Source organism: Lysobacter enzymogenes (assembly GCF_023617245.1).
Taxonomy (GTDB): Bacteria; Pseudomonadota; Gammaproteobacteria; order Xanthomonadales; family Xanthomonadaceae; genus Lysobacter; species Lysobacter yananisis.
This window is the reverse complement of sequence record NZ_CP067396.1, coordinates 3,765,017-3,877,626: the sequence shown is the minus strand read 5'-3', so window position 1 is coordinate 3,877,626 and position 112,610 is coordinate 3,765,017. Positions and strand designations below refer to the sequence as shown.

Annotated in this window: 108 protein-coding genes, 1 tRNA gene and 3 pseudogenes (2 of these 112 running past the window's edge); 55 read left to right on the top strand and 57 right to left on the bottom strand. The window is 67.9% G+C overall.

From position 1 onward, the window contains the following. On the bottom strand, positions 1-197 hold the 5' portion of the coding sequence (locus tag JHW41_RS15840) for a methyltransferase domain-containing protein (RefSeq protein ID WP_250443314.1). The gene continues 502 nt to the left of window position 1, outside the view; 197 of the gene's 699 nt are visible here — the first part of the coding sequence; the start codon lies at positions 195-197; its stop codon lies beyond the left edge, outside the window. A gap of 430 nt (positions 198-627) precedes the next feature. Here JHW41_RS15840 and JHW41_RS15835 point away from each other — a divergent pair, with 430 nt between their 5' ends. Both JHW41_RS15835 and JHW41_RS15830 read left to right on the top strand, forming a co-directional pair. Continuing rightward, positions 628-1,893 (top strand): glycosyltransferase family 2 protein, encoded by a 1,266-nt coding sequence (locus tag JHW41_RS15835; RefSeq protein ID WP_158229893.1) that lies wholly within the window; start codon positions 628-630, stop codon positions 1,891-1,893. A gap of 7 nt (positions 1,894-1,900) precedes the next feature. Beyond that, complete coding sequence (locus JHW41_RS15830; protein WP_057947115.1) at positions 1,901-2,590, top strand: polysaccharide deacetylase family protein; 690 nt, start codon at positions 1,901-1,903, stop codon at positions 2,588-2,590. A 122-nt stretch (positions 2,591-2,712) separates the two neighbouring features. On the opposite strand, the gene JHW41_RS15825 is transcribed toward JHW41_RS15830, so the two are convergent. Next, entirely contained in the window at positions 2,713-2,922 is a 210-nt protein-coding gene (locus JHW41_RS15825) for a hypothetical protein (protein ID WP_138884855.1), read from the bottom strand. A gap of 194 nt (positions 2,923-3,116) precedes the next feature. Between JHW41_RS15825 and JHW41_RS15820 the strand changes: the two genes are divergently transcribed. Continuing rightward, positions 3,117-4,100 carry a Dyp-type peroxidase gene (locus JHW41_RS15820; protein ID WP_250443312.1) on the top strand — a complete coding sequence of 328 codons (984 nt, stop codon included), beginning with the start codon at positions 3,117-3,119 and terminating at the stop codon, positions 4,098-4,100. On the opposite strand, the gene JHW41_RS15815 is transcribed toward JHW41_RS15820, so the two are convergent. From JHW41_RS15815 to JHW41_RS15800, 4 genes are all read right to left on the bottom strand, one after another. Then, complete coding sequence (locus tag JHW41_RS15815; RefSeq protein WP_250443310.1) at positions 4,097-4,639, bottom strand: AAA family ATPase; 543 nt, start codon at positions 4,637-4,639, stop codon at positions 4,097-4,099. The genes JHW41_RS15820 and JHW41_RS15815 overlap by 4 nt on opposite strands. Positions 4,640-4,862: 223 nt before the next feature. Then, positions 4,863-5,102, bottom strand: coding sequence for a hypothetical protein (locus JHW41_RS15810; RefSeq protein ID WP_123648696.1), 240 nt, complete (start codon positions 5,100-5,102; stop codon positions 4,863-4,865). 166 nt (positions 5,103-5,268) lie between these two features. Further along, positions 5,269-8,157, bottom strand: coding sequence for a protein kinase domain-containing protein (locus tag JHW41_RS15805; protein WP_250443307.1), 2,889 nt, complete (start codon positions 8,155-8,157; stop codon positions 5,269-5,271). Next, positions 8,154-8,717 carry an ECF-type sigma factor gene (locus JHW41_RS15800; protein ID WP_057947119.1) on the bottom strand — a complete coding sequence of 188 codons (564 nt, stop codon included), beginning with the start codon at positions 8,715-8,717 and terminating at the stop codon, positions 8,154-8,156. Before JHW41_RS15800 ends, JHW41_RS15805 begins: the two co-directional genes overlap by 4 nt. A gap of 378 nt (positions 8,718-9,095) precedes the next feature. Between JHW41_RS15800 and JHW41_RS15795 the strand changes: the two genes are divergently transcribed. From JHW41_RS15795 to JHW41_RS15770, 6 genes are all read left to right on the top strand, one after another. Further along, positions 9,096-11,015 (top strand): acyltransferase domain-containing protein, encoded by a 1,920-nt coding sequence (locus JHW41_RS15795; protein ID WP_250443304.1) that lies wholly within the window; start codon positions 9,096-9,098, stop codon positions 11,013-11,015. 815 nt (positions 11,016-11,830) lie between these two features. Then, positions 11,831-13,066, top strand: coding sequence for a site-specific integrase (locus tag JHW41_RS15790; protein WP_250443302.1), 1,236 nt, complete (start codon positions 11,831-11,833; stop codon positions 13,064-13,066). 146 nt (positions 13,067-13,212) lie between these two features. Continuing rightward, positions 13,213-13,395 (top strand): helix-turn-helix domain-containing protein, encoded by a 183-nt coding sequence (locus tag JHW41_RS15785; protein WP_250443300.1) that lies wholly within the window; start codon positions 13,213-13,215, stop codon positions 13,393-13,395. Next, on the top strand, positions 13,395-13,703 hold the full coding sequence (locus JHW41_RS15780; protein WP_250443297.1) for a hypothetical protein: 309 nt from the start codon (positions 13,395-13,397) through the stop codon (positions 13,701-13,703). The genes JHW41_RS15785 and JHW41_RS15780 overlap by 1 nt, the downstream gene beginning before the upstream one ends. 418 nt (positions 13,704-14,121) lie before the next feature. Further along, positions 14,122-14,295, top strand: coding sequence for a hypothetical protein (locus JHW41_RS15775; RefSeq protein WP_250443294.1), 174 nt, complete (start codon positions 14,122-14,124; stop codon positions 14,293-14,295). A 247-nt stretch (positions 14,296-14,542) separates the two neighbouring features. Further along, complete coding sequence (locus JHW41_RS15770) at positions 14,543-15,271, top strand: primase alpha helix C-terminal domain-containing protein (RefSeq protein WP_343226557.1); 729 nt, start codon at positions 14,543-14,545, stop codon at positions 15,269-15,271. Between the two features lie 212 nt (positions 15,272-15,483). On the opposite strand, the gene JHW41_RS15765 is transcribed toward JHW41_RS15770, so the two are convergent. The 7 genes from JHW41_RS15765 to JHW41_RS15735 all read right to left on the bottom strand — a co-directional run bounded on the left by JHW41_RS15765 (position 15,484) and on the right by JHW41_RS15735 (position 23,962). After that, complete coding sequence (locus tag JHW41_RS15765; protein WP_250443292.1) at positions 15,484-17,013, bottom strand: hypothetical protein; 1,530 nt, start codon at positions 17,011-17,013, stop codon at positions 15,484-15,486. A gap of 80 nt (positions 17,014-17,093) precedes the next feature. Continuing rightward, positions 17,094-18,239: a hypothetical protein gene (locus tag JHW41_RS15760; protein ID WP_250443289.1), complete on the bottom strand. Its 1,146-nt coding sequence runs from the start codon at positions 18,237-18,239 to the stop codon at positions 17,094-17,096. 6 nt (positions 18,240-18,245) lie between these two features. Beyond that, positions 18,246-19,130, bottom strand: a complete 885-nt coding sequence (locus JHW41_RS15755; protein ID WP_250443287.1) for a hypothetical protein — start codon at positions 19,128-19,130, stop codon at positions 18,246-18,248. 3 nt (positions 19,131-19,133) lie between these two features. Beyond that, entirely contained in the window at positions 19,134-20,327 is a 1,194-nt protein-coding gene (locus tag JHW41_RS15750) for a hypothetical protein (RefSeq protein WP_250443284.1), read from the bottom strand. After that, positions 20,305-21,705 (bottom strand): ATP-binding protein, encoded by a 1,401-nt coding sequence (locus tag JHW41_RS15745; protein ID WP_250443281.1) that lies wholly within the window; start codon positions 21,703-21,705, stop codon positions 20,305-20,307. The genes JHW41_RS15750 and JHW41_RS15745 overlap by 23 nt, the downstream gene beginning before the upstream one ends. Continuing rightward, on the bottom strand, positions 21,680-23,518 hold the full coding sequence (locus JHW41_RS15740) for a GNAT family N-acetyltransferase (protein ID WP_250443279.1): 1,839 nt from the start codon (positions 23,516-23,518) through the stop codon (positions 21,680-21,682). The genes JHW41_RS15745 and JHW41_RS15740 overlap by 26 nt, the downstream gene beginning before the upstream one ends. Positions 23,519-23,885: 367 nt before the next feature. Next, a tRNA-Pro gene (locus JHW41_RS15735) sits at positions 23,886-23,962 on the bottom strand. A 322-nt stretch (positions 23,963-24,284) separates the two neighbouring features. On the opposite strand from JHW41_RS15735, the gene hisS reads away from it, so the two are divergent. The 3 genes and pseudogenes from hisS to JHW41_RS27160 all read left to right on the top strand — a co-directional run. Next, positions 24,285-25,667: a histidine--tRNA ligase gene (gene hisS, locus JHW41_RS15730; protein ID WP_250443277.1), complete on the top strand. Its 1,383-nt coding sequence runs from the start codon at positions 24,285-24,287 to the stop codon at positions 25,665-25,667. Positions 25,668-25,950: 283 nt separating this feature from the next. Further along, the gene (locus JHW41_RS15725; protein WP_428995380.1) at positions 25,951-27,849 is read left to right on the top strand and encodes an HAL/PAL/TAL family ammonia-lyase; all 1,899 of its coding nucleotides are present in this window, start codon (positions 25,951-25,953) and stop codon (positions 27,847-27,849) included. A 78-nt stretch (positions 27,850-27,927) separates the two neighbouring features. Beyond that, positions 27,928-27,996, top strand: a pseudogene (locus JHW41_RS27160) (DUF6053 domain-containing protein); the annotation flags it as partial. On the opposite strand, the pseudogene JHW41_RS27155 reads toward JHW41_RS27160, so the two are convergent. Next, positions 27,981-28,028: pseudogene (locus tag JHW41_RS27155) on the bottom strand (DUF6053 domain-containing protein); the annotation flags it as partial. The pseudogenes JHW41_RS27160 and JHW41_RS27155 overlap by 16 nt on opposite strands. Positions 28,029-28,066: 38 nt before the next feature. Here JHW41_RS27155 and JHW41_RS15720 point away from each other — a divergent pair. Next, on the top strand, positions 28,067-28,615 hold the full coding sequence (locus tag JHW41_RS15720) for a prolyl hydroxylase family protein (protein WP_250443274.1): 549 nt from the start codon (positions 28,067-28,069) through the stop codon (positions 28,613-28,615). Positions 28,616-28,650: 35 nt separating this feature from the next. On the opposite strand, the gene JHW41_RS15715 is transcribed toward JHW41_RS15720, so the two are convergent. After that, entirely contained in the window at positions 28,651-30,549 is a 1,899-nt protein-coding gene (locus tag JHW41_RS15715; protein ID WP_250443271.1) for a sensor domain-containing diguanylate cyclase, read from the bottom strand. A 302-nt stretch (positions 30,550-30,851) separates the two neighbouring features. Between JHW41_RS15715 and JHW41_RS15710 the strand changes: the two genes are divergently transcribed. From JHW41_RS15710 to JHW41_RS15650, 13 genes are all read left to right on the top strand, one after another. Then, positions 30,852-31,166, top strand: a complete 315-nt coding sequence (locus JHW41_RS15710; protein ID WP_057947126.1) for a YerC/YecD family TrpR-related protein — start codon at positions 30,852-30,854, stop codon at positions 31,164-31,166. Between the two features lie 71 nt (positions 31,167-31,237). After that, positions 31,238-32,152, top strand: coding sequence for an ATP phosphoribosyltransferase (gene hisG / locus JHW41_RS15705; protein WP_250443268.1), 915 nt, complete (start codon positions 31,238-31,240; stop codon positions 32,150-32,152). A gap of 23 nt (positions 32,153-32,175) precedes the next feature. After that, a complete protein-coding gene (gene hisD, locus JHW41_RS15700) occupies positions 32,176-33,501 on the top strand; it encodes a histidinol dehydrogenase (RefSeq protein ID WP_250451067.1) in 1,326 nt (441 codons plus the stop codon). A gap of 65 nt (positions 33,502-33,566) precedes the next feature. After that, on the top strand, positions 33,567-34,691 hold the full coding sequence (hisC, locus tag JHW41_RS15695; protein ID WP_250443266.1) for a histidinol-phosphate transaminase: 1,125 nt from the start codon (positions 33,567-33,569) through the stop codon (positions 34,689-34,691). Beyond that, on the top strand, positions 34,688-35,821 hold the full coding sequence (gene hisB, locus JHW41_RS15690) for a bifunctional histidinol-phosphatase/imidazoleglycerol-phosphate dehydratase HisB (protein WP_250443263.1): 1,134 nt from the start codon (positions 34,688-34,690) through the stop codon (positions 35,819-35,821). Before hisC ends, hisB begins: the two co-directional genes overlap by 4 nt. Beyond that, positions 35,821-36,429, top strand: coding sequence for an imidazole glycerol phosphate synthase subunit HisH (gene hisH / locus JHW41_RS15685; protein WP_057947130.1), 609 nt, complete (start codon positions 35,821-35,823; stop codon positions 36,427-36,429). The genes hisB and hisH overlap by 1 nt, the downstream gene beginning before the upstream one ends. A 2-nt stretch (positions 36,430-36,431) precedes the next feature. Then, on the top strand, positions 36,432-37,181 hold the full coding sequence (gene hisA, locus JHW41_RS15680) for a 1-(5-phosphoribosyl)-5-[(5-phosphoribosylamino)methylideneamino]imidazole-4-carboxamide isomerase (RefSeq protein ID WP_057947131.1): 750 nt from the start codon (positions 36,432-36,434) through the stop codon (positions 37,179-37,181). After that, positions 37,175-37,966 (top strand): imidazole glycerol phosphate synthase subunit HisF, encoded by a 792-nt coding sequence (gene hisF / locus JHW41_RS15675; protein WP_231783974.1) that lies wholly within the window; start codon positions 37,175-37,177, stop codon positions 37,964-37,966. The genes hisA and hisF overlap by 7 nt, the downstream gene beginning before the upstream one ends. Beyond that, positions 37,966-38,619 carry a bifunctional phosphoribosyl-AMP cyclohydrolase/phosphoribosyl-ATP diphosphatase HisIE gene (gene hisIE, locus JHW41_RS15670; RefSeq protein ID WP_250443261.1) on the top strand — a complete coding sequence of 218 codons (654 nt, stop codon included), beginning with the start codon at positions 37,966-37,968 and terminating at the stop codon, positions 38,617-38,619. Before hisF ends, hisIE begins: the two co-directional genes overlap by 1 nt. Before the next feature lie 265 nt (positions 38,620-38,884). After that, on the top strand, positions 38,885-40,531 hold the full coding sequence (locus JHW41_RS15665; RefSeq protein ID WP_250443258.1) for a calcineurin-like phosphoesterase C-terminal domain-containing protein: 1,647 nt from the start codon (positions 38,885-38,887) through the stop codon (positions 40,529-40,531). Beyond that, on the top strand, positions 40,528-41,121 hold the full coding sequence (locus JHW41_RS15660) for a YdeI/OmpD-associated family protein (RefSeq protein ID WP_057947134.1): 594 nt from the start codon (positions 40,528-40,530) through the stop codon (positions 41,119-41,121). Before JHW41_RS15665 ends, JHW41_RS15660 begins: the two co-directional genes overlap by 4 nt. 462 nt (positions 41,122-41,583) lie before the next feature. Continuing rightward, positions 41,584-42,036, top strand: coding sequence for a type II 3-dehydroquinate dehydratase (locus JHW41_RS15655; protein WP_078998019.1), 453 nt, complete (start codon positions 41,584-41,586; stop codon positions 42,034-42,036). A gap of 12 nt (positions 42,037-42,048) precedes the next feature. Then, positions 42,049-42,261, top strand: a complete 213-nt coding sequence (locus tag JHW41_RS15650) for a hypothetical protein (protein WP_198944649.1) — start codon at positions 42,049-42,051, stop codon at positions 42,259-42,261. Between the two features lie 311 nt (positions 42,262-42,572). Here the strand turns inward: JHW41_RS15650 and mtnC are convergent, their stop codons facing one another. The 6 genes from mtnC to JHW41_RS15625 all read right to left on the bottom strand — a co-directional run bounded on the left by mtnC (position 42,573) and on the right by JHW41_RS15625 (position 47,976). Beyond that, a complete protein-coding gene (gene mtnC / locus JHW41_RS15645; protein WP_250443256.1) occupies positions 42,573-43,268 on the bottom strand; it encodes an acireductone synthase in 696 nt (231 codons plus the stop codon). Between the two features lie 121 nt (positions 43,269-43,389). Continuing rightward, the gene (locus tag JHW41_RS15640) at positions 43,390-43,947 is read right to left on the bottom strand and encodes a 1,2-dihydroxy-3-keto-5-methylthiopentene dioxygenase (protein ID WP_250443253.1); all 558 of its coding nucleotides are present in this window, start codon (positions 43,945-43,947) and stop codon (positions 43,390-43,392) included. Further along, positions 43,944-44,582, bottom strand: coding sequence for a methylthioribulose 1-phosphate dehydratase (locus tag JHW41_RS15635; protein ID WP_057947139.1), 639 nt, complete (start codon positions 44,580-44,582; stop codon positions 43,944-43,946). Before JHW41_RS15635 ends, JHW41_RS15640 begins: the two co-directional genes overlap by 4 nt. A 57-nt stretch (positions 44,583-44,639) precedes the next feature. Further along, entirely contained in the window at positions 44,640-44,684 is a 45-nt protein-coding gene (locus tag JHW41_RS27150; RefSeq protein ID WP_428995555.1) for a hypothetical protein, read from the bottom strand. A gap of 131 nt (positions 44,685-44,815) precedes the next feature. Further along, a complete protein-coding gene (locus JHW41_RS15630) occupies positions 44,816-46,246 on the bottom strand; it encodes an amino acid permease (protein WP_057947140.1) in 1,431 nt (476 codons plus the stop codon). Between the two features lie 248 nt (positions 46,247-46,494). After that, positions 46,495-47,976 (bottom strand): amino acid permease, encoded by a 1,482-nt coding sequence (locus JHW41_RS15625; RefSeq protein WP_057947141.1) that lies wholly within the window; start codon positions 47,974-47,976, stop codon positions 46,495-46,497. Positions 47,977-48,161: 185 nt separating this feature from the next. On the opposite strand from JHW41_RS15625, the gene JHW41_RS15620 reads away from it, so the two are divergent. The 3 genes from JHW41_RS15620 to JHW41_RS15610 all read left to right on the top strand — a co-directional run bounded on the left by JHW41_RS15620 (position 48,162) and on the right by JHW41_RS15610 (position 50,752). Next, a complete protein-coding gene (locus JHW41_RS15620) occupies positions 48,162-48,767 on the top strand; it encodes an NUDIX hydrolase (protein WP_250443250.1) in 606 nt (201 codons plus the stop codon). Positions 48,768-48,929: 162 nt separating this feature from the next. Beyond that, positions 48,930-50,210: an esterase/lipase family protein gene (locus tag JHW41_RS15615; RefSeq protein ID WP_250443248.1), complete on the top strand. Its 1,281-nt coding sequence runs from the start codon at positions 48,930-48,932 to the stop codon at positions 50,208-50,210. Next, the gene (locus JHW41_RS15610; protein ID WP_250443245.1) at positions 50,207-50,752 is read left to right on the top strand and encodes a demethoxyubiquinone hydroxylase family protein; all 546 of its coding nucleotides are present in this window, start codon (positions 50,207-50,209) and stop codon (positions 50,750-50,752) included. Before JHW41_RS15615 ends, JHW41_RS15610 begins: the two co-directional genes overlap by 4 nt. Positions 50,753-50,919: 167 nt before the next feature. On the opposite strand, the gene JHW41_RS15605 is transcribed toward JHW41_RS15610, so the two are convergent. After that, entirely contained in the window at positions 50,920-51,672 is a 753-nt protein-coding gene (locus tag JHW41_RS15605) for a class I SAM-dependent methyltransferase (RefSeq protein ID WP_250443243.1), read from the bottom strand. A 51-nt stretch (positions 51,673-51,723) separates the two neighbouring features. Next, positions 51,724-53,811: a phosphocholine-specific phospholipase C gene (locus tag JHW41_RS15600; protein ID WP_250443241.1), complete on the bottom strand. Its 2,088-nt coding sequence runs from the start codon at positions 53,809-53,811 to the stop codon at positions 51,724-51,726. 385 nt (positions 53,812-54,196) lie between these two features. Here JHW41_RS15600 and JHW41_RS27145 point away from each other — a divergent pair, with 385 nt between their 5' ends. Continuing rightward, a complete protein-coding gene (locus JHW41_RS27145) occupies positions 54,197-54,247 on the top strand; it encodes a DUF6053 domain-containing protein (protein ID WP_425606355.1) in 51 nt (16 codons plus the stop codon). Here JHW41_RS27145 and JHW41_RS15595 read toward each other — a convergent pair. The 6 genes and pseudogenes from JHW41_RS15595 to JHW41_RS15575 all read right to left on the bottom strand — a co-directional run bounded on the left by JHW41_RS15595 (position 54,229) and on the right by JHW41_RS15575 (position 57,583). Beyond that, positions 54,229-54,705, bottom strand: a complete 477-nt coding sequence (locus tag JHW41_RS15595; protein ID WP_250443239.1) for a GNAT family N-acetyltransferase — start codon at positions 54,703-54,705, stop codon at positions 54,229-54,231. The two genes, JHW41_RS27145 and JHW41_RS15595, sit on opposite strands and share 19 nt — an antisense overlap. Beyond that, complete coding sequence (locus tag JHW41_RS15590; protein WP_250443237.1) at positions 54,702-55,049, bottom strand: hypothetical protein; 348 nt, start codon at positions 55,047-55,049, stop codon at positions 54,702-54,704. The genes JHW41_RS15595 and JHW41_RS15590 overlap by 4 nt, the downstream gene beginning before the upstream one ends. A 61-nt stretch (positions 55,050-55,110) precedes the next feature. Then, positions 55,111-55,677, bottom strand: coding sequence for an elongation factor P-like protein EfpL (gene efpL / locus JHW41_RS15585; RefSeq protein WP_250443233.1), 567 nt, complete (start codon positions 55,675-55,677; stop codon positions 55,111-55,113). Positions 55,678-55,829: 152 nt separating this feature from the next. Continuing rightward, positions 55,830-56,600, bottom strand: coding sequence for an SDR family NAD(P)-dependent oxidoreductase (locus JHW41_RS15580; RefSeq protein ID WP_250443230.1), 771 nt, complete (start codon positions 56,598-56,600; stop codon positions 55,830-55,832). A 273-nt stretch (positions 56,601-56,873) separates the two neighbouring features. Continuing rightward, positions 56,874-56,972 (bottom strand): annotated as a pseudogene (locus JHW41_RS27140) (DUF6053 domain-containing protein); the annotation flags it as partial. A gap of 128 nt (positions 56,973-57,100) precedes the next feature. Beyond that, complete coding sequence (locus JHW41_RS15575; RefSeq protein WP_250443227.1) at positions 57,101-57,583, bottom strand: GNAT family N-acetyltransferase; 483 nt, start codon at positions 57,581-57,583, stop codon at positions 57,101-57,103. A gap of 328 nt (positions 57,584-57,911) precedes the next feature. Here JHW41_RS15575 and JHW41_RS15570 point away from each other — a divergent pair, with 328 nt between their 5' ends. The 4 genes from JHW41_RS15570 (at position 57,912) to JHW41_RS15555 (ending at position 62,262) form a co-directional block, all read left to right on the top strand. Beyond that, a complete protein-coding gene (locus JHW41_RS15570; protein WP_250443225.1) occupies positions 57,912-59,327 on the top strand; it encodes a hypothetical protein in 1,416 nt (471 codons plus the stop codon). Between the two features lie 667 nt (positions 59,328-59,994). Beyond that, on the top strand, positions 59,995-61,014 hold the full coding sequence (locus JHW41_RS15565) for a hypothetical protein (protein WP_250443222.1): 1,020 nt from the start codon (positions 59,995-59,997) through the stop codon (positions 61,012-61,014). Further along, positions 61,004-61,402 carry a hypothetical protein gene (locus JHW41_RS15560; protein ID WP_250443219.1) on the top strand — a complete coding sequence of 133 codons (399 nt, stop codon included), beginning with the start codon at positions 61,004-61,006 and terminating at the stop codon, positions 61,400-61,402. Before JHW41_RS15565 ends, JHW41_RS15560 begins: the two co-directional genes overlap by 11 nt. Beyond that, a complete protein-coding gene (locus JHW41_RS15555; RefSeq protein WP_250443217.1) occupies positions 61,399-62,262 on the top strand; it encodes a S1 family peptidase in 864 nt (287 codons plus the stop codon). The genes JHW41_RS15560 and JHW41_RS15555 overlap by 4 nt, the downstream gene beginning before the upstream one ends. A gap of 116 nt (positions 62,263-62,378) precedes the next feature. On the opposite strand, the gene JHW41_RS15550 is transcribed toward JHW41_RS15555, so the two are convergent. Continuing rightward, complete coding sequence (locus JHW41_RS15550) at positions 62,379-63,605, bottom strand: glycosyltransferase (protein ID WP_250443214.1); 1,227 nt, start codon at positions 63,603-63,605, stop codon at positions 62,379-62,381. Between JHW41_RS15550 and JHW41_RS15545 the strand changes: the two genes are divergently transcribed. The 5 genes from JHW41_RS15545 (at position 63,604) to JHW41_RS15525 (ending at position 66,789) form a co-directional block, all read left to right on the top strand. Next, entirely contained in the window at positions 63,604-64,248 is a 645-nt protein-coding gene (locus JHW41_RS15545) for a hypothetical protein (RefSeq protein ID WP_250443212.1), read from the top strand. The two genes, JHW41_RS15550 and JHW41_RS15545, sit on opposite strands and share 2 nt — an antisense overlap. Before the next feature lie 74 nt (positions 64,249-64,322). Continuing rightward, complete coding sequence (locus JHW41_RS15540) at positions 64,323-65,180, top strand: hypothetical protein (RefSeq protein ID WP_250443208.1); 858 nt, start codon at positions 64,323-64,325, stop codon at positions 65,178-65,180. Beyond that, positions 65,170-65,757: a hypothetical protein gene (locus tag JHW41_RS15535; RefSeq protein ID WP_057947155.1), complete on the top strand. Its 588-nt coding sequence runs from the start codon at positions 65,170-65,172 to the stop codon at positions 65,755-65,757. Before JHW41_RS15540 ends, JHW41_RS15535 begins: the two co-directional genes overlap by 11 nt. 47 nt (positions 65,758-65,804) lie before the next feature. Continuing rightward, entirely contained in the window at positions 65,805-66,098 is a 294-nt protein-coding gene (locus tag JHW41_RS15530; RefSeq protein WP_250443205.1) for a hypothetical protein, read from the top strand. A 262-nt stretch (positions 66,099-66,360) separates the two neighbouring features. Then, positions 66,361-66,789, top strand: a complete 429-nt coding sequence (locus tag JHW41_RS15525; protein WP_250443202.1) for a hypothetical protein — start codon at positions 66,361-66,363, stop codon at positions 66,787-66,789. Positions 66,790-66,802: 13 nt separating this feature from the next. Here JHW41_RS15525 and JHW41_RS15520 read toward each other — a convergent pair whose 3' ends face one another. Both JHW41_RS15520 and JHW41_RS15515 read right to left on the bottom strand, forming a co-directional pair. Then, positions 66,803-67,021 (bottom strand): hypothetical protein, encoded by a 219-nt coding sequence (locus JHW41_RS15520; RefSeq protein ID WP_078998001.1) that lies wholly within the window; start codon positions 67,019-67,021, stop codon positions 66,803-66,805. A gap of 90 nt (positions 67,022-67,111) precedes the next feature. Further along, positions 67,112-67,330 carry a hypothetical protein gene (locus JHW41_RS15515; protein ID WP_057947159.1) on the bottom strand — a complete coding sequence of 73 codons (219 nt, stop codon included), beginning with the start codon at positions 67,328-67,330 and terminating at the stop codon, positions 67,112-67,114. 395 nt (positions 67,331-67,725) lie between these two features. Between JHW41_RS15515 and JHW41_RS15510 the strand changes: the two genes are divergently transcribed. From JHW41_RS15510 to JHW41_RS15500, 3 genes are all read left to right on the top strand, one after another. Beyond that, complete coding sequence (locus JHW41_RS15510) at positions 67,726-68,235, top strand: hypothetical protein (RefSeq protein ID WP_250443199.1); 510 nt, start codon at positions 67,726-67,728, stop codon at positions 68,233-68,235. 131 nt (positions 68,236-68,366) lie between these two features. Then, positions 68,367-68,870: a hypothetical protein gene (locus JHW41_RS15505; protein ID WP_250443197.1), complete on the top strand. Its 504-nt coding sequence runs from the start codon at positions 68,367-68,369 to the stop codon at positions 68,868-68,870. A 256-nt stretch (positions 68,871-69,126) separates the two neighbouring features. After that, on the top strand, positions 69,127-69,714 hold the full coding sequence (locus JHW41_RS15500) for a hypothetical protein (RefSeq protein WP_250443194.1): 588 nt from the start codon (positions 69,127-69,129) through the stop codon (positions 69,712-69,714). A 249-nt stretch (positions 69,715-69,963) separates the two neighbouring features. Here the strand turns inward: JHW41_RS15500 and JHW41_RS15495 are convergent, their stop codons facing one another. The 6 genes from JHW41_RS15495 to JHW41_RS15470 all read right to left on the bottom strand — a co-directional run bounded on the left by JHW41_RS15495 (position 69,964) and on the right by JHW41_RS15470 (position 79,497). After that, positions 69,964-72,522: a sensor domain-containing protein gene (locus JHW41_RS15495; protein ID WP_250443192.1), complete on the bottom strand. Its 2,559-nt coding sequence runs from the start codon at positions 72,520-72,522 to the stop codon at positions 69,964-69,966. After that, positions 72,519-73,430: a hydroxymethylglutaryl-CoA lyase gene (locus tag JHW41_RS15490; RefSeq protein ID WP_078998006.1), complete on the bottom strand. Its 912-nt coding sequence runs from the start codon at positions 73,428-73,430 to the stop codon at positions 72,519-72,521. The genes JHW41_RS15495 and JHW41_RS15490 overlap by 4 nt, the downstream gene beginning before the upstream one ends. After that, positions 73,427-74,041 carry a hypothetical protein gene (locus JHW41_RS15485; protein ID WP_250443189.1) on the bottom strand — a complete coding sequence of 205 codons (615 nt, stop codon included), beginning with the start codon at positions 74,039-74,041 and terminating at the stop codon, positions 73,427-73,429. The genes JHW41_RS15490 and JHW41_RS15485 overlap by 4 nt, the downstream gene beginning before the upstream one ends. A 276-nt stretch (positions 74,042-74,317) precedes the next feature. Then, on the bottom strand, positions 74,318-76,330 hold the full coding sequence (locus tag JHW41_RS15480) for an acetyl-CoA carboxylase biotin carboxylase subunit (RefSeq protein WP_250443187.1): 2,013 nt from the start codon (positions 76,328-76,330) through the stop codon (positions 74,318-74,320). A gap of 504 nt (positions 76,331-76,834) precedes the next feature. Further along, a complete protein-coding gene (locus JHW41_RS15475) occupies positions 76,835-77,896 on the bottom strand; it encodes an IS30 family transposase (RefSeq protein ID WP_057945874.1) in 1,062 nt (353 codons plus the stop codon). An 818-nt stretch (positions 77,897-78,714) separates the two neighbouring features. Next, positions 78,715-79,497 (bottom strand): enoyl-CoA hydratase-related protein, encoded by a 783-nt coding sequence (locus JHW41_RS15470; RefSeq protein WP_250451059.1) that lies wholly within the window; start codon positions 79,495-79,497, stop codon positions 78,715-78,717. Positions 79,498-79,629: 132 nt separating this feature from the next. Here JHW41_RS15470 and JHW41_RS15465 point away from each other — a divergent pair, with 132 nt between their 5' ends. The 3 genes from JHW41_RS15465 to JHW41_RS15455 are packed head-to-tail and all read left to right on the top strand — an operon-like array spanning position 79,630 to position 82,026. Then, positions 79,630-79,884, top strand: a complete 255-nt coding sequence (locus JHW41_RS15465) for a FeoA family protein (RefSeq protein ID WP_057947167.1) — start codon at positions 79,630-79,632, stop codon at positions 79,882-79,884. 17 nt (positions 79,885-79,901) lie between these two features. Further along, complete coding sequence (gene feoB, locus JHW41_RS15460; RefSeq protein WP_250451049.1) at positions 79,902-81,773, top strand: ferrous iron transport protein B; 1,872 nt, start codon at positions 79,902-79,904, stop codon at positions 81,771-81,773. A gap of 10 nt (positions 81,774-81,783) precedes the next feature. After that, complete coding sequence (locus JHW41_RS15455; RefSeq protein ID WP_057947168.1) at positions 81,784-82,026, top strand: DUF6587 family protein; 243 nt, start codon at positions 81,784-81,786, stop codon at positions 82,024-82,026. Here the strand turns inward: JHW41_RS15455 and JHW41_RS15450 are convergent. The 13 genes from JHW41_RS15450 to JHW41_RS15390 all read right to left on the bottom strand — a co-directional run bounded on the left by JHW41_RS15450 (position 82,023) and on the right by JHW41_RS15390 (position 94,574). After that, positions 82,023-82,391, bottom strand: a complete 369-nt coding sequence (locus JHW41_RS15450) for a hypothetical protein (RefSeq protein WP_057947169.1) — start codon at positions 82,389-82,391, stop codon at positions 82,023-82,025. The genes JHW41_RS15455 and JHW41_RS15450 overlap by 4 nt on opposite strands. A gap of 70 nt (positions 82,392-82,461) precedes the next feature. After that, positions 82,462-83,001, bottom strand: a complete 540-nt coding sequence (locus JHW41_RS15445) for a hypothetical protein (protein ID WP_057947170.1) — start codon at positions 82,999-83,001, stop codon at positions 82,462-82,464. A gap of 42 nt (positions 83,002-83,043) precedes the next feature. After that, a complete protein-coding gene (locus JHW41_RS15440) occupies positions 83,044-83,418 on the bottom strand; it encodes a hypothetical protein (RefSeq protein WP_057947171.1) in 375 nt (124 codons plus the stop codon). Then, positions 83,415-84,029: a bactofilin family protein gene (locus JHW41_RS15435; protein ID WP_057947172.1), complete on the bottom strand. Its 615-nt coding sequence runs from the start codon at positions 84,027-84,029 to the stop codon at positions 83,415-83,417. Before JHW41_RS15435 ends, JHW41_RS15440 begins: the two co-directional genes overlap by 4 nt. Before the next feature lie 94 nt (positions 84,030-84,123). Continuing rightward, the gene (locus tag JHW41_RS15430) at positions 84,124-84,315 is read right to left on the bottom strand and encodes a hypothetical protein (RefSeq protein WP_250443185.1); all 192 of its coding nucleotides are present in this window, start codon (positions 84,313-84,315) and stop codon (positions 84,124-84,126) included. Positions 84,316-84,353: 38 nt separating this feature from the next. Beyond that, positions 84,354-85,733, bottom strand: coding sequence for a J domain-containing protein (locus JHW41_RS15425; RefSeq protein WP_250443182.1), 1,380 nt, complete (start codon positions 85,731-85,733; stop codon positions 84,354-84,356). An 11-nt stretch (positions 85,734-85,744) separates the two neighbouring features. Further along, positions 85,745-87,277: a J domain-containing protein gene (locus tag JHW41_RS15420; RefSeq protein WP_250451430.1), complete on the bottom strand. Its 1,533-nt coding sequence runs from the start codon at positions 87,275-87,277 to the stop codon at positions 85,745-85,747. After that, on the bottom strand, positions 87,274-88,281 hold the full coding sequence (locus JHW41_RS15415) for a J domain-containing protein (RefSeq protein WP_250443180.1): 1,008 nt from the start codon (positions 88,279-88,281) through the stop codon (positions 87,274-87,276). The genes JHW41_RS15420 and JHW41_RS15415 overlap by 4 nt, the downstream gene beginning before the upstream one ends. Further along, the gene (locus JHW41_RS15410; protein ID WP_250443177.1) at positions 88,278-89,972 is read right to left on the bottom strand and encodes an Hsp70 family protein; all 1,695 of its coding nucleotides are present in this window, start codon (positions 89,970-89,972) and stop codon (positions 88,278-88,280) included. Before JHW41_RS15410 ends, JHW41_RS15415 begins: the two co-directional genes overlap by 4 nt. Before the next feature lie 35 nt (positions 89,973-90,007). Further along, positions 90,008-91,618, bottom strand: a complete 1,611-nt coding sequence (locus JHW41_RS15405; RefSeq protein WP_250443175.1) for a carboxyl transferase domain-containing protein — start codon at positions 91,616-91,618, stop codon at positions 90,008-90,010. Between the two features lie 646 nt (positions 91,619-92,264). Beyond that, positions 92,265-92,738, bottom strand: coding sequence for a hypothetical protein (locus tag JHW41_RS15400; protein WP_250443172.1), 474 nt, complete (start codon positions 92,736-92,738; stop codon positions 92,265-92,267). Between the two features lie 146 nt (positions 92,739-92,884). Continuing rightward, complete coding sequence (locus JHW41_RS15395; RefSeq protein ID WP_057947178.1) at positions 92,885-93,250, bottom strand: hypothetical protein; 366 nt, start codon at positions 93,248-93,250, stop codon at positions 92,885-92,887. Between the two features lie 148 nt (positions 93,251-93,398). Then, on the bottom strand, positions 93,399-94,574 hold the full coding sequence (locus JHW41_RS15390; protein WP_250443170.1) for a thiolase family protein: 1,176 nt from the start codon (positions 94,572-94,574) through the stop codon (positions 93,399-93,401). A 560-nt stretch (positions 94,575-95,134) separates the two neighbouring features. Here JHW41_RS15390 and JHW41_RS15385 point away from each other — a divergent pair. After that, positions 95,135-97,942: a S8 family serine peptidase gene (locus tag JHW41_RS15385; protein ID WP_250443167.1), complete on the top strand. Its 2,808-nt coding sequence runs from the start codon at positions 95,135-95,137 to the stop codon at positions 97,940-97,942. 266 nt (positions 97,943-98,208) lie between these two features. On the opposite strand, the gene JHW41_RS15380 is transcribed toward JHW41_RS15385, so the two are convergent. From JHW41_RS15380 to JHW41_RS27135, 6 genes are all read right to left on the bottom strand, one after another. After that, positions 98,209-99,366, bottom strand: coding sequence for an isovaleryl-CoA dehydrogenase (locus JHW41_RS15380; RefSeq protein WP_057947181.1), 1,158 nt, complete (start codon positions 99,364-99,366; stop codon positions 98,209-98,211). A 1-nt stretch (position 99,367) separates the two neighbouring features. Then, entirely contained in the window at positions 99,368-100,132 is a 765-nt protein-coding gene (locus tag JHW41_RS15375; RefSeq protein ID WP_250443164.1) for a carbonic anhydrase, read from the bottom strand. A gap of 131 nt (positions 100,133-100,263) precedes the next feature. Next, positions 100,264-101,367 carry a Glu/Leu/Phe/Val dehydrogenase dimerization domain-containing protein gene (locus tag JHW41_RS15370; protein ID WP_057947183.1) on the bottom strand — a complete coding sequence of 368 codons (1,104 nt, stop codon included), beginning with the start codon at positions 101,365-101,367 and terminating at the stop codon, positions 100,264-100,266. Positions 101,368-101,856: 489 nt separating this feature from the next. Continuing rightward, positions 101,857-103,128, bottom strand: a complete 1,272-nt coding sequence (locus JHW41_RS15365; RefSeq protein WP_250443162.1) for a 2OG-Fe(II) oxygenase — start codon at positions 103,126-103,128, stop codon at positions 101,857-101,859. Between the two features lie 54 nt (positions 103,129-103,182). Then, complete coding sequence (locus tag JHW41_RS15360) at positions 103,183-103,503, bottom strand: hypothetical protein (protein ID WP_250443159.1); 321 nt, start codon at positions 103,501-103,503, stop codon at positions 103,183-103,185. A 283-nt stretch (positions 103,504-103,786) separates the two neighbouring features. Then, positions 103,787-103,903 (bottom strand): DUF6053 domain-containing protein, encoded by a 117-nt coding sequence (locus JHW41_RS27135; RefSeq protein ID WP_428995379.1) that lies wholly within the window; start codon positions 103,901-103,903, stop codon positions 103,787-103,789. Between JHW41_RS27135 and JHW41_RS27130 the strand changes: the two genes are divergently transcribed. The 9 genes from JHW41_RS27130 to drt5 form a co-directional block, all read left to right on the top strand. Further along, positions 103,857-104,009, top strand: coding sequence for a DUF6053 domain-containing protein (locus JHW41_RS27130; RefSeq protein ID WP_428995554.1), 153 nt, complete (start codon positions 103,857-103,859; stop codon positions 104,007-104,009). The genes JHW41_RS27135 and JHW41_RS27130 overlap by 47 nt on opposite strands. A gap of 97 nt (positions 104,010-104,106) precedes the next feature. Further along, positions 104,107-107,559 carry a methylmalonyl-CoA mutase family protein gene (locus JHW41_RS15355; protein WP_250443157.1) on the top strand — a complete coding sequence of 1,151 codons (3,453 nt, stop codon included), beginning with the start codon at positions 104,107-104,109 and terminating at the stop codon, positions 107,557-107,559. A gap of 132 nt (positions 107,560-107,691) precedes the next feature. Next, positions 107,692-109,344, top strand: coding sequence for an AAA family ATPase (locus JHW41_RS15350; protein WP_250443155.1), 1,653 nt, complete (start codon positions 107,692-107,694; stop codon positions 109,342-109,344). 348 nt (positions 109,345-109,692) lie between these two features. Next, positions 109,693-110,136 carry a VOC family protein gene (locus JHW41_RS15345; RefSeq protein WP_250443152.1) on the top strand — a complete coding sequence of 148 codons (444 nt, stop codon included), beginning with the start codon at positions 109,693-109,695 and terminating at the stop codon, positions 110,134-110,136. Between the two features lie 132 nt (positions 110,137-110,268). Continuing rightward, positions 110,269-110,532: a hypothetical protein gene (locus JHW41_RS15340; RefSeq protein ID WP_250443149.1), complete on the top strand. Its 264-nt coding sequence runs from the start codon at positions 110,269-110,271 to the stop codon at positions 110,530-110,532. 146 nt (positions 110,533-110,678) lie between these two features. Then, positions 110,679-111,236: a DUF3228 family protein gene (locus tag JHW41_RS15335; protein ID WP_250443146.1), complete on the top strand. Its 558-nt coding sequence runs from the start codon at positions 110,679-110,681 to the stop codon at positions 111,234-111,236. 291 nt (positions 111,237-111,527) lie between these two features. Further along, positions 111,528-111,650 carry a hypothetical protein gene (locus tag JHW41_RS25985; protein WP_284499501.1) on the top strand — a complete coding sequence of 41 codons (123 nt, stop codon included), beginning with the start codon at positions 111,528-111,530 and terminating at the stop codon, positions 111,648-111,650. A gap of 17 nt (positions 111,651-111,667) precedes the next feature. After that, positions 111,668-111,913 (top strand): hypothetical protein, encoded by a 246-nt coding sequence (locus JHW41_RS15330; protein ID WP_250443145.1) that lies wholly within the window; start codon positions 111,668-111,670, stop codon positions 111,911-111,913. Between the two features lie 97 nt (positions 111,914-112,010). Further along, on the top strand, positions 112,011-112,610 hold the start of the coding sequence (gene drt5 / locus JHW41_RS15325; protein WP_250443142.1) for an antiviral reverse transcriptase Drt5. Its footprint extends 927 nt past the window's final position; 600 of the gene's 1,527 nt are visible here — the first part of the coding sequence; the start codon lies at positions 112,011-112,013; its stop codon lies beyond the right edge, outside the window.

Here is a 112,610-nt window from a genome sequence, read left to right as displayed (position 1 = left end):
ATCGCGGCCTGGTCGTCGGTCGGTTCGCAATCGGAGTAATCCAGCAGCGGCCAGCTCGCGCGCTCGTCGGCGGCCTGGTGGGTGTCCACGTGCGGCTCGCGTCCGCAGTCCATGCGCTGCGCGCCGATGTCGAAGCGCGGACGGAAGGCGGCGGGATCGGAGGCGACGGGATCGGAAGCGGAAGCGGTGCTCGGCATGAGGTGGGCTCGGCGCGGACGGGGCGCGTCGATTCTTCTCCCATGCGCGAACGCGTGTCGAGCGCGAACACGCGCGGGTTTCGCGGAACTGCATGGCGGCGTCACAGATTAAATCGTGCCCAGCTTTCATTCTTGCTTGCGAAAGCGCGGCCATGCATCGCGCTCGCGCCGCGCGGACGGCGCCTGGAACCGAATCGCCGTCGCGATGCAGCGCATGCACGACGCCCGCGAATCGTTTCATCCGCAAGCGTTCCCCCACCGCAGTCGTTTCGTCCGCTTTGCCTGTCCGCTTCAGCACCTGGCGTGCGGGTCCGCTTCGCGCGGCCCGTATCGACGCGTCCGGTCTGCCAAACCAGACCCTTGCGAAACGCAGCGTCGCGCGCGCCAGCGCCGCGCCGCCGCGTTCGCGTTCGCCGGATGCGCGCGCCCCATGCCCAATACGTTCGTTCCCGATCGCCCCGGCTTCGGCCGATTCGTCCTCGACGCGCTCGCGCTCGACCACCTCGTCCTCAGCCAGTTCGTGCTGACCGGCGTGGTCGGCTTCTCCACCCTGATCCTGTTCGCCTGCCTGCTGTTCCTGGCCGGCTGGGCGTGCTGGCGGCGGCTGCGGCAGCCGCCGCCGCGCGCGCTGGCGCGCTATCCGTTCGTGTCGATCCTGGTGCCGTTCTACAACGAACCCGAACGCTCGCTGCTGTGCACGCTGGAGTCGATCGAGCGCAGCGAGTACCCCGGCCCGGTCGAGGTGCTGCTGGTCGACGACGGTTCCACCAACGCCACCGCCGCCGCGGTCGCGCAGTGGCTGGCGCAGCCGCGCGGCAAGCGCTACGAGTTCATCGCGCGCGAGCGCAACGGCGGCGCCAAGGGCCTGGCGCTGGACGCGGCCTTGCCGCGGCTGTCGCCGGATTCGGACGTGGTCACGGTGATCGACAGCGATACCGTGATCGCGCCCGGCGCGCTGCGCAGCGCGGTCGAGGCCTTGTACGCGTCGCCGCGCCACGCCGCGGCCTGCGGGCTGATCGTGCCGGCCGGCCGCCACCAGTCGTGGCTGCACCGATTGCAGTTCTACGAACACATCGGCGCTCTGGCGGCGATCCGCTATGTGCAGAGCAAGCTGGGTTCGGTCAACGTCGTCGCCGGCGCGTTCTCGCTGCACCGCACCCAGGTCATCCGCGAACTCGGCGGCTGGGGCGAGTGGCTGGTGGAGGACATCGCCTGGACCTGGCGCGCGCTCGCCCACGGCTATTCCATCGCCTACGCGCCGGACGCGATCGCTTACACGATCTGCCCGACCACGTTGATGGGGCTGTTCCGCCAGCGTCGGCGCTGGGCGCGCGGGCGCCTGGAATCGTTCCGGGTGGCCTGGGGGATCTCGTGGGCGCGGACCATGAAGATGCTGCCGTGGTGGCTGCTGTGGGCGCAGTCGGCGCTGGCGCCGACCCTGCTGTTGCTGATCGCCGGCGCGCTGTTCTACCGCAGCCACGCGCTGCTGGCGGTGGCGGCGCTGAACTGGCTGCTGATGGCCGCGCTCAATTTCGTTTCGGTGCTGCACGCGCGCGAACGCCTGCAACTGGGCTTGCCCGACCTGCTGCTGGTGTCGGTCTACAACACCGTCATCGACGCGCTGTTGCTGCCGGCCAACCTGATCGGCCTGCTCGACGAACTGCGCGGCGGCCGCAAGAGCTGGATGACCCGCTGAGGCGCGCATGGACTATCACGCTTTCCTCGCGCAACGCCCGCGCGCCTATCTCGGCCGCGGCCTGCCGCGCCGGCGCGCGATCGCGCTGAGCTTCGACGACGGGCCGGGCCAGGCCACGCCGGCGCTGCTGGCGGCGCTGCGCGAACTCGAGGTCGCGGCGACTTTCTTCTGCGTCGGCCGCCTGCTGCGCGCGGTGCCGTGGCTGAGCGCGCGCATGCTCGCCGACGGCCACGAACTGGCCAACCATTCGATGAGCCACGCCGACGCCAGCGGCCTGGGCGCGGACGCGCTGCTGCACGAGGAAGTCGCGCCGGCGGCCGCCGAACTGCGCCGGGCCGGCGCCGATACCTTGTCGGCGCGCCTGTTCCGTCCGGCGTTCGGCGAAATCCGCGCCGACCAGGTCGATCTGCTCGCGCGCCACGGCTACACCGTCGCGGGTTGGTCGATCGATCCCTGCGACTGGCTCGAACCCGACGCGCCCGGCCATGTCGACTGCGTGTCCGGTGCGGTGCTGGCGCAGGCCCATCCCGGCGCGATCGTGCTGCTGCACGACGGCGACGACGAACACGGCCGCGCGCGCCCGCGCATCGTCGAGATCGTGCGCGAGCTGGTGCCGGCGCTGCGCGCGCAGGGCTACGGGTTCGTCAGGGTCGGGGATCTGTGGCGCGAGCGCGAGGCGCAACGCGCGCAAGCCTGATCAGGTGGGCACGATCAGGTGGGCACGATCAGACGGGCCTGATCGGGCAGGCACTGCCGAGCGGGCACGATCGCGCGGGTGTCGGGCCGCGAGTGTGCCGGCCTGGACGCCGGCAGCCGCCTTCATTGCTTGGGCTTGCACGCCCCGCAAGCCTGCGCGTAGACGCGCACCAACTCGCGCTTCAGCGTGGCCTGGGCCTGCGCCACTTCGGCGTCGCGCAAGCGTTGCGCGCTGATCGGCTCGCGCGGCCACGCCGGCGCCATCGCGCCCGCGTCTTCGCCGGCGCCGGCCGGTCCGGGCGCAGATTCAGGAAGGTCGCCTCGCTGTCGCATGCTCGCTGTCCGTATCGGGTCCGGTCCGAATCTAGCATCGCCCGGGCGCGCGGCTCAAACCGCCGGGCCGGCCGGCGCGCGGCCGTCGCCGGTTGCGGCGCTATGATCGGCCGATCCGCCGTTCGATGGCGCGCGCCGGACGCGTCGCGCATTCGTCGAATCCAGGCCCCTTTCGCAGCGCACAGAGGCAGACCGTGGCAGCCATCGTTTCCCAACCCATCGTTGCGGGCCTGACCCGTTCGGCCGTGTTCCTGGTGGTGACCCTGCGCCCGGAAGCGCAGCATCGGCAAACCGTGCGCGCGCTGTGCGCCGATCTGGCCGGGCTGCTGCGCTCGGTGGGTTTCCGCGATCTCGACGGCCGTTTGTCCTGCATCCTGGCCTTCGGCGACGCGGCCTGGGAACGCTTGTTCGGCGCGCCCAAGCCGGCGGACCTGCATCCGTTCCGCGCCATCGAAGGCAAGCACCGCGCCGTGTCCACGCCCGGCGACCTGCTGTTCCACATCCGCGCCGAACGCATGGACCTGTGCTTCGAGTTGACCGCGCAGATCCTCGCGCGGCTCGGCGAAGCGGTGGCCAGCGCCGAGGAAGTGCACGGGTTCCGTTACTTCGACCAGCGCGACCTGCTCGGCTTCGTCGACGGCACTGAGAACCCGGTCGATCAGGAAGCGCTGGATTCGGCCATCGTCGGCGCCGAAGACGCCGATTTCGCCGGCGGCAGCTACGTGATCGTGCAGAAGTACCTGCACGACCTCAAGGGCTGGGAATCGTTGCCGGTGGAGCAGCAGGAGCGCATCGTCGGCCGGCACAAGCTGTCCAACGTCGAACTCGACGACGCGGCCAAGCCGTCGTATGCGCACAACGTGCTGACGGTGATCGAGGAGAACGGCGAAGAGCTCAGCATCGTGCGCGACAACATGCCGTTCGGCGACGCCAGCAAGAGCGAGTTCGGCACCTACTTCATCGGTTACGCGCGCCAGCCGCGGCGGATCGAGCGCATGCTCGAGAACATGTTCGTCGGCAACCCGCCCGGCAACTACGACCGCCTGCTGGACTTCAGCCGCGCGGTCACCGGCACGCTGTTTTTCGCGCCGTCGGCGAGCTTCCTGGCCGCGGTGCCGGACGAGGACGGCACCGCGCAGGGCGCCGCGGCCGGCCCGGTGGCGACGATGGTGTCCTAGCGTCCGGGCGTCGGCAACGCGGCGGTCAGATCCAGCGCGCGCAGCAAGTCGCGCACGGTGGCCGCGACCGGGCCGGACGAGTCGAGCGTCAGGTCGGCCGATTCGCGCAGCAGCGGTTCCACCTGCGCGATAAGTTCGCGCACCGCGGCGCGTTGCGCCTGGGTGCTGCCGTATTCGCCGGCGCCGCGTTCGCGCAGGCGTTGCAGCAGGCAGTCTTCGCTCGCGCTGAGCAGGACGACGGCGTCGAAGCGGTCGTAGAACGCCGCCATGTTCGAAGCGGTGCCGGCCAGCAAGCGCGGGGCCCGCGACGGCTTCGCCAGCAGCGCGGCGACGCGGTCTTCGCGCCAGACCCAGTCGCGGCCTTGCTCGGGCGTCAAGGCATCGTCCGCGGCGGCGTCGACCCAATGCGACCACTGCGGGCTGTCCAGGTCGATCGCGTCGAAACCCAGCGCGATCAACTCGCGCACGACCGAGGATTTGCCGGCGCCGGACATGCCGGTGATCAGGTAGGTACGGGATTGGGGCGCAGGCGTGTTCATCGAGAGCTTGTCGAAAGGAACCGGGCGATCGTCGCGGCCGTATCGATCGTCTTTGCGCATCCGCGGCGTTCGGTCGTCGCGCTCTCCGCCGGCGACGATGCGGATTGTCGCACCGGCCGCAGCGCGAGGCGGTCGGGCCGGGCAAGAAAAAAGCCGATGACGGCGTCATCGGCTCGGCATGGCCGGGCGACGAGGCGGCTGCCCCGTCGCCCGCGGCGGCGGATCACTTCTTGGCGGTGGACGGCTGCGGTGCCGAGCGCGGCGCCTGGGTGGTCGGCGCCTTGGTCGCGGCGCGCTTGCCGGTGTTGGTGGACAGCTCGACCTGGCTGAACGGCGGCGAGCAGAACGGCGGGCCGGAGAACGGCGGGCTGCAGGCCTGGTAGGACGGCTCGCGGGCGAACGACGGGGCGCTGAACGTCGCGGTCGCGGCGATCAGCAGGGCGAAAGCAAGGGTGGTGCGCATGTCGATTCCTCTTTCACGGGGAGGTGAATGGCGTTCCTGGGCGCGGCGCGCGTTCGAATCGCATGCTGCGGAGTTGGAACAATCAAGAGTTCGCAGGGCGGCGGCGGAATCCGTCATCGCCGATGGAAATTTATTGGGCCGCGCGAGCCGGCGCAAGCGGCCGCGTTCATCCGCCGGCTCCGCGCGGCGCCGGCGCGGCGCGCGCGGGCGCCGCGTCCTGGCGCGCGTCGCGCCGGGATTCGCGGCCGGCGTCGTGCCCGGAATCGTGCCGGGAATCGTGCCCAGGGCCGGACCCGGAGCCGCGCTCCAGCTCCTGGCGCAGCCGCGCGGCGTCGGCCAGCGCCGGCGCAGGCGCGCGCAATTCGCGCCGCAACAGCGGCTCGGCCCGGTTCAGCAATTCGCCGGCGCGTACGGCATCGCCGCGGCGCAGCGCGATCCGCGCGGCGGCGAGTTCGACCGTGGCGATCGGCAGGGTGCCGGCGAGGTAGTGGCGCTGGGCCAGTTGCAGGGCTTCGTCGATGCGTTGCGTCGCGGCGATCAGTTCGCCGCGGCTGAGCGCGACTTCGGCCTGCAGCGAGCGCAGCACGATGACCGATTTCGGCTCCAGTTCGCGGTACTGCAGCACCGGTTCGGCGTCCTCGAGCGCGGCGGCGGCTTCCTCGAAGCGGTGCGCCTCGACCAGGCCCTGGGCGTGGCGCAGCTGGACGAAGGCCGGGCCGTAGAACACGTCCTCCTTGTAGCCGCGCGCCAGTTCCAGCGAGCGCTGGAAATCGGCGCGGGCCTGCGGATAGCGGCCCTGCGCGCTGAGCGAGAGGCCGCGGGTGTAGTAGGCGATGATCCGGTACATCGTGTACGCCGGGGCGTCCGGCATCCGCGCCAGCGCCGAGTCGGTCAGCGCCTGCGCGCGCGCGTGGTCGCCGAGGTTGGCGTAGGCCGCGGCCATGCGCACGTCGTCGCGGGCGAGCACGGCGTCGTCGAGCTTGAGCGCGCGGGCGATCGCCTGCGAGCGCTGGTAGTGCGCCAGCGCCGCGCGCGAGCGCCCGACATCGTCCAGCAGCAGCGCGGTGTACAGCTCCATGTCGGCGGTGAGCCGGCTGTTCTCGCCGTAGACGCGGTAGGCCAGCCGCAGCGCCTGCTCGGCGTTGGCCAGCGCCTGCGGATAGCGGTGCTGCGAGTAGCGCACCATCATCGCGATCCGGCGCAGCTGGTAGGCCGCCAGGCCGTCGCGCGCGGGCCGTTCGCGCTCGATGGTCTCGGCGATGCCGAGGTGGCGGGCCGCATCTTCGATCTTGTTCTGGTAGTACAGGCTGCGCGCCAGGCCGAGCTCGATCTCCATGCGCAGCTCCGGCTCGTGCTGGCCGGACGCGTCCAGGCGTTGCAGCGCGCGCTGCTGGTAGCGCTGCGCGGCGGCGAAGTCCGAGGTGTGCAGCACGACGCTGCCGTAATCGCTGTACAGCCGCGCCAGGGTCGGGGCGGGCGCGCCCTGGCGTTCGCGCAGCGCGATCGCCTGGTCGAGCGCGGCGCGCGCTTCGGGCAGGCGTTCGAGCTGCAACAGCAGGTTGCCGCGCACGTGCAACGCGCGCGCGCGCAGTTCCAGGTCCTGCGGCTGCGGCTTGCGCGGCGACAGCGCGATGGCCGCGTCGATCGCCGCCAGCCCCGGCTGCGGGTCGTTGATGTCGGCGTAGACCTCGGCGATGGTCAGCCACGCGACCAGGCGGGTGCGCTCGCTCTGGCTGCGGTCGGTCTGCAGCCGCGCGGCAGCGTTGGTGAGCAGGGTGGCGATGGTGATCGGCTGGCCGCGCACCGCTTCGGGCGAGGTCTCGGCCAGCACCGAGGCGAGGAAGTCGCGCGAGGCCTTGGCGTTGGCCGCTTCGGTCTCGGCCGCGCGTTCGGCCGCCAGCGCGCGCTGGCGTTCGTTGTTGAGCTGCCACACCGCGAGGGTGCCGGCGACCGCGAGCATCGCGCTGGCGGCGACCGCGACGCGGTTGCGGCGGACGAACTTGCCGACCCGGTACCACAGCCGGTCGGGCGCGGCGGAAATCGGCAGGCCCTGCAGATAGCGCTGGATGTCGTCCATCAGCGCCGCGACCGTGCGGTAGCGCAGTTCCGGATCGGTGGCGGTGGCCTTGCGCACGATCCGGTCGAGATCGCCGCGCAGCAGGTGGCGCAGGCTCGGATCGGCGACGCTGGCGCTGGGCGCCGGCACGGTGGCGTCGCCGCGGTACAGCGTCGACAGCCGTTGCCCGGTCAGCAGGTCGAACAGCAGCGCGCCGAGGCCGAACACGTCGGTGGCCATGGTCTCGGTCTGGCCGCGGTACTGCTCCGGCGCGCTGTAGCCGGGAGTGAAGGCGCGGGTCGGCGGATGGGTGGGGTTGTCGCCTTCCTCCAGCAGCGCGCCGACGCCGAAGTCCAGCAGCACCGGCGCGCCGTCGGCGCGCACCGCCACGTTCGAAGGCTTGATGTCGCGGTGCAGGACCAGGCGCTGGTGCGCGTGCTGGACCGCGTCGCACAGGCTCAGGTACAGCTTCAGCCGCTGCGGCAGCGACGGTTTCGCCTCGGCCAGGTACTGCGGCAGCAGCGGGCCCTCGACGTAGTCCATCACCAGGTAAGGCTGGCCTTCCGCGCTCTCGCCGCCGTCGATGTGGCGGGCGATGTTGGGATGGTTGAGGCCGGCCAGCATGGCCCGCTCGCGTTCCATGCGGCGCTTGTTGTGGGCGGTGCCGATGCCGTGCAGCAGCTTGACCGCGACCTGCTGGACGCGGCCGGCGACGTCGCGCTCGGCCAGGAACACCGCGCCCATGCCGCCGACGCCCAACTCGCGCAGCAGCCGGTACGGGCCGATGCTGCGCAGCGGGACTTCGCGCGCGACCTGGGTCAGGCATTCGCTGACCGGGTCCGGCGCGGCGTCGTCGTCGCAGGCGAGCAGGCGTTCGGCCGCCGCGACGATGTCCGCGTCGCTCTCGTTGTCGCGCAGGAACCGCGCGCGCTCGGCGGCGGGCCGTTCCAGCGCCTGGTGGAACAGCTCCTCGACCCGGCCGAACTGCGCCGGGGTCATGACAGGTGTTCGCGCAGCCAGGCCTTGGCGAAGCGCAGGTCGCGCTCGACGGTGGTCAGCGAGACGCCGAGGATCTCGGCCGTCTCCTGCTGGTTCAGGCCCATCAGGAAGATCAGTTCGACGATCCGGCACTTGCGCGGGTCTTGCTGTTCCAGCGCGCGCAGCGCGTCCTCGACATCGAGCCAGCGGTCGCCGGCGGCCGACAGATGCTCGGAGCCGGACAGGGTCACGTCGACCACGCCGCCGCCGCGCTTGTCGGCGTGCTGGCGACGGATCGTGTCGACCAGCACATAACGGATCGCGGTCGCGGCGATGCTGAAGAAGTGCTGGCGGTTCTGCGCGTCCAGGCCGTTGCCGCCGAGCAGGCGCAGCATCGCCTCGTTGACCAGCTCGGTCGGGTCCAGCACCGGCACGCTCAGGCGCGACAGACGACCGGCGGCGATGTTCCTCAGCTGCCGGTAGACCAGGTTCAGCAGGGCGTCCGGGGCCGCAGCGTCGCCCGCACGCCAGGCGGCGAGCAGGCGGGTGACATCGCCCGTCTCCTCAGGCTGTAGGTCCATGTTGTCCTGGTGGGGAGGTACCGAATCCGCAGAATACAACGCATGCGCGTGCCAACCAATCGATGGGGCCAGGACCTTTTTCAGCAAGATTTCCAGCACCAACGCAGCCCGGGGCGAGGCGGGGCGCGGGGCCGGCCGGCCCCGCCTGCGGCCGCTCCCGCCGCGGCGGGCGGCGCGGCCCGCTACGGGCGAACCCCACTCGATATGCGACGACCGTCACGCTGAATGCCCTGAACGCCGACGCGCGAACCCGAACGGCGACGGCATGACGGGTTCGGCCGCCGTCCTGCGAACTGTCTGGAAACCCTGGCGTACCTTCGCGCGGCCGCAGCGCGCGGTCCGCCGGCTCGCCCGCCGCAGGCCCCTCCGGACCGTTCGATGCACGCGTTCACGCAACCACTCGCTGTGGTCTTCCCCGGTCAGGCGGCGCAGCGCAAGGGCCTGGGCCGCGCGTTGTTCGCCCGCCACCGGCCGGCGCTGCGTCTGGCCGAGGAAGCGCTCGGGTACTCGCTGGCCGAGGCGGCGGAGTGCGAATGGCTCGAACACACGGCTTATGTCCAGCCGGTGCTGTTCGCGGCCAACGCGCTGGCGTGGCGCGAATGGGCCGATGCGCACGGCGCCGCGCCGGCGTTCGCGCTCGGGCGCGGGCTGGGCGAGTGCAACGCGCTGCACGCCGCCGGCGCCTTCGATTTCCAGACCGGGCTGAGCCTGGCCGCCGAGCGCGGCCGGCTAATGGCCGCGGCCGGCGGCGGGCGGATGGCGGCGGTGATCGGCTGGGACGCGCAGCGGCTGCGCGACGAACTGACGGCGATCGGCGCCGACGGCGACGGCGACGAAGACGAGGCGATCGACATCGCCGGTTACGACGCGCCGGCGCAGCAGACCATCGCCGGCGGCGCGGCGGCGATGGCGCGGGCCGCGGCGCGGTTGCGCGCGCGCGGCGCGCGGGTGATGCCGCTGCGCGCGAGCGGCGCCTTCCATTCGCGGCACATGCGCGCGGCCGCCGCGCAGTTCGCGCGCGCGCTGGCGGCGGTGGAGTTCGCGCCGCTGGCGTTCGCGGTGGTGTCCAACCTCGAAGCCGCGCCGTACGCGCGCGGCCGCGAGGCGCAAGTGCTGGCGGCGCAGATCGCCGCCGCGGTGCGTTGGACCGATTCGCTCGGCTACCTGCTGGATGCGGGCGTGGACCGCTTCGAGGAGCCGGGGCCGGCGCCGGTCCTGATCGGATCGATCGAGCAGTTTCGCGCGGCACGGCCGGCGTCGCGGGCGCGCGGGGAGGCGCGCTTGGACTCGGCCGTGCCGCCACTTCCTTTCGCCGCGGCGGCGCGGCCGCGGCGACGGCCGTCGCTGGTGGCGGTGCCGGCGTTGCTGGCATCGGCCATGGGCGCCGCGCCGGGTTCGTCGCCGTCGCCCGGGCTGCGCGCGGCCGCCGGCGAAGGCGCGCGCCGCGCGCGCGGCCAGCGCGACGCAAGCGGCACCGCGATGCGCGAGGGATTCGCCAGCGGCCACGGCGCGGCGCGCATGGCCTGGACCGGCGGATCGACCGGGACCTTCGGTTTTCGCGATGCCGGCGGCGTGGCGATGGCGCAACTGGAGCAGGAACTCGTCGCGATGCGGGCGGCGCTGCCGTCCGGCCAGGCCTGGGGGGGCGCTGTGCCGACCGGTGTCGCACGCATCCGCGACGAGGACGCAGCGCCGGCCGATGCCGCGACCGCGTTCGCCGCGCTCGACGCGCGCGCGCGCCGCGACGGCGAGCACCGGCGGCTGCTGGCCGAGGCGCTGGCCCAGGCGCTGCGCAGTCGCGCCGGCCGGCCGTTGCGCGTGCTCGAACTCGGCGACGGTCACGGCGAAGGCGTCGAGCGCGCGTTGCCGGCGCTCGATGCCGCCGGCGATGGGGTGGAGTTCGTCTATGCCGACGCGTCGCCGTTCCGCGCCGCGCTGGTCGCCGCGCGCTTCGGCGCTGGCCGGCCGTACCTGCGCAGCGTCGTGTTCGATCCGCGCGGCATCGTCGCCGACGCCGCCGCGTTGCGCGGGCGCTTCGATCTGATCCTGGCCGATACCGCGCTCGACGGCGGCGCCGATCCGCGCCCGGTGCTGGCCACCGCCGCCGGGTGGCTGGCGGCCGACGGCGAGTTGTTGTTCGCGGTGCGCGACGACGCGCCGGCGCGCGACTGGCCGGCCTTGCTCGCCGCCGCCGGCCTGACCCCGGCGCCGGCGTGCGCCGAAGCGTCGCGCGCGTGCGCCAGCGTGCGGGTGCATCGGGTCGAGCGCGTCATCCGCGCCGGCGCGACGCGGGTTTGAGGCGAGGCTGCGGGCTGCGGCCGTCGCTCCGGCGAATCCAGCGCACGGAATCGCGCATTCGCCGGCTGGAGCCCGACGCCACGGACGGCGTTTCTTACGGAGCGTAGCGCCAAGGACGGCGTGTTATCGCAGGCGGCGCCATGGATGGCGTCCCGGGGAACGCGATGCCATGGACGGCGCGCACGGAGCCTGGCGCCACGGACGGTCTCGTGTCGCAGGCGACGCCAGGGACGGCGTCCAGGGAGCGCGGTGCCACGGACGGCGCGCAGGGAACCGACGCCACGGATGGCGTCCATCGCGGGCGGCGCCACGGACGGCGTTCAGGGAGCGCGATGCCACGGAGGGCGCACAGGGAGTCTGGCGCCAGGGACGGCGTCTTATCCGGATCCGGCGCCACGGACGGCGTCGCAGGGAACATGAGGCCACGGACGGCGCCGACGGAGCGCAATGCCACGGACGGCGTTGTCGGGAAACGCGACGCCACGGACGGCGTTGTCGGGAAACGCGACGCCACGGACGGCGTCGAGCCGGCGCGGCGCCAGGGACGATGGCTTGCGTCGAAACGTGCAGACTAAAAGCGAGCAAACGAAAAAGCGCGCAAACGAAAAAGCCGGCGCGAGGCCGGCTTTTTCGTACGAATGATTTGGTCGGGGAGACAGGATTCGAACCTGCGACCTCTACGTCCAGAACGTAGAAACGTGATAAAATGGCTTCTGGGCGTTCACGATGATGCCCTTAGATTGGCGTCTCCGGGCGCCTTCCCGCATTCCTCGGTATGTTGGATTTTGCTGACAAGATGCTGACAGAGGCCTAGGATGCCCCAGATAAGACGCCAGACCCTCACCAAGATCATGGTCGAAGGCGTCAAGCCAAAGGCCAGCCCCTACCGGCTGTGGGATGCCAAGGTGCCGGGGTTGGCTCTCCGTGTGCTCCCTAGCGGACGGAGCACCTACGAGGTGCACTGGGGCAGGAATAAGTCCTTGGCCCTCGGGACCAATGGCGTCATGACGCTAGAAGGTGCTCGCACCGCCGCTAGGAGGATCCTCGGAGAGGTTGCCGAGCATGGCGCTCCGCTGGATGCCGCAAACTCCGAGTTGGGCAAGAACCTCACCTTCGGCGACTTCATCAGCGAGCGGTACGGCCCCTACATCCTCGCGACTCGCAAGGCAGGCGGGGACACTCTCGCGGCAATCACCGCCCAGTTTGGAGAACTGTTCCGCAAGCCGCTGGCCAGCATCAGCAAGGCCGACTGGGATGAAATCAAGACTAGGCGAATCAGCGCCGGGATTCACCCCTCGACGGTAAATCGAGATCTCGACCGATTGAAGGCGGCCCTGTTTCAGGCAGTGGAATGGAAGCTGTTGCCCGACAACCCCCTCCGCGGGGTCAAGCGCATCAAGCGCGGCATCGAGAATCGGGTGCGCTTTCTCAGCAAGAAGGAAGAAAAGGGGCTTAGGGCCGCGCTGGACGCGCGGGAACGGACCGCTAAGCAGCGCCGGGACAGCGGCAACAAGTGGAGAGAAGCGCGCGGGAAAGAGCTGCTGCCAGCCGTCGCCGGCTACTCAGACAACCTGATGCCTATCGTGCTTCTTGCGCTGAACACAGGAATGCGTCGGGGTGAGTTGAAGGCGCTGACGTGGGACGACATCGACATGCCCAACAAGGTGTTGACGGTGCGTGCGGGATATGCCAAGTCGGGCGAGACACGGCACATCCCGCTCAACTCCGAGGCAATGGCAGTCTTGCGCAACCTCAAGAAGCACAACGGGGACCGTGGCAAGCTGTTCGACGTGGGGTCGTTCTCGAAGGCGTGGAGCGGCGTGCTCGATACAGCCAAGATTGCGGACTTCCGCTTCCACGACCTTCGGCACACGTTCGCCAGCAACCTAGTCATGGCAGGTGTCGCACTCAACACCGTACGTGAGTTGCTCGGGCACAGCGAAATCGAGATGACGCTGCGTTACGCTCATCTCGCGCCGTCACACAAGGCCGAGGCGGTCGCAGCTCTCGTGAAGCGTCGAGCGTTGCGGCGCAAATCCATTATTAAATGATAGCTGAATAAAAATAAATTACAAATAGAATCAACCACTTGAGCGTAATTCCCTGATCTGGGAAATTGAACGCGTCGGAAGTACATGAATTGGCTACATGGGGTCGCGAAGGAGGAACCGCCGGCAGGACCAACGAGAAAAACAACATGAAGAAACTGATGTACTCGGTGGACGAGGCGTTGACCCTCCTCTCCATCTCACGCTCGCGCTTCTACAAGGCGATTGGGTCGGGTGACCTCCCCTTGGTCAAGCTGGGCCGCCGTCGAATGCTCACTCCGAAAGGTCTAGCAGCCTACATCGCCCGCGCAACGCGCAAGGGAGGTGCCTAATGGCTACCTCCAAACGACTTGCCCGCAAGATTGCCGCTCTTCGGGCAGTGATGTGGCTGAACTCCTTCAGTGACGCAGTGCGCTCTGGCGTTCTCTGCATCAATCCTGTCCTCTCGGAAGTGCGCGCAGACGAGATTGCGCGCGAATTGACCTTTTTCCTAGGCAAGCAACTGCCGTTAATTCGTCGCGAGCTACGTATGCCAGAGGGCATTTATGCCACGGGTCATCTACGAGGGTGGGAGGGTGATTTTCCGACGTACTCGCTCGCCAAGCTGTTGGATGATCAGGAACTCTGCCGCCAGACATAAGGGGCTGAGTAATGCCGCACCTTGTTAACTACATGTCGCTACAGCGCGCCATCAGTGGGTTTCAGATGCACCAAGACCGATGGCGCAACTCCGGGCTAGCCTCGGAGGTCATCGAGACAATCCAGCGATTGGCTCGTGCCCATCATGGCCTAGAAGGTGTCAATGACGTTCTCGAGGCGGAACAATATCGGTGCGCCCTAGCCAGAGAGGAAAGCGAGTGGCAATGCCATTCGTTGGCCGAGGACACTTTGAAGCGCCTATACGCTTCGCAGCGCGCCTTGATGATGTTCATTGCCTATCTCTTGGAGGACTTGCGTATCGGCAATCACGACCTGCCGGCGAGTCCTCCAAGCGAATAACGTCGGGCAGATGCTCGACACAACAAGAAACCGGGCCGATTCAGGCCCGGGAGTTCCCAATGTCACTTCAAAACCTGTCCGCCGCCAGTCTTCTGGCGGACGGAGGGCGGCTGATTGCCGCCATCGCGGGCAATTCCCGCATTTCATTCCAGACCTTCGCTAACACCGGGCGCAATCGCAAGGGGCTGACGAGGGTCTTCCACGGCAGTCTGGCTCAGCACGCCGATGCCTAGCCGCCCTCAATCGGGACGCTGCAAGCATCAACTTCATGGTCAACGAAGGAGATGGCCGTGGGCGGAGTGGGGCAAACGTCCTAGCCGTTCGCTCGCTGTTCGTTGACCTCGATGGCGCGCCGCTAGAGCCGGTGCTTTCGGGTCCAATTCAGCCCCATGCGATCGTCACCAGCTCCCCCGGCAAATACCACGCCTACTGGCTAGTGCAGGGCATGGAACTGCATGAGTTCAATCCGCACAACAGGCGATGGCAATAGCTTTTGGTGGTGACATCAAGGTTTCCGACTTGGGGCGGGTCATGCGCCTGCCGGGGTCATTTCACTGCAGGCGCGAACCAGTACTGTGCGAGCTGTTGGAGCTTTACAGCCATCCACGGTATAGCCGCGACGAAGTCGTCGCCGCATTCGGAGGGCCGAGCAAGGCCGCAGCTCCGCCTGCGCGCAGCCTAGCCCTAGTCGATGGATCTATCCCCGAGGGAGAGCGAAACTCCACTCTCTTTCAACTGGCCCACGCTTTCGTTAACAAGGGCTTCGGACCTGACCAGGTGCTCACGCGAGTCCAAGCCGTCAATGCGACGAAGTGCGCCGTGCCGCTGTGCGCCACCGAAGTGGACGCTATCGTGGACAGCGCGGTGCGACATGGCCCGTCCGGCTTCTTGAATTTGCCGCTGCGCATCTTTGACTCCGCGGCCTATCGCCAGCTCTCCCACGCGGCTAGGACCCTTGCTGCAGCCGCCTACCGTCGCTACAACGGCGAAAATAATGGCGACATCGCGCTTTCGTTCAGCGACTTCCCATTCGAGTTCACCCGCCGCGAGACGTTCTACGCAGCGCGGGCTGAGCTTGTGAACTGCGGCCTACTGCGGAGAATCCGTAAACGGTGCTACATCGGAGGGGTAGGGTCGCGACCCGATCTGTACGAGGTGGCGTTGAGTCCGCCTAGCGGAACAAGTCAGGAACGCTCGGCGGTCAACTAATAGTTTCAAGAAGGCTCTAAAGAGGGGGGGGCTCCAAATATTTCCGTGCATTTTGTATGAACCCATCTTGGACGGATCCAAGGGCAATCGAGGCAATCGCTGTGTTCTGACTTACGCATGGCGCTAGAGAAGATGAAAAATCTCATCTACCTCAGACGTGGCGCAGAGACAGCGAGCACTGCACACCAAATTGACGGCCAAGTAGCGACATCTCAGCCGAAAAGGGCGTTGGCAACTCGCTGAGACAGGCTCTCACGCAACTGATGTCTGCCAATGCCCAACGAAGCAAAGTGGTCGATAATGCGTCTTCGCCTTTGATCGATAGTGCTAACGTCAACCAGCGAATCGCCAAATGCTTGGTCGACTAATAGCCCTCTTCCGACTTGATAAACAACGGCTGGAAGAAGCGACGCGCACGCTAAGCGAGAAAGCTTCAACGTATACGGGAGAACGGAATGGCCCCGCATTCGCAAAAGGTGCTCCGCTAGGTCATCCACATGGGTCAGGCCATATGTGGCGAAACTCGATTGGGCGCGAAGAATTGAATCAACCTCGCGAGCGTTGACCGAGATCGTTACTTCCTCGAACGGCGTGGCGATTCTTGAGCTGTGGATCAAGCCAGGGAACTGTTTGCCCCTTGACACCATTTCTCTGACAACAAGAGAGCCGCTGCCGTGCCGCCCAGCCTCTGAGTTCCCGTAGACCATCAGCCGTCCCGGAGACACATCCTCCGGATCGAACTCGAAACTGCGGCCAAGTGTTCTTTCTGAGTCTGCGGTTCTCCAAATCCTTCCGTGCGCAACAATCCAGTCCACAATAAAGCGATGTACTGCGGTTGGAATTCCCTGCGTGCGGCTGCTCTCATTTGAATGTATATGACTGAGCTTCAGGCATATCTCCAGCCAGTCGAATTCACCCCACGCTATTCCTCGTTGGTGGAAGTCGAAAAATTTCTTGATGCCAGATGAATCAACTGTATAGGACGTTTGCCAGAAGGACTTGCCATCAAACCCCAAGCCAGTGCTCTTCAGGTATTCGCTCGTATCAAATAGCGCTGCAGCCAGACGCCATGCCTTCAATGCGTCTTCTGCCTTGTTGGCGCAGAGCGCTCCGCCGGTGTAGACCAGCAGGTATCGGCATTCGTTTCGTATGACGGACGTAAGCAGGGCGCGAGAAATTCGAATGCCTTGTTGACGCAATCGATCAACAACCTCGGCGATCGATGTAACCCCAGAGAGGGTCTTGTCAATTGCTTGGATCAGCTGGGCATAACTTAACGAGTCGGGCGACAGCACGGGTTCGCGAAGATGCGCGACGAACGCGAGCATGGGCGCAGAGTCAGCGCGCATCGCTTGATCAAACTTCCAGTTGGATACAAAAACCTCCCCCAAGTCCGTGGTGAGTACGGCTTGAGTTTTTTTAGACCATGATCCTAGAGACTCTGCAATCCACAGGGGTTCAAGGATCTCCACGTCGCTCTCGGCTGAAAGAAGCGACGCGTGCAATTGAGTTAGGTGGGCAGCAAGCTTCTCCACGTCTATGCTGCGGCCACAAATGTCGATTGACTCGTATCCGGGATCGAGATCGTCTAGATACCCATCTATATCGAACTCGTGTGACGCCGCTCCGAGAGACTCAAGCCACTGAAAAAAGTGGCTTGAGAATTCACAAAGCAAGTCGTGGCGAATGAGCCAAGTGAGCGGGGCGATGCTGTATCGCCCTGTTAGAACTGTGGAATGCAACGCGATTTCCCTCCCCCTGGGCTTCGCTATCGCTAATATGATTGCAGCTTCAGATTTGCATGTCCGTACAGTTCAATCGATTAAAGGCACTCAATTACTTCTTCCATAATGTCGAAGTCATCCAGTACTTGGAGCGTAACCAAGTTGTCCGGGCTTGGCTTGTAGCCGCCGATGCGGAGCTGTTCGATCGTTTCGTACATAGCCTTGACCAGCTTGCGGGGAGTCAGTTGGACAATCTGATCGACAAGGTGCTCGACTGTTTCCTCAGTAAACGGATAGAAGGGATCCGAGACGGCAACTCGGCGGGTTGCGAGCATTCCCTTTATGAAATCGACTGCCTGCTTCTTGTCCAGAAGCGACATGGCTATCATTCGGTCGATGCGCGTCAATACATAGTCCATGAAGAACGCGGAGAGTTCGCTCAATTCTGCCGAAATCGCGATCCCAAGTCCGAAGCACCCTTGGCAGCTGTCGTACAGATGGCGAAGATGATCGTTTACCAGCCTGCCTTCCTTCGAGCTTGCGCCCATAAGGTCGTCGAGTTCGTCGATGAAAAGATAGACAGCCCGCTTGAAGCGATTGTCCGGAACCGTCGGAGAAGGAATGTTGAACGTGAAGAGCTTTACAAGGCTTGTGAATCGAAGTACTGAGTCGAAGTCATCATTAACTTGAATTGCTGCGGACAACTCGCTCTTAGTGTTGGCTTCGTACAGTTTGACTGCAAGATTCACCAGCTCAGGGGATCCAAAGATCTGGGTAATTACCTTCTTGGGATCTTCGTGGCTGGGAATTCCGTGCTCACGCTTATAGAGGCTGATGCGGTCCTCCAAGAAGTGCGAGAACATTTCCAGGTCGGCAAGCAGGTCCGACTGGTTGATAACGAACTCTTGGAATGCCCTATGGAAAGAGAACTTTCCGCCTTGGGTCTTAAGCGAGCGAATGAAATAGGCGCAAGCATTAAACTCATCTCGCCGTTGGTGCATGATGAGATTCTGCGCCCAGAGCAAAGCGTGTGACTTGCCTGTTCCGAACCCGCCGTACATTAAGAAGAAGCGAGTGCTTCCAAGTTGGTCGGATCGTGCTTGCGTAAGCACGCGTGTCAGCCGCTCCTGTTCCTTCTCATAGCCTACCCAAACCGATGCCTTCTCGTGCGATGCAACTGCAGGGTTCTCTGTGAATGGATTCTCAGTCAGATTGCAAGCGTTATAGAAATCTGCGGGAGTCATAATCGATCACCTTGTCCTAATTCTGCGATTGTTGGTGTTTACTAGGGTGGTTCGGTAGTCTCTTGCCCTAGAATAGAACTCAATAACGACGTTCTCAAGGTCCTTGATAGACGACGATGCGACTGAGTAGTTCGTCTCAAGGTTTCCGGCGTCAGGTGTTGCCGGTATTCCCATGGCAGTTAGGTTTGATGATCCGATTATGCCTAAACTCGGCGTTGCCGCGGTTATGTGCTGACGATCGGTGTCGGTAAGGAAAAGATAGATCTTTGAGTGCAGCTTAGGTAGGAAGACGAGCTCAATGCCGCGAGCTGCTAGATCCTTATGTAGATTGCCGAACTGGGCGACCTGGTCCGCGCATGTAATCACTATGACTTCGGATCCGTCGCCCCTAATAGAATCGAGCGTTTGTCCTAGGCGATGTCCGCGCGCAAGAATTGTTGGATCTATAAATGGGCTCACTAGGTAGACAGATTTGTTCGGTATGAGGCGTCTGCCTAACAGGGCGCTATAGATGTACGGCTGCCGATTCGTGGACAGAATGCTGAGTGGCTTTGTCATGTTCTCAACTTCGTCCTCAATGACTTCCAGTTCGACGAGGTCATCGCTCTCAAGGCGAGGATCGACCACGCTGTCTTCCACAGAGTGTTGTCCGCATCGGTAGAAGATAAGCCTGCCTGATCTTACGACGTAGATAATCCGATACGCCGTGCGACCTCTGCTTGCATAGCGGATCCATGCATTGTCAATTCCATGGTAGCGATGATCATCTTTATTGTTGGCGATCCCTTCTGCTTCTGCATAAACGTGGCCGAATATCTTCTTGGCGAAATGGGCGTCGCCATTTCCTAGTAGGTCGTTTACGAATTGACGATGCAGGAGTACCGATTTCATTACTTAATGTCCCGAGAACGAAATTCCATAGACACTGACTCTCGATGGTCGAAGCAAGATGTTTCGCTTCTCCCGCGCGAGGCCTTCGAGATCGGACTTCAGGTCAGTCATTTGAATGTCGCTCGCGACGCAGATTCCAAGTGCGAACAGTGAAAACATGACGTACGGAAGCTCTCGTCGAAGCATTTGGAATCGCGTATCAGCCCTCTGGTAATTATCTAGTGCCCATCTAGCCAACTTTTCAATTTCCAGACTCCTCGAATCCGAGGTCGAGGTCGAGGTTATGCCAGCTTGTAGATACGTCGCGCTAATTGCTTGCAAGAGCATGCTTTGCGGCGCAACGAACTTCCCGTCAAGCGCCCACGTGACGTGGCGTGATTCCATTTCCGTATCCAGAGGCATTAAAACGATTGCGCTGGATCTATCTTCCGCAGGCAGAAACGAGCGGAGAGCCTCGAGATAGCGGCGCCCAAACTCTGTGTGAGTGCCGTCATCGAAAAGCCCCAAGTCTTGGGCCCAGGCTTCGCGCCTCGCGGGGACCTTCTTGAACCAATCAGCGGAGAGGGATACGGAAAAGTCTTGGATATCTTTGCTTTTTGTCACCCTTCGTGCTTGAGCGAAGGGGCCAGAAAGCGCGCCCTGATGACCCTTGCCGTCGCTTCCCGCTGCAACCTCTTGGAAGTCGATGATCTGGTGCAACTTTTCGCGATCGAACTGGTTCTTATAGGATTCGTAGAAGATCCGCAGCTTCGATCGACGGAACTCAGCGAGCCCTTCCTCGTACTTTGACTTGTCAAAGCTTGTCGAGAGCAACAGGCCGAACAGCTCTCCATCAGCCAAAGTTATCGAGTAGAGCAGAACCGCCCGGATCGCTCGATCGAACGCCAAGGGATCATTGGAGTAGTAGTTCTTGAGTAGTGCCCCAACATCAAGAATTGTCTGAGGAACTGGACGGCCATTGTCCACCGTAAACATTCCGAGTACGGAGAACAGGTTTTCAAAGTGCTTGCGGGCAGGGAGTTCTCGCCTGAAGCCGGTCGTGACGAGGTTTCGCCAGCTTGGGTCTGAAAGCTGTTTCTCGGCAACGTAGAGATCGATCAGCTGTTTATAGCGAGCAAGCGTCGATTCGAGACCGACCGAGTAGCCGATCTTACGAATCAGAAGCTTTGTTTCGTTAGATTGGACTATATCCACCATGTGCCGTGACTCTCGGTCTAATTTGAACCATAAGTGCACGGCTGGTTCCGTGGTCACTCAGAAAGGAATTGCCCGGCCCCAGTAGACGGATCATGTCGCCGAAATCAGTGTAGCTCTGCCCCGAGACCTTCATCCGTTGGACGGGCTTGGTGGGGATGCGGTTGGTCGCGGAGTTGATATCAGCTTGGAAGGTCAAGCGGTGATTAATTGTCAGATTGACCTGGCTGAGGATGCGATCATCGATCGCTGATGGTTGCTGGGTGGCCAGAACGAGCGAAAGCCCAGCATCCCGACCTCTCTTCACGTACTCGATCAAGGCCGTGCGAGCTGGGCTTGGTGCGTCGCAGGGGGCGACTACGTGCGCCTCATCAATGATTAGCCAGACCTTGCTTGGTAGGTCGGGGCCGTCATACGTCTTATTAAAGAAGGTCGCGACCTTCTTCTTGCTGTGCATCTTCCCCATTACAGAGAAGAGTTGCCTTGCGATGATTGCCGTGATCAATGCCTTGTCTTCATTGCGAAGATCCCGGAGCATCAACAGGTGGCAGTGTTCTTTCGTCAGCAATTGTTCGATACCGTTGCCGGTCTCGTCGAACAGTCTTGTCCGCCGATAATCCTCTAGTTTGTAAAGTAGCGCTCGTCGCGACGACTCCGAGGAATTTGGCCAGTTTGAATCGTTCTCAACGTAGGCGATTAGGTCGCTGATACCAAAGTCTTGGCCTTCGAACGCCTCAATCGAAGCGGAAATGATGTGCCCCTGCGGGCCGTACAGATCTAGCCCGAATAGTGAACACCACTCCTCGGGCAAGACGTCGCGCGGGCGAATGGTGATCTCTTGCTCGGTTCCCAAGAATTTCTCCGTGCCGGGTGGCACAAATACTTTCAGCTTCGCGAGCCTGTTCGGTTTTAGATTCCACTTCTTTAGCTGCTCAAGTTGCGCGGCATTCTCAGGTATATCGCCATTTGGCTCATAGCCAAGTGTCCAGAATTGACTCTGGGTGTCAATTACAATCGAAGTGATGGGCGTAACTTCGTTCTGAATAGTCGAAGAGTTTGCGAGAGGGCTGATGCCCTCGATGATCACACCAAGGTCGAAACTCTTTCCGCTACCTCGCGTGCCCGTGATGTAGATGACATGAGGAAACGTTGTGTCAAGGTAGATGTCCGAGTTGAGATAGGACTTTCCGGCGCTACATTGCTCGCTCACTTTTCCGAGGAAGAGAAGCTCGCTGTGATCTTCACCTTTGAGGCCTCGACCAACCACGATATTGCTACCTCGAGACACGTATTCCAACTTTACGATCGGGTCTTCAATCGTAAATGGCGAGGAGTCGAAAATGCGCCCGAATGTGTCACTCAACTTTCTCGAAAAACTCATCCGCATACTCCTGGGTCTTTAGAATCCTCGGTTCTGAACCAAGGTCGAAATTAATTACACGTGTTGCCCGAAGTGCCTTGAAGAAATGCCCGTTATTCGCCGCGGCAACAAAGATGATGACGCCCATTCGGTCTGCAAGAGAGCGAAGCTTCGCCGCGATTACCCCTGCCGTTACGGGGTCTAGGTCTGCGCCAAATTCATCCAGCAGCCATACGCGCTTCTTCTGGAGAATTAGGTCGGCGAGTAGTGCGCGATACTTTTGGCCTTTGCTCAACATCCAGAAAGGTTTGACCATCGGTATTGCCTCAGAGAGGCCGACCGTGGCTAGCGCCTTAATTGAAGCGGACAGCCCATACTCCTCCGCGAAGTAGTCGATGACCACCTGTTCTTGTGGAATTACTGCGAGCTTTGATGTTGAGGGCACCAAAAAGCGCTCATGCATTACGCGAATATTTTGATGCAAACGGTGATCATTCAGTCCCAAAACGTCAAGGAATATCGACTTTCCAGTTCCGGATGCCCCGGTCAACAGGAAAATATTCCCGCTTGTCGCAGAGAAGCTCGAGACTTGAAGCAGACGCTGCTTTACGGTGTTGCCAACCAGCCCAAATGCATCCTTGATTGCTTTCACATTGCTCGAAGTCGGCAAGTCGATACTTGCCGAGACGTGCAATTCACCAATTTCAATTCGAGAGTCGAAGTACTGCGTGGAGTCATCGAGAGAGCTTGAGCGAGGAGGAATAATTCCGCGGACATACTTCTCGGAATCTTCATCGAGACCCTTTACGTAGTAGGGTCTCGGTTCCCGGAAGATTTTGCGTAGCAAAAGCCAAGAGCGATCATCTACGAGCTTTGCTGGCGATTTGCTAGAGGCGATTTCCTCGATTGCGCTAATAGCGTCGTCGATCGAGATTCCTTGCAAGCTAGCGAATTCGGAAACAACCGCGTAGTACTTGTTCTGGAGCGACATGATTCCAGATGTAATCTTTTGGCCCTTATGCATCGAGCGCATGTCTTTGGCGACGCGAGCCTGATTTCCATCTGAGTTGCCGCAGTAGGTGTAGCCTGCGCCAGAGACGAAATCGAAGTGGTTGAGCATCTCCGCCGAAATTTCGATGAACAGAGGGCGGCGACGCTGGACATGCCATCGCTCTCTTGCGAATTGTTCGGCCGCCAGTACGAGCCGCTTTGCCAGACCGATGCCACGAAAGGTCGGATGCGTAACCACGCGTGAAATGCGAACAATAAGGTTGAGATATTGCTTAAGGCTATGTTGGTTCCATTCCGACCATTGAACATCTCGCGTTGTATGCTTGAATGGTCGCGCGAAGGCCCTGTGTCTTGGTCCAACCATCATCAAGGGCATTCCCAGCTCGATGTAGCCCAGATACTCCGTCCTCTTTCCGAAATTGGTACTTACGAGAAGCACCGCCTTTCGGCCGCCCCCTAGGGTCTCGCCAGCCTCGTCCTGTTCGAGCAAGTGCGGGCTCGAACGATAGTGGAATCGTTCGAGCATTTGGTAGGCGGAGTACTTCTCAGGGCTGTCGATCTCTGTGAAGGTTATGGTGACGTTCTTGTTCCCGATCGAGATCTGCTCACTCATTTCAAATGTGGGCACGATCGGAATGAGACCCTTGGTTGAGTCTGCCGCTGCTAATGAAATCTTTTGGTTCGTGTTTCCTGTGACGATAAGTTCGTCGTTAGCAAGGACTGGCGCAAACCGTGGCAGGGTTATCTCGCTCTTTTTCAGCGCTGAGGAAAGAAGGGCGATTTTTTTGTGATCTGCTACTCGAACCGATTTGACTTGGGTCATCTCAAACTCACCGCTGCACTGATAGCCCCGCAAATGAACGCACATTTGCGAGGAAAGAACCAGGTGGGATGGCCAAACGGTCTAGCGACTGCAAGGCTGCGGCAGCAGCGTGAGTCCGGCCGTGTGCCGTAAGCGTTCCCCCCGAGTCGATTCTACGTCTCCTTTGCAGGAGCGGTAGCACCTCCGCCAAGGTTTGCGTAGTGAAGCGCGAGATCCGGCGGGAGCCCTTGGGGCGAAGACGGCCGAAGGCGGGCGAGATGCGACCAAACGTGCAGCGTCTCGGACGCGTCTTGGTCGATTTGCTGACAAAGTGCTGATAAACAAAAAACCGGCGCGAGGCCGGTTCTCTGTAATGCCTTGATTTTATTGGTCGGGGAGACAGGATTCGAACCTGCGACCTCTACGTCCCGAACGTAGCGCTCTACCAGACTGAGCTACACCCCGACTTCGTGAGCCGCAAATTCTAGCGGCGCTCCCGGGGGCGTGCAAGAGGGGACGACAGAAAAATTTCATTCCGGTTGCGCCGCCGGTCGCGGATGGGCGCAAAACCGCGTCGCGGCGGGCTTGTCGCCGCATCGGCAAAGCCGGGCGGGCGCGGGCGTCGGGCGCGAAGGCGCGCGGACGGACGGCCGCTACCGACCGGACGGCCCGCAATCGCTAAACTAAGCGCCATGCCGGCGAGGCCCGCCGCGCGCGCTGGTGCAGCGCGCGCCGGCGCCGATCCGGGCCGCCCTTCTCGCGCCATCGCAGTAATTCGGAGTCTGACTTGATCAAGCCTCGCACCCCGCCCGGGGTCATGGAGCTGCTGCCCCGTGACCAGATCGCGTTCCAGCGCATGCTCGACACGATCCGCCGCAATTTCGAACGCTTCGGCTTCCTGCCGGTGGAAACGCCGGTGATGGAGCTGACCGAGGTGCTGCTGACCAAGTCCGGCGGCGAGACCGAGCGCCAGGTGTACTTCGTCGAGTCGACCGGTTCGCGCGAGAAGAGCGCGCAGGACGGCCGCGCCGTGCCCGAGCTGGCGCTGCGCTTCGACCTGACCGTGCCGCTGGCGCGCTACGTGGCCGAGCACGAGGCCGAGCTGGCGTTCCCGTTCCGCCGCTACCAGATGCAGCGCGTCTACCGCGGCGAGCGCCAGCAGCGCGGCCGCTACCGCGAGTTCTACCAGTGCGACATCGACGTGATCGGCAAGGACAGCCTCAGCGTGCGCTACGACGCCGAGCTGCCGGCCTGCATCTATGCGGTGTTCTCCGAGCTCGACATCGGCGCCTTCACCATCCAGCTCAACAACCGCAAGCTGCTACGCGGCTTCTTCGAGGCCCAGGGCGTGGCCGACGGCGAACTGCAGGCGCTGGTGCTGCGCGAGGTCGACAAGCTCGACAAGCGCGGCGCCGACTACGTGCGCGAGACCCTGACCGGCGAAGGCTTCGGCCTGTCGGCGCAGGCGGTGGCGACCATCCTGGCCTTCGTCGAGACGCGCTCGACCTCGCACGCCGACGCGCTGGCCAAGCTGGCCGCGCTGGGCGAGGGCAACGACTCGCTGCGCCAGGGCGTGGCCGAACTGCGCGAGGTGCTGGAACTGATCCGCGCGCTGGGCGTGCCGGAAGCCAACTACGCGCTGAACTTCTCCATCGCCCGCGGCCTGGACTACTACACCGGCACGGTCTACGAGACCACGCTCAACGATTACCCGCAGTTGGGTTCGATCTGTTCGGGCGGCCGTTACGAGGACCTGGCCAGCCACTACACCAAGTCGAAATTGCCGGGCGTGGGCATCTCCATCGGCTTGACCCGCTTGTTCTGGCAGCTGCAGGAGGCCAAGTTGGTCAGCACCGCCGACAGCAGCGTGCAGGTGCTGATCGCCCAGATGGACGACGCGCAGCTGCCGCAATGCCTGGCGCTGGCCAGCGAACTGCGCGCCGGCGGGCTCAACACCGAAGTGGTGATGGAGCCGTCCAAGCTCGGCAAGCAGTTCAAGTACGCCGACCGCGCCGGCATCCGCTTCGTGGTGGTGCTGGGCGAGAACGAGATCGCCAAGGGCACCGCCACGGTCAAGGACCTGCGCCGCGAGGACCAGTTCGAGGTCGCGCGCGGCGAGCTCGCGCGCACGTTGCGGGTCGAGCTGGAACAGTCGCGGGTCATGAAGTGATCCTCGCGCGCGCCCGTCGCGTCGGCCGCGGGCGCGCATCGCGCGCGCGGCCGGCGGCGCGCGCGCAAGGCGGGGCGGCGCCGAGCGCGCCGCATCGCCGGCATTCGCCGCGCCGGCATCGTCCGGCGCCGGCTGCAGCATCGGCGCAAGCCGACACCCACGCCGCGGCCCGTGCGGGCCGCGGTTTCCTTTTGTCTGACGCACCGACTCCCGAGTATGCGCGCCGCCGATCCGCCGGCGCCGCGCAGATGATCGCCAGGGTGCGATGCGGAGAACCCCAGCTTTGAACAAGATCCGACTCGACGGCCGCTCGCTGACGCGGTCCCAGCTCGTCGCCGTGGCCTACGGCGCGCAGGTCGAACTGTCCGCCGAACAGCTCCCGGCGGTGGCGCGCGCGGCCGACTTCCTGGCCGAGCAGGTGCGCCGCGAAGAGCCCATCTACGGCGTGTCCACCGGTTTCGGCAGCAACGCCGACCGCCTGCTCGGCGCGCACCACCTGCGCGACCAGTTGCCGGGCGCCAAGCGTTCGCAGGAAACCCTGCACGAAGAGCTGCAGCGCAACCTCATCGTCACCCATGCGGTGTGCGTGGGCGAGGCGTTCGCGCCGGAGATCGTGCGCGCGATGTTGTGCATCCGCGTCAACACCCTGATGCGCGGCCACTCGGGCATCCGCGTGCAGACCCTGCAGGCGCTGACCGACCTGCTCAACGCCGGCATCGTGCCGGTGGTGCCGCAGCTGGGCTCGGTCGGCGCCAGCGGCGACCTCGCGCCGCTGTCGCACTTGGCCATCGTCCTGCTCGGCGGCGGCGAAGCGTTCTATGAGGGCGAGCGCATGCCGGGCGCGCAGGCGCTGGAGCGCGCCGGCCTTACGCCGGTGAAGCTGTCGTACAAGGAAGGCCTGGCGCTCAACAACGGCACCGCGCAGATGCTGGCCTGCGGCGTGCTGGCGCTGAGCAAGCTCGAAGACCTGCTCGACACCGCCGACCTCGCCGCGGCGATGACCATCGACGCCTTCGCCGGCCGCCTGGGTGCGTTCGCGCCGGAAGTGCATGCGCTGCGCCCGCATCCGGGCCAGGTCAAGGTGGCGCAGAACCTGCGCACGCTGCTCGACGGCTCGACCCTGGCCGACATTCCGTACCACCTGGTGCCGCGCTTCCGCCCGTGGCTGCCGCAGAGCTGGGACACCGAAGCCGCGCAGCAGCTGAGCTTCGACATCGGCTGGGATTGGGTGCCGTTCGGCCAGCGCCACGGCCGCGAGAAGTTCTACACCCGTTTCCGTCCGTTCCGCGGCGGCAAGAAGCACCAGCCGCAGGACAGCTATTCGCTGCGCTGCATCCCGCAGGTGCACGGCGCGGTCCGCGACGCCATCGCCCAGGCCGCGCGGGTGCTGGAGATCGAGCTCAACTCGCTGACCGACAACCCGATCGTGTTCCCCGACGCGCAGGCCGAGCACGTCGAGCAGCAGGTGATCTCCGCCGGCCATTTCCACGGCATGCCGCTGGCGCTGGCGATGAGCTACGTCAAGGCCGCGATCCCGGTGCTGGCGAGCATCTCCGAGCGCCGCCTCAACAAGCTGGTCGACCCGGCCACCAACGACGGCCTGCCGGGCTTCTTGATCGGCAACGAGGACGCGACCGAGTCGGGCCACATGATCGTGCAGTACACCGCCGCGGCCATCGTCAACGACTTGTCCAGTCGCGCGCATCCGGCCTCGGTGTATTCGATTCCGACCAGCGCCAACGCCGAAGACCACGTCTCGATGGGCGCCAACGAGGCGCGCCATGTGCTGGCGATGGCCGACGACCTGGGCAAGGTGCTGGCGCTGGAGCTGTACACCGCCGCCCAGGCGCTGGACCTGCGTCGCGACATGATCAACGCCGCGCGCGATCTGGCCGACCGCGCCGACGCCGCGACGCTGGCGGTCAAGGTCGCCGGCGGCCCGGTCGCCGGCGCGGCCGACCACGCCGAGTTCCTGGCCGAAGTCGAAGGCCTGCGCGCGGAGCTGTCGGCCGCCGAGGAATTCCGTCCGGGCCGCGCGGTCGCCATCGCCCACGCCAAGCTGCGCGAATCGATCGCGTTCCTCGACCACGACCGCGCGCTCGACGGCGAAGTCGCCACCGCGGTGCAGCTGGTGCGCGACGGCAGCGTGCTGTCGGCGGTGCGGGCCGAGATGCAGCATTGAGTCGTCAGCGCTCTCTCCCGTTCGCGGGAGAGGGCGCGCGCTCGCAGGATCGGCCGTGCAAGCGAGGCGGCCGCTGTTGTGGGAGGGGCTTCTGTTGTGGGAGGGACTTCAGTCCCGACGCTGTTCGCTCCGGTCGCCGCGATCTGGCACAAGAGCGTCGGGACTGAAGTCCCTCCCACAAGAGCGACATGCCAGTCCAAGGCCAAGGACCGCCGCCATGCAAACGATCCACCACACCGAGACCGTCTTCACCGTCGCCGGCCTGCTGTCGCCCGCCGAATGCGAAGCGCTGATCGCCCTGGCCGAAGCCCGCGGCTTCGAACCCGCCGGCGTGCGCACCGCCGACGGCGGGCAGAAATCGATGGCCCATGTGCGCAACAACGAGCGCGTGGTGTTCGAATCGCCGCCGTGGGTCGAACGGCTGTGGCAGCGTCTGCAACAGGCCGGCTTGCCGGCGCTCGACGGCGAAACCGCCTGCGGCCTGCCGCGCGCGCTGCGCTTCTACAAGTACGGTCCCAGCCAGCGCTTCCGCATGCACAAGGACGGGCCGTGGAGCGAAGACGGCCGGCTGAGCAAGCTGACCCTGCTGGTCTATCTCAACGATGGCTTCGTCGGCGGCGACACCGCGTTCCGCGGTTTCCGGGTCGCGCCGCGCGCCGGCGATGCGCTGCTGTTCGTGCACGACACCTGGCACGAAGGTGCGGCGGTGGAGCAGGGCACGAAGTACGCGCTGCGCTCGGACGTGATGTACGCGCCGCCGGCCTGAGTTGCGCCCGCGGCGCTGGGCCTGAGTCGTAGCGCTTACGCCGCCGCGCCCCACAGCCGCACGCAGTCGCGTCCGCCGGCCTTGGCCAGGTACAGCGCCTGGTCGGCGAACTGCAGCGCCGCCTCGACGCCGAGGTCCGAATCCGGCGCGATCTCGTGCACGCCGATGCTGGCGGTGACCGGGATGTCGTGGCTGCGGCTGGGGCAGGGCTGCGCGCGCAGGCGCAGGCGCAGGGCTTCGGCCACGCGCGAGCCGGCGTCGAGGTCGTGGTCCGGCAACACCGCGACGAACTCCTCGCCGCCGAAACGCGCCAGCAGCGCGTGGTGCGGAGCCAGCGTCTGCGAGATCAGGCCGGCGGCCCAGCGCAGGCATTCGTCGCCGACCAGGTGGCCGTGGTGGTCGTTGATCTGCTTGAAGTGGTCCAGGTCGATCATCATCAGCGCCAGCGGCCGACTCTGGCGGCGCGCGCGGTGCAGCAAGGATTCGAACGCCTCGCGGAAGTGGCTACGGTTGTGCAGGCCGGTCAGGCCGTCGCGCTGGGCGGTCTCGCGCAGGCGGTCGTGGGCTTTCTCCAACTGCGCCAGCGCGGTGCGCAGCTCGCCGGTGCGCTGCTCGACCTTGTGTTCGAGCTGCTCCTTGGCCTCGCGCACGATCCGTTCGTTCTCGTTGCGCAGCGAGGCGTAGCGGTAGCCCAGCGCCACCGACAACAGCAGCATCTCCAGGGCCGAGCCGATCTGCACGCCGTATTCGGTGATGAACACCTTCGGCAGCAGGTCGAAGGCGATCGCCGCGAACATGCCGGTGCCGAGCAGGAACGCCGACCACGCCAGCAGGAACAGCCGCGCCGGCTTGTAGCCGCGGCGCAGCACCACCACGGTCGCCACCGCGATCCAGGCGATGGAGACGAACACCGCGGCCGAGGCGATCGGGGTGACGATGCGGTAGGGCGCCTGGGTCGCGATCAATCCCAGCAGCACGAAGAACCCGATCATGCCCAGGCCGACCCGGTCGCCGAAGCGCCAGCGTTGCGCCAGGCCGAGGAAGGTGCGCGCGAACTGTTGCATGCCCACCTGCGCCAGGCAGATCGACAGCGGCACCGAGTGGTCGGCCAGCCACGGCGAGCGCGGCCACAGGTATTCGAAACCCAGGCCGTTGAGGGTCAGCAGCACCAGGCCGAACGCGCAGATGTGGAACAGATACCAGAAGTAGCTCGAATCGCGCAGGCTCAGCCACAGCACCAGGTTGTAGAAGAACAGCGCCAGCAGGATGCCGTAGTACAGGCCGATGCCCAGTTGCGCGTCGCGCGCCAGCCCGGTGAACGCGCTGGGCGAGTACAGGGTCAGCGGCACCTGCATCGAGCTCTGGCTTTGCACGCGCACGAACAGGTCCACGCGCTGGCCGGCCGGCAGGTCGATCCAGAAGTTCGGATGGCGGTAGCGGATCGCGCGCGCCGCGAACGGCAGGCTGTCGCCGCCGGCCTGGTGGCGCACGCGCGCGCCGTCGGTGCCGTGGGCGACGGTGTAGACGTCGAGGCGGTCGCTCAGGGCGAAGCCCTGCACCAGCAGCCAGCGCGGGGTGTCGGCGTCGGCGTTGCGCGCGGCGATGTGGAACCAGTAGGCGCCGCGCTGGAAGCCGAACGAGCTGTTGCCGCCGGGCAGCGGCCGGAACCCGCCTGCGGCCAGCGCGCGTTCGGCGCCGGCGAGGTCGAGGCGGCCGTCGGGGTCGTGGTGGTAGGCGGTGAACGGCGCCAGCGCCGTTTCGCCGTCCTGGCGGCCGAGTTCGAGCGGGCGTTGCGCGGCGGCGAGGGGGCTAAAGCCGGCCAGCAGCAGCGCCAGCAGCAACCACCACGGCAGCGACCGCCATGGGGACGGCCGGCGCAGCGGTGTCTGCAATGGCGGCGGGCGGCGCACGGAACGGGCAGGGGGCGTATTCATCGTGCTGGGCCGGGGCGTCCTTGACCGGGAGCCGGCACTCATCGTTGCGCCGGGCAGGGGAGAAGCGGGGCGCCGGCGCGACAGGCGCGCGAGGCGTGCCTGAGGTCTTAACGCAATTACCGCGGCGGGCCGGACGGCTTGACGCGCGGCCGTCGCCCGGTCTAATGTATTAACGCGTTAGCACATTAGTGCGCTGGGTCGGCCTTCGAGGCGGTCCGCGCGCCGGACCGGCCGCAACCGGTTCGGTTCCCTGTTTCCCGCGCGGCCTCGCGCAACCGCAACCCCGGATCCGAACCCCGTCCATGAAGCGCCGCGCCGTCGCCACCGTCGAAGCCACCGAAGACGCCCTCGGCGAACTCGCCGCGGCCCTGTCCGCGTTGCGCGCGCCGGAGCAGGTGCGCGCCTTCCTCGAAGACCTGTGCACCCCGGCCGAACTGGAAGCGATGAGCGACCGCTGGCGGGTGGTGCCGTTGCTCGACGAGGGCGTGCCGTACCGCGAGATCCACGAGCGCACCCAGGTCAGCGTGACCACCATCGGCCGGGTCGCGCGCGTGCTCGAGCGCGGCGCCGGCGGCTACGCCGCGGCCCTGCAGCGCCGCGGCCCGCGACATCGCTGACGGCCGCTGCATCCGCCGCCGCCGGCGTCCGCCGGCCCGCACCGCCCACGCCTTCCCCCGAGACCGAGTCCATGAGCCCTCCCGCCAGTGCCGCCGTGCGCGACCGCCTGCGCATCGCGATCCAGAAGTCCGGCCGCCTCGCCGACCCGGCCCGGCAACTGCTCGCCGCCTGCGGTCTGAGCTGGCGCGAGAGCCGCGACCGCCTGTTCTGCTACGGCGAAACCCTGCCGGTGGACCTGCTGCTGGTGCGCGACGACGACATCCCCGGACTGATCGCCGACGGCGTCTGCGACCTCGGCGTGGTCGGCCGCAACGTGCTGCTGGAACAGGACGGCGACCGCCGCGGCAACGGCCGCGCGCCGGCGTTCCGCGAATGGCGCGCGCTCGGTTTCGGCGGCTGCCGCCTGGCCATCGCCGTGCCCGACGCCTGGCAATGGCAGGGGTCGCAGGACCTGGCCGGCAAGCGCATCGCCACCAGCTATCCGGCGCTGCTGACGCAGTGGCTGGCGCAGCAGGGCGTGGACGCGCAGGTGGTACTGCTGTCGGGTTCGGTGGAGATCGCCCCGCGCCTGGGCCAGGCCGAGGCGATCTGCGACCTCGTCTCCAGCGGCGCCACGCTGTCGGCCAACCAGCTCAAGGCGGTGCAGACGCTGGTCGAGAGCGAGGCGGTGCTGGCCGGGCCGGTCGACCGCTTCGACGACGTGCGCGGCGAACTGGCCGACCTGCTGCTGCGCCGGCTCGACGGCGCGCTGCGCGTGCGCAACAGCAAGCTGCTGATGTTCCAGGCGCCGCGCGGCCTACTGAGCGAACTGCTGCCGCTGCTGCCCGATGCCGAACAGCCCACGGTGATGCGCCTGGACGACGGCGACGACGTCGCCCTGCAGGCGCTGTGCCACGGCGCGGTGACCTGGCAGCGGCTGGAGGAACTCAAGCGCGCCGGCGCGCGCGGGCTGATGGTGCTGCCGGTGGAAGGGATGCTGGCATGAACCTCCCCGCGACCGCCGCTGCGATGCAGCGCTACCAGTGGGGCGCGTTGAGCGCCGACGCGCGCGCGCAGGCGCTGCGCCGTCCGGCCCAGGAAACCCGCCAGGCCACCGCCGACGCGGTCGCCGCGATCCTGGCCGAGGTGCGCGCCGACGGCGACGCCGCGCTGCGCCGCTTCGGCCAGCGCTTCGACGGCGTCGCGCTGGAATCTTTCGCCGTCGGCCAGGCCGAATTCGAAGCCGCCGACGCCGCGTTGAGCGCGCAACTGCGCGCCGCGATCGACGAGGCCGCGCGCCGGATCGAACGCTTCCACGCCGCCGGCATGACCCCGGCCTACGCCCTGGACACCGCCGAGGGCGTGCGCTGCGAGCGCGTGCTGCGGCCGATCCCGCGGGTCGGCCTGTACGTGCCGGCCGGTTCCGCGCCGCTGCCCTCGACCGCGTTGATGCTCGGCGTGCCGGCGCGGCTGGCCGGCTGCCGCGAGGTGGTGCTGTGCACGCCGCCGCGCAAGGACGGCAGCGCCGACCCGGCGGTGCTGTATGCGGCGCGGCGTTGCGGCATCGGCAAGGTCTACAAGGTCGGCGGCGCCCAGGCGATCGCGGCGATGGCGTTCGGCAGCGACAGCATCGGCAAGTGCGACAAGCTGTTCGGCCCGGGCAACGCCTACGTCACCGAAGCCAAGCGCCAGGTCGCGCTGCTGGAAGGCGGCGCCGCCATCGACATGCCGGCCGGGCCGTCGGAAGTGCTGGTGATCGCCGACGCCGGCGCGCGCGCCGACTTCGTCGCCGCCGACCTGCTGTCGCAGGCCGAGCACGGCGCCGACTCGCAGGTGATCCTGCTCAGCGACGACGCGGCCCTGCTCGATGCGGTCGATGTCGAACTCGAACGCCAGCTGGCGCGGCTCTCGCGCGCCGACACCGCGCGCGCGGCGCTGGCCAAGTCGCGCTCGATCCAGGTCGATTCCATCGCCAGCGCGATGCAGGTCAGCAACCGCTACGCGCCCGAGCACCTGATCCTGGCCCTGCGCGACGCGCGCGCGTGGCTGGCGCAGGTCGAGGCCGCCGGTTCGGTGTTCCTCGGCGACTGGGCGCCGGAAGCGCTGGGCGATTATTGCAGCGGCACCAACCACGTCCTGCCGACCAGCGGCGCGGCGCGCTATTCCGGCGGCCTCAACGTCGCAAGCTTCCAGGTCGCGATCACGGTGCAGGAAGTGCAGCCGCGCGGGCTGCAGGAAATCGGCCCCTGCGCGGTGGTGCTGGCGCAGGCCGAAGGGCTGGACGCGCACCGCGAGGCGGTGGCGTTGCGGCTGGCGGCGCTGGCCGAGGCCGCGGCCCCGGCGCAGCGCGCCTGAGCGAGTCCGTCCGGCCCGGCGCCGGACGATTGCAGAACCAAGCACAACGGATCACCGGCCCGACCATGTCCCAGACCCGCGACGACAATCCCCTCGACCTGCTGCGCGAAGACCTGCGCGATTTCGCCGGCTACAAGTCGGCGCGCAGCGACAAGCGCAGCGGCCGGGTCTGGCTCAACGCCAACGAAGCGGCCTGGCCGAGCGTGGCCGACTGCGACGGCGCGGTGCGCCGCTATCCCGATCCGCAGCCGCCGGCGCTGCGCGAGGCGCTGGCGCGGCTGTACGGCTGCGCGCCGGAGCAGTTGCTGGCCGGGCGCGGCAGCGACGAGGGCATCGACCTGCTGGTGCGCGCGTTCTGCCGCCCCGGCGGCGACGCCATCGTCATCGCGCCGCCGACCTTCGGCATGTACGCGGTCAGCGCGCGCCTGCACGGCGCGCGCGTGGTCGATGTGCCGTTGTGCGATTGCGCCGAAGGCTTCGTCTGCGATTTCGACGCGCTGGCCGAGGCCGCCGAGCGCGAGGCGGCCAAGCTGGTGTTCGTGTGTTCGCCGGGCAATCCCTCCGGCACCCTGCTGCCGCTGGCGTCGATCGACGCGCTGGCGCAGCGCCTGAGCGGCCGCGCCATCGTCGTGGTCGACGAGGCCTACATCGAATTCGCCGACGGCGAATCGGCGGTGAGCCTGCTGCGGCGCCGGCGCAACGTCGCGGTGCTGCGCACCCTGTCCAAGGCCCACGCGCTGGCCGCCGCGCGCATCGGCAGCACCATCGCCGACGCCGGGGTGATCGCCGCGCTGCAGCGCTGCCAGGCGCCGTATCCGCTGCCCACGCCGTGCGTCAACTTGACCCTGCGCGCGCTCGGCGAGGTGCCGGGCAATACCACCAAGGCGCGCGTGGCCACCGCCATGTGCGAACGCGACACGTTGTTCCAGGCCTTGCAGGGCCTGCCCGGCGTGCGCCGGGTGTATCCCTCGCAGGCCAATTTCCTGCTGCTGCGCTTCGACGACGCCCAGGCCGCGCTCGACGCCCTGCTCGACGCCGGCGTGGTGGTGCGCGACTTCCGCCACGCGCCGGGGCTGGACGATGCGCTGCGCATCAGCCTGGGCACGCCGGAGCAGAACGCTGCGGTGATTGAAGTGCTAGGGCGCGCGCTGCGCGCCTCGGCGGCGGTCGCGACCGGAGCGGCGGCATGAGCGCGCTCAAGCCGGTCCTGTTCGTCGACCGCGACGGCACCCTGATCGAGGAGCCGGCCGACTTCCAGATCGACAGCTACGCCAAGCTGCGCTTCGTGCGCGGGGTGATCCCGGCGCTGCTGAAACTGCGCGACGCCGGCTATGAATTCGTCATGGTCACCAACCAGGACGGCCTGGGCACCGAGTCGTTCCCGCGCTGGGCCTTCGACGGCCCGCACCAGCTGATGATGCAGGTGTTCGAAAGCCAGGGCATCGCGTTTCGCGACGTGCTGATCGACACCAGCTTCGCGGCCGAGAACCTGCCCACGCGCAAGCCCGGCATCGGCCTGGCGCTGCCGCTGCTGAAGGATCGCGGCATCGACTGGGAACGATCGGCCATGGTCGGCGACCGCGAGACCGACAACGGCTTCGCCGCTAACCTCGGCATCCGCGCGTTCCAGCTGCGCACGGCCGAGTTCGGCGGCGAGTGGGACTGGGCCGGCATCGCCCACGTCCTGGCCGATCGTCCGCGCACCGCGCGGGTCGCGCGCAACACCAAGGAAACCCGGATCGAGGTGAAGGTCGATCTGGACCGCGCCGCCGAACCCAAGGTCGCGACCGGCCTGGGCTTCTTCGACCACATGCTCGAGCAGCTCGGCAAGCACGGCGGCTTCGCCCTGGAGCTGCGCTGCGAGGGCGACCTGCACATCGACGAGCACCACACCATCGAGGACAGCGCGCTGGCGCTGGGGCAGGCGCTGCGCGAGGCGCTCGGCGACAAGCGCGGCATCGGCCGCTACGGGTTCGAGCCGCGCGCCGCTGGCGGCGACGGATCCGAGCCGCCGGCGCACGAATTCGTGCTGCCGATGGACGAGACCCTGGCGCGCGCCGCGCTGGATTTCTCCGGCCGTCCGTACTTCGTCTTCGCCGGCAGCTTCGCCCGCGACAGGGTCGGCGACTTCCCGACCGAACTGCTGGCGCATTTCTTCCGCTCGCTGTGCGAAACCGCCGGGCTCAATCTCAACCTGAACGTGGAAGGTGATAACGATCACCACAAGATAGAGGCTTGTTTCAAGGCCGTCGCGCGCGCGCTGCGCCAGGCCATCGCCCGTCAAGGGCGCGAACTCCCGAGTACGAAGGGAGTTCTGTGATGACGGTTGTAGCTGTCATCGATTCGGGTGGGGGGAACATCGGCTCGGTGCGTTATGCATTGGAGCGGCTGGGTGCGCGGTCGGTATTGACCGCGGACCCTGCAACGATCGCCTCAGCCGATCGCGTGATCCTGCCAGGCGTGGGCGCCGCCGCCCCCGCGATGGCGCGTCTGCGCGAACTCGACCTGGTCGCCACGATCCGCCGCTTGCAGCAGCCGCTGCTCGGGATCTGCCTGGGCATGCAGCTGTTGTACGAGTCCTCGGAGGAGGGCGAGGTCGAATGCCTCGGGCTCCTTCCGGGCCGTATCACCAAGCTGCCCCCCGGACCAGGAGTACGAGTGCCTCATATGGGATGGAATCTCCTTCAGAAGCATGAATCGAACGCCGGCGCGCGTTTGCTGGCCGGCATCGGCGAGCGCGACCAGGCCTATTTCGTGCACAGCTACGCCGCCCCCGTCACCGCCGACACCCTGGCCAGCGCCAGCTACGGCCGCCGCTTCACCGCGGTCGCCGGGCGCGGACGCTGCTTCGGCGCCCAGTTCCACCCGGAGCGCTCGGCCGCGGTCGGCTCGCGCCTGCTCGCCAACTTCCTGGCGCTGGAGGCATGAACATGGGCAACAGCACCCTCTACCCCGCGATCGACGTTCGCGACGGGCGCGTCGTGCGCCTGCACCAGGGCGACTACGCCCAGGAAACCCGCTACGAGACCGAACCGCTGGCGCTGGCCACGCGCTACGCCGAGGCCGGCGCCAAGTGGCTGCACCTGATCGACTTGGACGCCGCGCGCTACGGCGGCTACACCCTGGCGCCGCTGCTGCGCGCGATCACCACCTCCAGCTGGATGCGGGTGCAGACCGGCGGCGGCGTGCGCAGCGAGGCCGACGTGGAAGCCATCCTCGACGCCGGCGCCGACCGGGTCGTGGTCGGCTCGCTCGCGGTCAAGGACCCGGACCTGGTGATCGCCTGGCTCAAGCGCTTCGGTTCCGAGCGCATCACCATCGCCCTGGACGTGCGCCAGAACGAGCGCGGCGAATGGGAACTGCCGGTCGCCGGCTGGACCCAGGACAGCGGCGTGCGCCTGGAACCGTTGCTGGAGCGCTACGCCCAGGCCGGCCTGCGCCACCTGCTGTGCACCGACGTCTCCCGCGACGGCACCATGGCCGGGCCGAACCTGGACCTGTACAAGCACATCCGTGAGATCGCGCCGGACGTGCAGCTGCAGGCCTCCGGCGGCATCCGCGACATCGCCGACATCGTCGCCGCCGACAGCATCGGCTGTTCCGGCGCGGTGCTCGGCAAGGCGCTGATCGAGGGCCGCTTCCAACTCACCGATGCCTTGAAGCAGGTACGCCGTTGCTGAACTCCACGCTCCTGAGCCGCCGCATCGTGCCCTGCCTCGACGTCCGCGACGGACGCGTGGTCAAGGGCGTGCGCTTCCGCGACCACGTCGACATGGGCGACATCGTCGAACTGGCGCTGCGCTACCGCGACGAAGGCGCCGACGAGCTGGTGTTCTACGACATCGCCGCCAGCCCGCAGGGGCGCAGCGTGGATCGCGATTGGGTCGAGCGGGTCTCGCGCGCGATCGACATCCCGTTCTGCGTGGCCGGCGGCATCCGCTCGGTCGCCGACGCGCGCGGCGTGCTCAACGCCGGCGCGGACAAGATCTCGATCAACACGCCCGCGCTGGAGCGGCCTGAGCTGATAAGCGAAATCGCCGCCGAATTCGGCGTGCAGTGCGTGGTGGTCGGGATCGACAGCCTGCGCGATCCCGACGGCCAGTGGCGGGTGCGCCAATACACCGGCGACCCTTCGCGCACCCAGGCCTTGCCCAAGCGCACGCTGGATTGGGTGGTCGAGGCGCAACGCCTGGGCGCGGGCGAGATCGTGCTCAACTGCATGGGCAGCGACGGCGTGCGCAGCGGCTACGACATCGAGCAACTGCGCGCGGTGCGCGCGATCTGCGAGGTGCCGCTGGTCGCCTCCGGCGGCGCCGGCGCGATCGAGCACTTCGGCGACGTGTTCCTGCGGGCCGACGTCGACGCGGCGCTGGCGGCGAGCGTGTTCCACTCCGGCAGCATCCGCATTCCCGCGCTCAAGCGCGCGCTGAGCGGGCAGGGCGTGCCGGTGCGCGAGCTGCACTGATGGACGCGACGCTGAGCCCGCAAGAGATCGACGCGCTGGACTGGGACAAGCAGGACGGCCTGTTGCCGGCCGTGGTCCAGGACGCGGCCAACCTGCGCGTGCTGATGCTCGGCTACATGGACCGCGCCGCGCTGGACGCGACCCTGGCCAGCGGCCACGTCACCTTCTTCAGTCGCAGCAAGCAACGGCTGTGGACCAAGGGCGAGAGCTCGGGCCACTTCCTCGACCTGGTCTCGATCGAGACCGACTGCGACCGCGACACCTTGCTGGTGCGCGCGCTGCCGCACGGGCCGACCTGCCACCTCGGCCGCGACAGCTGTTTCCCGTCCGCGCCCGGCGACGGCCTGGCGTTCCTCGCCGAACTCGACGCGCTGGTCGCGACCCGCGAGCGCGAACGCCCGGCCGGCAGCTACACCACCGGCCTGTTCGAACGCGGCGTGCGCGCGATCGCGCAGAAGGTCGGCGAGGAAGGCGTGGAGACCGCGCTGGCGGCGGTGGCCCAGGACGAGGCCGCGTTGGCCGGCGAGGCGGCCGATCTGCTGTTCCATCTGCAGGTGTTGCTGCGCGCGCGCGGCCTGTCGCTGGCCGATGCGGTGGCGGTGCTGCAACAGCGCCACGGCAAACCGCATCGCGGGTTCACGTCGGCCGAGTAGCTCACTTGGGATGCAGCTTTCGTCGCTGCGGCTATTGCGCGGTCGCGGCTTGCGCCGCTCCTACAGGTAGCCCATGCCGCAGCCGAAGCCCTGTAGGAGCGGCGCAAGCCGCGACCGCGCCAACGCGACCACGACGAAACCGGCCGACGCCCGTGCCGCCCTCACGCCTCATCGCGGACGCCCACCGGCCTGATTGCGCCAGCCGCGGCCCCGCGCCCCGCCCGCGCCCGCCGCATAATGCCGGCTTCGTTCCGGAGACCGTTTCATGCGCCTGCGCGTCTGCATCCTCGCCCTGTCCCTGTCCGTCGCGATGCCGTCGGCGTTGGCCCAGTCGCTGCCCGCGCCGTGCGAAGGCGGCACGGTGTTCGAGGACCGCAACGGCAACGGCCGCCGCGATCCGGGCGAGCCCGGGTTGGCCGGCCAGCGCGTCTCCGACGGCCGCGGCATCGTCCTGACCGACGCCCAGGGCCGCTACACCCTGCCGCTGCGCGAGCGCGGCAGCCAGTTCGTGATCAAGCCGGCCGGCTATCGCCTGGCCGCGCGCGCCGACAGCGGCCTGCCGGACTACTGGCTCAACACGACCCTCGCCGAGGGGCCGGCGCTGAAGTACGGCGGCATGCCGCAGGCCGCGCCGACCTGCCGCGATTACCCGTTGATTCCCGAACCGCGCACGCCGCGCGGCGGCGATCTCGACGTGCTGGTGTTCGCCGACCCGCAGACCAAGAGCGCGACCGACGTCGGCTACTACCGCCGCAGCATCGTCGAACCGCTGCGGGCGCAGCGCAAAGGCCGCGCGCCGCTGGCCGACCTCGGCCTGACCCTGGGCGACCTGACCCACGACGATCTGTCGCTGTACCCGCGGATCAACGCCGTCACCGCGAGCCTCGGCGTGCCGTGGCTGCATGCGCCCGGCAACCACGATCTCGACTTCGACGCCAAGGACGACGAGGACTCGCTGCTGAGCTACCGCCACGTCTACGGCCCCGACACCTACGCCTGGGAAGAGGCGCAGGCGAACTTCGTGGTGCTCGACGACGTGGTCTATCGGCCCGGCTCCAAGCCCGAGTACATCGGCGGGCTGCGGCCGGACCAGTTCGCGTTCCTCGAAGCCTACCTGGCCGCCGCCGACAAGCGCCGGTTGCTGGTGCTGGCGATGCACATCCCGCTGTTCGACGCCGCGCCGGGCCGGGAAAGCTTCCGCCACGCCGACCGCGAGCGCCTGTTCGGCCTGCTGCGCGAGTTCCCGCACGTGCTGGTGCTCAGCGGCCACAGCCACGCCCAGCGCCACGTCTATCACAATGGCGACAGCGGCTGGCGCGGCGCCGCGCCGCTGCACGAGTACAACGTCGGCGCGGCCTGCGGCGCGTTCTGGTCCGGGATCAAGGACGCGCAGGGCCTGCCCGACGCGACCATGAGCGACGGCACGCCCAACGGCTACGCGCGCCTGCGCGTGCGCGCCGATGCCGGCTACGCGCTGAGCTGGCACCCGGCGCCGTCGGCGGGCCGCGCGCTCGACACGGCCGCGGTCGCCAACGACTACCTGCGGCTGTATGCGCCCAAGGCGCTGCGCCAGGGCTCGTATCCGATCCGCGATGTCTACGCCAACGTGTTCATGGGCCGCGACGACAGCCGCGTGGAGTACCGCATCGACGGCGGCGATTGGAAGCCGATGCGCCGCGTGGCTCAGCCCGACCCGGCGCTGCTGGCCGAGAACGCGCGCGACGACGCGGCCGCGCAGCTGCGCGCTTACGACCGCTCCGCGACCGCCACGCCGACCCCGCACCTGTGGAGCGCGCTGCTGCCGACCGACCTGGCCGTCGGCGAGCACGCGGTCGAGGTGCGGGCGTTCGACGCCTGGCAGGGCGAGCAGCGCCTGGGCACCGCCTACCGCCTGCTGGACGCCGCGCCATGAGCGCCAAGCCGACCGGGCCGGCCGACGACCTGCCGGTGATCGCGTTCGACGACGCGGCCGCGTTCGAGCGCTGGCTGGAAACGCCGCCGGCCAAGCGCGGCTTGTGGCTGAAGATCGCCAAGAAGGGCAAGGGCGCGGTCACCGTCGACTACGCGCAGGCGCTGGACGTGGCGCTGTGCCACGGCTGGATCGACGGACAGAAGCGCAGCCTGGACGAGGTCTATTTCCTGCAGCGCTTCGTGCCGCGGCGGCCGCGCAGCCTGTGGTCGCAGATCAACATCGGCAAGTGCGAGGCGCTGATCGCGCAGGGACGCATGCGGCCGGGCGGGCAACGCGAGATCGACGCCGCCCGCGCCGACGGGCGCTGGGCCGCGGCGTACGCGTCGTCGAGCAAGATCGAGGTGCCGCAGGACCTGGCCGCGGCGCTGGCGAAGTCGCCGAAGGCGCGCGAGTTCTTCGAAGGACTGGACGCGGGCAACCGCTACGCCGTGTTGTGGCGGGTGCACACAGCGAAGAAGGCCGAAACGCGCGCGGCGCGGATCGCGAAGCTGGTGGAGATGTTGGGGCGGGGCGAGAAGATCCACGGTTGAACGAGGCGGTCGGCCGAATGCCCGATCTCCATGCTCCGTCATTCCGGCGAAAGCCGGAATCCGTTTTGCTGTTGCGCTGGTTCGATTCTCGCAAGCGATGCGCTTGTCCGCTGGCGGTGCTGGGCAAGAGCAAAATGGATTCCGGCTTTCGCCGGAATGACGAGGGGGAGGGCGTCGTAGCCGAAGTGCGGGACGTTGTCCGTATCCACATGCGCATGCGTGTCCGTGCCCGAGTCTGTGTCCGAGTCCGAGTCCGCGTTTGAATTCAAGTTTGAATTCGAGTCCGCGGCAGCCTGAAATGATCGCCACACGACACCGACCGCCGCTCCATACGCCGCCCCCGCAACGAGAATTGACGCGCGCTTTACGCGCCCGCCGGCCGCGCCGCATAGCGCCTTTATGCCGCGCGTTCCTACAGTGATGGCCACGGCGCACCGTCCCGCGTGCGCAGCGAGTCCGAACGTGTCGATCCTGATCCTGCGCGGCCCCCACACCGATGCCGCCGTCGATTCGATGGTCCCGCCGCTGGCCGGCGAAGTGCGCGCGACCCTGGTCGAGCGCGCCGCCGGCGCCGGCAAGGCGCTGGCGCTGCGCAGCTGTCGCAGCGAGAGCGAACTGGTCGAATGCCTGCGCAACATGCGCGCGGCCAACGCCGAGCTGCTGTTGCTCGACCCGGGCGCCTGCCTGCCGGCCAGCGCGGAACTGCGCGGCGCGCTGGAACAGCTGACGGTGCCGTACATCGAAGTCCACGACGACGACACCAACGCGCTGGAGCCGAGCCTGGCGCCCGGCTGCGGCCGTCGCCTGCGCCTGGTCCACGGCTATTCGGCGCAGAGCTACACCCTGGCGCTGTCGATCGCGCTGGAGCACCTGGGCTGCGCCGAAAGCGGCAACGACATCCACGTCGGCACCTGAGCCGGCACGGCCATGGACACGCACTACTGCTACTTCGCCGACTACGAAATCCTGGTCGGCGGGCGTTTCATCGTCTGGGGCCAGGCCACGCTGGACTATGCGCCGGACGAACCCGGACACTTCGACCCGGCCGAACTGCTGGACCGCATCCGTCGCCAGGCCGCGCACGCGCACGGCGTGGAGCGCGATGAAGTGCGGGTCCGCAATTTGAGTCGCCTGCTGTAGATCCGCGTGGCTTGATCGGCGGTGTTTGGCTCAGCGCCCGATGACCGAGCGTTGCGGGTCTCGCACGCGATGGCAGTGACGGCGTGGTTGCCTTTTCGCAGTCGCGGCTCGCGCCGCTCCTACATGGGCTACCTGTAGGAGCGGCGCGAGCCGCGACCGCGACACTGCATTTGCGACGAAGTCGGCGGTGGCCTGCGCAGGGCCCGGCAACCGCAGGTCGCAGGTTTCTCGCGCGATGGCAGCAGCGGCGTAGTTGTGTTTTCGCAGTCGCGGCTCGCGCCGCTCCTACAGGCAGCCCATGCGCCGGCGCGTCAGAGCTCGATCTGGTCGAACGAGGTCGCGCGCGGGTGGTCGTGGGTGGCGTCGCCTTCGCGCGGTTGCGGGTAGTCTTCGCGGCGGTCGATCAGCACGGTCTCCAGGCCGGCCTCGCGCGCGGCGTCGAGTTCTTCGACCACGTCGGACAGGAACAGGATCTCGTCGCCCGCCAGGCCGATGCTCTCGCGGATGCGCTCGTAGCTCGCCGCCTCGCGCTTGCCGCCGACTTCGGTGTCGAAGAAGCCGGAGAACAGCTCGGTCAGGTCGCCGGCGTCGCTGTGGCCGAACAGCAGGCGCTGCGCGGGCACGCTGCCGGAGGAATAGACGTACAGGCGCAGGCCGGCGTCCTTCCACTGGCGCAGCGCCGGCGCGGCGTCGGGGTACATGTGCGAGGTGAAGTCCGCGCTCTTGTAGCCGTCGGCCCAGATCATGCCTTGCAGGGCCTTGAGCGCGGTGTGCTTGCGGTCTTCGTCGATCCAGCCCTGCAGCACCTCGACGACGACCGAATCCTGGCACACGCCGCCGTGTTCCATCGCCACCGCGTCCAGCCACTTGCGCACGTTCGGCTCGCGCCCGCGCGCGGCGACGAAGCCCGGCAGGGCGCGGCGCGCGTAAGGGAACAGCACGTCCTTGACGAAGGAGATGCTGCTGGTGGTGCCTTCGATGTCGGTGAGGATGGCGCGGATGGGCATGGGGCGAGAAGTGAGCGTAGAGGAGTGAGGAGTGAGCGGAAGCGGCGGGCGAAGCGCGGGAGCGAACCGGAGCGGAGCGGCTTTCGCTCGCTCCTCACTCCTCTACGCTCGCGTCTCGCTTTCAGCCCGCCTGGCCTTTCTCGTAGCGCGGAAACTGCTGCGCGAGATCGGTGCCGGTGAAGTAGCCGACCCAGCCGTCCGGCTCGGTGAAGAAGCGGATCGCGACGAAGCTGGGCTCCGGGCCCATGTCGAACCAGTGCAGGGTGCTGTCGGGCACCGAGATCAGGTCGCCCTGTTCGCACTTGATCTCGTACACATTCGGTTCGACGTGCAGGGTGAACAGGCCCGAGCCGGCGACGAAGAAACGCACTTCGTCTTCCTTGTGGTAGTGCTCGTCGAGGAACTTGCCGCGCATGGTCTCGCGCTGCGGGTTGTCCGGGGCGATGCTGACCACGTCGACGGTCTTGAACCCGCGCTCGACAGTGATGCGGTCGATGTCGGCGCGATAGGCGTCCATGATCGTCTCCGGCGTGTCGCCCGGCTTGACCGGCTTGGACGCCTGCCACTGCTCGAAGCCGACGCCGATCTTGGCCAGTTCGCGCGCGATCTCGGCCTGGTCGCTGGTGCTCAGCTTCGGCGCGTCGGGCTGGTCTTCGCGGAAAATACGCAAGCGGCTCATCGGCGCAGCCTCCTCAGTTCGAGTTCGCAGCCCAGCAGGAATTCGAACGCCTCCAGGTGTCGCCGGGCCTCGCCCATGTCGCGGCCCCAGGCGTACAGGCCGTGGCCGTCGATCAGGTAGCCCCACAGGGTCTGCTGGTCCAGGGTCGCGTCGACCTGGGCGGCCAGGGTCGGCATGTCCTGAGTGTTGGGATAGACCGGCAGGTCCAGCTCGGTGTCGTGGGTGGTGGTGCCGGCGAAGGCCTTGAGCAGCTCGTAGCCTTCCAGGTGCACGTGGCCCTGGCCGGCGTACAGGCGAGAGGCCACGGTCTGGGTCTGCGAATGGGTGTGCAGGACGCAGCCGATCTCGGGGTAGCGCTTGTACAGCTGGGTGTGCAGCAGGGTCTCGGCGGACGGGCGGTGGCTGGTGGCGACCGGGGCGCCGTCGAGGTCGACGACCATGATGTCGTCTTCGGTCAGCCGGCCCTTGTCGCGGCCGGAGACGGTGATGGCCACGTGCTGGCCGTCGATGCGGCGCGAGAAGTTGCTGCTGGTGGCCGGGGTCCAGCCGCGCTGGGCCAGCTCGCGCACATTGACGATGATCTCGCCGGCGCAATGCGCCAGGCGCTGCGGATCGTAGGGCAGGGGGCTGTTCATGCCCGCCAGTTTAGCGCCCGGATGTGGCGGTTGCCTCGTTTTTGCCATAACGCAGCGTTATGGCGGCAGGCCTGCTCTTGTGGGAGGGCCTTCAGGCCCGATGCTTTTGTCTCAGGTCGCGGCGATCCCGCCGGACAGCGTCGGGCCTGAAGGCCCTCCCACAAGAGCCGCCCTACAAAAACCAAAGGCCGGCCCTGGGAGTCCCGGGGCCGGCCTCGTGGGGGCGTCCGCAATCAGCGCGACTTGCGCAGGAAGCTGTGGCGGAAACCGTAGGCGAAATAGATCGCGAAACCTATCCCGGTCCACACCGCCATCAGCATCCAGTTGTGCGCGCTCATCGTTGACAGCAGCACCAGGCAGCTGAGGATGCCGCTGATGCAGATCGGCCACGCGAACGGAATCCGGAACGGCCGCGGCAGGTCGGGCTGGGTGCGGCGCAGGATCAGCACGCCCAGGCAGACCGAGGCGAACGCGATCAGGGTGCCCATCGAGGTCATGTCGCCGAGGATGTCGAGCGGGAACAGCGCCGCCAGCAGAGCGATACCGATGCCGGTGATCACGGTGTTGATGTGCGGGGTGCGGTACTTGGGATGGATCTTGGTGAACACCGGCGGCAGCAGGCCGTCGCGGGCCATGATCATGAAGATGCGCGGCTGGCCGATGATCATCACCAGCACCACCGACGACAGCCCGACCAGGGCGCCGACCTCGACCACGATGCGCAGCCAGTTCAGCGCCGGATGCGCGGCGATCGCGGTCACCACCGGCTCGTCGGTGCCCAGGGTGTAGTACGGCGCCAGGCCCGTCATCACCGCGGCCATACCGATGTACAGCACGGTGCAGATCGCCAGCGAGGCCATCATGCCGATCGGCATGTCCTTCTGCGGCTTGTGCGATTCCTGCGCCGCCACCGACACCGCCTCGAAGCCGATGTAGGCGAAGAACACCATCGAGGCGCCGCGCAGCACGCCTTCCCAGCCGTACTTGCCGTGGCCCTGCGATTCGGGGATGAACGGCTGCCACAGGTCCGGGTTCACGTACTTCCAGCCGACCGCGATCACCAGCACGATCAAGCCCGACTTGAGCACCACCATCGCCATGTTCATGGCCGAGGACTTGCGGATGCCGACGTAGCACAGCCAGGTCAGCAACAGCACGATCGCCGCCGCCGGCAGGTTGGCGATGGCGCCGGTCGGGCGCAGCTTGGCGTCCAGCGGCGCCTGCACCAGCGCCGCGGGCAGCGTTATGTCGAAGTGTTGCAACAGACTGAGGAAGTAGCCGGTCCAACTGACCGCCACCGCCGAGGCCGATACGCCGTATTCCAATATCAGCATCCAGCCGATGAACCACGCGGCCAGTTCGCCGAGGGTGGCGTAGGTGTAGGTGTAGGCGCTGCCGGAGACCGGCACCATCGCCGCGAATTCGGCGTAGGCCAGCGCGCAGAAGGTGCAGCAGATCGCCGCGAGCACGAACGACAGCATGATCGCCGGCCCCGCGTGCTCGGCCGCGGCCTTGCCGGTGATCACGAAGATGCCGCCGCCGATCACCGCGCCGATGCCCAGCGCGGTCAGGCCCCAGGGGCCGAGGGTGCGGTGCAGGCTCAGCCCTTCGGCCTCGGTGTGGGCGGCGTGCGGGTGTTTGGTCGCCCGGAGTTGTTCCAGCATGGTGGTTCGTCCTGGTGTTGCGTCTGTCCGCGCGCTGCGTCTGTCCGATCCGTCATTCCCGCGAAAGCGGGAATCCAGGGCTTCACCGATGCAAGACTCTGAAGTCTCTGGATTCCCGCTTTCGCGGGAATGACGGCTTCGGGCGAGGCCTGTCTGAGATGAAGCCGGACGCGATGGAAACGTGCCGCTGTAAAAGGAAAAAGGCCGGCGGGATATCCCGCCGGCCTCGAATCATGAAAGCGCCGGGTTCAGGCCTTGCCGCCCGCCGCCTTGCGCAGCTTGCTGTTGTGGTAGCCGTAGCCGAAGTAGATCAGCATGCCGATCGCGGTCCAGCCGGTCATCAGGTGCCAATGCTCGGAGAACGGCTTCCAGAACAGGTACAGACACGCGGCGGCGCCGAGCGGGCAGACCACGACGGCCAGCGGCACGCGGAACGGACGCGGCAGGTCGGGGCGGGTGTTGCGCAGGATCAGCACGCCGACGCAGACCGTGGCGAACGCCAGCAGGGTGCCCATCGACACCAGTTCGCCGAGCAGGTTGATCGGGAACAGGCCGGCCAGGATGCAGGCGAACACGCCGACGATGATCGTGCCCACGTACGGGGTCTGGAACTTCGGATGCACCTTGGCGAAGAACTGCGGCAGCAGGCCGTCTTTCGCCATCGAATAGAAGATGCGCGGCTGGCCCATCAGCATGACCAGGATCACCGAGCTGAGGCCGGCGATGGCGCCGATTTCGACCACCAGCTTCAGCCAGCCCAGCGCCGGATAGGCTTCCAGCGCGGTCGCGACCGGCTTGGGCGTGCTCAGCATGTGGTACGGCAGCAGGCCGGTCAGCACGCCGGAGACGATGATGTAGATGATGGTGCAGATCACCAGCGAGCCGAGGATGCCGATCGGCATGTCGCGCTGCGGGTTCTTGGCTTCGCCGGCGGCGGTGGAGACCGCGTCGAAACCGATGTAGGCGAAGAACACCACCGAGGCGCCGCGGATCACGCCGTCGATGCCGTACTTGCCGGGCCCCTGGCTTTCCGGAATGAACGGCACCCAGTTGTCCGGGTTGACGTACTTGGCGGCGAAAGCGACGAACAAGGTGATCACCACGACCTTGATCGCGACGATGATCGTGTTGATGAAGGCCGACTGGGTGATGCCGACGTAGCACAGGCCGCTGAGCGCGGCGACGATGACCACCGCCGGCAGATTGACCAGGCCGCCGGTGTAGACGAACGCGCCGTCGACCATGTTGAGCGGCGCGGCCGACAGCGACGCCGGCAGGCCGACGCCGAAAGTCGTCAGCAGGCTGTTGAGGTAGCCCGACCAGCCCACCGCGACGGTGGACGCGGCGAACAGGTATTCCAGCACCAGGTTCCAGCCGATGAACCAGGCGACGAACTCGCCGAGCGTGGCATAAGAATAGGAGTAGGCGCTGCCCGACACCGGCAGCATCGCCGAGAACTCGGCGTAGCACAGGCCCGCCAGCGCGCAGGCGATGCCGGCGACGACGAAGCTCAGCACGATCGCCGGGCCGGCGTGCTCGGCCGCGGCGTGGCCGGAGAGGACGAAGATGCCGGCGCCGATGACCGCGCCGATGCCCAGCATCACCAATTGGGTCGCGGTCAGAGACCGTTTCAGCGTTGCCTCGCCCTGGAGGCTGCCCTCTACGGGCTCGCCGGCGTCCACATGGCCGGCGGGTGCCACCGGCTTGGTGATGAACAGGCCTCTCGACATCGAACTCCCCTCTCTCTCGTAAGAAGTGATCTGTGCCCGTCGTTCTGGCGACGACGATGACTCGCACCCGGAGCGGGGCGGCGGGCCACCTTAACTCAGGGTGTAAATAAGCGGCAAGCGCACACGGTCATGGTCCCGGCGGCGATAATCCCGGCTCCCCGTTCCTGAATCGCCAGCCCCTCTCCATGCCAGCGCAACGCCCCGACGCCATCGCCGAACTTCGTTCCACACTGAGCGACTATGCCCGGCGCTGGCCGGAAGAAGCCGGACATACGGCGCCGTTCCTGGAACTGCTGGCCGAGACCGACGAAGCGCGTGGTGCGCTGCAGCACGACGCTGCCGTATGGCCGGACCCGTTCCGGCGCGAGCGCCTGGCCGGCCACTTCACCGGCAGCGCGTGGCTGGTCGACCGCGCCGGCGCGCGCGTGTTGCTGACCCACCACCGCAAGCTCGGCCGCTGGCTGCAGCTCGGCGGCCACGCCGACGGCGACCGCGACCTGGCCGCGGTCGCGCTGAAGGAAGCCGAAGAGGAATCCGGGCTCGCCGGCCTCAGCGTGGAGCCGGAGCTGTTCGACCTCGACCGCCACTGGATTCCCGAGCGCGGCGACGTGCCCGGCCATTGGCATTACGACCTGCGCTATGTGGTGCGCGCGGGCGACAGCGAAGCGTTCGTGGTCGGCGAAGAATCGCTGGCGCTGGCCTGGCGCGAGATCGACGCGGTGCTGGCCGATCCGGACAGCGACGACTCGATGCGGCGGCTGGCGCGCAAGTGGCTGGCGCGCGGCGGCTGAGCGCGGTCTGCACAAGCGGTCGCCCGCGCGGCGGCGCCCCGATGCGGGGGCGGGCGGTCGACTCGCCGGACTGCGACGCAGCCTCCGGCGCTTGCGCGGCCTGCGCCTGCGATGCGCAGGCAACTGCGCTACGCTGAGCCCCTCTTCCGCCCGCGCCGCCGCATGTCGACCAAACGCTCGGCCCCGAACGAAACCGGCTACGGCGGCGATTTGCGCGGCATCGGCCGCCTCACCATCGACGCGATCACCGGCGTCGCCGATCTGGTCGAATCCGTCCACGCCACCATCGCCGCTTTGCCCGGCCCGTTCGGCGCGCCGGTCTACGACCCGACCCGCGGCCTGACCGGGCAGGTGTATCGCGGCGTGCGCGGCGTCGCCCGTCTGGTCGGCGGCGCGCTGGACCTGGGACTGGCGCAGGTCGCGCCGTGGCTGGACCGGATCGAATCGTTGCCGCAACGCGACGCGGCGATCAGCGCGCTCAACGGCGTGCTCGGCGATCACCTCGACGAAACCGGCAACCCGCTGGCCATCGGCATGCGCCTGTGCAGCGGCGGCCGGCCGTTGCCGTCGGGCCGCAAGGCCTTGGGCGCGGCGCTGCCGCAGGCCGGCGGCAAGTTGGTCGTATTCGTCCACGGCCTGTGCATGAACGACCGGCAGTGGCGCTGGAACGGCCACGATTACGGCGCCGAGCTGGCGCGCGACGCGGGTTGGACGCCGGTCTATCTGCGCTACAACAGCGGCCGCCACATTTCGTTCAACGGCCGCGATTTCTCCGCCCGGCTGGAACGCTTGCTGCGCGATTGGCCGGTGCCGGTGGAACGCCTGGCGATCGTCTGCCACAGCATGGGCGGCCTGGTCGCGCGCAGCGCCTGCCACGCCGCCGCGCAGGCGCGGCATGGCTGGATCGACAAGCTCGACAGCCTGGTGTTTCTCGGCACGCCGCATCAGGGCGCGCCGCTGGAACGCGCCGGCAGCTGGTTCGACACGGTGATCCAACTGAGCCCGTACACCGCGCCGTTCGCGCGCCTCGGCAAGATCCGCAGCGCCGGCATCCAGGACCTGCGCCACGGCAACCTGCTCGATTCAGACTGGCGCGCGCACGCCGACCGCAAGCGCGCCGGCGCCGACGCGCGCGCCGACACCCGCACGCCGGTGCCGTTGCCCAAGGGCGTGCGCAGCTACGCGATCGCGGTGTCGACCGACGCCCGGCGCGCGCGCGACCAGGGCGATCAGCGCCGCGACGACCCGCCGTCGGGCGACGGGCTGGTGCCGGTCGCCAGCGCGCTGGGCCGGCACCGCAATCCCGCGTTCGACCTGCGCATTCCCGCGTCGCGGCAATGGCTGGGCTACGGCCTGCATCATCTGGACTTGCTCGGCGATGCGCAGGTGTATGCGCAGCTGCGGCGCTGGCTGAAGCCCGCGCGGCGCTCGCGCACGACATGAGCGCCATCGCGCAAGCTGCCGGCAGCGACACCGATCTCGGCCACCGCATCCTCAAGGTCAACCACGCCGGCGAACACGGCGCGGTCAACATCTACGCCGGCCAGATCCGCATGGCCCGGCTCACCGCGCCGCATCTGCTGCAAGAACTGAGCGCGTTCCGCGCCGACGAACAACGCCACCGCGCGCTGTTCCGGGCCGAACTCGAACGCCGCGGCCGCGCGCGCTGCCGCAGCTATGGGCTGTGCGGCCTAGGCGGCTACGCTCTGGGCCTGATCACCGGCCTGTTCGGCGCCCGCGCCATCGCCGCGACCACGGTCGCGGTGGAGCGGGTGGTGCTGCGTCATCTGGCCCATCAGCTGGACCTGTTGAAAGGCCGCGACCCGGCGGCGGTGGCGGCGATTTCCGCGATCCTCGACGAAGAACGCGAACATCACGATACCTCGGCGGGGCACCTGCACGAAGACCGCTTCTGGTCGCGGTTGCTCTCGCCGGTGGTGTCGGCTTCGACCGAAACGGTGATCTGGCTGGGGATGAAGCTGTAGCGCGGCGGAACCGACGCCGTGCCGGGCGAGTTCGCGGTCGCGGCTCGCGCCGCTCCTACAGGAAACGCGACATCCGCAGCCCCCTGTAGCAGCGGCGCGAACCGCGACCGCGCCAACGCAACCACGACGCGCCGTTCACCGTGCCGCGCGACCGCAGACAACACGACTTACCCGAGCTTGCGCACCAAAACACTCCGCCAAGGCCGCCGTTCGCTATCGATGAAGCTTTCCCACTCGACCGCAAACCCGGCGCGCCGCAATCGCTCGTCCATCGCCGCCGCCGACCAGCGCACCACCCGGTAGTCGCCCGCATCGCCTTCCCACTCGTCGCCGTCGCCGAGCATGTGCGACAGCAGCGCGACGCCCTGCGCCGTCAGCGCCCGCGCCAGCTTGCGCAGCGCCTCATCGAGCTGGTCGCGTTCGAAGTGCTGCACCACGTACAGCAGCAAGATCCCGTCGTAAGTTCCCTCGATCTCGTCGCTCAGCAGATCCAGCGGATACGCCTGCTTGCCGCGTTCGATCTGAAACCGTACGAACGCCGCGGTGACATCGGTGCGCCGCACCCGCGCGCCCAGGGTTTCGAGAAAATCGGCGTCCCAGCCCGGCCCCGAGCCGATCTCGAGCACCCGCGCCGGCGGCGCCAGGGCGGCGGCGAAGCGGCGCAAATCCGCGGCCGCCTGCGGCGACGGCGTGGCCGGCACTGCGGCGGCGTAGCCGCGCGCATAGCCTTCGTACGCCGCGACGGTGCGGCGGTTGTTGCGATGGTCGGCGTCGGTCATCGGCGGGCTCCGGCTAAGGCTGGCGACACCGTAGCAAAGCGGCGGCGCGGGATCGCCACCGCTCGTCCGCGACGCCGCGCGCCGCGTCCGCCGAGCGTGTTCGCAGTGCGCCGCGCCGGCGCGCCGCGCGCCGGCCGGCATCGTGCGCGCGGCCACCGGCCCGCTGGGCGGGCGGCCGCGCGCTGCCGCCGATCAGGCGCCGATCGCCGGATCGCTGACGCTGTGCTCGCCGTTCTCCGCATGGCCGGCGAAACGGCGCAGATAGCCCGCGTCCTTGTCCGAGGTCAGGCTGAGGTCGTACCAGCCGCGCGCGCCCGCGAGCGGCCAGCTGTCGCTTCGCTTGGCGCCCGGCGCCAGCGCGTAGCTGCGCGCGGCGGCGGCGCTGTAGCGGTTGGGCTTCAGCGTCAGCGTGCACGCGGCCTTGCCGGTGTTGACCAATTCGATCAGCAGGCGCCCGCCGGCGACGTCGTGGCGCACCGTCGCTTCCGGATTCGCGCCGTCGGCCGCCAGCGCCTTGTTGAGGTCGCCCTTGAACGCGCGCAGGAAACCGTTCGGACCGTACGCCGAGAGGTCGTAGAGACCCTTGGTGACCTGCCTGGCGCTCCAGTAGTCCGACAACGCCGTGCCCGCATCGAGGGTGTAGTACCAGGGGCCGTCGCTGCGGTTGCCCGCATAGACGTTGAAGCAGGCGCCGGCGACGCCGCTGTTGCCGAAGTCGAGCCAGTAGCGCCCGCTGGACGCTTCGATGCGCCCGCTCACCTGCAACTCGTACGGCAGCGCGCGCGCCGGGCGCTGGCCGCGCTCCTGCTTCGGCAGGCGCTGCTGCGCCGGCGGCTTGGGCGCGGCCAGGCGGCAGCTGGCATCGGCGTTGCTCATGCTGTCGTCGGTGTCCGGCAGCGCCGGCCACGCCGCGTTCGGGGTGGCGAAGTCGAACGCGGTGCTGAGGTCGCCGGCCACGGTGCGGCGCCACGCGCTGATGTTCGGCTCGGCGACGCCGAAGCGCGCTTCCAGGAAGCGCAGCACCGAGGTGTGGTCGAACACCTGCGAGTTGACCCAGCCGCCCTTGCTCCACGGCGAGATCACGAACATCGGCACGCGCACGCCCAGGCCGACCGGGATGCCGTTGTAGTTCTCGGTCGCGGTGTCGACCGTGCTCTTGCCCAGGTCGGCGTTGATCGCCGGCAGCGGCGCGGCGGCGTGGTCGAAGAAGCCGCCGTTCTCGTCGTAATTGATGATGAAGACGGTCTTCGACCAGACCTCGGGGTTGGCCACCAGCGCTTCCAGCAGGCGCGCGGTCAGCGATTCGCCGTAGGCCGGCGTGGCCTCGGGGTGTTCGCTCATGATGTAGGACGGCACGATCCACGACACCGCCGGCAGAGTGCCCTCGCGCACGTCCTTGGCGAACTCGGCGATCAGGTGCTCGCCGCGCGAGGTCTTGGCGTTGGCCTCGTTGGAGCCCGGCACGATCGCGCGGCCGCGCTTGTACAGCGGCGAATTCGTATCCAGCTTGCGGAACGCGGCGAAGTAGGCGAGCGAGTTGTCGCCGTAGTTGTCGTGCTCCTGGTAGACGCGCCAGGCGATGCCCTTGTCCTGCAGGCGCTCGGCATAGGTCTTCCACTTGTGCCCGGCGAAGGTCGGCTTGTCGCGGGCCATGTCGCCGGTCCAGTTGCCGTCGTCGGCGTTGTTGACCGCCTGCGCGCCGTAGTCGCCCACGGTCATGCCGCTGGTGCCGGTGAACAGGTGCATGCGGTTGGGATTGGTCGGGCCGTGGTGCGAGCAGTAATAGGCGTCGCAGACGGTGAACGCGTCGGCCAGCGCGTAATAGAACGGCATGTCCTCGCGGGTGAAGTGGCCCATGCACATCGGGCCCTTGACCGAAATCCAGGCGTTGTAGTCCTTCCAGCGCGAATACGCGCCTTTCCAGCTGTGGTCGATGTCGGCCAGGCAATGCGCCGCGGTGCTGGCGGTGTCGAGATGGAACGGCAGCACCACGCTGTTGGGGTTGCTCGCCGACTTGGGCTGCTCGAACGCGGTCTTGCCGCCCGGCAGCGGGATCGGCCGCGGATCGTCGAAACCGCGCACGCCGCGCAGCGCGCCGAGGTAATGATCGAACGAGCGGTTCTCCTGCATCAGGATCACCACGTGCTGCACGTCCTGGATGGTGCCGGTGACCCGCGCGGCCGGCGTGGCCAGGGCGGTGCGGATGCTGGGCGGCAGCAGGCTCAGCGCGGCGGTGGAGCCTGCGAGCTTGAGGAAATCGCGACGGGTCGGGGATGCCAAGGCCTTGCTCCAGAGCTGGGCGCGGCGCGGATGCGCCGCCGGGGGAAACGATAAAGCCTGGAAGCGGCAGATTGCAGGTTCGTGGCAGCGCCGGGCGGGTGCGCGCGATCACGCAACCGCAAGCCGGCAGAGTGGTTTTTCCCGAATTTTTATGTGAAGGCCGTCGCTGCTATCGATGTACAGCGTTGCTTGGCTTGGGAGGCGCCGCGACGTATTGGTTGGGATGTGCGCAGCTTGCGATGGTGGCGCGATCGTCGACACCGTCGTTCCGGCGAAAGCCGGAATCCATTTTGCTTTCGTTTTCGCCCGTTACGTTCGGCAACGACAACGGCAAGATCAAAATGGATTCCGGCTTTCGCCGGAATGACGGCAGCGCAGGCGGCCAGTGGGAGGGCCTTCAGGCCCGACGCCCTTCGCTCAGGTCGCCGTACCCTGATCGCGCAGCCACAAGGTCATCAAGCGCCGCGGATGCGCCACATAGCCCGCGCGCTTGTAAATCCCGCGCGCATGCGCGTTGTCGTCGTTGACCTCCAGCCGCAGCGCATCCAGCCCTTCGGCCCGGCACAGCGCTTCGACTTCGCCCAGCGCGCGCTTGGCCAGCCCGCCGCCGCGATGCGCCGGCAGGACGAACAACTCGTCGAGCAGGCCGAAGCGCCCGCCGAATTCCAGGCTGAAGCAGAACCCCAGCACGAAATAGCCGGCGATCTCGCCGTCGCGCACGATCAGGCGCAAGCGTCCGGCGTTCGGGTCGGCGACCAGCGCGCCGAGCGCGCGGCGCAACGCCGGTTCGTTCCACGGCAGGTGCTCGACTGCATAGAACTCGCGCAGCACCGGGATCAGCCGCTCGATGTCGGCGGCGGTGGCTGCGGCGAAACGGTAGTCGGTGGCGGTCATAAAAAGCGGTCCTGCTCTTGGCCGTAACGCTGTATCCAGCGCGAGACGGCGGTGTCGGCGGCGTAGCGGGCGCGCAGTCGCGACCAGCGTGCGCGCTGCTCGCCCACGCGCCGCTCGTGTTCGCGGGCGAGGGCTTCCATTGCCGCGGCATCGGACGGTTCGCCGCCGGAAAACGCCTTGAATTCTTCGTATTCGGCGACGAACCCGCGCAGGTCCGCGGGCAGGTCGCAGAAGCCGTCGCGGTGCGGCGGCTGCAGCCATTGCGGAATCTCGCACTGCGCAGCGGCCGCGGTCCCGTCCGTCGCGCCCGCGCCGGGGCGCGAGCACGCCGCCGCCAGCGCCATCGCGGCGCCGGCGCTCAGCATCGCCGCGGCCCGCAGGGCGGCCGCGGCGGTGCGCGCGAGATCAGTCCGCACGCCCGGCGAACTCGCCGGTCGCGGTGTTGACCAGCACGCGCTCGCCGGTGCCGATGTACTCCGGCACCATGATCTCGATCCCGGTCTCCAGCTTGGCCGGCTTCGGCCGCTTGGTCGCGGTGCCGCCCTTGAGCTCCGGCGGCGTCTCGATCACTTCCAGCGACACGCTGGCCGGCAGCTGCAGGCCGACCGGCAGGTCGTCGATGATCTGCACGTAGAAGCCGCCGAGGTCGGCGATGATGTAGCCCGCGGCGTCGCCGACCACGTCGGTGTCCAGGGTGTAAGGCGTGTAGTCCTCGTCGTCGAGGAACACGAACGCGTCGCCGTCCTTGTACGAGTACGTCGCCTGGCGGCGGCTGAGCTCGACTTCCTTGAGCTCGTCCTCGGCGCCGACGCTGAGGTCGAACTTGGTGCCGCCGGGGACCGAGTACATGGTGAAGCGGAACTTCACGTTGCCGCCGCGGCCCTGCGGCGAACTGCGTTCGATGTCGCGCACCTGGTACACGGTGCCGTTGTGTTCGATGACGTTGCCTTTCTTGACGTCGTAAGCCTTCATTGCGTCGATTCCGATCGAGATGTTCGTTGCGTTTCCGACTGCAGGAGCTGCGCAAGCTGCGACCGCGGGGTGGCCGGTCGCGCCGAAGGCTTCGGCGTAGTTGCGTTGTCGCGGTCGTGGCTCGCGCCGCTCCTGCAGGTAGCGGGTGTGGGTTACTTCGGGGCGAGGCGGGTGGCGCCGTCGAGGCGGATGGTCTCGCCGTTGAGATAGGTATTGCCGAGGATGTAGGCGACCAGATCGGCGAACTCCTCCGGCTTGCCCAGGCGCGAGGGGAACGGGATCGAGGCCGACAGCGACTGCTGCACCGACTCGGGCATGCCGTCGACCATCGGGGTCCAGAAGATGCCCGGGGCCACGGTCATCACGCGGATGCCGAAGCGCGCCAGTTCGCGCGCCATCGGCAGGGTCATGCCGACCACGCCGCCCTTGCTGGCCGAGTACGCGGCCTGGCCGATCTGGCCCTCGTACGCCGCGACCGAGGCGGTGTTGACGATCACGCCGCGCTCGCCGTCCGCGCCGGGTTCGTTGTGCTGCATCAGGTCGGCGGCGGCCTTGGCCACGTTGAAGCTGCCGACCAGGTTGACCATCACCGTGGTCTGGAACTGCGACAGCGCCATCGGCGCTTCCTTGCCCAGCACGCGGCCGGCGCCGAGGATGCCGGCGCAGTTGATCGTCGCGTTCAGGCCGCCGAGGAACTCCTGGGCCGCCTTGATGTTGGCCGACACCCCGGCCTCGTCGGTGACGTCGGTGCGGAAGTAACGGGCGTTGCCCTCGCCGAGCGCGGCCACGGCCTGCGCGCCCTTGTCGTCGTTGACGTCGAACAGCGCGACCTTGCCGCCGCGGGCGACCAGGTGCTGGGCCACGGCGAAACCGAGGCCGGAAACGCCGCCGGTGATCGCGGCGCGGGCATTTTCGAGTTGCATGGGGCGGTCCTGAGGGCGGAAAAGGCGCCATTCTAAAGGACCCAGGAGGAGGGCGCCGCCCCGGGCCGGGCGGGCGTCCGCCGCCGGAACGGGGGCGGCGTCGGCATTTTTTGCGCTGGGTCGGCCTGGGCGGTGCGGTTTTGCGGGCCCGAGCCCGCTTTACTGTGTGTTGGCCCTCGGCTCCGAAGCCTCGCCCTGTGGGAGAGCCTTCAGCCCGAAGCTCTGGCTTTGTGAGGAACTGCGGCCCGAAGTCCTGGCTGTGTGGGACAGCCTTCAGTTCGTAGCTTCGAGCTTTTGTAGGCGGGCCTGCAGTCCGAAGCTTCCGGCTTTTGTGGGAGGGCCTTCAGGCCCGACGCTTTGCTGACAGGTTGCGGCGACCCGACCGGAAAGCGTCGGGCCTGAAGGCCCTCCCACAAAAGCCGCGGCCGCTCAAAAGCGGCCTGCCCGAAGCGGACCGGACGCTAGGCGAACCCAGACCCCATTCGAATCCAGCCCGCTACTCAAATCGAACGCAGATACCAGGTATTGCTGCCGCGCAACTCCCCATACCCCATCCGCGCCTGCAACAACTGGAAGCCGTTGCGCTCCAGCAACCGCTGCGCCTCGCTCATCCGATCCAGCACTTCGACATAGCACTGGCCGAAGCCGAACCCGCGGGCGCTCAGCAGGCATTGGTCGAGCAAGGCCTGACCCAGGCCGATCCCGCGCACGTTCGGCAGCAGATAGAACTTGCGCAGCTCGCACACGCCTTCCTCGCCGCCGAGCAGCGGCGCGATGCCCACGCCGCCGCCGAGCCGGCCGTCGCGCTCGACCACGAAGTAGGCGCTGCGCGGCCGGCTGTAGGCGCGCTGCATCGCATCGACCTGCGGATCGCTGGCCAGGCCCGAGCCGAATTCGGCCAGCACCTGGCGCGCGATCGCCGCCAGCGCCGCGTCGTCGCGCGGCAGGATCGGACGCAGTACGGTTCCGGGCGGCAGGGTCATGGCGGGCGGCGTTCCTTCGTTCGCGAAGGCGACATCCTCGCTCAGCGCGGAGCGGTTGCGAAGATGCCTGCGTCGCAGGCGGCGGACGCGATGCGAAGCCCGGGGCGGGGCCGCCGGGTCGCCGATGGTTTCAGGGCGGCGGTCCGGATCGGCGCGACGGCGCTTGCCGGCGGCGAGCGAACCGGTCGCCGATCCGGGGCCCACCCCGTCCGGGCTGCTGGATTCTCGAAGGGCGTCGCAGTCCGATGGCCCATCGCGGCCACCGTGTCCCGGCCTGGGCGGCCTTTGCGTTTGCAAGGGAACACACAGGCACGCACAGGGGCGGGCGATGAAATCCATCTGGATGTTGGGCGCGGCCGCGGCCGCTTGCGTCGCCGCCAGCGCGATCTCGCAGGAGCGCAGCGCAGCCGCCGCACCGACGCCGGCCGCCGCAGCCGCCGCGCCGCGTTTCCCCAGCTACGACCCGCGCTACCCGCCGCCGCCGGGCACGCCGCCGGCGCAGGTGTTCCAGCTCAGCCAGGACTTCCCCAAGACCTACGCCGCCGACACCTTCGCGTGGGAGAAGATCGACTTCAAGGCCTTCCCCAACGAATACCTGCGCGCGGTGCTGAACTACTGCCTGGAAGGCAACGTCGACGTCGACTTCCGCGTCCAGGACAACCGCGTGCGCAAGTGGTACCACGCGCCGTGGCTGCACGACGACGGCAGCCAGTTCGGCGGCGGCCGCGAGTGGCGCCGCGGCATGACCCGCGAGCGCATGTCGCGCCCGTTCGAACTGCACAGCAAGCAGACCGGGCGCGGCCAGAACTGGGCGGTGGGCTTCTACAACGACCGCGGCGGCGTCGGCCTGGGTAAGGTCTGGCTGACCGCCGACGGCCGCCCGGACCCGGCCAAATCCACGTTCCCGCCCAACACCGTGGCCTGCAAATTGCTGTTCACCGACGCCCCGGTCGAACAAGTGCCGTATCTGGCCAACGGCAAGGTCTGGACCGCCAACATCTATCCGGACACCAACTACAACAAGCCGCGCGTGGACAAGGAAATGCGCCTGCTGCAGCTCGACGTGGCGGTGAAGGATCCGCGCCTGGCGCGCAGCAGCGGCTGGGTGTTCGGCACCTTCGTCTACGACGGCGGCTCGCCCGGCAAGACCGTGTGGGACCGGATGAGCCCGGTCGGCCTGATCTGGGGCGACGACCAATCGGTGCGCACCGACGCCCAGCGCAACGGCGTGTTCGTCAACACCGCGCTGACCCAGTCGCGCATCAACGGCTTCTTGGTCGAACAACCCGGCTGGGATTACGGCAATCGCGCGTATGTGCGCCACCACGGACTCGGCGGCCGCGTCAACGGCCCGATCGACAGCCCGATTTCTTCGTGCGTGTCCTGCCACGGCCGCGCCGGCACCTTCGCCAACGCCGCCGACCCGGTCAACCGCGGCCGGCCGATGGCGATGGCGGTGTTCAGCGCGAACAAGCCCAGCGACTTCCCGATGGACAAGTTCGACGAGTTCTTCAAGCCGATCGCGGACGGGGCGCATCTGGAGACGCAGGACGGCAGTCAGTTCATGACCACCGATTACTCGTTGCAGGTGACCGGCGGCATCCGCAACTACTACCAGAACCTGCGCAGCCAGCCGCCGGTGGTCGCCGAGTCCGTGCCCAACTCGCGCGGCGTGCGCGCTGCCGCACCGGTGGACCTGAGCGACGCGCCGCCGCTGCCGCGGGTGGATCGCGACGCGGATTGAGGCCGGCGTTTGGCCCGGGCAGGGCGGCGCGCAAGCGCTGAAGCGTCGCGCGCAACCCTTGCGGGCTTGCACGCAAGCGCGGCCGGTCCGATCGCAAGGCAAAAAGTCCCGGCGGCGCCCCGGATTGGGGCGGCGCCGAGGCGGGCGAGGCTTGCGCGCAAGGCGATAGGACTTGCGCGCAAGCCGCGATGGCTCGCGTTCGGGCCGAAAAGCCTCGCCGAAAACGATCCGCGCCCGATTCGGCGAGGAATTTCGCCCCACGCGCAAGCCGCGACGGCTTGCGCGCGACATCCATTGGCTTGTGCGCAACCTGTTCGGCGGCGACGTTGAACCAAATTGCTGCGCGACTGGGGAAAAAAGGCTTGCGCGCGAGACGCTGAGCCTTGCTGCTGGGCCTGTGAAGTCTGATGTCGAGTGGATTCGCTAGTAGCGCCAATCAAAATGGCTTGCGTGCCAAGCGCCGTGGTGCAGGCGCGGGGCAAAGCGCCTTGCGGCCCGCGCAAATAGCCTCGTGCGCCAAGCGCATCCCCTCGTGCCGCGCTCTATGTGCACGACACTCGCCGCGGAACGTCCCGCCGCCACGCGTGCCGGCGCTGGCATCCGCCCTGCGGCCGGGCCAGAATCGTCTTCGCGACGACCGCGTTCTTCCGCCCTGGATGGCCCCCGCATGCTGACCCACCTACGCCGTTTGTTTCGCTCCAGTGCCGCCCAGGCGCCCGCGCCGGCGGTCTCCACGCCGCCGCCCGATATCCACATGCACTGGTTCGGCGACACCCGTCGGCCCATTCCCGATTGGGAGCGCATTGCCGTCGCCGAACGTCCAGACTGGAGCATCGCCGAGAGCGACGCCTTCTGGACCGCCGCCGCCGAGCATTGGCTGCTGGCGTTGGCCGAATCCCTCGGCTCCGGTTATCGCGTACAAAGCTCGGATCGTTTCCTCCTGCTGACGGCGATGCCGCCCGCGCAGGCCCAGGCCTATCTCAAGTTCTGCGAGACCGCGCGCCGGCGGATCGTGCGCAACCTCGGCCCGCTGGCGCAGCCGGTCGGCGGCGGCAAGCACGTGTGCCTGGTTTTCATCGAAGACGACGCGTACTACGACTACATCGCCCACTACTACCCCGAGGGCGGCGAATACGCGATGTCGGCCGGCGTCTTCCTCAACGCCGGCTACGGCCACTTCGCCCTGTGCGAAAGCCACGCCGACGCGATGCAATCGACCATCGCCCACGAGCTCACCCACGCCTTGCTCGCCCACCTGCCGATCCCGACCTGGCTCAACGAGGGCATGGCGGTGAACACCGAACAGAGCTTGTTCCCGCATCTGGCCCATCCCAGCGCGCAGCTCTACACGCCGGACGAAATCGAACGCAAACACAGCACGTTCTGGACGGTCGAACGCATTCAGGAATTCTGGTCCGGCGCCGCCTTCCATCGCGCCGACGACGGCAGTCTGCTGTCCTACGACCTAGCCAAAAAAATGGTTGCGCTGGCCGCGCACGACCATGCCGCGTTCGTGCCGTTCGTACTCGCCGCCCATCGCGACGACGGCGGCGCGAAAGCCGCCGAGCGGTTGGAGTACCCGGTGGAAAATCTGGTCGAGGCGGTGTTGGGAGAGGGCGATTGGGAGCCGCGGCCGCAGGGATGGCGCGGGCCGATCCAACCAGAGGAAAGTTCCAGTGAGCGCTAAGAGATTGGCTGCGGTTGCACTCGCTCTGGCGCTGTCGATCGGTATCGGGGCCGTATCCGCGCAAGTGGCGTGGCCCCGCTTGCCCACCTCCGGTTTCATTGCCGGTCGCGCGGCGACTCCCGCCGACGTCCAGGCGGGCCGGGCGGAATTCGCGCTGGCCCATGGGGCGGTGCCGGCCAGCAAGCCGCTGCCGCTACTCATTCCCCAGTACGCCTACCATCGCGACGGCGACAAACGGGTGCCGGTGATCGTCGTCCAGGGCGAAGAGCTTGGCGGCCGGAAGTTCGTTGGAGCGCGCATGGCCGATGGCGTTGGCCTGGTCGGGTATCTGGGCGAATTCGAGTTGCTGGGCCGCGAGGCGCCGAAGACTAAGGCCAGGACTCCATGACGCTGCGGTTCCTTTCAGCTCCCATCGCCTTCTTGTTTCTGGTTGCGTCGTGCAGGGCCGATGCGATTACGATCCGCGACGATACCGGCGATGCCGAGTACCGCGTCGCCGCAACCCATTTGCCGGCCCTTGCCGATTTGCCCGGCGAAGGCCACGGCGTACTGATCGCGCCGCAATGGGTGCTCACCGCGGCGCATGCGGTGTCGTGGCAGGAACACGTCGATCGGGTCGTCATCGCCGGCAAGCCCCGGCGGGTCGAGCGCGTCGTGCTGCATCCCGGATTCAAGCGGCTGCCGCAGGCGTTGATCGACCGGGCGCTGGCCGGCGGCGACGGCAACGAGATCGTGGCGTTCCTGTCCGCGTCCGACGATGTCGCCTTGGTGAAGCTGGTCGAGCCGGTCGCCGATGCGGCGCCGGTCGCGTTGTATCGAGGGCAGGGCGAACTGGGCAAGACGGTCGAGATCCTCGGCAAGGGCGCCACCGGTACCGGCGCGCGCGGACACGATCTCGACGGATCGCACCGCACCGAACTGCGCCGCGCCCGCAACCGCATCGATCGCGCCGACGCGCGCTGGCTCTGCTACACCTTCGACCGTCCGCCCGCGGCGCTGCCGCTGGAAGGCATGGCGGGCAATGGCGACAGTGGTGGGCCGGTGCTGCTGCGCGCTCTCGGACGCTGGCGTCTGGCCGGATTGGCGTCGTGGAAGATCGTCCAAGGCGATGTGCGCACTACGCGCCCTGCGCAGTACGGCCATTCGAGTTGCAATGTGCGGGTGAGCCGGTATGTCGGCTGGATCGACCAAACCATGAATGACCGGATGGAGGCGAAGTCCGCGCCGGGGAGCGCGAACGGCTCCTAGCGATTGCCTGCGATCTGCGAGCGCGCAGTGACGGCGGCCTGCAGCGCCCCGACGCCAGCGGGGGTGAATCGAAGCGCGCGCCGGATGAACCGGGCGCGCGCTTCGCGGCTCAGGTCTTAGCTGCGGTCGCCGCCGACCTCATCGATCAACCGCTTCGCCGCCACCGCCGCCCCATCTCCCCGCACCATCCCAGCGACCACCTCCGCCCGCACCCGCGTTCGCGGCATCAACGCCGTCGCCAACGCAGCGCTCAACGATTCCACGCTGGCGACCGGCCCCGCATGCGCCACGCCGATGCCCAAGTCGGCCACGCGTCCCGCCCAATACGGTTGATCGGCGATCTGCGGCACGATCACCTGCGGGGTTCCCGAGCGCGTCGCGGCCATGGTCGTGCCCGCGCCGCCGTGGTGGACGATCGCGGCCATGCGCGGGAACAGCGCTTGTTGGTTGACCTCGCCGACGGCGTAGCAGTCGTCGCTGGCGTCCACCGGGATCAAGCCGGCCCAGCCGCCGGCGAGGACGATGCGGCGGCCCTGCGCGCGTACGGCCTCGATGGCGATGCGCGCGGCGCTCCCGCCCCAGGCGGGCAACGGCATGCTGCCGAAGCCGACGTACACCGGCGGTTCGCCCGCGTCGAGAAACGCGCACAGGTCCGGCGCGAGCGGACGGTCGTCGGGCAGGATCCAGTGGCCGGTCTGCACGACCTCGCACAGGCTGGTCGGCGCCCACGGGCTCAGCACCGGGTCGGTGGCGAGCCAGGGCAGGGCGGTGAAGACGCGGTCGCGCAGGTGCTGCGTCGGCGGCAGGCCGAGTTCGGCGCGATGGCGGTTGGCGGTGTCGCCGAAGGTGTCCTGCATCGCGCGCGCGTTGAGCGCCCAGCGTTCGCGGTTGTCGGCATCGGCCGGCGGCGGCGGGCTGTGCGGGAACTGGAACGGGGCGTGGTGCACCGAGGGCAGATAGGTCGGGCAGTAACCGGCGTAGACGTACGGCAGGCGGTGGCGCTCGGCCAGCATCTGCGCGGCGGTGGTGGCGGGGAACAGGCCGGTGGCGACCACCGCGTCGCAGTCTTCGATGGCGACGCTGAGCGCGTCGCGGTACATCGCCATGATCTGCGCGCCGCGGCCGGGGATGTCGGGCGTGGGATCGGCCATCACCTCGCGGATCCAGTCGCGCACCGGCGTGCCGACCGGGAACAGTTCCACCCCGGCCTGGTCGAGGCGCTGGGCGAAGTCGGGCGAGGCGCAGACCCGCGCCTGAGCGCCCTGCGCCTGCAGCGCGGCGGCCAGGGCGGCCAGCGGTTCGGCGTCGCCGCGCGAACCGAAGGTGGACAACAGAACTCGCATGTCGCTACTCCCGTATGCGCCGAACGCGGCGGAGGGCGGCGATCCTGCGCCCGCGGCGGGGGCTTGCCGCAAGCCCCGGACGGAGTACTATGTTGATACCGGGAAGGGCGAAAGCCCTTCCCGTTTTCGTTTGCGCCGCGCATCGCGCGCCGCGGCCTCGGGCATACTGCTGCGCGGCGCGAACCGCGCGCGGCGCAGGTCTTGGGGGAAGGCGATGGACGGCTACCGTTTCACCACCGACCTGTTCCGGATCGAGCCCGGCGAGGACGAGGACATCAACCCGCGCAGGTACGGGCGCCAGTTCGCGCAATGGCTCAATGCGCAATTGGAACGGCGGGGCTACCCGGTCGAGCCGGTCATCGAAGAGGATTGGGGACGCTGCCTGATGTGCGCGCGCGAGCCCTTTGCGTTGTGGGTGGGCTGCGGCAACGAGGTCGATTACGACACCGCCCGGCCCGGCGACCCGCCGCCGCCGGCGGAGCGGGTGGTGTGGCAGTGCTTCGCGATGGCGGAGATACCGTGGTGGAAGCGCTGGTTCACGGATGTGGATGCGGCCCCGGCGCTGGAGCGATTGAACGCGGTCCTGCATGAAATACTCAGCGCCGAGCCGAGGATACGTCTGCTGTCCGACGACGAGGCGTAGCGACGACGGCACCGGGATCGGCTCGAATGGAATGCACTGCAGGCGGACGTATGGAACGCGACGCGAACGCGGGAATGAAGACGGGAGCGGCGGCGCTGTGGGGCGCGACGATGGTCGCGGCGGCGGCCGTAGCGGTTTCGCTGGTCGCGCGTAGCGCTTGGGGCCGAGGCGCGCTGTCGCCCGACGATATCGGCGTGGCGCTGCTCGCGTTCTACGCCGCGTGGCTGGTGGTGGCATCGATCGGATTGCCGACGTTCCTGGCCCTGCGCTGGCTGGGCTGGCTGCGCTGGTGGTCGTGCGCGCTGGCCGGCGCGGTCGGCGGCGCGGGAATCGTGGCGGTCCTGGGCCGGGCGCAGGCCTGGCAGGCCGGTGATCTTCTATTCTGGGGACTGATCGGCGCGGTGGCGGCGCTGGCGTTCTGGCTGACGATGCGCGAACGCCGGCGCGGGCCGTCCGGGACCGAAGGCGGCGACGACTCCGCCGGAACCATCAACGCGCAGCGGTTGGCGGCGGCCTCGCCCTTGTATTCGCAAGACCACGGCGGCGCCCTGGAACAGGAATTCCACGCGCTGGTGCTGACCAGCGTCCGCCAGCCCCGCTGCAACACCCTCACGCTGCAACGGGTCGAGCAAGCCTGCGAACGCGGCGGCTTGAGCCGGGACGCGTTCTGCGATGCCTATGCGCGCTTCATCGCGCAGGAGTTCGCGCGCGGCGAGTTGTCGTATGCCGATGCCGATTGCGCCATCGACGATCTGATGTCGTTGTCGATGGAGCTCGAACTGTCCGAGTTCGCGATGCGCATTTACGCAGCCTTCGACGCCGGCGCACACTCGCGCGACTGGGACGAGCCCGGCGTCATCGCATGGCAGGCGTATACCTTGCCGCAGGTCATGCAGGCGCTGGCCGAAGCGGAGTCAGGCGATGAGCGTTAAGCGCCCGGGCCTGCGGTGGGCGGACCTCGCGGCTTACACGCTGGCCGCGACCGGCGCGGCCGCCAGCGCGGTTCTCGCCATGCGCCCGACCGGGTTGCGGCAGCTGTTGGCGATGGGCCTGTCGTTGCTGCTTCTGGCGGCATTACTGGCGTGCTTGGTGCGCGCGGTGCGGCAATGGGACAAATTGCGTTTCGGCGGACTGCTCGCCCCGGCTGCATTGCTGGCGGCGATGCCTCTGGGCGTAGAAGTAGGGCAAGAACTAAGAACCTGGCGCTTCGAACGCGACCTGCCGCGCTATCAAGCGATGGCCAAGTGGGCGCTCGCGCGCGCCGTGCCCGGCGAACGGGTCGATGTCCCGATCCCGCCCGAGGCCCGCGATCTTGCCTATCTGGTCCGCGTCAGCCATGAGCCCGGCTGCGGCAGGATCGTCGATTTCTATTGGGGCGCCGGGTTTCCGGTAAAGCACACGGTGCGCCGCTACGTCGAGCTGCCGCAGAAGCTCGAAAACGATGCCTGCCGCGGTTATTGGGCGCGCGGATTGCGGCGCGGCGAGCATTGGTTCGAAGCCTCGGATTGATTTATCGGCCGCCAGCGTCTACCTGCGAGCAAGGATCGGAGCGGACCATGGAGTGGACCGGAGCAATGCCAGGGCGAATCGTCGTTGCCTTCGCCAAGGTCCTGGGGGCGATAAGCGTGTGCATGCTGGCGATCTGGGCGTGGATGGCGCTGGCGCCCGGTTGCCGTTTCGCCTTGGACGAATGGACGTGGCGAGGACGGGCGGTACCGACGAGCGAGTTGTGTCCCGGCGAATTCGCTGTGCGGCCGGTGCAACGCGATGGGCGCAAGTGCCTGGAACTGTATGCGCTGAAGGACGGCCTGCCGGTCGGCGAGCGTTGCCCGCGTCCCGACGCGCCGTGACGCGGTCGGATGTACGCCCGTAATCCCCTCGCGTTCTGGATGGGGATGCGCGAACGTCGATGCGTGCCTGCTGAGGCGGTGCATTGAGACAAGGCAGCCGGAGTGTTCCGGACGCCATGAACATGCGGTTTAATCCAAGCCCGCGTGCGGCTTCGGCTTCCGTCGAGGCGCGCCGGCAAGGTTCGGCGCCGGCTGCGTCAGATCGTCCGGAGCGGCCGGCACGTTCCCTCTTCTTTCCGACCACCCAATCGAGCTGACCGCGATGTTCACCTTCGGCCGCGACCACGAAAAGCGCACTGCGCTGTCACGTTTCAAAGACCCCGATCAGGCCTCGCAACTGTTGGCGGTGATCGATGCGGTGCACGATCTGATCGAGGGCGTCGGCTCCCAGGAGGCGTTGCAGCAGGCTGCGTACGTCGCGTTCGCCGAGGGGCGCGGCGGGGTGTGGGAAGGCACGGAATATTGGCTGCGAAAGGCGGCCCGGGAGTATCCCGGGCTGCTGGCGTTGTGGCCGCGGTTCGCGGCCGACGCGCGCTGGCAGGTGCGTTTTCGCTGCGCCTGCGTGCTCGATTCGCTGCCGGAGGATCTGTTCCGGACACTGTCGCCGGCCCTGGCCGCGGACGCGAACCGCAAGGTCGCGAACATGGCGCAGGCGCGGATCGATCAAGTGCGCGGCGAATCGCAGCCTTAGCTTGGGCCTGCGCTCAGCGCGGCGTCGGACACGGCCGATGCCCGTCGCCGTAGCGCGCGCATTCCAGGTACCACTGGTAGCACTGCGCTTCGCTGGTGCCGGTGGATTGGCAGGAGAGGTAGTTGTTCTCGCAGCGCTTGCACACATCGGTGGCGGCGTTGGCGCCGAGCGAGGCGGCCAGGGCGAACGCGAACGTGGCCAGCGCCAGGCGGATGCGGGTATGCGGTTTCATCGAAGCCTCCTTGCGGATCGGGATTGCGGAGCCGGCGTGCGCCGGCCGTCCGCGCGGAAGCGATCCGCGCGGACGAACGGCAGGGCGGAATTACAACGGGCAGGGATGGCCCTGGCCGTCGCCGCGGCGCATGCAGCTGAAGTAGGTGGTGTAGCACTGCTGATCGGTCTTGATGTTGGCGTCCAGGCAACGCTGGAGATCGTTCTCGCAGGCCGCGCACCAATCGAATGCGGCGACGCTGCTGAACGAGAAAGACAGGCCGAAGGCGAACACGGCGAGGGCCAGACGGAACGTTCCTTGCTTCTTCATCGAAAACCTCCTGGAAAGTGGCGAGGCCGGCCGGGGCGCCAAGCTGGCGATCCGTGCGCAGCCCGCCCATCCTAGGTGCGATCGGTCGCACTTTTTGTGGGCGAGACCCCAGTTTTCCGTTGGCTACTGGCGCGTGGGAACGGTCGGCGGCGGATGCGGGCCGAGGTCGGTGCCGCCGCGGCGAGGGTGCGTCCCTTCTGAGTCAAGCGACAGCGACGCCATAACGTCCATGACGATCATGAAGCAGTCGTTCGCCTGGCTTGCGCGTCGCGGTGCATCGCGGCCGCGGAACCGCGGCGCTCGCACGCGCCGGCGCCGCGGTGGCTGCGCGGCGATCCGCGCCCGGCTACGATGGCGCCGCCGCGCGTCCGCGGCGCAACGGCTCCGAGGCTTCGATGCGATCCGACCTGCCCATGCTCGTCTGCAAGGTCAACCAGCCCGACGGGCCGGTGGCCTATGTGACCCTGACCCCGCAGCAGGACCTGTCCACGCGCGGCATCGCGCCGCAGGAGATCGTCGGCCAGATCATCGATCCCGAGCGGCCCGGCATCGAGCCGGACAACTTCGCCCGCAATCGCGTGTTCGTGGAGTTCCTGCACAGGGTGATCGCACGTCATGCGCCGTCGCTGCCCGCGCTGCAGGCCGAAGCGCAGCGCCAGGGCGAGGGCATCGTCGCGATCGTCGACGGCCGTGCCGAAACACCGCAGGACGCGGTACCGCCGGAGGACATCCTCGGCGCGTTCCAGGTCGCCGAAGGCCGCATCGTCGCCGACAGCTATCGGCCCAATCCGAACCATCGCATCCTCGGGGCGCGCGGGTTCTTCCAGCTCGATCCGCAGTTGCAGCGGCTTTTGCTCGAAGAGCTCGCGGCCAGCGTCGGCGAAGGCAACGGCGACGGCCCATAGGCGGTCGGTCGCAGCCGCGCCGTCGCGGCCGGCACGGCGCTTTGCGCGTCGGCGTCGGCGTCGGCGTCGGCGTCGGAGCCCGCGCGCGCCGCGGGCTTACAATCGCTTGCGGTCGAGCCGCGGCCGGGTCGATGCCGACGGCCGCAGCGCACGAATTCAAAGGAACGATGCCCGTGAAATTCTTCGCCGTCCTCGCCGCCTGTCTGTTGCTGTCCGCCTGCGCCAACGCGCCGGCGGTGCGCGAGCGGGCCGATGCATCGCCGTGCCTGCCCGACAGCCGACAGTGCGCGATCTACGATTTCGCCATGGCCGACGAGCGCGTGCTGCGCGCCAACGGCGAGGCGGTCGCGGTCGATTGCCCGTGGAGTGCGGGCGAGGCATCGCTCGAACAGCGCCGGGCGCATTGCGCGGAGCTCATCGAGGTCGCGCTGGCCGTGGTCGCCGATCGCCTGCCGGATGCGTTGCAGCGCATCCCGGTCGATCAGGTGCGCTACGAGGACGTCGGCGCATGCGTGGACGGCGTCGCCCGCGAGCGCGCGGGCGGGGATTGCTATCGCCGGCTGCGCGCGAAGGTGCCGCTGCCGTGGATCGTGCCGTCGACCGGCGCGGCGGCGGCAGGATCCGGTTTGCGCTGAGGCGCGCGGTTCATTCCTGTCCGCTTCGGGGCGAAGCGGCGCGTACGGTCTGGCCGATGTTGTCGCGGATGGCTTTGATCGGATGGATGCGCCGCGCGGCGACCCATGCGCCGTCGTCGTCGTCATTCCTGCTTGCGCTGCATCGCGCGTTCCGGGGCGGGCCGGCGCGGACGCCTTGGATTCGCGGGGCATGACCGGACGCGGCGGCTGCGTTATCGTCGCCGTCATCTCCATCGCCCTTCGCCCAGGATTCCGCATGCCCCGCGCCGCATCGCCGTTGCCGACCCTCGTCCTGCTCGCATCGGCGCTGCTGGCGCCGTTCGCCGCGGCCGCCCTCGAACCGGCCGTCGCCACGCCCGCTGCCGCCCAGCCTGCCGCCGCCGCGCCCGCCGCTGGCATCGGCGCGACCGCCCGGGCGGTGTCGGCCGGCATCGTCGCCGGCATCCGCCAGGGCGCGCAGCAGGACCGCAACGCCAAGCCCGCGCAGATCGCGTGCGCGCGCGCGCTGGCCGACGACGCGGTCGCCGCGCCGGTGCAGCAAGTGATCGAGGCCAGCCTCGACGCGCAGGATCGCGCCTACCTCGAAGCGTTCTACGCCAGCCCGCTGGGCGTGAAGTACCAGGCCGCGATGCTCAGCAACGCCGACCCCGACAAGACCTTCAGCGCCGAGGAATGGGCGCAGGCCAAGGCGGCGATGGCGTCGCCGGCCTACCAGAAACTGCGCGCGGCGACGGTGTCGTCCAATCCGCTGGCGGCGCAGAAGATCGGCGGCGTCTTGAATCCGTTGCTGGGCGAGTGCTTCAAGGATGGCGACGGCAAGGGCGGCGGGTCCGGGGGCGGTTGAGCCGGAGCGACGCGTTTGGTCGCGCTTGCGTCGTAGTTGGGAGGTCGCGGTCGCGACTTGCGTCGCTCCTACAGTCGGTAGTGGCGGTTGCGTCGTGGTTGGGTGTCGCGGCTGCGGCGCGTGAGGATGCCGGGTTCGCGATTGTAGGAGCGGCGCGAGCCGCGACCGCGAAACCGCGCGTGCGTCGCCGGGGCGAGGCCGCGGTCGCGACTTGCGTCGCTCCTATCGAGGGTGGGCTTGCGCGTGCGGTCAGTGGCGGACTTGGGCGCGGCAGTAGTCGCGCAGTTCGTCCGGCGGCAGGCCGGGGGCGAACAGGAAGCCTTGGCCGATCAGCACGCCCAGTTCGCGCAGGAAGGCGCGCTGGCGCTCGGTTTCCACGCCTTCGGCCACCAGTCCCAGGCCGAGGCTGCGGGCGATGCCGGTGACCGCCTGGCAGACCGCGACGTCGGATTGGTTGTCGGGCACGCCTTGCACGAACAACTGGCTGAGCTTGAGCCCGTGGATCGGCAGGCGGCGGATGTAGTTGAGCGCGCTGTAGCCTTCGCCGAAGTCGTCGATCGACAGGCTCACGCCGAGTTCGCGCAGGCGGGCGAAGGTGCGCACGGTGTCGGGCGCGTCTTCGATCAGCACCCGTTCGGTGAATTCCAGTTCCAGCGCGCTGCCGGGCAGGCCGTGTTCAGCCAGCGCGGCGGCGACGGTGTGGCCGAGGTCGTCGCCGAGGAACTGGCGGTAGGAGACGTTGACCGCGACGCGCTCGATCGCCAGGCCCTGGTCGCGCCACTGGCGCAACTGGCGGCAGGCCTCGTGCAGCACCCAGCCGCCGATGCCGACGATGTCGCCGGTGGTCTCGGCGTGGTCGATGAAGCGGTCCGGGCGCATCTCGCCGAGCGAGCGGTTGCGCCAGCGGATCAGCGCCTCGGCGGCGACCACGCGGCCGTCGTGCAGGTTCACCTGCGGCTGGTAGACCAGATGGAATTCGTCGTTGTGCACGGCGCGGCGCAGGTGGGTTTCCAACTGCAGCCGGTACAGCTGTTGCTCGGCCAGTTCCGGGGTGAACGCCTGCCAGCTGTTGCGGCCGCGGCGCTTGCTGTCGTACATGGCGACGTCGGCGCTCTGGATCAGCTGCTGCCCGGTGCGTCCGTCCAGCGGCGCCTGGGCGATGCCGATGCTGGCGGTGATGCTGAACTCTTCGCCGTCGACGCGGAAGCTGTCGCCGAAGATCTCCAGGATCGCGTCGGCCAGGCGCTCGGCGCGGGTGGCGTCGCCGTCGAGCGAGCACACCACCAGGAACTCGTCGCCGCCGAAGCGGGCGATCTGGGCCTGGTCGCCGACCGCGTGGCGGATGCGCCGCGCGGCCGAGGCCAGCAGGCGGTCGCCGGCGGCGTGGCCGAGGATGTCGTTGACCACCTTGAAGCGGTCCAGGTCGATGTACAGCACCCCGAGCGGCGCGTGCGGGAACGCATCGAGGCGGCGTTCGAGGTCGTCGAGCACGGCGTCGCGGTTGAGCAGGCCGGTGAGCGGGTCGCTGCGCGCCTGGATGCGCAGTTGTTCTTCTTCCTGCTTGCGTTCGGTGATGTCCTGCAAGGTCCCGGTCAGGACCTGGCGGATCACGTCGCCGGCGCCGGCGTCGGCGATCGCGCGCACCCAGAAGCCGCTGCCGTCCGCGCGCAGGCCCTGAAGCTCCAGGTCCAGGCTGCGGCCGCCGGCGAGGGTGCGTTCGAGCGCATTGCGCAGGCGGTGGCGGTCCAACGGCTGCAGGCACTCGATCAACTCTTCGATCCGCGCCGGCGCGGGGTCGCGGCCGAGGATGCGTTGCGCTTCGAAGGTCAGGTAGAGCCGGTCGCGGCCGGCGTCCCACTCCCAGCCGCCGATCTGGGCCAGGGCCTGGGCGCGGTCGAACAGCGCGCTGTCGCGCTTGAGTTCGGTGATGTTGGAGAACAGCGCGAACACCTGGTCGGGGCGGTCGCCGCCGGGCGGGAACTGCGGCACGGCGGTGATCGACAGCCAGATCAGTTCGCGGCGGGTGCGGTGATACAGGCCGAGCACGCGGCTGCCGACCACCACGCCGGTGTCCAGCGCCACGCGCGAGGGGTAGTGCTCCGGCGCGAGTTCGCAGCCGTGTTCGTCGACCACCATCCACTGGCCCGAACGCAACTCGTCGGCGATGCTCTGGCCGTTGTGCAGCGACAGCAGGCTCATCGCCGCGCTGTTGGCGTAGACGATGCGCAGCGAGTGGTCCTGCACGATCAGGCCGCGGTCGATGGACTCGACCAGCTCGCGAAAGCGCAGTTCGTCCTCTTGCCGGGTGCTGAGGTCGCGCGCGACCGCGACGATGCGGCGCTCGCCGTCGTGGACGAAGCCGGCCGAATGCACTTCCACCGGGAAGCGGGTGCCGTCGCCGCGCTTGTTGGTGACTTCGATGAGGTAGCTGTCGCCGCGGTTGAGGGTTTCCCAGACCGGCGCGAGGTGATCCTTGGGCAATTCCGGATTGAGCACGTGGATCGGCTGGCCGAGGATGTCCTCGCGCCGGCGCCGGTGCGCGTCGGTGCCGTGGCGGTTGATCTCGACCACCGTGCCTTCCTCGTCGAGCACGGTGACCAGATCGGGGATGGCGTCGAAGGCCTGCTGGATCAGCGCGGCCTCGTCGCGTTCGCGGCGCAGCGCGGCGGTGGCGCGGCGCAGGCTTTCGCCCAGGTGCGCGGGCAGCTGCGGATCGGCCAGCGCGGTTTCCAGCGCGGCGAGCGCGTCGTCCGGCGTCGCGTCGGCGGCGCCGGAGGGCGGGTCGTTCGTGGGCGGTGCGGGCTTCACGCCGCGGCCAGCGCCTTGCCGACCTTGCTGCCGGTCTCGCGGCCGAGCAGGGCGGCGAGCCAGCGGCCGGTGTCGGCCAGCGCGTCGATGTCCACGCCGGTGCTCACGCCCAGGCCGTGCAGCATGTAGACCACGTCCTCGCTGGCGACGTTGCCGCTGGCGCCCTTGGCGTAGGGGCAGCCGCCGGTGCCGGACACCGCCGAATCGACCACCGCCGCGCCTTCTTCCAGGCAGGCCAGGATGTTGGCCAGGGCCTGGCCGTAGGTGTCGTGGAAATGCACGGCCAGCGCGGCCAGCGGCACTTCGGCCGCGACCGCCTTGAACATCGCCCGGGCCTTGCCCGGCGTGCCCACGCCGATGGTGTCGCCGAGCGAGATCTCGTAGCAGCCCATATCGAACAGCGCGCGCGCCACCCGCACCACGTCGCCGACCGGCACCGCGCCCTGGTAGGGGCAGCCGAGCACGGTGGACACGTAGCCGCGCACGGCCACGCCGTCGGCCTTGGCGCGCGCCATCACCGGCGCGAAGCGCGCCAGCGATTCGTCGATGGAGGCGTTGATGTTCTTGCGGTTGAACGCCTCCGAGGCGGCGGTGAACACCGCGATCTCCTCCACGCCGACCGCGCGCGCGCGTTCGTAGCCTTGCTCGTTGGGCACCAGCACGGGGTAATGCACGCCGGGCCTGCGCGCGATGCCGGCGAAGACTTCGGCGGCGTCGGCAAGCTGCGGCACCCACTTGGGGCTGACGAAGCTGGTGGCTTCGATGCTGCGCAGGCCGGTGGCCGAGAGCCGGTCGATCAGGGCGATCTTGTCGGCGGTGGCGATCTGGGCCTTTTCGTTCTGCAGGCCGTCGCGCGGGCCGACTTCGACGATGCGCACGGACGCGGGCGGGGTGGCGGGCTGGTTCATGGAGAATCCTGGCGGGCGGCCTTGGCGCGTTCGAACACCATGGCCTGTCTGTCGGTGTCGTACAAGAGATTCAGGCGTTGCGCGAGGGTATCGCGCAACTGCTCTGGGGGGCCCTGGATCAGGGCGAACTGTTCCTTGAGCCGGCGTCCGTCGAGCTCGCCGCGGGCGATGGCGTCGAGCGCGCGCTTGGAGTCGGGCAGCCAGGCCTGCAGGCGCCCGTCGGGGCCCAGGCGGTAGAGCACCAGGAACACTGCGTCCTTGGGCAGGCCCTCGGTCAGCGCGCCGGGGTCGGCGCCCATCGCGAGCTGGGCCTGCACGGGCGTGAGCGCGAGGTAGCGGTCCTGGCCGATGACGAAGCCGGTCAGGTCCAGCGCGACCGGTTTGTCGCTCATGCCGGGCCAGTCGTCGGTGTGGCAGCGCGCGTCGATGTGCGCGGTTTTCTTCAGGCCGTTGCCGGCCTTGACGGTCCAGGCGCCGGCCAGGTCCGGGTCGCAGCGCAGTTCGGCCACCGGCGCGTGCTCGAACGCGACGCAGGCGGACAGGCCGGCCAGCAGCGCGGCCAGGGCCAGGCGCCGGGCGGTGCGGGACAGGGGGGCGGTCGGCAGGTTCATGGCGGCTTTGCGCAGGGAAAAAGCATCCAACGGGACAAACGTGAAATGGCGGCGCCGGCCGGCCGCGCAAGCGCGAAATGGCCCGGTCGCGGCGACACAGCGTTGCGGCGCGGCGGTCCGGTCCGGCGCCGACGGTCGCGCGGCCCGCGATTCGCCGGGCCGGCGGTCGCCGTGTTCGGCCGCCGCCCGGCCGAGGCCGGGCCAGCGATCATGACGCATCCCGCGGCCGCGGCATCGATCCGGCCCCTCTGCGCCGGCGACGGCATCGGCCGTGGCTCAGGCGCTTTCCAGCGTCGCCAGCACCGCGTCGGCTTCGACGAAGTCGCCGGCGGCGGCGCGGATCTCGGCGATGGTGCCGGCGCGCGGGGCCTTGAGGCTCAGCTCCATCTTCATCGCTTCGATCACCATCACCTCCTGGCCGGCCTCGACCGCGTCGCCCGGCGCGGCCTTGACCACCACCACCCGGCCCGGCATCGGCGCGTTGACGCTGTTGCCCGAACCGGCGGCGGCGCTGCTTTCGTGGCGGTACACCGGCACCGCGTCCAGGCGCAGGCGGCGCTCGCCGTCGTGCACGACCACGCGCGCGCCGTCGCCGAGCGCGCGCAGGCGGCGCGCTCGGCCGTCGATGCGCAGGCTCAGCTCGTCGCCGGCCAGGCGCGCGCCGCGCACTTCGACCGTGGCGGCGGCGATGCCGTCTATGCGGTAGTCGCCGGCGCTGCCCTGCGCCGACAGCTCCAGGCGCTGGTCGCGGCGCAGGAACGCCAGGCTGCGGCGGCCGCCGTGGCCCAGGCGCCAGCCGTCGGCGACGGCCCACGGCGAGGTCGGATCGTTCGAGGCGGCGGCGTCGGCGCGGGTGCGGCGCTCCTGCGCCAGCAGTTCGGCGACCGCGGCGCCGGCGAGCAGGTCGGCGTCGCCGGCTTCGTCGGCCTGCGCGGCGGGCATGAACTCGTCGAGGTGGCGGTCGAGGTAGCCGGTGTCGATGGTGCCCTCGACCACCGCCGGATGCCGCGCCAACCGTTCCAGGAATTCGATGTTCGACTTCGGGCCGGCGATCTCGCTGTCGGCCAGCGCCGCGCGCAGGCGCGCCAGCGCGCGCGGGCGGTCGGCATCGGAGACGATCAGCTTGGCGATCATCGGGTCGTAGAAGATCGTCACCGTGTCGCCTTCGATCACGCCCGAATCCAGGCGCACGTGGGCGTCGGCGGCCGGCAGGCGCAGGCGTTCGAGCCTGCCCGAGCCGGGCAGGAAGCCGGCCTCCGGGTCTTCGGCGTACAGGCGCACTTCGATCGCGTGGCCGCGCTGGACGATGGCGTCCTGCGCCAGCGGCAGCGGTTCGCCCGCGGCCACGCGCAGCTGCCATTCGACCAGGTCCAGGCCGGTGACGAGCTCGGTCACCGGGTGCTCGACCTGCAGGCGGGTGTTGATTTCCATGAAGTAGAAACCGCCGTCCTGGCCGACGATGAACTCGACCGTGCCGGCGTTGACGTAGTCGATGGCGTGGCCGGCCTGGACCGCGGCGGCGCCCATCTGCGCGCGCAGCTCGGGGGTCAGGAACGGCGAGGGCGACTCTTCCAGCACCTTCTGGTAGCGGCGCTGGGCCGAGCACTCGCGTTCGTTGAGGTGGATCACCTGGCCGTCGTTGTCGCCGAAGATCTGGATCTCGATGTGGCGCGGGCGCTCGACGTAGCGTTCCAGCAGCACCCGGTCGCGGCCGAAGGCGTTGCGCGCCTCGCGTTGGCAGCTTTCCAGGTTGGCGGCGAACTCGCCGGACTCGCGCACGATGCGCATGCCCTTGCCGCCGCCGCCGTGGGCGGCCTTGATCATCAGCGGATAGCCGATGGCGTCGGCCTCGCGCTGGAGCAGGGCGGGGTCCTGGTCCTCGCCGGTGTAGCCCGGCACCACCGGCACGCCGGCGGCCTGCATCAGTTCCTTGGCGCCGGCCTTGCTGCCCATCTTGCGCATCGACGCGGCCTTGGGGCCGATGAAGGCGATCCCGGCGGCCTCGACCGCGTCGGCGAAGTCGGCGTTCTCGCTGAGGAAGCCGTAGCCGGGGTGGATCGCCTGCGCGCCGCAGCGGCGGGCGACTTCGATGATCGCGTCGCCGCGCAGATAGCTCTCGGCCGGGCGCGGGCCGCCGATGGGATAGGCCTCGTCGGCCTGGCGCACGTGCTGGGCGTCGGCGTCGGCCTCGGAATAGACCGCGACGGTGCGGATGCCGAGCGTGCGGCAGGTGCGGATCACCCGGCAGGCGATTTCGCCGCGGTTGGCGATCAGGATCTTCTCGAACATGGGCACTTCGCAGGTCGGTGGCGCGGACGCGCGTGGAAGGGAAGGCGGACGGCCGCGGCGGCGGACCGGCGCGATGGGGGGATTTTGGCCGAAGGCGGGCCGGCTGTCGCGTCGGGGCTGCGATGGGCGGGGAGGTTTGCGCGACAGGATGCCCGGTTATGTGGTTCGGGCGTGTGTCGTGGGCGCCATACGGGACGGTGCTGAAGCGTCGGGGGAGGCAGTGGCTTAGGCGGTGTTTGGGCGTTGTTGTTGGGTTTGCCGTTGAAGGTGCCGGAGCCGGTACTGTTGCCGTTGCCGTTGCCGTTGTCGTTGCTGTTACTGCCGTTGCCGTTCGCTTTGACGTAGCTCCACGTGAAGCCCATGCCGCGCAGACCCGAAGGGCGCGCGCATGGATGCGCGCGTGCGCCGTAGGGGCATGGATGCCCCTTACGGCGCATCCCCGCGAAAGGTGCTGGACCTAGTGGCTTTTGACCTTAAACAAGCGTTTTTCTTTGGTTGGCGGAGTCAATGTCCAAGTGCATCACCCTGCGCCCGCGGGTTTTTGAGTTCCTCGTAGAGCACCTCGACGGGCGAGCGCCTGCCCAGGCTACGGCGGGGGCGGTTGTTCATTTCCCACGCCACCTCTTTGAGGCGCTGCGCAGAATGCACCGACAGATCGGTGCCCTTGGGAAAGTATTGCCGCAACAAGCCGTTGGTGTTTTCGCAGGTTCCGCGTTGCCACGGGCTATGGGGGTCGGCGAAGTAGATCGCTAAACCAGTGCGTTCGCTCAACTGCCGATGCGATGCCATTTCCTTGCCCTGGTCGTAGGTCAAGGTCTTCTTCAAACTTTCCGGCACGCCTTCGAACGCCGAGCTGAAGGCCTCCAGCACCGTGTGCGCGGTCGCGTCGGCGAGCTTGACCAGCTTGACGTACAAGGTGCGGCGGCAGACCAATACCCCAATCGCCGAGCGGTTGTGCGCGCCCACGATCAGGTCGCCCTCCCAATGCCCCGGCATCAGGCGCTCATGCGCGGCCGGCGGCCGCAGGCGGATGTTGGGCAGATCCGGCAGATGGCCGCGGGCGTCGCTTCCCTGGCGCGTGCGGCGGCCGGACTTGCGCCCCTGCCGCAGCAGACGGGTCACCTGGCGGCGCAATTCGCCGCGCGGCATCGCATAAATCGCGGTATAGATCGTTTCGTGCGACACGCGCAGCCAGGGCCGGTCCGGGTACAGATCCCGCAGTTTGTCGGCAATCTGTTGCGGCGACCAGCACCGTTCCAGCCAATAGCGCACGCGTCGCCACAGCACGGTGTCGCGTCGCAGCTTGCGGCGCACGCGCGCCCGTCGCCGCAGTCGCTGGGCCCGCCGGCCCGCCCGGGTCGCATCGTAGCCAGGGTCGAAACGAGGGCGTCCGCGCAGCGGCGGCCCCGAATGGGACCGAAACCCATTACGGCGCAACTCGCGAGCAATTGTGCTTTGCGCCCGACCCAACGTCTGGGCGATTTGCCGTCCGCTCGCCCCTTGGGCGATCAAGACCATGATGGCCCCGCGCTCTTCTGCGCTCAGATGCGAATACTGCTGACCCATTCACAGTGCCTCACTGAGGTGATGCACTTGAGGTTAGAGACCAGCGCTACTTTCTTTTGTCGCGCTGACAAAAGAAAGTAGCTCGGCCGCTTGCGGACGAAAGCTTTTGATGGTGGCTTGTCGTCGCGCGAGACATCGGTAACGGCGAAAGAAACAGCAACGTCAACATGGGTTCCGGCTTTCGCCGGAATGACGGACGTGGGGTTGCGTATCCGACTGTAGGAGCGGCGCGAGCCGCGACCGCGGCAACGCAACCAAGGCGAAACTTTCACTGCGTTTGCGATGGCGCGGTCGCGGCTTGCGCCGCTCCTACAGGGGGCGTGCCGCGATGGGGTTCGTCTTTGTGTGTGCGTCCGCGTGACGAGAAGCGACGATCAAGAGCTTCCGTCCGCAAGCGGCCGGGTCACTTTCTTTGTCTTAAGCCACAAAGAAAGTAACCAAAGAAAAGGCCTTGTTTTTTCGGATCAAGAGCCACTAGGGCTCGAAAGTGGCGCGGGGCCGCGCCATAAGGGACATCCTGTCCCATGGCGCGCGTGCGCATCCATGCGCACGCCCTCCGGGGCTGCGGGACGACTGCATCGGGCTCGGGGGCGAGCACGAGCGAAGGCAACAGCAACGGCAACGGCAACGGCAACAACGAATCAAAATGGATTCCGGCTTTCGCCGGAATGACGACAGGCGGGCTGCGGTCGCCGTGGCCGAAGCCCTGTAGGAGCTGCGCAAGCCGCGACCGCGGCAATCGGACTACGGCGAAAGCCGACACGCCGCCGAATGCCGGCAACCTACGCCCGCGGCAGCGAGCAACCTGCCGCCGCGCCTTACTCGACCCAGCCGGGCTTGCGCTTGTCGAGAAACGCCGACAAACCCTCCTGGCCTTCCGCCGACACCCGCAACGACGCGATCAGCGCCGCGTTGTCCTGGTCCAGCCGCGCCCCGTCGCGTTCGCCGGCGACCCGCCGCACCAGCGCCTTCGCCGTCGCCGCCGCGTGCGGGCCGGCTTTCAGCAGCAGCGCGATCTGCTTGTCCACCGCTTCGTCCAGGCGATAGTTCGGCACCACCTGATGCAGCAGGCCGATCGCCTGCGCAGTGGCCGCCTCGAAGATCTCCGCGGTGGCGAACCAGCGCCGCGCCTGGCGCGCGCCGATGGCTTCGATCACGTACGGCGAAATCACCGCCGGCAGCAGCCCCAGCTTGCTCTCGGTCAGGCCGAACTTGGCCTCCGGCGCGGCGATGGCGATGTCGCAACAGGCCACCAGGCCGACGCCGCCGCCGAAGGCCGCGCCGTGGACGCGGGCGACGGTCGGCTTGGGCAGCTCGTTGAGGGTGCGCATCAGCCGCGCCAGCGCCAGCGAATCCTCGCGGTTGTCCGCCTCGCTGGCCTGGGCCATGCCGCGCATCCAGTTGAGGTCGGCGCCGGCCGAGAACGAGGCGCCTTCGCCCTCGATCACCACCACCCGCACGCCCGGGTCGGCGCCGGCGGCCTCCAGGGCGCCGGTCAGGGCGGCGATCAGCACCGCGTCGAAGGCGTTGTGCAGCTCGGGGCGGTTCAGGCGCAGGCGGGCGACCGGACCGTCGCGCAGGTTCAGCAGCGGGTGGTTCATCGGCATGGGGGAAGTTTGTGAGAGTTGGCCGAATGATACCGTTCAGCTTGATCCCTCCGCCCCTGTACGGCGGTCGGTGCTAGAATGAGAACAATTCCCATTTGGGACGCCACCTTCGTAGGAAGCCGCCCCTTGAAGCTGTCCGAATTGCCGCGCCGTATCGCGGCCACGGTCGAGACCGTCGATGACCAAGCGCCCAACGACACCATCGCAAGACGCCTGCGCGAACTCGGCTTCGTCGCCGGCGAGCGGGTCGAAGTGATGGCCGCCGGCCCCGTCGCCGCCGAGCCGTTGCTGGTGCAGATCGGCTACACCCGGTTCGCCTTGCGCCGCAGCGAAGCGGCGCGGGTGCGGGTCAAGCCGCTGTCGGCGGAGGGTGCGGCATGAGCGCCGCCGCTCCCGCGATGAGCGCGCCGCGCGAGGCCGCCGATAGCGCCCGGCGCGTGGCCCTGGTCGGCAATCCCAATTGCGGCAAGACCGCGCTGTTCAACCTGCTCACCGGCAGCCGGCAGAAAGTCGCCAACTACGCCGGCGTCACCGTCGAGCGCAAGGAAGGCCGCCTGCACGCGCCGTCGGGCCGGCATTACGCGGTGCTCGATCTTCCCGGCGCCTACAGCCTCAGCGCCGCGAGCCTGGACGAAGCGGTCACCCGCGACGTGCTGCGCGGCTTCTATCCGGGCGAACCGGCGCCGGACGTGCTGCTGTGCGTGGTCGATGCGACCAACCTGCGCCTGCACCTGCGTTTCGTGCTGGAACTGCGCGAACTCGGCCGGCCGATGATCGTCGCGGTCAACATGATGGACGCGGCCAAGCGCCGCGGCATCGGCATCGACCTGGCCGCGCTGGAGAAGGAGTTGGGCGTGCCGGTGGTGGCGACCGTCGCGGTCCGCCGCGACGGCGCGCGCGAACTCGTCGCCACCCTCGACCAGGTCGCCGCCGCGCCGCACGAGCCGCGCGCGCGCCTGGCCGAAGGCGCCGACCTGCACGCCGAGACCCGACGCCTGCTCGATCTCACCGTCACCATGCCCACCCGCACCGCCAAGGTCGACGACGCGCTCGACCGCTGGCTGCTGCATCCGGTGCTGGGGCTGCTGTCGCTGGCGGTGGTGATGTTCCTGATCTTCCAGGCGGTGTACGCCTGGGCCACGCCGCTGATGGACCTGATCGAGGCCGGCACCGCCTGGGTCGGCGAACAGGCCGGCGCGCTGCTGCCCGACGGGCCGCTGCGCAGCCTGCTGGTGGACGGCGTGATCGCCGGTCTCGGCGGAGTGGTGGTGTTCCTGCCGCAGATCCTGATCCTGTTCGCCTTCATCCTGGCGCTGGAGGAATCGGGCTACCTGCCGCGCGCGGCGTTCCTGCTCGACCGGATGATGGCCGGCGCCGGCCTGTCGGGCCGCTCGTTCATCCCGCTGCTGTCGAGCTTCGCCTGCGCGATTCCCGGAATCATGGCCACGCGCTCGATCCAGGACCCGCGCGACCGCCTGGCCACGATCATCGTCGCGCCGTTGATGACCTGCTCGGCGCGCCTGCCGGTGTACGCGCTGCTGATCGGCGCGTTCATTCCGCAGCAGAAGGTGTGGGGCGCGTTCAACCTGCAGGGCCTGGTGCTGTTCGGCCTGTACATGGCCGGCATCGTCAGCGCGCTGATGGTGTCGTGGGTGATGAAGAAGTGGCGCCGCGACAAGAGCGAGCACGCGCTGCTGCTGGAGTTGCCGTCCTACCGCATCCCGCATCCGCGCGACCTGCTGATCGGCCTGTGGGAGCGCGCCTGGATCTTCCTGCGCCGGGTCGGCGGCATCATCCTGGCGCTGACCATCCTGCTGTGGTTCCTGCTCTCGTTCCCGGGCGCGCCGGAAGGCGCCACCCAGCCGGCGATCGACTACAGCTTCGCCGGCCGCATCGGCCACGCGCTGTCGGCGGTGTTCGCGCCGATCGGCTTCAACTGGCAGATCTGCATCGCGCTGATCCCGGGCCTGGCCGCGCGCGAAGTCGCGGTGGCGTCGCTGGCGACGGTGTACGCGCTGTCGGCGGCCGACGACGACGCGGCCGCGCAGGCGCTGACCCCGATCATCACCGACACCTGGTCGCTGGCGACCGCGCTGTCGCTGCTGGTGTGGTTCATCTACGCGCCGCAGTGCATTTCCACGCTGGCCACGATCCGGCGCGAGACCGGCTCGTGGAAGCAAGTGGCGATCAGCGCGGGCTACCTGTTCGCGCTGGCCTACCTCGCCTCGCTGCTGACCTACCAGGTCGCGGTGGCGCTGGGCGCGGGCTGAGGAGGCAACGATGAGCGCCGGACTGTTCGCGCAATACGTGGCGATCGCGATCGCGGTGCTGGTCAGCGCGATCGTGGTCGCGCGCAAGCAATTCCCCGGCGCGGTGAGGCGCTTGCGCATCGCCTGCGCGCTGCCGTTGGTGCGCGAAGGCCGGCCGCCGTGGTTGCGCAGCCTGGGCAAACGCATCGCCCCGCCGGCGCGCGCGAGCGGGCCGAATTGCGGCGGCTGCGACAGCTGCGGGCCGTCGGATTAGGTTTCGCGCGGCGCGGCGGCGATGCGTTGCCGCCTCAGCCGCAGCGCGAAGGGCAGGGCGAGCAGCCAGCACACGACGAAGTACCCCGCCGCGAGCGCCGGCCAGGCCTGTTCGAACAGGTACACCGCCCACCAGTAATCGACCTGGCGCACGATCGTGTCGACCGATGCGAACGCCTGCTCCGTCCCGGGTTCGCGCAGCGGCGCCAGGCACAGGCGCAGGGCGGCGTAAACGACGGCGAGCGTCGCCGCCAGCGCCAGTGCATGCACGATCACGCCGTAGCGGCCGAACCCCAGGCGCGCGAGCGCCAGGATCAGCGGCGGCGACCACGCCGCCAGGATCAACAGATAGATCGGTTCGGGCATCCAGCGCTCCTAGCGGGCTCGGTGGGGCGGGCCCCGCGCTTGCGCATCGGAACGCGCGGGGCCGCGTCGCTCAACCCGCGCGGCTCTGCAGATAGTCCAGGGCCTCGCGCAGGTACGTGCGCGCCTCCTCCAGGTGCTCCGGCGCGCAGTCCTCGTCGAAGCGGCTGCCGCCGTCGCCGAAGCGCACATAGGCCTCGATCGCCTGCTCGTCCCAGAGAAAGTCCAGGATCACCACGAAATCGTCCGCGCCCGGCTCGTTGAACCGCGCCGCGCCGCGCAGCGGCGTCAGCAGCCGCAGCATCTCGTGGTAGTTCTCCGACGCCTGCAGCATGGCGATGCGCAGGGTGCGGCGGATCTCGTCGTACTCCACCGGCGGCGTGCCGGTCCAGGCGTCCTCGCGCCAGGCCTTGATGACCTCGGCCACGCTGGCGGCGTCCAGGTCGGCGAGGATCTCCGGCGGCACGCGGCTGCCGCCGCTCATTTCGCGGCGGTCGAACCAGGATTGCCAATCGGCGAAACCGGCCGGACGCGCCGGCGCGGAGTTCATGAACGCTTCGTACTGCTCGTGGCTGAGGGTGAAACGGGCGTACAGCGATGCGGGTTCCGACATCGTGAGGGATCCTTTCCTATGACACCGCCGCCGCGCCGCCGCTCAGCGGCGCAGCCGGCCCTTGCCGGCGGCCTTGTATCCGACCGCTTCGAACGCTTCGACCGAGAGGGTGAAGGTGCGCTCCTCCCCGGAGAACAGCGCACCCACGCCGACGACCTGGCGGGTGATCTCCTCGCCGCGGTCGTTCTTGATCGACAACACCATCGAATACTCCCACGCGCCGTCGCTGGGCGGGTGGCGGATGCTGCCTTCCACGCGCAGCGGCGAGAACCGTTTCGCCGCCAGCGCGTTGGCGTCGGAATCGAAGCGCAGGTGGTGCCGGCAGGCCGGGCACACGCTCGCCGATTCCAGGATCGTCGCCTTGCAGTGCGGACAAACGCGCGTCGCCCCGGGCATGCCCTGGCGTTGCGCGCTCATGAGTCGGCGCCGGTCTCCGCCTTGCCGCCCTTGTCGGACTTGCCGTTGTCGTTCTTGTCGCTCTTGTCGTTGCGCGCCACCGACTTGCCGCTGTCTTCCCAACCGAACTCGACCTGGCCGCGCACGCGCGCGCCGGCGGCGACGGTGACGGTGCCGGCCTTGACGTCGCCGACCACCACGCCGCTCTCCAGCAGCTCCACGCGCTGGGCCGAATCGATGTTGCCTTCCAGTTCGCCCGCGATCACCACCTTGCGCGCGCGCACGCCGCCGTTGACCTTGGCGCCGAGTTCGACGGTAAGGTCGCCGTCGACCTGCACGTCGCCCTTGAAGCGGCCGGCGATGCGGATGTGGCCGGCGCCGTGGATCTTGCCCTCGATGGTGAGGTCGGCGGCGATCAGCGATTCCTTGGCGGTCTCGCGCGCTTCGGCCGGACGCTGCTGCGGCGCGGGCGCCTGCGCGGGCGCGCTGATCGGCGCCGGCGTCGGCGCGCTGGGCTGGCCGAAGCTGAATTCGTTGGCCGTGTCGGGTTCTTTCTTGAGAGCGGTTTCCGGCTGCAGCGGCGGCAGCGGAGTGTCGCGCTTGGGCGGTGCGGGCTGGTTGAAGATGGCCATGACGCGGTGGTCCTCAAAGTCGGGGGATCAGGTGATGACACGCGTGAACTTTGGAGCCTAACACGCTGATACGAAGTGCCCACTGTGATGAATCTCACCGTTTCGGCGCGGCCGCGAAGGCCTGTGCGGATTCAGTTTCGACCCCTCGCGCGCGGCCTTGCGGCGCACGCGTGCGCACGTTCGCGGCGCGCGCGCGAACGCGCGCACGCACGACAGTGATTAAGAAATATTTCAGATCGATGAATGCGGTGCGCTGCGCCGTGGTCGCATCGGGCGAGGCGGCCACCACCGATCGAGGCTGGCGTTCGGGCGCTGCGGAAACGCTCAGGCCGGGTCGCCGGCGCTGTCTGGATCCGGCTCGCGCGCGGCGGGCCGGATCGGCCGCGGCGGCGCCGGGCCATGGCCGAACAGGCTGTCGTAGGCCAGCCAGCCGACCTGCGCCAGCAGCACGCCGCCGGCGCAGGAGGCGGCCAGTTCCAGGTCGGTGAACCAGCACAGCGGCAACAGCACCAGCGCGGTGCGCAGCAGGTAGATCGCCCAGCGCCACGGTCCCCAGTAGCCGCGATAGGCCAGGCGCGCATGGAACAGGTATTGGCGCGGATCGATCGACGCCGGCAGTTCGCCGCAGGCCTGGCGCAACTGGCCGCCGAGGCGGGCGACGGCGCGCGACAGTTCCGATTGCAGCGTCGCCACTCTCAGCGCGCGCCACGGCGAGTACGGCCGCTTGAGTTCCTCGACCACTTTCGGCGAGGGATGCCCGAACGCGCGCGCGTCTTCGTGCGTCAGCGCCCACAACGCGTTGTTGCGCAGGCGCAGCGGGTCGTTCTCGGGGTAAGCGAAGAACTCGCAGACCAGCTGCATGGCGTCGGGCGGCAGCGTCGAGGCGCCGCGGCCGGCTTCCAGCTCGCGATACAGCAGCGCGCCGACATAGTCGCGCAGGTCCGGGTCGCGCACCTCTTCGCGATACATCAGCCAGTTGCGCAGCGACTCCGGATTGCGGTGCGCGCAGCGCTCGCGCAGTTCGGCCAGGAACGCGCCGAAATCGACGCCGCTGCGCTGGCGCAGGCGATGCAGCAGCCAATGCCCTTGGGTGTCGAGCGTGCCGAGAGCGTCGAGGTCGAAGAAGCGCACGATCGCTTCCAACTGCGCGCTGGGCAGCTGCGGCGCCTGCGCCAGCGCGCGCGGCAATTGCGGGGCGATCACGTCCTTGACGTAGAGCGAATACAGCGGCGGGAATTCGCGCAGCCAGGCTTCGTAGTCGCCCGGCGACAGGCGCAAGGCGCCGAGGATGACGGCGTTGCCGATCTGGTCGATCGACAGTTCGATGCGGTCGTCGCCGTTGCCGTTGCCGTTGCCGTTGCCGTCGTTGTCGTTGTCGTTGTCGTTGTGGCCGGCGAAGGTCGCGTCGTCGGCTGCGGCAGCCGACGACGCATCGACGCGGCTTTCCGCAGCGCTGGCGGGCGGCGCATCGTGGTCGGCCTCGGCGCTTTCGTCCTGCTCCGGCTCGGCTTCGCTCTCCTGCAGCCAGCGCTCGTACTCGGCCTGGCGCAGCATCGACAGCGCGGCCTGATACGCCTCGTGCAAGGTCTGGAAGGCCTGCGCGTCCTCGTCCGGACGGGTTCCGCGCAGCGCCCGCGCGTAGGCGCGCTTGATCGCGCGCTCGTCGGCGTCTTGCTCCACTCCCAGGCGTTGGTGCGGGGTCATGTCGGCTCGGCTCAGTGCAGCAGGTAACCGGCCACGGCCACCGCCGCCAGGATCTGGGCCAGGCGCCAGAGCTTGCCGGCGCCGGCGCGGACTTCGGCCAGCGTTACGCCGAAACGGCGGGCCAGGGCGAGGTCGTGCAGCGGCAGCACCGCCGCGGCGGCGACGACGACCAACGGCGCCGTCGCGTCGTAAGCCCGCGCGGCCGGCGGCGTTATCGCCACGGCGGCGAGCGCGGCGACAAGCAAGCAGACCATCGCCGGCACCGGCGTGGCGCGCGAACGCGCCTGCACGAAGCCGACGATGCCGGCGATCAACGCGGCCTGGAACGGCAGCCAGTACGCGCAGGCCGCGCACGCGGCGAGCAGGGCCAGCGTGTAAGCGCTGAGCGGATCCCAGCGCATGCGCTGCACCATCCAGCGCTGCATGCGGCGCAGCCCGATCCAGGCCAGCGCCGCGGCGGCCCAGCCGGCGAAGACCAGGCCGATGTTGCGCGCGGCGTTGTCCCGCGGCGCCGGATCGAAGCCCATCAGCATCGAGAGGAACCAGATCGCGGCCAGGTAGTACAGCGGAATGCGCGCGGCGGCGATGGCGATGCGGCGCGGATCCAGGCGCTCGGGATCGCAGGCGCGCAGCCAGAAGCCGACCGCGCCGGGGTTGAGGCGCTGCTCCAGCCATTCCGGGCCGACCCGCTGCAAACGCAGCAACAGGCCGCGCAGGCGGCTCGGCAGCGTGGGGATCAGCGCGATCAGCGCGCGCCGCGGCCACAACGCCGGCCGTTGCAGTTCGTCGAACAGCCAGCGGTCGACCAGCCGGTCGTGGGCGTTGCGGTATTCGCCGAGGATGCGCTCGAACGCGGCGCTGCGCGCGCCGCGGTCGCTGGCGACCGCCAGCCAATGGCGCAGGCGCGGATCGGGATCGTACAGCGCGCCCAGATCGAAGTACTCGGCGATGACGTCGGTCGCCGCCGGCGCCAGCGGCGGTTCGCATTCGGCCAGCGCATGCGCCACCGGCGCGCGCAGCGCGTGCTTGAGTTGCAGCGAGTACAGCGGCTCGCAATCGCGCAGCCAGCGTTGCAGGTCGACGGTGAGGCGGCGTTGGGCGAAGTCGAACAGTTCGCTGAGGAAGGCTTGCAGGTCGAAGTAGCGCGGTTGCGGCTCGGCGGCGTGTTGCGGTTCCTCGCGCGCTGCGGGCCGCGACCCGGGCGCGGGCCGAGGCCGCGGCGGCGCGGCTTCGCCTGCCGGCGCGGGTGCGCGCGTGGGCGCCGCGGGCGGCGAGGGCGGTGCGGGCGCGACGGGGCCAGGCATCTCGCGCGCCGCTGTTTCGGTCTGCGCGTCGTCGCTGCCGCCTTCCGCGTCCTGCGCGGCGGCGAGCGCGAACGCGCGTTGCGCCGCGATGCGCAGGCACTGCTGGTAGGCCTCGTTGAGCGCCTGGAACCCGTCCGGATCGTCGTCGGGCCGGCAGCGCTTGAGTTCGCGCGCGTACGCGCGCTTGATCGCGCGCTCGTCGCTGTCGGGCGCCAGTCCGAGCCGATGGAACGGCGTCATGCCGGCCCGGTTCCGGCCCAGGCGGCGATGATGCGCACGACGATCGCCAGCCCCAGCAGCAGATAGACGATGGTGCCGGCGTCGATCTCGATCGGATGCTTGCCGCGCTTGCCCGGTTTGGGATCCGGATCGAAGCGGATCTCGCGCAGGTCCACGCCGCGCCGGCGGGTTTGCGCGCGCAGTTCGACGATGCGCGCCTGCAACCCGGCCGAATGCGCGTGCACGCTGTCCAGGTCGAAGAAGCGCAGCAGCGCGTCCAGTTGCGGCAGGTACAGCGGCGGCCGCGCGCTCAAGTGCGCGATCACGGCGGGCGCCAGCGCGTGCTTGCGCTCGAACTGGTAAAGCGCCGGGTGCTTGATGAGCCAGCGCTCGAGTTCGGCGACGGAGTCGGTTTCGGCGTGGCGATAAAGTTCGTCGAGGAAGCCCTTGGTATCGAATCCGGACGCGGCCGCCGGCGCCGTTTGCGCCGCGCCACCGGTGGGCGCGCGTGGAGTCTTCGCTGCGGCCGGCGCGGGCGGCGCTACCGGGACCCGCGCTGTGGGCGCGCCCGGCGCGACCGGTGCGGGCGTACCCGCGGGTGCGGCCGGCGCCTGCGGGTGCGTGGGGTCAGGCGCCGGCGGTGCCGCGGCCGACAACGGCGTCTTCGGTGCGGCCGGCGCGAACGGCGCCGACGCGGCCGGCGGTTGCGGCGCCGTCGGACCGTCGCGGGGCGCGGGCGGAACCGGCGGCGGCATGCGCGGCTCCGGCGGCGTGCGCGGCTCCGGCGCGGCCTCGCCGTCGGGTTCGTCTTCGTGTTGGTACCCGGCGGGATCCGTCGCAGCCGCGAGCTCGGCCACCGCGCGCCGCCGCACCGATTCCAGGCATTGCCGATACGCCTCGTTCAAACGCTGGAACCCGGCCGGATCGTCGTCGGGCCGGTTCGTGCGCAGCAGCTTGGCGTAGGCGCGCTTGATCTGCGCCTCGTCCGCGTCGGCGGACAGGCCGAGCGCGGCGAACGGGTTCATGCGCCGTTGGCCTGCGCTTCGACCGCGTCGAGGAAGTGGGCGAAATCGCGGCGGTGCTCGGCGATCAGCGCGTCGTCCTGCAGATCCAGCACGTTGCGGAAGCGCACCAGCGCGAGCTGCACCTGTTCGCGCGCCCACAGCAATTCTTCGTACAGGCGCTCGGCGCGCGCGACCAGCGCCACGTTCTCCTGGTGCTCGCGCGGATGCACCTTCAGCGCGGCCAGCGCCTGCAAGCGCTCGCGGATCTGTTCCGGGCTCAGCACGCCGGGGTTCTTCTCCAGCACCACCTCGCGCTTGAGGCCGCTGGCGACCGCTTCGGCCTCGACCTGCAACAGCCCGTTGATGTCGTAGGTGAAGCGCACATCGATCGGATTGTCCTGGCGCGCCTTGGCCGGCAGCTCGATGGTGATCGCGCCGAGCCGCACGTTGTTCTCCACCCGCGGGCTTTCGCCCTGGTAGATCTCCAGCTCGACCTTGCGCTGCTGGTCGTGCACCGGGAAATAGCGCTCGACCCGGCTCACCGGCACGGTGCTGTTGCGGTGGATGATCGGCGAGAACAGGCCGTTGACGTAGCGCCCGTCGACTTCCTGGCCGGTGCTCACGCCGAGGCTGTGCGGGCACACGTCGGTCAGCACCACTTCTTCCAGCGCCTGGTTGCGCGCCTTCATCCCGGCCGCGACGCAGGCGCCGTGGGCGATGGCCTCGTCCGGGTTGAGGTGGCGCAGCGGCAGCCGGCCGAACATCCGCGAGACCAACTTGGCGCACAGCGGCATGCGCGAGGCGCCGCCGACCAGGACGATCTGGTCGAGCTGGCCCGGGGTCAGCTTGGCGTCGCGCATCGCCCGTTCCAGGGGCGCGCGCAGGCGCTGCACCAGCGGTTCGCACAGGCGGGCGAAGCCGTCCTCGTCGAGACGCCAGCTGCGCGCCTGGCCGGACAGGGTGAGTTCGAGCGTCGCTTCGCCGCCGCTGGCGAGTTGCTGCTTGAACGCCTCGATGCGCCGTTCCAGCACCGCCAGCTCGCCCAGCGGCAGCGCGCTGGCCGACAGGCCGTGTTCGCGCAGGAAGCCGTCGAGCAGCGCGCGCGAGAAATCCTCGCCGCCGAGGAAGTTGTCGCCGGCGCTGGCGTGCACTTCCATGATCCCGTCGAACAGCTCCAGGATCGACACGTCGAAGGTGCCGCCGCCGAGGTCGAAGATCAGGTAGCGGCCGCCGTCGTCGCTCTGCTGCAGGCCGTAGGCCAGGGCCGCGGCGGTCGGCTCGTTGATCAGCCGCTCGACCTTGATCCCGGCCAGCTCGCCGGCGATGCGGGTGGCCTTGCGCTGGCTGTCGGAGAAGTAGGCCGGCACGCTGATGACCGCCTCGGCCACGCGCTCGCCGAGGTCGGCCTCGGCGTCGGCGATCAGCGACTTGAGCACCAGCGCCGACAGCTCCTCCGGACGGAACCGGTGCGAGCCCAGCGCGGTGACCCGGTCGCTGCCCATCCAGCGCTTGAACGCGGCCACGCTCTGGCGCGGGTGCGAGACCAGGCGCTCGCGCGCGGCCAGGCCGACGATGACGCGGTCGTCCTCGTCCACGCTGACCGCCGAGGGCGTCAGCAACGAGCCCAGCGCGTTGCGGATCAGGCGCGGGCCGTCGGCCGCGTACACGCCGATCAGCGAATGAGTGGTGCCCAGGTCGATGCCGACGATCATACGAACCTACAGTCCATTGCGATGGAGCGCACAGATTACATGCGGAACACGCCGAAGCGCGTGCGCTCTTCGATCGGCGCGTTGAGGCTGGCCGACAGGCCCAGGCCGAGCACGCGGCGGGTGTCGGCCGGGTCGATGATGCCGTCGTCCCAGAGCCGCGCGCTGGCGTAGTAGGGGTTGCCCTGGGTCTCGTACTGTTCGCGGATCGGCGCCTTGAAGTCGTCCTCTTCCTGCGCCGACCACGACTTGCCGGCGGCCTCGATGCCGTCGCGGCGGACCGTGGCGAGGACCGATGCGGCCTGCTCGCCGCCCATCACGCTGATGCGCGCGTTCGGCCACATCCACAGGAAGCGCGCGCCGTACGCGCGGCCGCACATGGCGTAGTTGCCGGCGCCGAAGCTGCCGCCGATGACCACGGTGAACTTGGGCACGTGCGAGCACGCCACCGCGGTGACCATCTTGGCCCCGTCCTTGGCGATGCCGGCGTTCTCGTACTTCTTGCCGACCATGAAGCCGGTGATGTTCTGCAGGAACACCAGCGGGATGCCGCGCTGGTTGCACAGCTCGATGAAGTGCGCGCCCTTGAGCGCGCTCTCGGCGAACAGGATGCCGTTGTTGGCGACGATGCCGACCGGATAGCCGTGCAAGTGGGCGAAGCCGGTGACCAAGGTCTTGCCGTAGCGCGCCTTGAATTCCTGCAACTCGCTGCCGTCGACGATGCGCGCGATGACTTCGCGGATGTCGAAGGGCTTGCGCGTGTCCTTGGGCACGATGCCGTACAGCTCGTCGGCCGCGTGCAGCGGTTCGCGCGCCGGTTGCGCCGCGACCGGCAGCACCTTCTTGCGGTTGAAGGTGGCGACGATGTCGCGCGCGATCTGCAGCGCGTGGCGGTCGTCTTGCGCGAAGTGATCGGCCACGCCGGAGACGGAGGTGTGCACGTCGGCACCGCCGAGCGCTTCGGCGTCGACGACTTCGCCGGTGGCGGCTTTCACCAGCGGCGGGCCGCCGAGGAAGATCGTGCCCTGTTCCTTGACGATCACCGACTCGTCGCACATGGCCGGGACGTAAGCGCCGCCGGCGGTGCAACTGCCCATCACCACGGCCACCTGCGGAATGTTCTCGGCGCTTAGCCGGGCCTGGTTGTAGAAGATGCGGCCGAAGTGTTCCTTGTCCGGGAACACCTCGTCCTGCAGCGGCAGGAACGCGCCGCCGGAGTCGACCAGATAGACGCAAGGCAGGCGGTTCTCGCGCGCGATCTCCTGTGCGCGCAGGTGCTTCTTCACCGTCATCGGGAAGTAAGTGCCGCCCTTGACGGTGGCGTCGTTGGCGACGATCACCACTTCCAGCCCCTGTACCCGGCCGATGCCGGCGACCATGCCCGCGGCCGGCGCGGCGTCGTCGTACATGCCTTCGGCGGCGAGCGGCGCGATTTCCAGGAACGGCGAACCCGGGTCGAGCAGGGCGGCGATGCGGTCGCGCACCAGCAGCTTGCCGCGTTCGGTGTGCTTGGCCCGGGCCTTGTCGCCGCCGCCGTGGGCGGCGCGCGCCAGGCGCGCATCGAGTTCCTCGACCAGCGCGCGGTGGTAGGCGACGTTGTCGCGGAAGTCCTGCGAGCGCGGGTCGAGCTGGGAAGTGATCGCGGGCATTGCGGGAACGGCCGGAAGCGGGAGACGCGGCATCAAAGCACAAAGCGCCTGCGCCGGCCAATGGCTTACGGCGGAGGCGGCACCTGCGAACGCGGGCGTATGCGCACGGAATGCGACATGCGCGCCTGGTTTTGGTGGGCGTGGTGCGCCGGTCGGCGGGCTGGCTTCGGCGGAAACGGCCGTGCTACTGCGAGGGAAGGCTGCTTGCGCGGGAGCGGCGTGCTTCTGTGGAGTGGCTTCTGTGGAGGGGGCCTGTTTTTATGGAAGGTGCTTGTTTTTTGTGGGAGGGGCTTCAGCCCCGACGCTTTTGTTTCAGTTCGCCGCTATCTGAAACAAAAGCGTCGGGGCTGAAGCCCCTCCCACAAAACCGGTCCGAGGCGAGCCGGACAAAACCGTCGGGCCACGCCCATCATCGACTGGGCCCAGCCATCGGCCGACGCCATGCATCAGCCGGTGCCGACCATTAGCCGGTGCCAACCATCAGCCGGTGCCAACCATCAGCCCGCGCCACTGCAAAGGACCGGTCGCCGCCGCGGCAAAGGACCGCAGCGGTCGCCGCAAAAGCGCGGCGTCCGCACCGCACTGCCACCGCAAAAAGAAAGGCCCGCACGAGGCGGGCCTTTCAGCGAACGAGAGCGCAAGCCGATTAGTGCTTGGCTTCTTCCTTCTTGGCTTCGGCGGCAGCGGCGTCGGCCTTGTCGGCGACCTTCTGCGCAGCGTCGGCGGTCGCGTTGGCGGCCTTGGCGGCAGCGTCGGCGGCGCCGGCAGCGGCGGCGTCGGTCGCGGCGGCGGCGGCATCGCCCGCCTTGGCGGCGGCGTCGCCGGCAGCGTTGGCGGCGTCGGTGGCGGCGCCGGCAGCGGCGTTGGCGGCGTCGGACGCGGCAGCGCCGGCGGCGTTGGCGCCTTCGACGGCGGCGGCGCCGGCGGAATCAGCGGCCTTGGCGGCGTCGGCACCGGCCTGCTCGGCGGCGGCCGAGGCTTCGGCGGCGGCGTCCTTGGCTTCTTCGGTCTTCTGGGCGCAAGCCGACAGAGCCAGAACGGCGGCGGCGAGCAGGACGTAGAGATGGGTCTTCATGAGCTGTCTCCTGAGGAGTTGTCTGAGAAAAACGTCTGGGTGCATCTGTCAGGCAACGCCAGTGCTCGCAGCGGTCCGGCAAGCCGGCTTCGATCGTTCACTGACCTTACGGAAAAAGCCGCCGGATAACCGGCGGCTTTCCCGTTCGGCGCGGTTCCCCGCGCCGGAACTGCAGTATCGCTTGCGCGATATTACTTCTTGGCTTCTTCGGCCGGAGCAGCGGCGTCCTTGGCGGCGCCGGCAGCGTCCTTGGCAGCGTCGGCAGCGCCGGCAGCAGCGTCGGCGGCGGCGTCGGCAGCGGCCGGGGTCGCAGCGTTAGCAGCGGCGTCGGCCGAGGTGGCGGCGGCGTCGGCGGCGGTGGCAGCGGCGTCGGCCGAAGCAGCGGCGGCGTCGGCGGTGGCGGCGTCGCCAGCGGCAGCGGCGGTGTCAGCAGCGGCCTGGGCTTCGGTCGAAGCGGCAGCGGCGTCGGCGGAGGCTTCTTCGGCCTGCTTCTGGTTCGAGCAAGCGGCCAGGGCCAGGCCCAGAGCCAGGGCGATCAGCGCCTTGTTGAAGTTCATGATTCGGTTTCCTCGTCGTTTAGTTAGGCAACGCGCAAAAGCGCGCCGATAACATGATGACAAGCCGGTGACGTGTGTCAAGCGGCCTGCCGGTTTTTTTTGTGCAACGCGTTTTTAACCTTTTACCGCAGCCCGATTTTGCGCGGGCTCAGAGCAGTTCGATCGCGATCGCGGTCGCCTCGCCGCCGCCGATGCACAGCGACGCGACGCCGCGCTTGCCGCCGCGAATGCGCAAAGCGTTGATCAGCGTGACCACCAAACGGGCGCCGCTGGCGCCGATCGGATGGCCCAGCGCGACCGCGCCGCCGTGCACGTTGAGCTTGTCGTGGGCGATGCCGAGCTCGGTCATCGGCGCCATCGCGACCACCGAAAACGCTTCGTTGACCTCGAACAGATCGACGTCCCCGACCTTCCAGCCGGCCTTTTCGAGCACGTTTGAAATCGCTTTCACCGGCGCGGTGGTGAACCACTCCGGCGCTTGCGCGTGGCTGGCGTGGGCGACGATGCGCGCCAGCGGCTTGAGCCCGCGCGCGGCGGCTTCGTCGGCGCTCATCAGCGCGGTTGCGGCGGCGCCGTCGGAGATCTTCGACGAGGCCGCGGCGGTCAGCACGCCGTCCTTGCCGAACGCCGGACGCAGGGTCGGGATCTTGGCCACGTCGATCTTGGCCGGCTCTTCGTCGGCGTCGACGACGACGTCGCCCTTGCGGCCCTTGACCGTCACGGAAACGATTTCATCCTTGAAGTGGCCGGCCGACTGCGCGGCCTGCGCGCGCTTCACGCTCTCTTCGGAATAAGCGTCGATGGCGGCGCGATCGTAGCCGTACTTGGCGCAGGCGGCGTCGCCGAACACGCCCATGGCCTTGCCGTCGTACGGATTGGTGAGGCCGTCCCAAGCCATGTGGTCGAGGAACTCGGCGCTGCCGTAGCGGATGCCGGTGCGCGAGTTGTTGAGCAGGTGCGGAGCGTTGGTCATCGACTCCATGCCGCCGGCGACGACGACCTTGGCCGAGCCGGCCTGGATCAGGTCGTGGGCGAGCATGATCGCCTTCATGCCCGAACCGCAGACCTTGTTGATGGTGGTGCAGCCGGCGGCGGTCGGCAGGCCGGCGCCGAGCGCGGCCTGGCGCGCCGGGGCCTGGCCGAGGCCGGCCGGGAGCACGCAGCCCATGATGACTTCGTCGACCTGGTCGGCGGCCACGCCGGCCTGTTCCAGCGCGCCGGCGATCGCGGCGCTGCCCAGGGTCGGGGTCGGGACGCCGGTGAACTGGCCGAGGAAGGAACCGATGGCGGTGCGCTTGGCACCGACGATGACGACATCGCTCATGGCGGAACTCCGGAAAACTGTGGCGTGTGAGGGCCGGTGCCGGGCGGGGGCCGGGGACCGGAACCCCTCGATTATGCGGCGCCGTGTTGCGGTGCCGCAAATGCCCTTTCGGGCAGGGGAAAAGCGGGGACTGGGGATAACGAAAAACAAACGAATCGGCGCTGCGGACGGCTCGAAGCTGAACATTCCGCAGCCTCGCGGCCTGTTTTGCAGGGGGGACTTCAAGCCTTTGTGGGAGGGACTTCAGCTTTTGTGGGAGGGACTTCAGTCCCGACGCTTCGTCTCAGCTAGCGGTGATCTGACCGAAAGGCGTCGGGAGTGAAGTCCCTCCCACAAAAGCCGGCCACGCCGTCGCGGCGACAGGGGCCGAGCCCGAACCGACCTTCGCGCGCTTTTGCTGTCCCGCCGGCGGATTCGTTTGTCGGCCGCGCAGGTTTGCATTAAAACGAGCGGGTTCGGATTGAAAAGAACGTCGCGGCGCGAACGCCGCGGGGTTCGCGGCCGGCCGCTGGGGAGCGGCCACGTCTTCCCATTGATCCAGAGCGCTGTGGGGCCCACCGATGAAACGACTCGAACCTGCGATGCGGCGCAATACGCAATGGGCGCTGTGCGCGCTCGCGGTGGCGGTGTTGAGCGCCTGCGGCGGCGGTGGAGGCGGCGGCAACGTGCGCGAGCCCCCGCCGAGCACGCCGACCACGCCGCCCCCGACCACGCCGCCGAGCACGCCGCCGCCGCCGATCGGCGCGCATCTGGACCTGACCAACGCGCGCGCGGCGCAGGCGCTGGGCCTGACCGGGCAGGGCGTGCGCATCGGCGTGGTCGACAGCGGCGTGCGCCGCGACCACCCCGCGCTCAACGGCCGGGTCGGGCCGATGCTCGTCTACACCGATCCGCGCAGCAACAACCATCGCGTCGACGACGTGCTCGGGCACGGCACCTACGTCTCGCAGATCATCGCCGGCACCGCGGTCGGCGCCTGGCCCGGCGGCATCGCGCCGGGCGCGAACATCGTCTCCGCGCGCATCCTCGCCGACACCCGGCCCAGCGACGACGGCAGCGGCCAGGGCAACGAGGCGCGCGACAACGGCGGGCTCGACATCGTCAGCCGCGACCTCATGAACGCCGGCGTGCGGATCATGAACAACTCCTGGGGCGGCCTGTACTGGACCGGCGACAACGTCACCCGCAGCTTCATCGCCGCCTACCAGCCCTTCATCGACAACGGCGGGCTGGTGGTGTTCGCCACCGGCAACGAATCCAAGCCGCAGCCGTCCGACAACGCCTCGCTGCCGAGCCAGGGCGCCGGCGCCCAGGTGCTCGAGCGCGGCTGGATCGTCGCGGCGGCGTTGGACACGCTCAACCCGACCCGGCTGGCGAGCTATTCCAACGCCTGCGGCATCGCCATGAACTATTGCCTGGTCGCGCCCGGCGACGTCCAGGCCACCGGCGTCAACGACGCGGTCGGCAACCCCAGCTACTGGGTGGTGCGCGGCACCTCGTTCGCCGCGCCGCAGGTATCGGGCGCGGCGGCGCTGGTGTGGCAGGCGTTCCCCTATTTCAACAACGATCTGGTGCGGCAGGCGCTGCTCGGCAATGCCAAGGACCTCGGCGCGCCCGGCGTCGATCCGGTGTTCGGCCAGGGCCTGCTCGACGTCGGCGCGGCGGTGCGCGGCCTGCACCGGCTCGACTTCGGCGACGTGCGCGTCGCGTTCGACGGCACCTCGACCTGGAGCAACCCGCTCACCGGCGCCGGCGGCCTGAGCAAGGACGGCAGCGGCACGTTGCGCCTGGACAGCAGTGCCGCCCACACCTACACCGGCGCCACCGAAGTCGCCGGCGGCACGTTGCGGCTCAACGACGGCGGCAGCCTGGCCTCGTCGGTGACGGTGCGCGCGGGCGCGACCTTTGCCGGCGGCAACGGCGCCAAGATCGCCAACCGCGTGGACAACCAGGGCGCGCTGCGGGTCGAAGGCGCGGGCTTGCGCATCGACGGCGATTACGCGCAATCGGCGGCGGGGCAATTGCAGTTCTTCGTCGGCTCGAAGCTCGACGTCGGCGGCGCCGCCACGCTCGGCGGCGATGCGCGCGTGCTCGGCCAACTGCCGGGCTACGTGCGCTCCAATCGCGAAGTGTTCCTCAACGCCGGCAGCGTCAGCGGCCAGTTCGCCAGCCTGTCGACCGCGCCGGGCGTGTTCCTGACCGCGACGCTGGGCTACAGCGGCACCCAGGCCTGGCTCGACATCAGCGCCTTGAGCATCGCCGCGACGGCGCAGTCGCTGGGCATGGGCGCGGCCGACGTGGCGACGGCCACGCGCGTGGACGGCGCATTGGACGGGCTCGACGGCGGCGCGAGAGTGACCGCGCCGGGCGGCCCGCAGGCGTTTTCCGCCGCCGCCGGCGCGCTGCAGCGCTCGGCCACCGCGCAAGCGGCGCAGCGTTCGCTGGCCAGCCTCTCGGGCGAGCTGCATAGCGCCGATGCGGCGTTCGCGCTGATGGCGATCGAAGCCAACCGGCGCGCGCTGGAATCGCGCCTGGACGCGCAGTTCCTCGACACCGCGCGCAGCGGCGCCTGGAGCGGCCGCCTCGACGCGCAACGGGCGATGGCCGGACGCCTGGACCTGGACGCGCGCGGCTGGATCGTCGGCCACGACCAGCGCGTCGGCGCCTGGAACCTGGGCGCGGCGTTGAGCCAGACCGACGGCGTCGCCCACAGCGGCGAGCGCCGCGACCGCGAGCGCAACCGCCAGACCGAAGGCCAGCTCTACGCCGCCTTCAACCGCGGCGACGCCTACGTGCTGGGGCGCGCCGCGTTCGGCCGGATGAGCCGCGACCTGCAGCGCGAAGTGCAACTGGGCGAGATGCGCTTCGGCACCGGCGCCGATTACGCCGAGCGCTACCTGAATTTCGGCGTCCAGGCCGGGCAGCGGCTGCGCGTCGGCGGCGGCGTGTTGACGCCCTACGTCGGCGCGCAGGCGTTGCGCCTGGATCGCAGCGGCTTCGAGGAAGCCGGCGCGGCCGGCTTCGGCCTCAGCGCCGGCGATTCCCGCCTCGGCGCGACCCAGTTGCTGGCCGGCGCGCGGCTGGAGCGGCAGTGGCGACTGGGTTCGGCGCAACTGAGCCTGAGCGGACGCGCGGAGTGGCAGCGCACCCTGGCGCAATCCGGGCGCTACATCGATGCGCGGTTCACCGGCATCGAGGCGTGGTCGCCGATCCTGGCCGACCCGTTCGCGCGCGAAGCCGGAGTGCTCGGGCTGAGCTTCAGCGCGCGGTTCGCGCGCGGTGGGGCGTTCGCGCTGGATTTCGACAATCGTTACGAGTTCGGCCGGCAGTACCCGCGTGCGTTCGCGAGTTGGTCGTTGCCGTTCTGAGCGGTGGCCGCCTCGGTGGCCGTCGGTCGCGCCGGACGTCGCGGGTTCGCGGTCGCGGCTTGCGCCGCTCCTACAGGTAGATCGCGCAGTTCCGGACTCGCCCTGTAGGAGCGGCGCAAGCCGCGACCGCGAAACCCCAATCGCGACGAACCCCCGAAGCGCCCGCGATCACCCGGATTACGACTCGCCCGCCGCGACGAAAACGCCGCCGTGTCGCCACGGCGGCGTTTGAGTTTCCGACCTTCGCGACGTCCGCCGCGCTGCGCTCAGCTCTTGCCGTCGAACAACTCGCGCCCGATCAGCATGCGCCGGATCTCGTTGGTGCCCGCGCCGATCGCATACAGCTTGGCGTCGCGCAGGATGCGGCCGGTCGGGTACTCGTTGATGTAGCCGTTGCCGCCGAGGGTCTGGATCGCTTCCAGCGCGACCTCGACCGCGGCGTCGGAGGCGTGCAGCAGGCACGAGGCGGCGTCGACGCGGCTCTTGTAGCCGGAGTCGAAGTCGCGCGCGACCTGGTAGGCGAACGCGCGGCTGGACTGCAGCGAGGTGTACATGTCGGCGATCTTGCCCTGCATCAGGCCGAAGGTGCCGATCGCCGCGTCGAACTGCTTGCGCTCGCGCACGTAGGGCAGCGCGATGTCCATCGCCGACTGCATCAGCCCGAGCGGGCCGCCGGTCAGCACCAGGCGTTCGGTGTTGAGCCCGCTCATCAACACCTTGACGCCCTGGTTGACTTCGCCGACCACGTTCTCGGCCGGGATCTCGCAGTTCTCGAACACCAGCTCGCAGGTGTTGGAGCCGCGCATGCCGAGCTTGTCGAGCTTCTGCGCGGTGCTGAAGCCCTTCATGCCCTTCTCGACGATGAAGGCGGTCATGCACTTGCTGCCGGCGTCCTTGCCCGCGGTGCGCATGTACACCAGCAGCACGTCGGCCTCGGGGCCGTTGGTGATCCACATCTTGTTGCCGTTGGCGACCCACACGCCGTCGCGCAGCTCGGCGCGGCACGACATCGAGCCGACCACGTCGGAACCCGCGCCGGGCTCGCTCATCGCCAGCGCGCCCTTCCACTCGCCGCTGCACAGCTTGGGCAGGTACTTCGCGCGCTGCGCCTGGTTGCCGTTGGCGAACAGGTTGGACACGCACAGGTTGGAGTGCGCGCCGTAGGAGAGACCGATCGAGCCGGAGGCGCGCGAAATCTCTTCCATCGCCACCAGATGGGCCAGATAGCCCATCTCGCTGCCGCCGAACTCGCCCGGCACGGTCATGCCGAGCAGACCCATCTCGCCCAGCTTGGGCCACAGGTCCTGCGGGAACGCGTTGTCGTGGTCGATCTGCTCCGCGCGCGGAGCGATTTCGGCTTCGGCGAAACGGCGCACGGCATCGCGCAGCGCGTCGATCTCTTCACCCAGGGGAAAACTGCGCATATCAGCCCTCGTAACGAATCAGCGGCCGCCCATTGAGCGGTTGGATGTTGCGGTTGTTGCGGCGGTAGTGCGAAAGGAACCCGTCGATCTGCTGCTTCGACATGGTCACCGGCGCCGGCATCACGTACCACTCGACATTTTCCGTCAGCGGCGGGGTCGTTAGCGAGCCCAGGTAGTGGTAGTAGCCGTGCGATTTCGGAATCAGTCCCTCGATATCGATCTCGTGCTGGGCCGGCTTGGCCTTGCCGGGCTTGAGATCGTCCAGCACTTCCTGCGCCACGGGATTGGCCGCGCCCTGTTCATACATCACCCCGACCACCGCCAGGCGGCCGTCCTGGGCCTTGAACACGAAGTGGCCTTCGAGCGGGAAATGCTTGCCGTCCAGGGTGTGTTCGCTCTGGGCGTGGAAGTGGAACTGGGCCAGCTTGAAGTGGCGGCCGCGGATGATCGCCTCGGTGGCGTGGGTGTCGACCTGGACCGCGTGGCCGTTGTCCTCGACCTTGTCGACGGCGCCGTGGGTGTGGCTGAACTCGATCGCGCCCGGTTCGGCCGGATCGGCCGCGAGCGCGCCGGCGGCGACGATGTCGATCGGCGATTGCGACTTGTCGTGCAGCGCCTGCCAGGCTTCCTGGCGGTCGTAGTCGTAGACCTCGTGGTGCCCGGCCGCGGCCGGTTTGGCCGGCGGTTCGGCGCGCGCGGCGAAGGCGGCGGCGAGGGCGAAGGACAGCACGGCAACGGCAGGCACGGCGAACTCGGACGAACGCATGGCTTGGCTCCAGGGCTGGCGGGACGATGTGGGGGTGCTTCGCACGGCGGCACGTATCGCTAAACGCAGCGGCACGCGAAAACCCTACCGCGAATACGACGACGGGGCCGATGGCCCCGTCGAGGTGTGCTTCAGTGGCCGCTGCGGATGCGTCCGCGGAAGCTCGGGTTGGAGCGGCCGAGCGGCAGCTTGAGCTTGCCGATCGCGCTGATGCGCTCTTCCGCCAGACGGTCGGCGGCGGTGTAGGTCGGGATGCTGTCGCGCTCGGCGATCTCGAAGATGCGGCCGAGGTTGTGGTAGATCGTGCGCATCATGCGCATGGCGCGCTCGCGGTTGTAGCCGTCGAGTTCCAGCGCCACGTTCATCACGCCGCCGGCGTTGACCGCGTAGTCCGGCGCGTACAGGATGCCGCGCTTGGCCACTTCGTCGCCGATGGCGTTGTTGGCCAACTGGTTGTTGGCGGCGCCGCAGATGATCTTGGCCTTCAGGCGCGGCAGGGTCTGCTCGTTGACGGTGCCGCCCAGCGCGCACGGCGAGTACACGTCGGCGTTGACGTCGTAGATCTCGTCCAGGCCGACCGCTTCGGCGCCGTACTCGGACACGGCCTTGTCGACCAGGCCCTTGTTGATGTCGGTGACGAAGATCTTCGCGCCGCGCTCCTTGAGCAGCTTCACGAACTCCATGCCGACATGGCCCAGGCCCTGCACGGCGTAGCTGTACTTGCCCACTTCCTCGTCGCCGAAGCGCTTGTTCAGCGCCGCCATCAGGCCCTGCAGGGTGCCGTAGGCGGTGAACGGCGAGGGATCGCCCGAACCGCCGTGGACCTGGTGCACGCCGGTGACGTACTCGGTCTCGCGGTACACGTATTCCATGTCGTTGACGTCGATGCCGACGTCCTCGGCGGTGATGTAGCGGCCGCCCAGCGAATCGACGAACTTGCCGAACGCGCGGAACAGCGCCTCGGACTTGTCGGCGGACGGATCGCCGATGATGACCGCCTTGCCGCCGCCGATGTTGAGGCCGGCGACCGCGTTCTTGTAGGTCATGCCGCGGCTCAGGCGCAGCACGTCGTTGAGCGCGTCCTGCTCGGTCTTGTACGGCCACATGCGCAGGCCACCCAGGGCCGGGCCGAGCACGGTGTTGTGAATCGCGATGATGGCCTTCAGGCCGGCGTCCTTGTTATGGCAGAACACGACCTGCTCATGGCCGAAGGTGTCGAGGGTTTCGAAAATCATCGGGTGCTCCGAACCGGGCGGGTTGCGCGGCGCTGGCGCGAGCGCGGTTACGCCTGGCTGTGGGTTAAGTCGTTGAAGTGGAAAGAAATCGCCTGTGCGGCGGCGGATCGTTCGGCCGGCGCAGGGCCGCTAGTCTAAAGCAATCGGGCAATACGGCTAGGTATGCCTGCCCGGTCGCGGGGGGATGCGCCGGCGAGTGCGCGGGCGGTTTGCCGGGCTTGCCGTTTGGCTCGATCCAAAAGCGCGGCGCGCGCCTGCGCGAGGCGGCGAGGGCGGGATTCGACGGGTGCAGCGCAGGCTGAATGCGATGGTGAAAACGCGCCGCACGAGCACGGCAGGCGTTAGCGACCTGCGCCAGCGACCGGCGCGCGTGGCGACGCGAGGATCGCGCAACGCACGGTGGCGCGCGGCAGCGACCGTTTACGTAACGATGCGCAATGCGCGCCGCGAACCCGCCGGCGAAGGCCGACCGAATCCGGCGCGACCCAATCAGAACGCGCGATACGGCCGCTCGCGCAACCACAGCGTCGCCAGCCATTTTTCTCCGGCCAGCACCGGCGTGCCCGCGTGCAGCGATGCCGGCTCCGGCCGGCCGTCGGCATCGAGATTGTCGAACACCAGCGCGCGCCCGGCCTGCGGCGTCACCGCCAGCGCGGCGTGCGGAAACTCGGTGGCGCCGCCGGCCTCGACCGCGTTGAGATAGACGCAGACCGTGCGCAGGCGGTCGCCGGCCTGCGGCCGGTCGCGCGCCTGCGCCTGCGGCGACAGATAGTCGCGATGCGGGCGATAGGCCTGGCCCGGCGCGTAGCGCAGCACGGTGAGGTGTTCGCCATGAACCAGGTCGAGACCGGCCGCGCGCGCCATCCGCCACTGCGCCAGGCGCAGCGCGAGGTCTTCGCCGGCCGGGTCCAGGCTGGCGTCGCTGCTGTCGCGCAAGGCATTGGGAACGGCGCGGCCGCTGCGTTCGTCCACGGTCTGCGACGGCCGCAGCGACGGCTGAGCCAGCGCCACCAGCAACCGGCATTCGTCGGCCGACAACAGCGCATCGACCTGGGCCACGCGCGGGTGTGCCGACAACGGCGCCAGCGCGACCGGCTGCGCCGCATCGGCGAGCGAGACGGCATCGGCCGGTGCGGCATCGCGTTGCGCCGGCGCGCCGACCGCGATCGGCGGCAGTTCGATCCGGGCGCCGTGCGCGCGCAACTGCCCGATCAACTCCGCCGCCGCCTGCGGTTGCGGCGCGCAGCCTTCGCCGCGCAGCAAGCGCTCGGCCAGCAGCCGCGCCGCGATCGCGTCGCCGTGCGCGGCCGCGCGTTCGAGCAGTTGCAGGCAGGCGTTCTGCGCCGCCTCGTCGTCGTGGCGGCGGCCGAACAGCAACGCCGCCGCGCGCAATGCCGGCGGATACTCGGCGCGCACGGCGGCGAGCAAGCGGCGGTCGTGCTCGGCGGCCGCGAAATCGCCGCGGCCGACCGCCATCAGCGCGATGAAATAGCCGGCGACGGCCGAGCCCGCGCGTTCGGCCTGGTCCAGCGCCGCGTGCGCTGCGGACAGGTCGGTATCGCCGCCGATGCCGTGCATCGCCATGCGCGCGAACTCGATCCGCGCCTCGGCCAATCCTTGAGCCGCCGCGCGCGCATACGCCGCGCGCGCCGATTCGGCGGCGCCGCGGCGCAGCAGCGCGCTCGCCCATCGATACAGATCCGGCGCCGCGCCGCCTTCGGCGTTGCGGCGCAGGCCGGCGAGTTCGGAGTCGTCTGTCATCGGCGGCAGCCTAGCCGAGCCCCGCGCGCGCGGCCAGCGCTCGCCGCGACGGCGTCAGTAGCGGCGCACCCAGCGGCCGGCGTGGAAGCGCCAGGCCGGGCCGTTCGAGATCCAGCGCGGCGCGGCGTAGGCGTAACCCGGTCGCGCGACCACATAGCTGCCGCCGATCCAGACATGGCGGCGGCCGTTCCAGCGCCAGTAACCCGGCGTCCACACATAGCCCGGACGCACTCGCACCCGCTCATAACGCGGCGGCGGCGGAGCCACACGCACGTCCACATCGACATACGCGCGCGCCTGCGCTTGCGGCGCGTGCGCGCCCATCATCGCCGCCAGGCCCATCGCCGCCGCCACCATCAAAGGACGCATTGCCATGATCGTTCTCCTCGCATCGGCGGCCACCCGCCGGTTACCGCTGGCAACGCCGCGCATGCGCGGCTGTTGACGGCGCAGGCGAACGCATTCAGGGATGCGCGGGATTGCTGAAGGCCGGCTTGCCGAAACAAACCGCCGCGCTGCGCATGTTGCGCCCGCACACGCTGACGGCAATGCCGGCAAACTCCCTGTAGCAGCGGCGCGAGCCGCGACCGCGGGCCGGCCGTTCGCGTCGCAGGCTTGCGTCGCAATCGTGATGTCGCGGTCGCGGCTCGCGCCGCTCCTACAGGGAGGTTTCATCGGCGGCGCGGGCGTTTGTGGGAGGGTCTTCAGGCCCGACGCTGTCGTTTCGGATCGCGGCGATCCGGTCGGAGAGCGTCGGGCCCGAAGGCCCTCCCACAAAAACGCTTGCAGCCGGCCGCCGCCTCCACTTGCGACCCGCCCGCCACTTCGCCGGCCGCCGCGCCGCCGTCATCCTATTGACGCCGGTCGCCCGACTCCGCTAGCGCCGCGCCTCCCTACGCCCCCGCACGCGCCCGGCAAACCGGGGCCGCGCGCACAGAGCTACAATACGAGCAGACCGTCCAGCGTATCGAGATGCCCATGAGCACCACCGCCGCGAACCTCCCCGCCGCCCAGCCCGACGCGACCCCGCTGCGCTTCGTCACCGCCGCCAGCCTGTTCGACGGCCACGACGCCGCGATCAACATCATGCGCCGGCTGATCCAGGGGCAGGGCGCCGAAGTCGTCCACCTCGGCCACAACCGCTCGGTCGAAGACGTGGTCCGCGCGGCGCTGCAGGAAGACGCCGACGGCATCGCCCTGTCGAGCTACCAGGGCGGCCACGTCGAATACTTCAAGTACATGGTCGACATGCTCAAGGAGCGCGGCGCCGGCCACATCCGCGTGTTCGGCGGCGGCGGCGGCACGATCACGCCGGAAGAGATCCGCGAGCTGCAGGCCTACGGCGTCGAGCGCATCTACCACCCGAACGACGGCATGCACATGGGCCTGGTGGCGATGATCGAAGACGTGGTGCGCCGCGCCAGCGACGCGCGCCTGCCGACCGAGTCGAGCCCGCAGGTCTCCAGCATCGGCGACGAAATCAGCATCGGCCGCACCCTCAGCGCGATCGAAGAGGGCGCGTTCGACGAAACCCAGCTCGCTCACCTGCGCAAGCAGTGGCAACTGGCCGGCGGCAAGACCCCGGTGGTCGGCATCACCGGCACCGGCGGCGCCGGCAAGTCGTCGGTGACCGACGAACTGCTGAACCGCTTCCTCGCCAACTTCCCCGACATGCGCATGGCGGTGATCTCGGTCGATCCGACCCGCCGCCGCACCGGCGGCGCGCTGCTCGGCGACCGCATCCGCATGAACTCGCTGCGCAGCCACCGCGTCTACATGCGCTCGATGGCGACGCGCCGGCAGAACTCGGCGACCAACACCGTGCTGAAGGACTGCATCGGCTACCTGCGCAGCCTCGGCTACGACCTGGTGATCGTCGAAACCGCCGGCATCGGCCAGAGCGATTCGGAGATCGTCGACCTGGTCGACTTCCCGATGTACGTCATGACCAGCGACTTCGGCGCGCCGAGCCAGCTGGAAAAGATCGACATGCTCGACTACGCCGAACTCGTCGTGCTCAACAAGTTCGACAAGCGCGGCGCCGAAGACGCGCTGCGCGACGTGCGCAAGCAGTGGAAGCGCAACCGCGTCGCGTTCCAGACCCCGGACGAAGACGTCCCGGTCTACCCGACCATCGCCAGCCAGTTCAACGACCCCGGCGTCAGCTGGATGTTCGCCAACCTGTGCCGCCTGCTGCGCGAAAAGCTGTCGCTGCCGGCCGACAAGTGGACGCCCGACGTCAACACCGACCTCAAGGAACCGCGCGCCACCGTGCTGATTCCCGGCGCGCGCGTGCGTTACCTGGCCGAAATCGCCGAGCAGGGGCGCTCGATCAACAAGCAGATCGAAACCCAGTCCGAGATCGCCGACCGCGCCCAGTCGTATTGGCAGTCGCTGCACGACCTCGAAGACCCGCAGTTGCCCAAGGCGCTCGACCTCTACAACGGCGAAGCGCTGCTGCCCGAAGCCCCGTCGGCCGACCGCACCCTGCTGACCCTGCGCCAACGCTACAACGACGCCGTCCAATCGCTGACCTCCGACGCCCTGAAGCTGCTGCGCGACTGGCCCGCGCGGCTGAAGTCGATCACCGACGAAGTCAACGAATACAAGGTCCGCGACAAGGTCATCCGGGTCGAGAACTATCGCGAATCGCTGAGCCACCAGCAGATCCCGAAGATCGCCGCGCCCACCTACAAGAGCTGGGGCGAACTGCTGACCTTCCTGCAGAAGGAAAACCTGCCGGGCTATTACCCCTACACCGGCGGTGTCTACCCGTACCGCCGCACCGGCGAAGACCCGATCCGCATGTTCGCCGGCGAGGGCACCCCGGAGCGCACCAACCGCCGCTTCCATTACCTGTCCGTCGGCCAGCCGGCCGCGCGCCTGTCGACCGCGTTCGACAGCGTGACCTTGTACGGCGAAGACCCGGCCGTGCGCCCGGACATCTTCGGCAAGATCGGCAACTCCGGCGTCAACATCGCGTCCTTGGACGACATGAAGAAGCTGTACTCCGGCTTCGACCTGTGCGCGCCGAGCACCTCGGTGTCGATGACCATCAACGGCCCGGCGCCGATCATCCTGGCGATGTTCATGAACACCGCCGTCGACCAGCAGATCGAGAAGTACCTGCGCGAAGACCAGGCCCGCTGGGACGCCGCCCACGACAAGATCGAAGCCCTGTTCGAAGGCCGCAAGCGCCCCGAATACAGCGGCCTGCTGCCGGAGACCAACGACGGCCTCGGCCTGGGCCTGCTCGGCGTCACCGGCGACCAGATCGTCGATGCCGAGACGTACCAGAAGATCCGCGACAAGACCCTCGCCACCGTGCGCGGCACCGTCCAGGCCGACATCCTCAAGGAAGACCAGGCCCAGAACACCTGCATCTTCAGCACCGAGTTCGCCCTGCGCATGATGGGCGACATCCAGCAGTTCTTCGTCGACAAGAACGTGCGCAACTTCTACTCGGTGTCGATCAGCGGCTACCACATCGCCGAAGCCGGCGCGAACCCGATCAGCCAGCTCGCCTTCACCCTGTCGAACGGCTTCACCATCGTCGAGTACTACCTCGCCCGCGGGATGAAGATCGACGACTTCGCCCCGAACCTGTCGTTCTTCTTCTCCAACGGCATGGACCCGGAGTACACCGTCATCGGCCGCGTCGCCCGCCGCATCTGGGCCCGCGCCATGCGCGAGCGCTACGGCGCCGACCCGCGCAGCCAGATGATGAAGTACCACATCCAGACCTCGGGCCGCTCGCTGCACGCCCAGGAAATCCAGTTCAACGACATCCGCACCACCTTGCAGGCGCTGTACGCGCTGTTCGACAACTGCAACAGCCTGCACACCAACGCCTACGACGAAGCCATCACCACCCCGACCGAGGAAAGCGTGCGCCGCGCGGTCGCGATCCAGATGATCATCAACAAGGAACTCGGGCTGAACTTCAACGAGAACCCCTGGCAGGGCAGCTTCATCGTCGACAAGCTCACCGACATCGTCGAAGAGGCCGTGTACAAGGAATTCGAGGCGATCAGCGAACGCGGCGGCGTGCTCGGCGCGATGGACACCATGTACCAGCGCGGCAAGATCCAGGAAGAGAGCCTCTACTACGAACACAAGAAGCACGACGGCTCGCTGCCGCTGGTCGGCGTCAACACCTTCCTGCCCAAGGACCACGGCGGCGACATCGTCACCGAGATCGAACTGATCCGTTCGACCGAAGGCGAGAAGGGCCAGCAGATCGACAACGTGCAGGCTTACCAGGCCGGCCGCAACGGCTACGCCAGCGAGGGCCTGCGCGGCCTGCAGGCCGCCGCGCGCGAACGCCGCAACGTGTTCGCCAGCCTGATGGAAGCGGTGAAGACCCACAGCCTGGGGCAGATCAGCCACGCGCTGTACGACGTGGGCGGCGAGTACCGGCGCAACATGTGAAACATGTACGTGAGGACGCCCGCGAATGCGGGCGTTTTCTTAGTGTGGCTCGATCAGCTCAAGGAAGGGAATATGGCCTCAACTTTTTTGCACGGACTCGGTTTAGCGAATTATCGAGGGATCGGTCGGGAGATGCAGTACCTCGGTCCATTCCGTGATATTAATTTCATGATTGGGCCAAATAACGTTGGAAAGTCTGCGGTACTTCAGTTTATTTCCTCTCATCTGCATCCAAGTGGGCCGCGATTGGATGAGCGATGGGTTAGAAATTTCGCGCCTGTAGAAGTTAACTTGTCGTCAGGTGGGGAGGGGGTGAGATTTGCGTATGGAATTCCGTCGAGAGAAGCGTTGCGGAAAGTGTCATTGTTTTTCGAGCAGCAGATTTTCTATGTTCGCACGGCGGAAAGAGTCATAGACTCTATATCCGACCAAGGTCTTGTGTGGTTGCATTTTAGGGCCGGTCACGGTCTATATATTGAACAGAAACCCGGCCTAAAGGATGTCCTTGATGCTCAGACTTGGCGCAACTTTTGGTCTCAATTGACCAAAAGGGTAGGCGGAACCATAGAGAATAATTGGATTCCCGAAACTCTGAATGCCATTGTTAATTTGACTTCGGTTCAGCTGCCGAAAGTAAAGTTGATTCCTGCTATTAGAGAGATTGGGGCTAGTGGCGTTGATTTTAATGACTACAGCGGTAGGGGGCTGATAGATCGGTTGGCGGAGCTGCAGAATCCGCCACACAATGAGAGGGAAAAAAGAGAGCGGTTTGAGAGGATAAATAATTTTCTGAGAGTTGTTGCCGGGTCGAATGATGCGTCGATTGAGGTCCCATTCGACCGTCGGCATCTTCAGGTGCATATGGATGGAAAGGTTTTGCCTCTCAGTTCTTTAGGTACTGGGATACACGAAGTTATTATGATTGCTTCTTTTTGTACTTTAGTGGACAGGGAGGTCGTGTGCATTGAGGAGCCGGAGATTCACCTGCACCCGATTCTTCAAAGAAAGTTGATGCGATATATAAGGGATGAAACGGAAAATCAATATTTCGTTGCGACACATTCCGCTAGCTTGATAGATTCAGTGTTGTCGTCAGTTTTCAATGTTGAAGCTGGCGAAGATGGGACACGCATCAGGCTGGCGGTTAGTCCGAGCGAGCGATATGAAATTTGTCGCCAGCTTGGATACCGCGCATCTGATATTTTGCAGTCTAATGCGGTCGTATGGGTTGAGGGGCCGTCGGATCGGATTTATTTAGTTCATTGGATTCGTTCCGTTGCTCCTGATCTTGTGGAGGGCATTGACTACACCATAATGTTTTACGGTGGGAGATTGTTGTCGCATCTTTCAGCTAGTGATGATGACGTCTCTGATTTTATTTCTCTTCGTAGGTTGAATCGTAATGTTGCTCTGCTTCTTGATTCTGACCGACGCGAGGATAGTTCTGTCCTTAACGAAACAAAAATGCGAGTAATCTCCGAGCTTGATGACGCATTTTCTTGGGTGACTGCCGGTAGAGAGATAGAAAATTATGTGCCTGTTGATGTCATGGCCGAGGTTTTAGCGGTGCTGTATGGAGTTGGGTTCTCTAAAATAATTGATCAAGGGCAGTTTGGTTGCCGTATTGATTTCGGAGGCAGTGAAAAAGGGGCTAAATCCAGGCGGGCAGATAAGATAAAAGTGGCTCGCGAAGTTTGCTCGCGCGATGCCGTTTTGGACGTTTTAGATCTAAGGGAGAGAATTGAGTCTCTCGTTGCTTTTATCAGGGCAGTCGGTGCTGAGTGAATAGATAGATGAGAAGGGCGAAGTTATGAATGGCCACATGGCGCTCAAATTTGATTTGGATGCTTGATCGCCGCCTTGACCGTCGATGCAAAATAGCCGGCGTCGATCGCCAAAGCTGCTTGGGTCGCGCGTTAACGGCACAATTCGGGATGTCCGGCACTTCGTAATTCTGCTGCTTAATTAAAGGGCAGATCCTTATGATTGCTACTTCACCGGATTAATTGACGTGCGCCGCCTTAAACGCCACGCTGCTTGATCAAGAGTCCGCTGCGCTTACATACACCTGCTTTTTTTGAAGCCGCCTGAGGCGAGTGGATTGCGGCGGCGACATCCCGGAGAACTGCAGCGATGGCACTCAAGCGGATGGACAACGTAGGCATCGTCGTCGAAGACCTCGGCGCCGCGGTCGAATTCTTTCGCGAACTCGGCCTGGAACTCGAAGGCCGGGCGATGGTGGAAGGCGAATGGGCCGGCCGCATCACCGGCCTGGGCGACCAGCGCGTCGAGATCGCGATGATGCGCACGCCCGATGGCCACAGCCGCCTCGAACTGTCGCGTTTCATCGAACCGAAGGTGATCGCCGACCACCGCAACGCCCCAGTCAACGCGCTGGGCTACCTGCGGGTGATGTTCGCGGTGGATGACCTTGCCGATACGTTGGAGCGGCTGCGGCCGCACGGCGCGCAAGTGGTCGGCGAAGTGGTCGATTACCAGGACGTGTACCGGCTGTGTTACATCCGCGGACCGGAGGGCATCTTGATCGGGTTGGCGCAGGAACTCGCCCCCGCTTAGGCGCAGCGACAGCCGCCACGCGAAACGATGAACCGGATCGCGGCCGGATTCCGAGTGAAGGAGCGGGGCGCCAACCTGCAACGCGGAGCGTTGCGGACGGCGGCCCATCGCGGTCTCGCGGCTGCGGCCTCGATGCTGTCCGCCCGTCGCAGCGCCGACACCGTCCAGTACATCGGCTGCAGCCTCAACTCGCCCGACGCCACCCACACCGTGCGCTACGCCCAATGCGACGCCGTCAACGCCCAAGGCCGGCGCCTGATCTGCGACACCACCGACGCCGGCATGATCGCCACCGTGCAATCCATCGGCGCCTACCACTACCTCCTGTTCCGCGTCGACGCCCAAGGCCGCTGCACCGCCGTCAACACCTGGATCTCCTCCGACACCTTGCCCTGAGCGCCGGCCCGGCCGGCCGCCCCACCAGGCCCCGCTCCGGCGGGGCTTTGTCGTTTCGGGCTGGGACCATCGGCACCGCTGTCCCCCGGCCGCCCCATACGCCGTACCCATTCCCCGACGCCCGCGACGTCGGAATAATCCCCCCCATGACCATCATCCTCACCGACTTCGCCCGCCCGCGCCTGTTCCCGCGCGAACCGCGCCGCAACACCATCCAGGACATCACCGCCGAAGAATTCGAGCGCCACCTCAACGAAGTGCCGCCGCTGATGGTGCTCGATGGGTATGCGCCGTTCTGCAAGCTGCATGTGCATCGCAACTGGACTAGCACGCGGTGTCTGGCCGTGCCGATCACCGACGAGAACCGGCACCTGTTGCGCAGCGGCTACGACGCGCGCACGAAAGACGAACTGCCCGTACTGACGCGCTGGTTCGAAAACATCGACCCGCCGGTGGCGGAGTACCTGATCGCGATCCTCTACAGCCGCGAACAGCTGGCGAAAGAAGGCACCCACACCGACGCCGACTGGGGCGTGGTCGGCTGCATGTACACCGCCGAGCCGATGGAAACGCCGATGGCGCCGATTACGATGATGCGGAACGCGCTCGGTGTGGAGGAGGGCGGGTCGGGGGTTGAGCTGGATCGCGAGGCGTATCGGCGCAGCGTTGAGTTTTGGAGTGCGCACGCTAACTGGCGTGGCTGATTACCCGCCGCGGTGAGCCAATTCCGTCGTGCGGGCGTTACAAATCGCGAGAACTTTGACATTACCCGTGCGGCTGCGGCCGCACGCGGTAAGTTAGGCCAACGACACGCTTGGCCGCGGGCTCCAGTCGGTCCCGCCGCCGATCACAGGGAAGGGGGGCGGATGGCCGAGACGAATGCGTTGAGGTCGTCGCCGCGGAGCGGCGATCGCTCGTTTCATTGTGCGGGTTATCGCAGCCGCGCCATTGGCTGCTCGGCCCCGCGCGGCCGGATGCGCACCAAGCCTTTGCGCTTGTCGCTACTCAGTGTCGAACGCCCCGACTGCCACCCGGACTTCGCCCATGGCGCCGACCTGCCGTCCACGTTGTTGTGCGAACTCGACAGTGGCGCCACCGTCTGGGGTCACGCGCTGTAACCGGCAAGCAAGACTTGTTGGCAACGCTGAGCATCCTGTACTGGCTCAACGAGTTACGCACCGCGCCGCTGCCGCCGATCCGCTACTTCATCGTCATCCTCTGCGGCTGCGAGCAACTGACGAAAGTAGGCATGCAGATCCGCGCCGGCTGGGACATAGTCGATTGCATATACACCGCAGATACTGTGGAGACGCCGATGGCGCCGAACATGGCGATGCATAATGTGCTAGGCGTGGAAGGGGGGGGTTGGCGATTGACCTGAGTGGCTTGGGGCCGTTATTTGTGGCCGTTGCTTCTTCTTTTCTTCGTTCTAGGTGCAGCAAGGGTTGTTGTCGATAGTTATTAATTAAGGGGCTGTGATGCGCATTCTAAGCAAGCTATTTAACAAGGGTGGGGCGGTAACAAATGCGGCCAGCTTTATTAAAAATGACTATTGGTCGGCTCTTTATCCATTAAAAACCAATTTAGTAGTTGTTGAGAATTATGAGGCGGGGCTTTCTGAGTACATCTATCAGAGGGTTCTTGGTCCGGGAGATGAGGATAATTTTATTCCTCAACAGAGAGTCTACGCGACGAAGCCGAGAGGGCATCTTCGGCGAACGGTCAAACTTGACCCAGTCGCTGAATATTTCATCTACGATGTTGTTTTCAGGAATAGATCGATATTTAGAAGGCATGTGAGTGACAAGAGGCTGTCCTTTGGATACAGGTTTGAAAAAGGAGGGCCGGTATCAATCAATGCAGCTTATAGGGATTTTAGAAAAGCTTTGACAGAGAAGCGGGCTGAATACAAGCATGTGCTGCGCTTTGACATTGCTTCGTATTTCAACTCTATCTATCACCATGATTTGGCTCACTGGTTTGAGTCTAAGGATAGCGTTTCTGCAAAGGACTCTGAATATGCTGGTCGATTCTTCAGGGAGATTGGCGCGGGACGTAGTGTGGACTTTTTGCCGCAA

Coding starts and splice junctions, on each gene's coding strand:
- JHW41_RS15535 (WP_057947155.1), top strand. CDS start 65,170: ATGAGCGTTAAGCGCCCGGGCCTGCGGTGGGCGGACCTCGCGGCTTAC.
- JHW41_RS15790 (WP_250443302.1), top strand. CDS start 11,831: ATGCCCCAGATAAGACGCCAGACCCTCACCAAGATCATGGTCGAAGGC.
- JHW41_RS15625 (WP_057947141.1), bottom strand. CDS start 47,976: ATGTCGAGAGGCCTGTTCATCACCAAGCCGGTGGCACCCGCCGGCCAT.
- JHW41_RS15370 (WP_057947183.1), bottom strand. CDS start 101,367: ATGATTTTCGAAACCCTCGACACCTTCGGCCATGAGCAGGTCGTGTTC.
- JHW41_RS15590 (WP_250443237.1), bottom strand. CDS start 55,049: ATGGCGCTGGCGGCGGCGTGCTCGCGCCCCGGCGCGGGCGCGACGGAC.
- hisD (WP_250451067.1), top strand. CDS start 32,176: ATGCAGCGCTACCAGTGGGGCGCGTTGAGCGCCGACGCGCGCGCGCAG.
- JHW41_RS15810 (WP_123648696.1), bottom strand. CDS start 5,102: ATGCGCACCACCCTTGCTTTCGCCCTGCTGATCGCCGCGACCGCGACG.
- JHW41_RS15510 (WP_250443199.1), top strand. CDS start 67,726: ATGCGATCCGACCTGCCCATGCTCGTCTGCAAGGTCAACCAGCCCGAC.
- hisIE (WP_250443261.1), top strand. CDS start 37,966: ATGGACGCGACGCTGAGCCCGCAAGAGATCGACGCGCTGGACTGGGAC.
- JHW41_RS15570 (WP_250443225.1), top strand. CDS start 57,912: ATGAAATCCATCTGGATGTTGGGCGCGGCCGCGGCCGCTTGCGTCGCC.
- JHW41_RS15405 (WP_250443175.1), bottom strand. CDS start 91,618: ATGCCCGCGATCACTTCCCAGCTCGACCCGCGCTCGCAGGACTTCCGC.
- JHW41_RS15750 (WP_250443284.1), bottom strand. CDS start 20,327: ATGGTGGATATAGTCCAATCTAACGAAACAAAGCTTCTGATTCGTAAG.
- JHW41_RS15350 (WP_250443155.1), top strand. CDS start 107,692: ATGCAGTACCTCGGTCCATTCCGTGATATTAATTTCATGATTGGGCCA.
- efpL (WP_250443233.1), bottom strand. CDS start 55,677: ATGAAGGCTTACGACGTCAAGAAAGGCAACGTCATCGAACACAACGGC.
- JHW41_RS15470 (WP_250451059.1), bottom strand. CDS start 79,497: ATGAACCACCCGCTGCTGAACCTGCGCGACGGTCCGGTCGCCCGCCTG.
- JHW41_RS15825 (WP_138884855.1), bottom strand. CDS start 2,922: ATGCGACAGCGAGGCGACCTTCCTGAATCTGCGCCCGGACCGGCCGGC.
- hisG (WP_250443268.1), top strand. CDS start 31,238: ATGAGCCCTCCCGCCAGTGCCGCCGTGCGCGACCGCCTGCGCATCGCG.
- JHW41_RS15530 (WP_250443205.1), top strand. CDS start 65,805: ATGGAGTGGACCGGAGCAATGCCAGGGCGAATCGTCGTTGCCTTCGCC.
- JHW41_RS15420 (WP_250451430.1), bottom strand. CDS start 87,277: ATGACGCCGTTCCATCGGCTCGGACTGGCGCCCGACAGCGACGAGCGC.
- JHW41_RS15500 (WP_250443194.1), top strand. CDS start 69,127: ATGCCCCGCGCCGCATCGCCGTTGCCGACCCTCGTCCTGCTCGCATCG.
- JHW41_RS15475 (WP_057945874.1), bottom strand. CDS start 77,896: ATGGGTCAGCAGTATTCGCATCTGAGCGCAGAAGAGCGCGGGGCCATC.
- JHW41_RS15490 (WP_078998006.1), bottom strand. CDS start 73,430: ATGAACCAGCCCGCCACCCCGCCCGCGTCCGTGCGCATCGTCGAAGTC.
- JHW41_RS15555 (WP_250443217.1), top strand. CDS start 61,399: ATGACGCTGCGGTTCCTTTCAGCTCCCATCGCCTTCTTGTTTCTGGTT.
- JHW41_RS15365 (WP_250443162.1), bottom strand. CDS start 103,128: ATGACAGACGACTCCGAACTCGCCGGCCTGCGCCGCAACGCCGAAGGC.
- JHW41_RS15775 (WP_250443294.1), top strand. CDS start 14,122: ATGTCACTTCAAAACCTGTCCGCCGCCAGTCTTCTGGCGGACGGAGGG.
- JHW41_RS15480 (WP_250443187.1), bottom strand. CDS start 76,330: ATGTTCGAGAAGATCCTGATCGCCAACCGCGGCGAAATCGCCTGCCGG.
- JHW41_RS15395 (WP_057947178.1), bottom strand. CDS start 93,250: ATGAACTTCAACAAGGCGCTGATCGCCCTGGCTCTGGGCCTGGCCCTG.
- JHW41_RS15800 (WP_057947119.1), bottom strand. CDS start 8,717: ATGGACCTACAGCCTGAGGAGACGGGCGATGTCACCCGCCTGCTCGCC.
- JHW41_RS15410 (WP_250443177.1), bottom strand. CDS start 89,972: ATGATCGTCGGCATCGACCTGGGCACCACTCATTCGCTGATCGGCGTG.
- JHW41_RS15785 (WP_250443300.1), top strand. CDS start 13,213: ATGAAGAAACTGATGTACTCGGTGGACGAGGCGTTGACCCTCCTCTCC.
- JHW41_RS15660 (WP_057947134.1), top strand. CDS start 40,528: ATGAGCGCCAAGCCGACCGGGCCGGCCGACGACCTGCCGGTGATCGCG.
- JHW41_RS15340 (WP_250443149.1), top strand. CDS start 110,269: ATGCTGTCCGCCCGTCGCAGCGCCGACACCGTCCAGTACATCGGCTGC.
- JHW41_RS15455 (WP_057947168.1), top strand. CDS start 81,784: ATGAGCGCCGGACTGTTCGCGCAATACGTGGCGATCGCGATCGCGGTG.
- mtnC (WP_250443256.1), bottom strand. CDS start 43,268: ATGCCCATCCGCGCCATCCTCACCGACATCGAAGGCACCACCAGCAGC.
- JHW41_RS15605 (WP_250443243.1), bottom strand. CDS start 51,672: ATGCCGGCCGGCGCGCGGCGCGCCGGCGCGGCGCACTGCGAACACGCT.
- JHW41_RS15815 (WP_250443310.1), bottom strand. CDS start 4,639: ATGAACACGCCTGCGCCCCAATCCCGTACCTACCTGATCACCGGCATG.
- JHW41_RS15390 (WP_250443170.1), bottom strand. CDS start 94,574: ATGAGCGATGTCGTCATCGTCGGTGCCAAGCGCACCGCCATCGGTTCC.
- JHW41_RS15720 (WP_250443274.1), top strand. CDS start 28,067: ATGCAAACGATCCACCACACCGAGACCGTCTTCACCGTCGCCGGCCTG.
- JHW41_RS15540 (WP_250443208.1), top strand. CDS start 64,323: ATGAAGACGGGAGCGGCGGCGCTGTGGGGCGCGACGATGGTCGCGGCG.
- JHW41_RS15830 (WP_057947115.1), top strand. CDS start 1,901: ATGGACTATCACGCTTTCCTCGCGCAACGCCCGCGCGCCTATCTCGGC.
- JHW41_RS15760 (WP_250443289.1), bottom strand. CDS start 18,239: ATGACTCCCGCAGATTTCTATAACGCTTGCAATCTGACTGAGAATCCA.
- JHW41_RS15715 (WP_250443271.1), bottom strand. CDS start 30,549: ATGAATACGCCCCCTGCCCGTTCCGTGCGCCGCCCGCCGCCATTGCAG.
- JHW41_RS15545 (WP_250443212.1), top strand. CDS start 63,604: ATGTCGCTACTCCCGTATGCGCCGAACGCGGCGGAGGGCGGCGATCCT.
- JHW41_RS15780 (WP_250443297.1), top strand. CDS start 13,395: ATGGCTACCTCCAAACGACTTGCCCGCAAGATTGCCGCTCTTCGGGCA.
- JHW41_RS15595 (WP_250443239.1), bottom strand. CDS start 54,705: ATGACCGCCACCGACTACCGTTTCGCCGCAGCCACCGCCGCCGACATC.
- JHW41_RS15440 (WP_057947171.1), bottom strand. CDS start 83,418: ATGAGCGCGCAACGCCAGGGCATGCCCGGGGCGACGCGCGTTTGTCCG.
- JHW41_RS15755 (WP_250443287.1), bottom strand. CDS start 19,130: ATGAAATCGGTACTCCTGCATCGTCAATTCGTAAACGACCTACTAGGA.
- JHW41_RS15640 (WP_250443253.1), bottom strand. CDS start 43,947: ATGAGCCGCTTGCGTATTTTCCGCGAAGACCAGCCCGACGCGCCGAAG.
- hisH (WP_057947130.1), top strand. CDS start 35,821: ATGACGGTTGTAGCTGTCATCGATTCGGGTGGGGGGAACATCGGCTCG.
- JHW41_RS15580 (WP_250443230.1), bottom strand. CDS start 56,600: ATGCAACTCGAAAATGCCCGCGCCGCGATCACCGGCGGCGTTTCCGGC.
- JHW41_RS15610 (WP_250443245.1), top strand. CDS start 50,207: ATGAGCGCCATCGCGCAAGCTGCCGGCAGCGACACCGATCTCGGCCAC.
- JHW41_RS15445 (WP_057947170.1), bottom strand. CDS start 83,001: ATGTCGGAACCCGCATCGCTGTACGCCCGTTTCACCCTCAGCCACGAG.
- JHW41_RS15485 (WP_250443189.1), bottom strand. CDS start 74,041: ATGAACCTGCCGACCGCCCCCCTGTCCCGCACCGCCCGGCGCCTGGCC.
- JHW41_RS15375 (WP_250443164.1), bottom strand. CDS start 100,132: ATGCGTTCGTCCGAGTTCGCCGTGCCTGCCGTTGCCGTGCTGTCCTTC.
- JHW41_RS15665 (WP_250443258.1), top strand. CDS start 38,885: ATGCGCCTGCGCGTCTGCATCCTCGCCCTGTCCCTGTCCGTCGCGATG.
- JHW41_RS15650 (WP_198944649.1), top strand. CDS start 42,049: ATGGACACGCACTACTGCTACTTCGCCGACTACGAAATCCTGGTCGGC.
- JHW41_RS15740 (WP_250443279.1), bottom strand. CDS start 23,518: ATGACCCAAGTCAAATCGGTTCGAGTAGCAGATCACAAAAAAATCGCC.
- JHW41_RS15835 (WP_158229893.1), top strand. CDS start 628: ATGCCCAATACGTTCGTTCCCGATCGCCCCGGCTTCGGCCGATTCGTC.
- JHW41_RS15360 (WP_250443159.1), bottom strand. CDS start 103,503: ATGGCAATGCGTCCTTTGATGGTGGCGGCGGCGATGGGCCTGGCGGCG.
- JHW41_RS15335 (WP_250443146.1), top strand. CDS start 110,679: ATGACCATCATCCTCACCGACTTCGCCCGCCCGCGCCTGTTCCCGCGC.
- JHW41_RS15630 (WP_057947140.1), bottom strand. CDS start 46,246: ATGCTGGAACAACTCCGGGCGACCAAACACCCGCACGCCGCCCACACC.
- feoB (WP_250451049.1), top strand. CDS start 79,902: ATGAGCGCGCCGCGCGAGGCCGCCGATAGCGCCCGGCGCGTGGCCCTG.
- JHW41_RS15415 (WP_250443180.1), bottom strand. CDS start 88,281: ATGAACCCGTTCGCCGCGCTCGGCCTGTCCGCCGACGCGGACGAGGCG.
- JHW41_RS15575 (WP_250443227.1), bottom strand. CDS start 57,583: ATGACCCTGCCGCCCGGAACCGTACTGCGTCCGATCCTGCCGCGCGAC.
- JHW41_RS15505 (WP_250443197.1), top strand. CDS start 68,367: ATGCCGACGGCCGCAGCGCACGAATTCAAAGGAACGATGCCCGTGAAA.
- hisA (WP_057947131.1), top strand. CDS start 36,432: ATGGGCAACAGCACCCTCTACCCCGCGATCGACGTTCGCGACGGGCGC.
- hisB (WP_250443263.1), top strand. CDS start 34,688: ATGAGCGCGCTCAAGCCGGTCCTGTTCGTCGACCGCGACGGCACCCTG.
- JHW41_RS15400 (WP_250443172.1), bottom strand. CDS start 92,738: ATGCACCCAGACGTTTTTCTCAGACAACTCCTCAGGAGACAGCTCATG.
- JHW41_RS15380 (WP_057947181.1), bottom strand. CDS start 99,366: ATGCGCAGTTTTCCCCTGGGTGAAGAGATCGACGCGCTGCGCGATGCC.
- JHW41_RS15345 (WP_250443152.1), top strand. CDS start 109,693: ATGGCACTCAAGCGGATGGACAACGTAGGCATCGTCGTCGAAGACCTC.
- JHW41_RS15620 (WP_250443250.1), top strand. CDS start 48,162: ATGCCAGCGCAACGCCCCGACGCCATCGCCGAACTTCGTTCCACACTG.
- JHW41_RS15450 (WP_057947169.1), bottom strand. CDS start 82,391: ATGCCCGAACCGATCTATCTGTTGATCCTGGCGGCGTGGTCGCCGCCG.
- JHW41_RS15520 (WP_078998001.1), bottom strand. CDS start 67,021: ATGAAACCGCATACCCGCATCCGCCTGGCGCTGGCCACGTTCGCGTTC.
- JHW41_RS15745 (WP_250443281.1), bottom strand. CDS start 21,705: ATGAGTTTTTCGAGAAAGTTGAGTGACACATTCGGGCGCATTTTCGAC.
- JHW41_RS15770 (WP_343226557.1), top strand. CDS start 14,543: ATGGCAATAGCTTTTGGTGGTGACATCAAGGTTTCCGACTTGGGGCGG.
- JHW41_RS15795 (WP_250443304.1), top strand. CDS start 9,096: ATGCACGCGTTCACGCAACCACTCGCTGTGGTCTTCCCCGGTCAGGCG.
- JHW41_RS15525 (WP_250443202.1), top strand. CDS start 66,361: ATGTTCACCTTCGGCCGCGACCACGAAAAGCGCACTGCGCTGTCACGT.
- JHW41_RS15615 (WP_250443248.1), top strand. CDS start 48,930: ATGTCGACCAAACGCTCGGCCCCGAACGAAACCGGCTACGGCGGCGAT.
- JHW41_RS15355 (WP_250443157.1), top strand. CDS start 104,107: ATGAGCACCACCGCCGCGAACCTCCCCGCCGCCCAGCCCGACGCGACC.
- JHW41_RS15805 (WP_250443307.1), bottom strand. CDS start 8,157: ATGACCCCGGCGCAGTTCGGCCGGGTCGAGGAGCTGTTCCACCAGGCG.
- JHW41_RS15435 (WP_057947172.1), bottom strand. CDS start 84,029: ATGGCCATCTTCAACCAGCCCGCACCGCCCAAGCGCGACACTCCGCTG.
- JHW41_RS15515 (WP_057947159.1), bottom strand. CDS start 67,330: ATGAAGAAGCAAGGAACGTTCCGTCTGGCCCTCGCCGTGTTCGCCTTC.
- JHW41_RS15635 (WP_057947139.1), bottom strand. CDS start 44,582: ATGAACAGCCCCCTGCCCTACGATCCGCAGCGCCTGGCGCATTGCGCC.
- JHW41_RS15550 (WP_250443214.1), bottom strand. CDS start 63,605: ATGCGAGTTCTGTTGTCCACCTTCGGTTCGCGCGGCGACGCCGAACCG.
- JHW41_RS15385 (WP_250443167.1), top strand. CDS start 95,135: ATGAAACGACTCGAACCTGCGATGCGGCGCAATACGCAATGGGCGCTG.
- JHW41_RS15710 (WP_057947126.1), top strand. CDS start 30,852: ATGAAGCGCCGCGCCGTCGCCACCGTCGAAGCCACCGAAGACGCCCTC.
- hisC (WP_250443266.1), top strand. CDS start 33,567: ATGTCCCAGACCCGCGACGACAATCCCCTCGACCTGCTGCGCGAAGAC.
- JHW41_RS15565 (WP_250443222.1), top strand. CDS start 59,995: ATGCTGACCCACCTACGCCGTTTGTTTCGCTCCAGTGCCGCCCAGGCG.
- JHW41_RS15425 (WP_250443182.1), bottom strand. CDS start 85,733: ATGACCCCGCACCAACGCCTGGGAGTGGAGCAAGACGCCGACGAGCGC.